The following is a 115,343-nucleotide window of genomic DNA, read 5'->3' on the forward strand; positions in this document are numbered from 1 at the left end:
GCGAAAGCTCATCATCCTCGCAAACGCACTACTCAGGGACAATCGGACCTGGACACCATCTCTCCCTTGACCAACACGGATACTCTAACCCGTTCGCATCGCCGCAAGATGCCGCGAAAATTCCGGCGTCTCCATCAGTGCCTTGCAGCGCGCAAACCGGCCGTCGGCATAGGCGCGAAAGTCGTCGGCCGGATTTTTGTTGGCAAGCTGGATCAGTCCCCACAGCGTCCACAGCAGGTCGCACATCGCCTTGTAGATGACGATGCGGGCGCGCTCCGCCGGTCTCGGCTCGCCGCCGAAATAGGCCAGCGTCATCTCCTCGTCCTGCGCGGCGTCGAATTGCCCTTCCACGCTGAGGTCGCCGAGATCCCAGAGCGGATCGTTCATGCCGGAATATTCCCAGTCGACGATCCACATCCTGTCGCCCGTATCGAGAAAGTTTTCGCAGAGCGGGTCGCAGTGGCAGGCGACGATCGGCAGAGGTTGAGCCGCAAGTGCTGAGCGCACTGCCTCCGCCTCGCGGACCACATCGTGGTAGCCGGCAGGCAGGGCGACGTCCTTGGTTGACAGCACTTTCAGATAATCGTCGATCATCGCAAACAGCTCGAAGCGGAAGGGGAACACCGCGCCGGATGTGTGCAGTTTGCGAAAGGCCTTGCCGGCGCGTGCCGGGCTGCCCGGCCGAGTCTTGAACTTTTCCGGTGACATCGTCTCGGCACCGGCAACGAAGCGGGTCACCAACACGCCGGTCTCGGCATCGACATGCAGCACTTCGGGACTGACGCCGGCCTTCGCCGCTTCCCGCGCCGCCACCGCCTCGTTGGCGCGGTTGATGTATTCCTCGGTACCCTTGCCGGGGATACGCAGGCAGAAATCTCCCGCATTGAAGACGAGATTGGTGAGGCCGCCAAGCCGTTCCAGCGGCCCCTCGTAGCCGGCCAGCACCGGAATGGCCGCAAGTGCGGCGCGCGCCCGGTCGTCCGCCATGGATTTCGCTCCTTTCCCCGTGTTATTGGGACGATGACGGTTCCACAGTTTTCGCCGTTTGGCTATGATCGCGTTGCGGATCGATACCAGGCGACGGAAAGCGATGACGGACAGCAATCAGCAGAGCGCACTCGCCGCAGCCTATGCGGCGAAGCGGCCGGAAGACGTCGCGGCGCTCTACGACAGTTGGGCAGGCACCTATGACGCCGACATGTCGGCGGCTGGCTATCGCCATCCCACCATCTGCCTTGCCTTGCTGGCCCGCCATCTGGCGCGCGGCGCCGCTCCTCTGCTCGATGCCGGCGCCGGCACCGGGCTCATCGGCGAATGGCTTGCCATTACCGGTTATCCGCAGGTCGAGGCGCTCGACATCTCGGAAGGCATGCTGGCGCAAGCCGCGCGCAAGGGCGTCTATTCAGCGCTGCACTGCCTGGCGCTTGGCGGACCGCTGCCCTTCGTGGACGACGCCTATGCCGGGATCATCTCAGCCGGGGTCTTCACGTCCGGCCATGTCGGGGCCGAGGGTCTGGACGAGCTGATCCGCATCTGCCGGCCGGGCGGGGTGATCGTGCTGACAGTGAAGAACACGCTGTGGGATGCCGGGTTTGCCGCGCGGATCGCCGAGCTCGAGGCGCAAGGCACCGTCACGCGCGCCGAAGAGACGCCGCCCTATGTTTCGATGCCAGGCGAGGCCGATACCGTGCCGAGCCGGGGGCTGGTGCTCATCGTGAACTGAGGCTGAAACCGGAAGGCTCTACGCCTTCACCTTTGCTCCTGCCGGATCGTAAAGCGGCTCGAGGTGTATCTTAGCCGGCGTCCGTTCCATTGCCACCACCAGCTCGTAGTTGCCGGAAGTGAGGAAATCATCGTTGACGCCATCGGCATTGCGCACATAGCCGTAGCCGATGTTCTTGCCGATGGTGTAGCCATAGCCGCCGCTGGTGAGATAGCCGACGGCGTCGCCGTTGCGCAGGATGGTCTCGCGCCCGAGCAGGACGACACGGGGATCGTCGACCGTGAAGCCGGCAAAACGTTTCCCGAGCGCCGCGCCGTCGAGCTTTTCCAGAGCCCGCCGGCCGAGGAAATCGGTGTTCTTCCTGAGCTTCACCGCCCAGCCGAGGCCGGCCTCCTGCGGCGTGTCGTTGGGCGTGATGTCGGCGCCCCAGGCGCGGTAGCCTTTTTCCAGCCGCAGCGATTCCAGCGCCCGGTAGCCGACCGGCCGAATGTCGAATATTTCGCCCGCCGCCATCAGCGCATCGAAGACCTCGCCGGTCGCCGCGATCGGCACATGCAGTTCCCAGCCGAGTTCGCCGACATAGGTGACGCGCAGTGCCCGGATGGCGTGACCGGCAATGGCGATCTCGCGAACATGGCCGAATGGAAAGGCGGCATTCGAGACGTCGGCATCGGTCACCGCTGACAGCACGTCACGGGCGCGCGGCCCCATCAGCGACAATGTGCCGAAATCCTCCGTGACGTCGGTCAGCATCACGTCGAACTCCCTGCCGATATGATCGGCAATCCAGGAGAAATCATGCGTGCGGAAACCGGTGCCGGTGACCACGTAGAATTTTTCCTCACCGAGCCTCGCCACGGTCAAATCGGCCTCGATGCCGCCCCGCGTATTGAGGAGCTGCGTGTAGGTCAGCCGGCCGACCGGCTTGGCGACGTCGTTGGCGCAGATCCAGTCCAGCGCCTTCAGCGCGTCGGCTCCGGTCATTTCGTATTTGGCGAAAGACGACTGGTCGAAAATACCGATCTTTTCGCGCACGTGGCGGTGCTCGTCGCCAACCGCCGGGAACCAGTTCTGCCGGCCCATCGAATAGACGTCCTTCGGCTCGATGCCTTCCGGCGCGAACCAGTTCGGCCGCTCCCAGCCAAGTTTCGAGCCGAACACGGCGCGATGTTTTTGCAGCCGCTCGTACAAAGGCGAGACGATGCGCGGCCGGCCGCTGACATATTCCTCATGCGGGAAGCCGATCGTGTAGTGCTTGCCATAGGCTTCCAGCGTGCGGTCGCGGACCCATTGCCGGTCGCGGTGGAGATCGGAGAAGCGGCGGATGTCGACCACCCACAGATCGAGCGGCGCCTCGCCGTCAACCACCCATTGCGCCAGCACCCAGCCGGCGCCGCCGCCGGACGCGATGCCGAAGGCGTTGAAGCCGGCGCCGACGAACATGTTGGCGCATTCGGGTGCGACGCCGAGGATGAAATTACCGTCAGGCGTGAAGCTCTCCGGCCCGTTGATCATTTGCTTGACGCCGGCAGTTTCCAGTGCCGGGATCCGCGCGATCGCCTGGTTCATGTGCTGCTCGAAATGATCGTAGTCGTCATCGAACAGCCGGAACTCCCAGTCATCGGGCACGTCGCCGCCGGGCAGGCCGGTCGTCCAGGCCTGCGGATTGGGCTCATAGCCGCCCATCACCAGCCCGCCGACCTCCTCCTTGAAATAGGTGCGGCGGTCCGGGTCGCGAATTGTCGGCGCGTCGGTCGCCAAGCCGACGATCCTCTCGGTGATGATGTACTGGTGCTTCACCGGCTGCAGCGGCACGTTGATGCCGGCCAGCGCACCCACCTGCCGCGCCCATTGCCCGGCGCAGTTCACCACCTTGTCGCAGGCGATATCGCCCCTGTTCGTCCTAACCTTGACGATCCGGCCGTTGGTCATTTCAAAGCCGGTGACCCGCACCTCCTCGAACAATTTTGCGCCATGCATGCGCGCGCCCTTGGCCAGCGACTGGGTGATGTCGGAAGGGCTTGCCTGACCGTCGGTCGGCAGCCAGGACGCGCCGACGAGGTCGCCGGTTTCCAGCAGCGGCCACATTTCCTTGACCTCGGCCGGCGACAGCAGATGCATGTCCATGCCGAAGCTCTTGGCCGTGGTTGCCAGCCGCTTATACTCGGTCCAGCGGTCGGCATTGGTGGCGAGGCGCAGGCAGCCAGTCATCTTCCAGCCGGTGGCGAGGCCGGTTTCGGCTTCCAGCCCCTTGTAGAGATCGACCGAATATTTGAGCACGCGCGTGATCGAGGCTGACGAGCGCAACTGGCCGACCAGCCCGGCGGCGTGCCAGGTCGAGCCCGAGGTCAGCTTGCCTTGTTCCAAAAGCACGACATCGGCCTTGTGGTCGCGCGCCAGATGATAGGCCGTCGAACAGCCGATGATGCCACCGCCGATGACGACGATCGCGGCCTGGGCGGGCAAGGTCATGTCCGCGTCCCGTATTTTGTCCTGTAGTTTTCCAGGGCGGCTTCGAGCCGCGCCAGGTTTTCGTCGGCGTAGGCGGCGTAGTCGACACCGGGCGCGTCGAGGTAAAGCTCGGAAACCATGCCCCACATCGCCTCACGCAGCAGCGACGCGCATTGCATGGCGGCGTGCGAGCGCCGTATCGCCGGGTCCGGCTCCTTCATGAAATAGGCGGTCAGGAAGGCGAAGGACTCCTCGTCGCTCATGCCTGCATTCGACGCCGCGCCGGCAAGGTCGAACATCGCGGTGTTGAAGCCTGCATATTCGAAATCGATGAGCCACAGCCTGTGACCGTCGTCGATTATGTTAGCCGGCAAGAGGTCATTATGGCCGAAGACGATCGGCAGCAGCTTTTGCGCGCGCTCGAGCTCGTCCGCCAGCGTCAGCAGGCGCGGCAGTTCGCCCAGTTTGCGGCTGCGGCCTTCCTCCAGCGTGCGCGCATAGTCGCGAATGACATGGAATACCCAGAACATGAAGCCGGCGCCGGAGACATGACCGGGCATCTCCCGGTGGAAACCGCGCAGCAACGCGGCAACGCGGCCGAGATCGGCGCGCACGTCCTGCGCGACATAGGCCTTGGCGCCGAGATACTCCGTCACCATGACGCCGGGTCCAGTGTAATGGACGGCCGGAGCGAAGCCTGCCGCGTGCGCTGCCCGCGCCGTCATCATCTCGCGCTCGCGAAAGACATGGTGGAACGGATAGTCCTGGCCGAGCCGCACGACGTGCCGCCCGGCCGCGTCCTTGACCAGATAATTGGCATTGCTCAGCCCGCCCGGCAGCGGCGCGATGTCGATGCTGCCCGTCCAGCAAGGCAGCGCACGGATGCGGTCTTCGACAGTCACGATCTCGTCCAACATTGGGTCAATCTTCCACGCATGTCACGGCTGGCCAGCGATGACAATCGGACGGAGGAATGGAGGCAACGCGAAGATCTCGTCGGTGCAGATCTCGGGATCGGTATCCCGCACCGCACCGACGAGCCCCTTTGTGCCGGGTTCTTCGACGCCGGCATCCGCCCCCGCGGATCCTGAATTTCGGTACCCTTGCACCCGACGATCTCCCGGGCGTTCGGGCAAGCGATTCTTCGTGCGGCTCAGCCGTCGTCCTCCGTTCCGAGCCTGTCACAGCGATAATGTCGCGCCACGCTGGAGGCGTTGTCAACGCGATTTGTGGTATTTTCTGGTTTTTTGCCCGAATTTTGCTAAAATTCCTTGGAGTTAGTGGCATTTATGCCGTAGAAGCGGTCAGTGGTGCAACAATCCGACCGGATGGAACCGATGGTCCACTCGAAGCGGCATGGCGAAATCCTGCGCCTCCTCAAGGAGGAAGGCACCGTGACCATTGCGAGCCTGGCCGACCGGCTGGGCGTCTCGCTGGAGACAGTACGCCGCGACGTCAAGCCACTGACCAGCGACGGTTCCATCCTCAAGATGCACGGCGCCGTCGGCCTGCCGTCGATTGCCGGCGAAGCGCCGTTCGAGCGGCGCATGCGCGAGAACGCCGATGCCAAGCGGGCAATAGCGCGCATGGTCGCCGCGACCATCCGCGACGGCGAATCGATCATGCTCGACACCGGCACCACCACCTCTTTCCTGGCCCGGGAACTGCTCGGCCACCGGCGGCTGACAGTCGTCACCAACTCCTCCGACATCGCCCGCACATTGGCCACCGTCAACGGCAATAAGGTCTACATGGCCGGCGGCGAGCTGCGCAGCGATTCCGGTGCTGCCTTCGGCGTCTCGGCCATCGAATTCGTCAGCCGCTTTTCCGTCAGCCATGCAGTGATATCGACCGGTGCGGTCGATGCCGTCACCGGCGTCATGGACTATGATCTGGAAGAGGCCGAATTCGCCCGCATGGTGCTGTCGCGCGGCCAGCGTTCGCTTGTCGTCACCGACCACAGCAAATTCGGCCGCCAGGGCCTTGTTCAGGTCTGCGGCTTCGGCGGCTTTTCCGAACTCGCGACCGACCGTCCGCCGCCGCACGACATCGCCGCCGCCCTTGCCCAGGCCGGCGCACGGCTCAGCATTGCCGATGGCGGAAGCGAGGGCTGATCTCTATCGTGAGCTCTATCGGGAGATCTGCGCCAGCACCCACTTCCCAGCGCCGCCTCTGCCGTGTTTAGTCCGGCCATGGCTTTCACCATCCGCCAATTGCAGTTCTTCATTGCCGTCGCCGAGCAGGGCACAGTGTCGGGCGCCGCCCAGAACCTGTCGATCTCGCAATCCTCGGTCACCGAGGCGATAAAGGAGCTGGAGCACGATCTCGGCGTCGAGCTGTTCGAGCGCCACCCGCGCGGCTTGAACATCACCCACAAAGGCCACCAGTTCCTGCGCCATGCGAGAAAGATCCTGGCCGACGTTTCCGATGCGCGCCGCGCCTTCTTCGGCGAACAGGCCGCGGCAAGCGGGCGGCTGCAACTTGGCGTCACCTCGCTGGTCGCCGGCTATGTGCTTTCCGATCTTCTTGCCCGCTACCGCCGCGCCTATCCGGGTGTCGAGGTCTCGGCGATCGAGGACAATGGCGACTATCTCGAGCACCTGTTAATTGGCGGCAAGCTCGACATTGCCGTTATGGTCACCTCGAACCTGCGCGACCGCACGGCACTGCAGTCCGAAATCCTCGAAGTCTCGGCCTACCGGCTGTGGCTGCCGCTCGGCCATCCGTTGGCCGGTGCCGACATCATCGGCATCGGCGACATCGCCTCGGAACCGCTGATCATGCTGACCGTCGACGAGATCGAGGAGAATACCGGAAAGCTGCTGACGGCGATCGGCGCCAAACCGCATGTCGCCTTCCGCACCCGTTCGGTCGAAGCGGTGCGCAGCCTCGTCGCCACCGGCGCCGGCGTGGCGCTGCTGCCCGACCTCGTGTACCGGCCATGGTCGCTGGAAGGCGACCGCATTGAATCGCGCGATATTTCGGGATCGTTGCCGGTCGTCCAGGTCGGCATGGTGTGGCGGCGCGGCTCCGGCCTGCCGCAGGCGGCGCGCGACTTCATCGGACTTGCCCAGTCGCAGCGCATGGTGCGCCAACGGCCCGAGAAGATCGGCCGCTGATGTATCGGAAAAATCGATATCGGCTTTCTGATAAATGAATTTGCGAAACCGGAAATTTCGCAGCACTTTTCAGCCAGGGAACAAAGCTGCCGGAGCATGGCCTTAGAGCCGCGCATCCAAGATTTTTTACGGGCGCATGACCTTTTCCGAGAACCGAAACCGGTTTTCCGGGGTCCATGCAAAAATGGGAGATCGACGATGAATTCATTGCTGAAATCATGCACTGCCTTGACGGTCGCGCTGAGCTTCTCCGGCCAGGCCATCGCCCAGGTCAAGGAGCTCGGCAAAGGCGAAGGCGAGGTCAATATCGTCGCCTGGCCGGGCTATATCGAGCGCGGCGAAACCGACAAGGGCTATGATTGGGTCACGTCCTTCGAGAAGGAAACCGGCTGCAAGGTCAACGTCAAGACCGCTAACACCTCCGACGAGATGGTCTCGCTGATGAACGAGGGCGGTTTCGACCTGGTCACCGCCTCGGGCGATGCCTCGCTGCGTCTGGTCGCCGGCAAGCGCGTCCAGCCGATCAACACCGACCTCATCCCGAGCTGGAAGACGGTCGACGACCGGCTGAAGGATGCGCCCTGGTTCAGCGTCGGCGGAGTCCATTACGGCGTTCCCTATCAGTGGGGGCCGAACGTGCTGATGTACAACACCGCAGTGTTCAAGGAGGCGCCGAAGAGCTGGAACGTGGTCTTCGAGGAAATGAAGCTTCCCGACGGCAAGTCGAACAAGGGCCGCGTCCAGGCCTATGACGGGCCGATCCACATCGCCGACGCCGCCAATTACCTGATGGCTCACAAGCCGGAGCTCGGCATCAAGGATCCGTACGAATTGACCGAGGATCAGTACAAGGCGGCGCTCGACCTGCTGCGGGTCCAGCGTACGCTGGTCGGACGCTATTGGCACGACGCCGCCATCCAGGTCGACGATTTCCAGAACGAAGGCGTCGTCGCCTCCGGTTCTTGGCCCTACCAGGTCAACACGCTGATCGCGGCCAAGAAGCCGGTCGCCTCGACTATCCCCGAGGAGGGCGTCACCGGCTGGGCCGATACCACGATGATGGAGGCCGATGCTGCCCACCCGAACTGCGCCTACATGTGGATGGAGCATTCGCTGTCGCCAAAAGTGCAGGGCGACGTCTCCGCCTGGTTCGGCTCGCTGCCGGTGGTGCCCGCCGCCTGCAAGGGCAACGAACTGCTCGGCGAAGAAGGCTGCAAGACCAACGGGTACGACAATTTCGACAAGATCAAGTTCTGGAAGACGCCGGTCTCGAAATGCGCCACCCAGAACGACCAGTGCGTGCCCTATTACCGCTGGGTGTCGGACTATATCGGCGTCATCGGCGGGCGGTGAGTTCGCCTCACCTACGAAGCTCGGCGCTGCCCCTCACCCTTACCCTCTCCCCGTGAAGAACGGGGGGTCGCCAGCGTTGGAGCGCCTCCCTTCTCCCCGTCCACTATACGAGGAGAAGGTGCCGGCAGGCGGATGAGAGGCAGCGCTACCGCCTGAAATTTGATGAGCCTGACAGATCAGGACAGCCCCATGACCTCCGCCGTTTCCTTCCAAAACGTCTCTCGCCATTTCGGCAGCGTGCGTGCCGTCGACGCGGTCGATCTCGACATCGTGCCGGGCGAGTTCTTCGCCATGCTCGGGCCTTCCGGCTCGGGCAAGACGACGTGCCTGCGCCTCATCGCCGGTTTCGAGCAGCCGACGGCGGGCTCGATCTCGATCTTCGGCGAACGCGCCGAGGGCGTGCCGCCCTATCGCCGCAACGTCAACACCGTGTTCCAGGATTATGCGCTGTTCCCGCATCTCAACGTGCTCGACAACGTCGCCTATGGGCTGATGGTCAAGGGCGTCGGCAGACCGGAGCGGCAAAAGGCGGCGGAAGAAGCGCTGGCGCTGGTGCGGCTTCCCGGCTACGGCGCCCGTCGCCCTGGCCAGCTTTCCGGCGGCCAGCGCCAGCGCGTCGCGCTCGCCCGTGCGCTGGTCAACCAGCCCAAGGTGCTGTTGCTCGACGAGCCGCTCGGCGCCCTCGACCTCAAGCTTCGCGAAAACATGCAGGAGGAGTTGAAATCGCTGCAGAAGGCGCTCGGCATCACCTTCGTGTTCGTCACCCACGACCAGGGCGAAGCGCTGTCGATGGCCGACCGCGTGGCCGTCTTCAATGACGGCAAGATCATGCAGATCGGCACGCCGGAAGACATCTACCAGCGCCCCAAGACCCGCTTCGTCGCCGATTTCGTCGGCTCGTCCAACGTGCTGCCGCCGGATTTCGTCCAGCGCTATGCCGGCCAGCATTGCTGGGGCAGCCTGCGGCCCGAATCCATCCGTATTGGCCGGGCCAACGGCGAAGGGGTTGCCGCCCGCCTGGTCTCGACCAACTATCTCGGCGCCACGACAAGACTGGCGCTCGATGCAGAGGGCTTGCGGCTGCATGCCATCGTGCCGGCGGGTGCTGCCTTGCCCCGGGAAGGCGAGGCGGTGGTGCTCACCTTCAACCGCGAGCATTTGCATCTGATGGACGATCTCGGATGAGCCTGGACGCTGCCATGCCGCGGGCCACGGCTCCCGCCATCCTGCCGGGCAGCGGCGGGGTACGTGGCGCGCTCTCCGACCTCTTCTGGCGCCGACCGCAATTCCTGCTTCTGTTCATGCTGCTGCCGCCGGTTCTGTGGCTCGGCATCGTCTATATCGGCTCGCTCTTCGCACTGCTTTTGCAGAGCTTCTTTTCGATCGACGAGTTCTCCGGCCTGATCAACCGGCAGTTCACGCTGAAGACCTATGGCGACCTGCTGCAGGCCGCCAATCTCGACATTATCCTGCGCACGGTGACGATGGCGGCGCTGGTGACGCTGGCGGCGGCGGTCATCGCCTTTCCCATCGCCTATTACGCGGCGCGCTATGCGCGCGGCCGTTGGAAGGCGCTGTTTTATCTCGGCGTCATGCTGCCACTGTGGTCGAGCTACCTTGTCAAGATCTATGCCTGGAAGCTGATCCTCGCCAAGGAAGGCATCCTGACGTGGCTACTGGCCAAATTGCATCTTCTCTGGCTGCTTGATGCCTGGCTATCGCTGGCGATCGTCGGCGGCAACTCATTGTCGGTCTCCTCAACCGGCACCTTCATCGTCTTCGTCTATGTCTGGCTGCCATTCATGATCCTGCCGGTGCAGGCCGCACTCGAGCGCGTGCCGGGCAATTTGGTCGAGGCTTCGTCCGATCTCGGCGCCTCGCCCGGCCAGACCTTCGGCAACGTGCTGTTCCCGCTGGCGCTGCCCGGCATCGTTGCCGGCTCGATCTTCACCTTCTCGCTGACGCTCGGCGACTACATCATTCCTCAGATCATCGGCACCTCGCGGCTGTTCATCGGCCAGGCCGTCTATTCGCAGCAGGGCACCGCCGGCAACATCCCGCTCGCCGCCGCCTTTACCGTGGTTCCCATCGTCATCATGGGCTTCTATCTCTGGGGCGCCAAGCGCATGGGGGCTTTCGATGCGCTCTGACCGTGGCCCATCCGCGCCGATCGGCCTGAAGCTCGCTGCCACCGGCGGCCTGCTCTTTCTGCACCTGCCGATCCTGCTGATCTTCGTCTATGCCTTCACCACCGAGGAGAAGAGCTTCGTCTGGCCGCCGCCGGGCCTGACCACGCAATGGTTCGCCGTCACCTGGAACCGCCCCGACGTCTGGCAGGCGCTGTCATTGTCTGTGCGGGTCGCGGCGATCTCGACTGCCATCGCTCTGATCCTCGGCACGCTGTGCGCAGCCGCCGTGTCCCGCACAAAATTCTTCGGCCGCGAAACCATCTCGCTGCTGGTCATCCTGCCGATCGCGCTGCCCGGCATCATCACCGGCATCGCGCTGCGCTCGGCCTTCGCGCTGGCCGAAATCCCGTTCTCGTTCTGGACGATCGTGCTCGGCCACGCCACCTTCTGCGTGGTCGTCGTCTACAACAATGCGGTCGCCCGTTTCCGCCGCACGTCCGGCTCGATGATCGAGGCGTCGATGGACCTCGGCGCCGATGGTTTCCAGACCTTTCGGCATGTCGTGCTGCCCAACATCGCAACCGCGCTGCTGGCCGGCGGCATGCTTGCCTTTGCGCTGTCCTTCGACGAAGTCATCGTCACCACCTTCACCGCCGGCCAGCAGCAGACGGTGCCGATCTGGATGCTCGAAGAATTGATCCGTCCGCGCCAGCGTCCGGTCACCAATGTCGTGGCCATGGTCGTGGTGCTGGTGACGCTGCTTCCCATCCTCGCTGCCTATTACCTGACCCGCGACGGCGACCAGATCGCCGGTTCGGGCAAATGATCTCGTTCATAAGGGAGAGACTTCCATGGACACGCAGATGCTGATCGGCTCGAAATTCGAAAAAGGCACCGAGACCGAGGAGCCGATCCTCAACCCGAAGACCGGGGCGACCATCCTCAATCTGCCTGAGGCCAGCCCAGCGCAGATCGAGGCGACCGTGCTTGCTGCCGAAAAAGCCTTCGTCACCTGGTCCCGCACAACACCGGCGCAGCGCGCCGGCTATCTCCTGAAGATCGCCGATCGCATCGAGGCTGCTGCACAGGATTTCGCGGCGCTCGAGGCGCTGAACTGTGGCAAGCCGATCAATGCCGTGCTCAATGACGAGATCCCGGCGATCGTCGACTGCTACCGTTTCTTTGCCGGCGCGGTCCGCTCGATGCCCGGCCAGGTCGCCGGCGAATACATTCCCGGCCACACCTCGATGGTCCGCCGCGACGCCATCGGCGTTGTCGCGTCGATCGCGCCGTGGAACTATCCGCTGATGATGATGGCCTGGAAGCTGGCGCCGGCGATTGCCGGCGGCAACACCGTCGTCTTCAAGCCGTCGGAACAGACGCCGCTGACCGCGCTGAAGCTGGCGAAAATCCTTGCCGAGATCCTGCCGGAAGGCGTCGTCAACGTCGTGCTCGGTCGCGGCGACAGCGTCGGCAACACGCTGATCAACCACCCGAAGGTCAACATGATCTCGATCACCGGCGACGTCGCCACCGGCAAGAAGGTGCTGCAGGCTGCCGCCAAATCGGTCAAGCGCACGCATCTCGAGCTCGGCGGCAAGGCGCCGGTCATCGTCTTCGACGACGCCGATCTCGGCGCGGTGGTCAACGGCCTGCGCGCCTTCGGCTATTACAATGCCGGCCAGGACTGCACCGCCGCCTGCCGCATCTACGCCGGCAAGAAGATCTACGACAAGCTCGTCGCCGACCTCTCCGCTGCCGTCTCGACCATCAAGTATGATCGTCCTGACGATACCGAAAACGAGATCGGCCCGCTGATCTCGCGTCGCCAGCGCGACCGCGTCTCGAGCTTCGTCGAGCGCGCCTCTGAGCTCAAGCACATCGAGATCACCACGGGCGGCAAGCCGGGCGAGGGCTCCGGCTTCTTCTACCAGCCGACCGTCGTCGCCGGCGCGCTGCAGGAGGACGAGATCGTGCGCCGCGAAGTGTTCGGTCCGGTGGTCTCGGTCACCCGCTTTTCCGAAGTCGACGAAGCGGTGAACTGGGCCAATGACTCTGACTACGGCCTGGCGTCGTCGGTATGGACCAAGGATGTTTCGCGCGCCATGGCGACGGCGGCCCGGCTGCAATATGGCTGCACCTGGATCAATACCCATTTCATGCTGACCAACGAGATGCCGCATGGCGGGTTGAAACAATCCGGCTACGGCAAGGACATGTCGCTCTACGCGCTGGAGGACTATACCGCCGTCCGCCACGTCATGGTCGCTCACGGGTAGCGCCCGCGGGGAGACGCCTATTCTTCCGCCTCCTCCGCCTCGCCTGCGGCCGGCTCCACCAGCAGCACAGCGGCGCCTAGGAGCGCGGCGATGAAGGAGCCGGCGAGGATGCCGACCTTGACCGCGTCCTGCAGGGCGGCGTCGCTGGCGAAGGCGAGCAGGCCGATGAACAGGCTCATGGTGAAACCGATGCCACAGAGCAGCGAAATGCCGACCATGTGCAGCCAGCCGGCATTGACCGGCAGATCGGCGAAGCCAAGCCGGATGGCAAGCGCGGAAGACCCGAACACGCCGACCAGCTTGCCCAAGACGAGGCCGGCGGCGACGCCGAGCGTCAGCGGCTCGGCCAGGGCGGCAGCGCTGAGACCGGCGAGCGAGACGCCGGCGTTGGCAAAGCCGAAAATCGGGATGACGAAAAAGGCGACGACTTTGTGCAGGCCGTGTTCGAGCCGGTGCAGCGGCGAATGGTCGAGATCATGGCCGCTGCCCGGCGATATCTTCAGCGGTATGGTGAGGGCCAGCGCGACGCCGGCGAGCGTCGCATGGACGCCCGATTTGAGCACCAAAACCCACAGAACGATGCCGAGCAAGATGTACGGCAGCAGCGTCAGCACCCGCATGCGGTTGAGCACCACCAGCAGCGCGATCACGGCGAAGGCGGCGCCGAGATAGGCGAGCGAGAGGCCGCTGGTATAGAACACCGCGATGATGAGCACCGCGCCGAGATCGTCGATGATGGCGAGCGCGGTGAGGAATATCTTCAGCGAGCCCGGGACGCGGCTGCCAAGCAGCGACAGCACGCCGAGCGCAAAGGCGATATCGGTGGCGGTTGGGATCGCCCAGCCGGACAGAGCGGCTGGATTGTTACGGTTGATGGCGACGTAGACCAGTGCCGGCGCTGCCATGCCGCCAGCGGCGGCGATGCCGGGCAGCACGCGGCGCGGCCAGGTCGACAGCTGGCCGTCAAGCATTTCGCGCTTGATCTCGAGGCCGACCAGCAGGAAGAACACCGCCATCAGGCCGTCATTGATCCAGTGCGAGACGCTGAGCGGTCCGAGATAGGCATGGAGGGCGAAGAAATAAGCCTCGCCCAGCGGCGAATTGGCGACGATCAGGGCCAAGGCCGCCGCAGCCATCAGGATGAGGCCGCCGGCCGCCTCGCTGTCGAGGAATTCGCGCAGCATGGAGACCAGCCGCTTTTCGTCCTGCATGTCGCCTCCGTCGTATCAGCGGCAAGGTCCGACACCGCCAAGCGATGATGCGCAAACAGCGCTCCGGGCAAGCCTGTAATGAAAGCCCTTTAGCGCGGCGCGCGCTTGGCGAGGATGCGTTGCAGCGTGCGGCGATGCATGTTCAGGCGGCGTGCGGTTTCCGAGACGTTGCGGTCGCACATTTCGTAGACGCGCTGGATGTGTTCCCAGCGCACGCGATCGGCCGACATTGGATTTTCTGGCGGCGCTGCGCGTTCGCCCGCGGTGCGGGTCAGGGCGGCAAAAATATCGTCGGCATCGGCCGGCTTCGACAGATAGTCGATGGCGCCGAGCTTTACCGCCGTCACCGCAGTAGCGATGTTGCCGTAGCCGGTGAGGATGATGGCGCGGGCATCGTCGCGCTTCTCGCGAATCGCGGCGACGACGTCGAGGCCGTTGCCGTCGGCCAGCCGCATGTCGACCACCGCATAGGCCGGCGGATTGGCGCGCGCTTTGGCAACCGCCTCCTCGACGCTCTCCGCCGTCTCGACCACGAAACCCCTGGTTTCCATGGCGCGGGCAAGCCGCGTCAGGAACGGCTTGTCGTCGTCCACGATCAGCAGCGAGGTATCCTCGCCTTCGACCATTGCGCCAATCGTTTCGTCAGTACTCATCGTGCTGAAAATCCTGCTGCCTGATTTTTACGCAAATATAGTTTCGCAACGCTATTGTCCAATTTAAGCCGTGTCGAACATGGTGGCCGAAGCCTGCTCGGGATTGAGGAAGACGCTGCGCGGCCACGATATCTGCACGATAGCGCCCTCGCCGGGCTCGCTTGAATTGCGGAAATCGAGCGTCGCGCCGGAGCGTTCGAGCAAGGTCTTGGCGATGAATAGGCCGAGGCCGAGGCCGCCGCCGGCTTCGGTGCCTTGTCGCGTCGACATATAGGGTTCGCCGATGCGGTCGATGATCTCCGGTGGAAAGCCCGGCCCGTCGTCGATGATCGAGAAGCTGACGGCGGCCTCATTCCAGTTCCAGCGCACTGTCACGCTGTTGCGGGCGAAGTCGACCGCGTTCTCGACCAGATTGCCGAGGCCGTAAATGACGCCGGGATTGCGCCGGCCCACCGGTTCCGGGCCGATGCGCTCGCCCGGCCGAAGCTTGATCGAAATGCCGAAATCGCGGTGCGGCGCCGTCACCTCCTCGACCAGCGAGGTCAGCGGCAGGCGCGAGAGGTGCACCTCGCTCTCGGAGGACAGGCTGGTCAGGCGCTTCAGGATTTCGCGGCAGCGCTCGCTCTGCGAACGCAGCAGCTTCACGTCCTCGCCGTATTTCGGATCTTCGCCAAGCGCCTTCTCCATTTCCTTGGCGACAAGTGTGATGGTGGCGAGCGGTGTGCCGAGTTCGTGCGCGGCGGCCGCGGCGAGGCCGTCGAGGGCAGAGAGATGCTGCTCTCGCTGCAACACCAATTCCGTGGCGGCAAGCGCGTTGGCAAGCAGCCGCGCCTCCTCGGCCACCCGGAAGGCATAGATCGCGGTAAAGGCGATGGAGCAGAACACCGCCATCCACATGCCTGCGACATAGATGAACGGCATCGCCAAAGGCGCGCCCTCATGCCATGGCAGCGGCAGGTGGTAAAAGACCAGCAGCGTCGCCGCCACGATCACCAGTGCGCCGAGCATGGCGGTCAGCCGCAGCGGCAGCGACGTCGCCGAGACGACGACGGGCACGGTCATCAGCAGCGAAAACGGATTGGTGAGTCCGCCGGTCATGTAGAGCAGGCCGGCAAGCTGCAGGCTGTCGAAGGTCAGGATGGCGAAGGCCGAGAACGGGGTAAGCCGATGCGCCGCCGGATAGCGGAAGGTCAGCAAAAGGTTCATCCAGGCCGAACAGGCGATCAGCGCAAAACACATGCTGACCGGCAGCGGAAATTTCAGCCCGTAAGCGACGACAAGCACGGTCAGGCTCTGGCCGACGATGGCTAGCCAGCGCAACCTGATCAGCGTGTTGAGGCGCAGCCGCTGGCTTTGCTGGAAGTCGGGTGCGTGCAGGATGTTTATCATGGCCAGTGATTATAGAGGGGAAACAGCCGGAGGTCTTTTCCGAAAAACCGCCGAAGCCGGCCCTCGGTTCGGGATGACAATCTGGAAGCATCAGGTACCGCGCGGCTTGGCCCGGCTGGTGGCGGCGGCGAGAAGCGGGTTCTCCGGCCAGACATGCCTGGGATAGCGGCCGCGCATCTCTGCCCGCACATCGGCCCAGGAGCCGCGCCAGAAGCCGGGTAGGTCGCGCGTCGTCTGGATCGGCCGGTGAGCCGGCGACAGCAATTCGAGCGTCAGCGGCACAGTGCCGTTGGCGATCGCCGGATGCCGGTCGAAGCCGAACAGTTCCTGCACGCGGATCGCCAGCACCGGCCATTCGCCGTCATAGCGGATCGGCAGCCGGCTGCCCGACGGCGCGTCGAAATGGGTCGGCGCCAATGTGTCGATCTTGCGCTGCAATTCGTGCGGCACCAGCGTCATCAGGCCTTGCGAAAGCACGCTGGGATCGATTGCCGCAAAGGATGCCGCGCCGGAAAGGAACGGCAGCAGCCAGTCGTCGAGGCGCTCGACGAGCGCGGCATCGGAGACATCGGGCCATGGCGCGCCGAGGCCGCGATGCAGCCAGCCGAGCCGCTGCCGCAACGTCTCCGCCTCCCTGTTCCACGGCAACAGGGGCAGGCCGTGTTCGCGCAAGGCGTCGAGGATGGCGCGATCCGCGTCGGCACCGGTCGGCGCCGGCAGCATGCGTTCGGACAGCGTGATGGCGCCGAGGCGAACCGTTTCGCGCACCCGCACCGCGAGCCTGTCGCGGTCGAAGCTCACCTCGCGGCGGGTCTCGATCTTTTCCGCCAGCGCAGTGCGGATGTCGGCCTCATCGATGGCTGCCGCTGCGGTGATGCGGGCGTTCTGCGCCTTGCCCTGCAGGTCGGCGACGACGAGCCAGGTCTCGCCGGCCAGCGGATCGGAGGCGTCGAGCATGGCGCCCGAGCCGTTGGCAAGCACGAAGCGGCCACGCTCGCCGCGCGCTTTGGCGACCCGATCCGGCCAGGCATGGATGAGGAGAGCGCCGGCCGTGCTGCCCTCCCCCTTGAGGGGATCGGAAGGACGGGCGAGACCCGTGGCTCGCCCCGGCGCGTCGATCCGCGTAGCGGATCGGGGTGGGGTCGGTTCGGGCACGCCATCGACGACCCCGCCCCGTCTCCCTCGTCTCGCTGCGCTCGGCTCGCTCGCCGACCCTCCCCTCGAGGGGGAGGGTGAAGCCTGCTTTGCCAGCCTCTCAGCCAGCTGCCGGGCGGCGGTGGCGCGCGGCGATCTTTCGGCGCGAAAGCGCAGCAGCCGCCGTTCGAGATCGGCACCATCGCCGCCAAGGCCACGCTCGGTCAATAATACGGCGAGCATCGCCGCCTCGAGCGCCTCTCCGGTCATTGCCGCCTCGGCGACCATGTGGGCGAGCCGCACCGGTAGCGCCAGCCTGCGCATCGCGGCACCGGCATCCGTCAGGCGTCCTGCCGCATCGACAGCATCGAGCGCACGTAGCAGTACCCTCGCCTCGGTGAGCGCCGGAGCCGGCGGGGGGTCGAGGAAGGACAGGCTGGTCGGATCGGCGACGCCGAACGCCGCGCTATCGAGCAACAGGCCGGAAAGATCGGCCTCGAGGATTTCCGGCGGCGTGAAGGCCGGCAGGGCCGCCGTCTGCTCGGCCCGCCACAACCGGATGGCGACGCCCGGCTGCGTGCGCCCGGCGCGGCCGGCGCGCTGGTCGGCGGAAGCGCGGGAAGCACGTACCGTCTCCAGCCGCGTCAGGCCGCTCGCCGGCTCATAGCGCGGCAGCCGCGACAGGCCGGAATCGATGACGACGCGCACCCCGTCGATGGTGATGGAGGTTTCGGCGATCGACGTCGCCAGCACGACCTTGCGGCGGCCGAGCGGCGCCGGCTTGATCGCCGCGTCCTGCGCCTTGTTGTCGAGCATACCATAGAGCGGCACGATGTCGGTATCGGCGCCGACCTTGCCCGCCAGCCGCTCGGCGGTGCGCTCGATCTCGCGCTGGCCGGGCAGGAAAGCGAGCACGCTGCCCTCCTCCCCGGCAAGCGCCGAGCGGATCGCCTTGGCCATGGCGTCCTCGATGGTGACGCCGGCCGGCCGCTCGTCATAGCGGATGTCGACCGGGAAGGCGCGGCCTGCGCTCTCGATCACCGGCGCGCCGGACAGCAATTTTGCGACACGCGCGCCGTCGAGCGTTGCCGACATCACCAGCAATCTGAGTTCGGGCCTCAGCGCACCCTGCACGTCGAGCGCCAGCGCCAGCCCGAAATCGCCGTCGAGCGAGCGTTCGTGGAACTCGTCGAATAGCACCGCCGCGACACCAGGCAGTTCCGGGTCGTCGAGGATCATGCGGGACAGCACGCCTTCGGTGACGACGAGAATCCTGGTCTTTGCGGAACTGCGGTTTTCCATGCGCATGGCATAGCCGACGGTTTCGCCGGGGTCTTGGCCGAGCAATTCGGCCATGCGGCGGGCGGCAGCGCGGGCGGCGAGGCGGCGCGGCTCGAGCAGGATGATCTTTCCGGCGCCGAGCCATTCAGCGTCGAGCAGCGCCAGTGGAACCAGCGTCGTCTTGCCGGCACCGGGCGGCGCCACCAGCACGGCGCTGTTACCATGGCTCAGCGTTTCATTGAGCGCCGGCAAGACAACGGAGACCGGCAGGTCCGGCAAGGGTTTTGTCGTCATTGTGCTATGCTGCGCAGCCAGTTGGCAGCGACCGCATATCAGCGGTGGCGGTCGCGACGCAACCTCGGCGCCGACTCAAAGCCTGGTCCGCGAAAACGGGTTCCAGCGCACCGTGCCGAGCCGCACCTCCTCGCGCACCATCGTCAGCAGGCCGGAACCGCCGACCACGGCCAAGCCGACCAGCGACAGAAAATCCGGATATTCCCTGAAGAACAGCGCACCTAGAACCACCGCCCAGACGATTTGCGAGTAATGCGTCGGCGCGATGCGGTTGGCCGGCGCGTATTTGACCGCCAGCAGATGCAGCAGCTGGCCGCCGGCGGTAAAGGCGCCGGCCAGCACCAGCCAGGCCCATTGCCTGCCATCCGGCAGCGAGAACGAGGTGGCCGCCGCACCGACGCCGTTGAAGAGCAGGCCGTAGCCGATCAGCACGCCGAGCATCGTTGTGCGCTTTTCCTGCGCGGCGAGCGAACGCATCAGGATGACATTGGTGGCGGCCAGGAAGGCGATGATGAACGCCGCCAGATGGCCAAGCTGCAACTCGCGAAAACCAGGCCTGACGACCAGCATGACCCCGGCAAAGCCGGCGACGACCGCCAGCCACCGCCATGGGCCGACCTTTTCCTTGAGGACCAGCGTGGCCAGGATAGTGACGAACAGCGGCGCCAGAAAGATGAGCGCATAGACTTCCGCCAGCGGGATGGTGGTGAAGGCATAGACGCTGAGCACGCCCGAGGCGATGCCGGCCCAGGCCCGGGCCTGTACCGCCCAGGGCCGGTTGGTGCGCCAGAAATCGAGCCAGCGCTCGCCTGCCGGCCTGGCAAAGAGCAGAAAGCAGCCGGCAAACAATGTCGAGAAGAAGCCGATCTCGAAGACGTTGAACTGCCCGCCCAGGCTTTTGACAACCGCGTCGCTGCACGAATAGCTTGCATAGGCGATGAGCGCGAGCAGAATTCCGTTGGGCACGTTTTTCCATTTCCGGGAGAGATGAGAGTGAAGATATTGGCGCTTGGCGCGCATCCGGACGACATCGAGATCTTCATGTTCGGTACGATGGCCGCCTATGCCGCGCAAGGCGCAGAACTCTTTTTTGCCATAGCCACGGATGGCGCCAGGGGCGGCTATGGCGATCCGGCCGCACTTGCCCGCAGGCGCCGCAAGGAGGCGACGGCGGCGGCCGGCCTGCTTGGCGTGACGCCGCGCTTCCTCGACTTTCCCGATGGCGGGCTGGTCGCGGATGCCGCGCTGATCGGGGCGCTCAAAGCACTGATCGGCGAGATAGGGCCGGATCTGGTGATAACGCATGCGCCGAACGACTATCATGGCGACCACCGCGCGCTGTCGGATGGCGTGCGCATCGCAGCGTCATTCTCGGTGCCGGTGCTACATGCCGACACGTTCGGCGGCACCGGGTTTTCGCCAACGCACTACGTCGATACCTCCAGGCATTTCGATCTCAAGGCGGAGGCGATCCGGGCGCACCAGTCGCAGGATCCCGAGCGTTTCGTCGACGCGGCGCGCACGCAGAACGCCTTTCGCGCCGGCCAGTGCAACGGCCCAGCCGGATCGTTCGCCGAGGCCTTCCGCTTCGAGCCAGTCTTCCCCTTCGCCGATATCCGCGCGCTGCTGCCGCCGGCCCCAGTGATCCGTCCGGTGGCCGTCAGCAACAAGACGGTGACCTAGGCAGGTCGCCGCAACTTCGCACGTTGCTTTCCTATCCAGCATGCTGCAATGCAGCAACGAATTCGCTTGCCTTGTTTAGTAAAAATTGCATCACTAAACAAATTACTAAACATCCGGTGCGCCGCCGCGTCGTTGTGTTTGGGCCCCCGAGGAGGGGTTTAGCGGGCTCTTGAAACCGTCATCCGGACGCGTTTCGCAAATGGGAGGAAGGCATGAAATCGACCTTGAAATTGGCGTTGGGACTGGCATCGACGCTCTTTGCGTCGACAGCCGTTTCGAATGTCGCGCAGGCAGAAGATCTGACGCTTTGCTGGGCAGCCTGGGACCCGGCCAACGCGCTTGTGGAATTGTCCAAGGACTTCACCAAGGAAACCGGCATCGGCATGAAATTCGAATTCGTGCCGTGGACCAACTATGCCGATCGCTTTCTCAACGAGCTGAATTCGCACGGCAAGCTGTGCGACCTCATCATCGGCGACAGCCAGTGGATCGGCGGTGCCGCCGAGAACGGCCATTACGTCAAGCTGAACGACTTCTTCGACAAGGAGAAGATCAGCATGGACGATTTCGTGCCGGCGACCGTCGTCGGCTATTCGGAATGGCCGAAGAACTCGCCGAATTACTGGGCGCTGCCGGCCATGGGTGACGTCGTCGGTTGGACTTACCGCAAGGACTGGTTCTCCAAGCCGGAGCTGCAGAAGGAATTCAAGGAAAAGTACGGCTGGGATCTCGGCCCGCCGACGACCTTCGACCAATTGAAGCAGATCGCCGAATTCTTCCAGAAGCGCGACATCGACGGCAAGACCGTCTATGGCGCGTCGATCTACACCGAGCGCGGCTCGGAAGGCATCACCATGGGCGCCATGGACGTGCTCTACAGCTTCGGCTTCCAGTACGAAAACCCGAAAAAGCCCTACGAGATGGAAGGCTTCGTCAACTCCGATAAATCGGTGAAGGGCCTGGAGTTCTACAAAGCCCTCTACGATTGCTGCACCCCTCCCGGCGCCTCGAACAGCTACATGGGCGAAGGCGTCGATGCGTTCAAATCCGGCCAGGTGGCGATGCACATGAACTTCGCCTTCACCTGGCCAGGCCTGCAGAAGGACGAGAATGTCGGCGGCGACAAGATCGGCTATTTCGTCAATCCCAAAGGTCCGGACGGGGACCAGTTCGCCCAGCTCGGCGGCCAGGGCATCTCGGTGGTCTCCTATTCCGACAAGCAGGAAGCCGCGCTCAAATACATCAAATGGTTCGCCAACAAGGACGTGCAGTCCAAATGGTGGTCGCTCGGCGGCTATTCCTGCCTCAACGCGGTCGTCAAGGACCCGGCCTTCCCGGCCAGCCAGCCCTACGCGCAGACCTTCCTCGACTCGATGGCCATCGTGAAGGACTTCTGGGCCGAGCCGAGCTATGCCCCGCTGTTGCAGGCATCGCAGAAGCGCTTCCACGACTATGTCGTTGCCGGGCAAGGCTCGGCCAAGGATGCGCTCGACGGCCTCGTCAAGGACTGGACCGAGGTCTTCCAGGACGATGGCAAGATGTAAACGGCTCCTCCCGAGCCCATGACCGAACCGTCCCGTGCCACTTGGCACGGGACACAGTTCAGATAAATTCCATTGTCGAGACGAGCCAAGTGACCGAAGCAGGACTGACCATGCTCAATCGGACGGCGGACAGCGTTGCCCGGGCTACGCCCGAGCCGTTGGCCCGCAAGGTCCGGGGCATCAGCGACAAGGGCCTCGCCTGGCTGTTCATCTCGCCGACGATCCTGTTGCTTTTAGCTATCAACATCTTTCCGCTGTTCTGGGCAATCTATCTGTCCTTCACCAATTTTCGCGCCAATCGGCCCAACGAGGTTGTGAAGAACCTTGGGCTGGCAAACTACAAGCGCATCCTCGCCGACCAGGACATCTGGATCGCCATGCAGACGACGGCGCATTTCGTGTTCTGGACCATCCTGCTGCAGACGCTGATCGGCTTCACGCTGGCTTGGCTGATCGACCGCAAGTTTCGCGGCCACGCCTTCTGGACGACAATCATCCTGGTGCCGATGATGCTGTCGCCGGCGGTGGTCGGTAATTTCTGGCGCTTCCTCTACGAGCCGCAGATCGGGCTGTTCGCCTACGCCGTTTCGTTCGTCACCGGCATTCCGGCAACCGAAATCAGCATGCTCTCCAACGTGTCACTGGCGCCATGGTCGATCATCATCGTCGACACCTGGATGTGGACGCCTTACGTGATGCTGATCTGCCTCGCCGGCCTGCGCTCGATCCCCGAATACATCTACGAAGCGGCCGAGGTCGACCGCGCCTCCAACTGGCGGCAGTTCTGGTCGATCACGCTGCCGATGGCGCTGCCCTTCATCATGCTGGCGGTGCTGTTTCGCGGCATCGAGAACTTCAAGATGTTCGACATGGTCAATTTGCTCACCGGCGGCGGGCCGGGATCGACCACCGAAGTGGCCTCGATCACGCTGAAGCGGCAGGCCTTCGAAAGCTGGCGGACGGGCTATTCCTCGGCCTTCGCCATCATCCTGTTCGTCGCAGTGTTTGGCCTCGCAAACATCTACGTCAAGGCGCTCAACAAGGTGAAGCAGAGATGAGCCTGACGTCAGCCCATTCCGTTGTCGCGCCGTCGGCCACGTCGAAGCGCGTCGCCGGCACGATCATCGTCGCCTACGCGCTGATCTCGATCGTGCCGCTGCTGTGGATCTTCGCCACCAGCTTCAAGACGCCGCCGGATTCGATCGCCTATCCGCCGAAGATCCTGTTCCAGCCCAGCCTCGAGGGCTACTGCAACCTGTTCTCGACCCGGACTCGGCAAACACCGGAATACATCAACTCGCTGGGACCGGCGACGGGCCTGTGCGACGAGACGGTGCGCAAGCGCAACATGGTGATCGCCGGCCCGTCCAACTTCATGCCGCGCTTCTTCAATTCGCTGATCATCGCGTTCGGCTCGACGTTTTGCGCGGTGTTCCTCGGCACGCTGTCGGCCTATGGTTTTTCGCGCTTCAAGGTGCCGCTCGCCGACGACCTTCTGTTCTTCATCCTGTCGACGCGGATGATGCCGCCGATCGCCGTCGCCATCCCGATCTACCTGATGTACCGGGAGCTTGGCCTGTCGGACACGGCTCTCGGCATGATCCTGCTTTATACGGCGGTCAACGTGTCCTTGGCGGTGTGGCTGCTGAAAGGCTTCATCGACGAGATCCCGCGCGAATATGAAGAAGCGGCGATGATCGACGGCTACACCAGGCTGCAGGCGTTCTGGCGCACGGTACTGCCGCAGGCGACCACCGGTATTGCCGCAACCGCCATCTTCTGCCTGATCTTTGCCTGGAACGAATATGCCTTCGCTGCGCTACTGACCTCGGGCACGGCGCAGACCGCGCCGCCCTTCATCCCGACCATCATCGGCGAAGGCGGTCAGGACTGGCCGGCAGTCGCGGCCGGCACGACGATCTTCCTGGTGCCGATCCTGGTCTTCACCATCCTGCTTCGCAAGCAATTGCTGCGCGGCATCACCTTTGGCGCGGTGCGTAAATGAGCATGACCGCAAAACGCAAATCGCGCTGGCCCGTCTGGGCCAGGCGCGGGCTGATGGAAAACGTCGCCACCGCGATCATCGCCATCGGCTTCCTGATGCTGTTCCAGCCCTTCGCACTGGTGCTCTACACCTATTCCTTCATCACCATGCTTGCGGGCACGGCGATGTTCATCATCGTCTCGAAATTTCCGGAGTAGACGATGGCCGAGATCAGGGTCGAACATCTAAGGAAGGCATTCGGCGATTTCGTCGCCGTGCAGGATTCCAACTTCGTCGTCGAGGACGGCGAATTCTTCGTCATGCTGGGGCCGTCCGGCTGCGGCAAGACGACGACGTTGCGCATGATCGCCGGGCTCGAACTGCCGACCGGCGGCAAGATCCTGCTTGGCGGCGAGGACGTCACCATGCGGCGTGCCCGCGAGCGCGACATCGCCTTCGTCTTCCAGCTGTTCGCGCTCTATCCGCACATGAATGTGCGGAAGAACATCGGCTTTCCACTGCTGGCGCAAGGCATGCCAGGCGCTGAAATCCGGAGCCGAGTGGAGGAGACGGCGAAGCTTTTGCGGATCGACCATCTGCTCAACAAATCGGTCTCCGGGCTTGCCGGCGGCGATCGCCAGCGCGTGGCGCTCGGCCGCGCCATCGTACGGCGGCCAAAATGTTTCCTGATGGATGAGCCGCTCGGCACGCTCGACACCGAATTCCGCGACCTGATGGTCCATGAATTGCGAGAACTGCACAACCGCATCCACGCCACCACCGTCTATGTCACGCATGACCAGATGGAAGCGATGTCGATGGCCGACAAGATCGCGGTGATGAACCACGGCGTCATCGAGCAGTTCGGCACGCCGCGCGAGATCTACGACTGGCCGGCGACGATGTTCGTCGCCGACTTCATCGGCTCGCCGCCGATGAATTTCCTCGGCTTCGGCGGCGGGCTTTCAAAGGGCGCCAGGGAAATTGTTGTGCAAGGCGCGAAGGTGGCCGTGCCGGAGATCCGCGAGGACGTCGCGCCGGCCGAGATGGCGCTTGGCATCCGACCGGAGCACATCCGCTTCGACGACGCTTCGAAGCTGCGCGGTGCTATTTACGGCACGGAATATCTCGGCACCACTCAGATCGTGGCGGTGGAGACAGCAGACGGCATCATCAAGGCCAGGGTGCCGGCCGAAATCCGGCTCAATCCGGGCGATCATGTGGGCCTGGCGCTGAGCAGCGCGCGGCTGTCGCTGTTCGCAAAAGGATCCGGCCGTGCGGTGCGCACCGAAATCCATGACTCGGCCTCCCAGGGGAGAGCACATCATGGCTGACGTTCACATCAAAAGCGTGACCAAGGCTTTTGGCGAGCATGTCGCCGTCGACAATCTCGACCTGCATATCGCCGACGGGGAATTCGTCGTGCTGCTCGGGCCGACCGGCGCCGGCAAGACGACGACGCTCAGGCTGATCGCTGGGCTGGAGCGTCCGGAAGCGGGCTCGATCCATATTGCCGGCCACGACACGACGACGCTGTCGCCGGCCGAGCGCGACACCGCTTTCGTGTTCCAGCAATATTCGCTCTATCCGCATCTGTCGGTTTACGACAACCTCGCCTTTCCGCTGCGCTCGCCAGCACGGAAAACGCCGGAGGATCAGATCCGCCGCCGCGTCGAGGACGTGGCCAAGATGGTGCGCATCCACCACAAGCTGAATAATCGCTCGACCAAACTCTCTGGCGGCGAGATGCAGCGCGTCGCCATCGGCCGCGCTTTGGTGCGCAAGCCGTCGATTTACCTGATGGACGAGCCGCTGTCGTCGCTCGACGCCAAGCTGCGCGCCGATCTCAGGCTCGAGCTGAAGCGCATCCAGGCGGAACTCGGCGCCACAATGCTCTACGTCACGCACGACCAGATCGAAGCGATGACCATGGCCGACCGCATCGGCATTCTCGCCGACGGCGTGCTGGTGCAGATCGGTTCCCCGCGCACGATCTATTCTGAGCCGGCAAACCTTCACGTCGCCGCAAGGCTCGGCCAACCGGCAATCAATTTGTTGCCGGTCGGACTGCTGCCGGATGGCGGCGCGCCGGCGGGAACAAAGACGATCGGTGCTCGTACCGAACATCTTTCGATCGAGAAGGCGGCGAACGGCCATGCGGACGGCGTCGTCGATTGGGTCGAGCATCTCGGCGACCAGAACCATCTGCATGTGACGGTGGGGACCAGGAAGCTGGTGACGCTAACCGACCCCGACACCGACCTGGCGCAGGGCGACAAGATCATGATCCGCTATCGCTCGCCGCTGTATTTCGGCCCCGATGGGCGACGGCTGATGTGAGCGCTGCGCGAGTGTTTTCCTGGCACCTTTCAACCGGCAATTTCGGGCACCGGACTGGACCAATTCGATGAAGCATTTTTTCAATCGCAGGGATACGATCGTAACTGAGGCCCTGGACGGCTTCCTCGGTACGACCGGAGCCGGCGATCTCGCTCGCCTCGACGGCTATCCCGAGATCAAGGTCATTCTCCGCGCGGACTGGGATAAGACCAAGGTCGCGGTCATTTCCGGCGGCGGGGCCGGGCACGAACCTGCCCATGCCGGCTTTGTCGGCATGGGCATGCTGACGGCGGCGGTTTCGGGCGAGATCTTTGCTTCGCCGAGCGTGGAAGCGATATTGGCCGCCATCCGCGCGGTGACCAGTCCCGCCGGGTGCCTGCTGATCGTCAAGAACTATACCGGCGATCGCCTCAACTTCGGCTTGGCCGCCGAGAAGGCGCGCGCCGAAGGCTTCCGCGTCGAGATGGTGATCGTCGCGGACGACATTGCCCTGCCTGATATTGCCCAGCCGCGTGGCGTTGCCGGCACCTTGTTCGTGCACAAGATCGCCGGCCACCTGTCGGAAGCCGGCAACGATCTGGCGACGGTTGCCGCTGCGGCGCGGGCCGCGGTGGCGGATATCGTTTCACTCGGCATATCGCTGTCATCGTGCTCGATCCCCGGCCAGAGCCATGACGAAAGATTTGGCGCCAACGACGCTGAACTCGGCCTCGGCATCCATGGCGAACCGGGCGTTGAGCGGATTGCGGTGCAAAGTGCCGAAAGGCTGGTTGCGATCATGTCGGAGCGCCTTGCCGCGCGGCTCGATCCGGTCAGCGACTACGCCTTGCTGATCAATAATCTCGGTTCGGTGCCACCGCTGGAAATGTTGCTTGTCGCCAATGCGGTATTGGCTTCACCGCTGGCACAAAAGGTGACGCTGACAATCGGGCCCGGGCAGCTTATGACCGCGCTCAACATGAACGGCTTTTCCCTGTCGCTGATCCGGCTCGATGCGTCGCGCGAAGCGGCGTTGCTGGCGCCGGTAGGCCCTCGCGCCTGGCTACCGGCAAGAGCCGTTCGCCAAGCCAGCGTCGTGCCGATGGCCAAAGCCGCCGGCCCGAACAACGCGTCGAAAGCCAGCCAGGACCCACGCACCGACCGGTTGGTTGTCGCGGTCTGCGAACGGCTGATCTCGCTTGAAGGCGCGTTGAATGGACTGGATGCCAAGGCGGGAGACGGTGACACCGGATCGACTGTGGCGGCCGGTGCGCGCAGCGTGCTTGGCCGCATTGCGACACTGCCGCTCGCTGACCCTGCCGCAACGCTCGCCGCCCTCGGCGACATCCTGAGCGCCAGCATGGGCGGCTCTAGCGGCGTGCTGTTGTCGATCTTCTTCACCGCCGCCGCGCAGGCGCTGGAGTCTGGCGAAACGCTTCCCAAGGCGCTTCTCGCCGGCCTCGATCGGATGTCCTTCTATGGTGGAGCGAGGGTCGGCGATCGCACGATGATCGATGCCCTGGAACCCGCCTTGAGGGCGCTGGATAGGGGGAGTCTGGAAGATGCGGCGGTCGCGGCGCAACGCGGAGCCGAGGCCACCGCTGCCATGCGCAAGGCCAAGGCCGGGCGGTCCGCCTATATTGGCAGCCAGCTCGACGGCGTGGTCGACCCCGGCGCCTTTGCCGTCGCCGAGGTCTTCACTGCCCTCGCTGCGTTGCTCGAACCCGCTTGACTGGGGAAAAGAATGCTTCAATTGCCGGATATGCAATTTTCTCGTACTGCCGGCAGCGCAGGGGCCAGGAGCATGGGTGATATGGCGGCAGCGGATATTTCCAGGCTGATCGAGGCGGCGGCAAACACGATCGCCGCACATGCCGAAGAGCTGACCAGTCTCGACCAGGCCATCGGCGACGGCGACCATGGGCTCAACATGAAACGCGGCTTCGAGGCAGTGCGGGCCGAGGCCGGCGCGTTTGCGGCAAAGCCGTTGCCCGAGGCGCTGAAGGCGATCGGCACCAAACTGGTGATGACCGTCGGCGGAGCCTCCGGTCCCTTGTTCGGCACGCTGTTCATGGCGCTCGGCAAGGAGATTTCCGCCGCGCCGGGTCGCGCCGACCTGGCGGCGGCCTTCGGCAAGGCGATCGAAGCGGTTGCCGCCAGAGGCAAGTCGCAGGCCGGGCAAAAAACCATGCTCGACGTGCTGCAGCCGGTGCATGAGGCCCTGCTGCAGGGAAAGACGGCAGCGGACATCGTCGAGATCGCCGACAACGCGGCCGACGCGACCGTGCCGATGAAGGCGCTGCGTGGGCGCGCCTCATTCCTTGGCGACCGTTCGATCGGTCATATGGATGCCGGCGCACGCTCGACTGCGCTTCTGGTGCGGGCCGTAGCCGAGGCAATCGAGAGGCGCGCATGAGCAATGTCGGCATCGTCATCGTATCGCATTCGCCGCTGGTCGCCGAAGGCACCGCCGACATGGTGCGGCAGATGGTCGGCAACGAAGTGCCGCTTGCATGGTGCGGCGGAAACGGCCATGGCGGGCTGGGAACCAATGTCGAGGCGATCATGGGCGCCATCGACAAGGCCTGGTCGGAGGCGGGGGTCGCGATCCTCGTCGATCTCGGCGGTGCCGAGACCAATAGCGAGATGGCGGTCGAGATGATCGGCGAACCACGCGCCCAGAAGATCATCGTCTGCAATGCGCCGATCGTCGAAGGCGCGGTGATGGCGGCGACCGAGGCTTCCGGCGGCGCCTCGCTCAGGGAAGTGGTGGCGACGGCGCACGAATTGTCGCCGTCGTGAACGAACGGGAATTTTGACAAGCATGTCCGCAGCAGCCGAAGCCAGCGTCCTGATCACCCATGAGGTGGGACTGCATGCGCGTCCTTCGGTGAAGTTCACCAAGCTTGCCAAGACGTTTTCGGCCGACGTCGAGATTGCGCTCGCCGCCAACGGGCCATGGTTCGACGCCAAGAGCATCGTCAAGGTGATGGCGGCGAAAGCGCCGAAAGGCACTGTCCTGCATATCAGAGCCAAAGGGGACGGCGCCGGCGAGGCGGTCGGCGCACTGGTCGAGCTGGTGCGGCGCGATTTCGACGAAGGCAAGGACCATGCCCGAACCGCTTAGGCTGCAGGGCATTTCGGCATCGGCCGGCTATGCCGAGGGGCCGCTGTTCGATCTGGGCCAGGCTGCTGTGCGTTATGTCCGCAAGGCGACTGCCGCGGACGAGAAGGCGGCGCTTGAGGCCGCCATCTCCATTGCCGCAGGCCGGCTCGCGATATTGATCGAAACCAGCGACAGCGAGGCGGCTGGGATCCTCGAATTCCAGCTCGCCATGCTGGAGGACGACGCGCTGACCGGCCCGGCCTTTGCGCGAATTGCCGAGGGCATGGCTGCTGATGTGGCTTGGCGAAAAGCGCTCGACGCCGAGATAGCCGGCTATGAAACATCCGAGCAGGACTATTTCCGGGCGCGCGCGGCCGACATGCGCGACATACGCGACCAGGTGCTACGCGCGCTTGCCGGGGGCGGCGACATTGCCGCGCCGGCAGGTGCGATCTTCTACGGCGAGGATATCGCACCGACGCGCTTCCTCGAAACCGACTGGAGTGCCGGCGGCGGCATAGCACTTACGGCCGGAAGTGCCGCAAGTCATGTCGCAATGCTGGCACGCTCACGCGGCGTGCCCATGGTGGTGGGGCTTGGGCTCATGGAGCGTGGGCTAGCCAGGCCAGGTGCTTCGCCGGCTCACCTTACCGGAATCGCACTGCTCGATGCCGAACATGGCGGCATCGTGTTGGCGCCTTCGAAAGCGGAGATCGAGGCATTCCGGCGATCGTCGTCGTCTTTCGCGGCGCATCGCGACAATGCGGCAGCCTATTTGACAAGGCCGGCAGCAACGAAGACCGGCATAGCGGTCCACGTGCAGGTGAATATTGCCGATCCGTCCGATGTCGACCGCATCGATGCTGCGGCGTGCGACGGTGTCGGGCTGATGCGGACCGAATTCCTGTTCGGCAAGACGCTGCCGGACGAGGAGACGCAATATCGCGCCTACCGTAGAGTGCTGGAATGGGCAGGCGACAGGCCGGTGACGATCCGTACTGTCGATGCGGGCGGCGATAAACCTGTGCCGGGCCTGACCGTCGAGGAAGGTAATCCATTCCTTGGCCTGCGCGGGATCAGGCTGTCGCTGATGCGTCCGGAGGTCTTTCGTGTGCAGATCCGCGCCTTGCTACGTGCCGCCATGCACGGCAATCTGAAGGTGATGTTCCCGATGATCGCCGTTCCGGAAGAGTATGAACACGCCACCGCGCTGTTCGCTGAGGAGCAGGCTGACCTTTTGGCGCGCGGCATCGCGCACAAAATGCCGCCGCTTGGCATCATGGTCGAGGTGCCGTCGGTGGCCATCGCACCGGAGGCATTCGCCAAGGCCGCCTTCTTCTCGATCGGTTCGAATGATTTGACCCAATACGTGATGGCCGCCGCGCGCGACAATGCGTCGGTCGCACATCTGAATTCCGTCAGGCACCCGGCCGTGCTCCGGCTGATCGCCTCGGTTGCCGCCTTCGGCCGCGAGCATAATATCCCGGTCAGCCTGTGTGGCGATGCCGGCGGCGACCCCGCCTCGATCCCGGCGCTGCTCGAAACCGGCCTGCGTGACCTCTCCGTCGCTCCCGCCCAACTCGCGATGGCCAAGGCGGCCATCGCGGACGTTTCGATCTAGGCCCCGGTATGGCAGACAAGGCGTCGCAATCCGGCCCCGAAGAGGCGATCCGCGCCTACAAGACGATCCTGTCGCAGGTGATCGACCAGCGCCCGTCCGGCATGCGCCAGCGCCTCGCTGGTGCGCTGGGCAAGCATCGCAGCTTCGTCACTCAGATTTCCAGCCCGGCCTATTCGACGCCGATCCCGTCGAAGCATTTGCCGGCTATCTTCTCCGTCTGCCATTTCAGCCCGGCCGAACGCGATCATTTCCTTGAGGCCTACCATCGGGCGCATCCGGGAAAGATGTCGCTGGCCGCAGGCTTGCGCAAGACACGCCATGTCTCGCTGATCGTTCCCGATTTCGGCGACGACAAGCAGAACGCGGCGCTCGACCGGGCGGTCAACGATTTCATCCAGAAGATCACCAGCATCGCCGGCAAGGGCAGCTGACGCTGGGCTATTTCGGGAGGACGGCCATGAAGAAATTTTTGAATTCAGTCGATACGGTGCTGACCGAGAGCCTCGACGGCTTCGTTGCCGCGCATGCCGATATCCTGGCGCTTGGCGAGGAACACAAATTTGTCCGCCGCAAGCTGCTCACACCGGGCAAGGTGGCGCTGATCTCCGGCGGCGGCTCGGGTCACGAGCCGCTACATGGCGGGTTCGTCGGGCACGGCATGCTGGATGCGGCCTGCCCCGGCCAGGTATTCACCTCGCCAACGCCTGACCAGATGATGGCGGCGGCCGAAGTCGTCAATACGGGCGCCGGCTGCCTGTTCATCGTCAAGAACTATGAGGGCGACGTGATGAATTTCGACATGGCCGCTGAAATGTCGGAAGGCGTGATGCAAATCGTGACCAATGACGACGTTGCGGTCGAAAACTCGTCCTACACCACCGGCCGGCGCGGCGTCGCCGGCACGCTGGTGGTCGAAAAAATCGTCGGCGCGGCGGCCGAACAAGGCATGGCACTGGAGCCGTTGAAGGCGCTCGGCGAGCGCGTCAACGGCGCGACGCGCTCGATGGGCGTGGCGCTGACCAGTTGCACCGTGCCGGCGGCGGGCAAGCCGACCTTCGATATCGGCGACGGCGAGATGGAGTTCGGGGTCGGCATCCACGGCGAGCCTGGGAGGCGGCGCGACACATTGAAAAGCGCCGATGCTATCGCCGAGGAGATCTGTACCGCAATCCTGGGTGACCTGGGCGACGGTGCCAGAGGCCAGGCGCTACTCTTCGTCAACGGCTTTGGCGGCACACCGTTGATGGAGCTTTATCTGATGTACAACAGCGCCCGCAAAATCTTCGAGAAGCACGGCGTGACGGTGATCCGGTCGCTGGTCGGGTCCTATGTGACCTCGCTCGACATGGCCGGCTGTTCGATCACGCTGAGCATGCTCGACGACGAGGCGGCTGTTTGGTGGGATTCACCGGTACATACGGCCGCGCTGCGCTGGGGCATGTAGCGGCGGAGAATGCCCCAGAAATAGTCGGTGACAAGACCGGTATCGGCAACGCCGCGCATCGCCAGACAGTTGCCCTCCTCACCCTGCGTAAGATAAAGAATCTGCGGGTTTGGGGAGTTCGAGCATGCGTTACAATTGGGATCGGGCGCCGACGGGTTTCGAGCGCCATGGAAAGGTGCTGGCAGCCGCCTTGCTGATCGTCGGCGGGGTCGGACTTATGCTCGCTGCCCTCCCGCTTTAGGGACAACAAACTCGGGTAGCGGACTACGTCTCAGCGCGTTGCCTCAGTGCGCCTGGCCAGTCACGGCGATGAAACGGCGGTCGCGCCCTTCAAATCCCTGGCTGAAGCGCTGCACGAGCACCGCAAGCACGCCCGGTTTTCCATCCGGGGTGAATGCGTAAGATTCCGACAGGCTGTAGGAAGTCGGACAATTCCTCGAACCGGGCACCGCCTTGTCCTCATGCAGCAGCTTGATCGGCTTGCCGTCCCGACCCTGCAGCGTCAGGCGAAAGCCGAGCGCCTTGCCGGTCGTTTCGCCTTGCTGCGTCGCGTCGAAACTCGCTGAACAATCCGCCGTGCTGTCGGCACGGATCTGCTCGAGCTGGATGGTGCCAAGGTCGTCATAGGCCGGCGAAAGCCATTTTTGCGAAACCTGCTCGAGGCGCGCAATGTCATTGTAGGCGACCATGTCGTCGGGAAAGGTGAACCTGTCCAAGGCAGTCCGCTCGCCGCGCGGCGCGATGGCATATTTGGCCAGCAAGGGCGCCGCCAGTTCGGCGGCCTGTGCCCTCGCCTGCGCAAGCGTCAATGTCGAATCCTCCGTCTCGTCGGCGATGACGATCGGCTTGCCGCCGACGAACTCATCGGTCCGCGTGTCGATGATGTCGATCTCCGACCAGCCCGAATCCGAAGCACCGGCATCGAGCGTGCCGTACTGTTCGAAGGCGAAGTAGTTGCCGTCTGGCGAAAAGCCGATGACGCGCCGGGCCGCCGCGTCGCCTGCCTGAGCAGCTGAAGCGAGCACGACCGCCAGCGTCGCAACCGCGGCAAACCCAAGCTCATATCGCAATTTCATCGCGCCCTGCCCCTAATGCCGAAAATTCGAACGATACCGGCCCCCAGACCACCATGACCCGCACTTGCGGCCAAGTTAGAACGACAGCAAACGAAACGCACAAATACATGGTTACACAAACCAGCATACGCTATTTCAAGGACAGCAAACATTCCTGGGGAGGAAGCTGGATGGCGTCACGCTACCACGAGGTCTATGACGGCTGGAAACGCGACCCGGAAAAATTTTGGGCCGATGCCGCCGGCGCAATCGACTGGTTCTCGCCCTTCGAGACGGTGTTCGACGCCAATGCCGGCGTCTATGGCAGGTGGTTCGTTGGCGCCTCGTGCAACACCTGCTTCAATGCCGTCGATCGTCATGTGGCGGGCGGCCGTGCCGACCAGATCGCGTTGATCCATGACAGCGCGATTTCGGGCACAATCAGGAAATTCACGTATGCCGAGTTGAAGCGCGAGGTGGTCGCGCTGACCTCGGTGCTCAAGAATCGTGGCATCCAAAAAGGCGATCGCGTCATCATCTACATGCCGATGGTACCGGAAGCAGCCTTCGCCATGCTTGCCTGTGCGCGGATCGGCGCCGTGCATTCGGTGGTCTTCGGCGGCTTTGCCTCGCATGAGCTCGCCACCCGCATCGACGACGCCAAGCCGAAGCTGATCATCTCCGCTTCCTGCGGCCTGGAGCCAGGGCGCGTCGTTGCCTATAAGCCGCTGCTCGACAAGGCGATCGAGATGTCGCGGCACAAGCCGGAAAGCTGCCTTATCCTGCAGCGCGACCAACTGCGCTGCGAACTCAGGGAAAACCACGATATCGACTATGCCGACGCCGTGGCGCGGGAGCGGGCCGCGGGTGCCAATGTCGACTGTGTTCCGGTGCTTGCCACCGATCCGCTCTACATCATCTACACGTCGGGCACGACCGGCCAGCCGAAGGGAATCGTGCGTGACAATGGCAGCCATATGGTCGCGCTGAAATGGTCGATGGAAAACGAGTTCGGCGTCAAACCGGGCGAAGTGTTCTGGGCGGCTTCCGATGTCGGCTGGGTGGTCGGCCATTCCTATATCGTCTACGGCCCGCTGCTGCATGGCTGCACAACGATCCTGTTCGAGGGCAAGCCCGTCGGCACGCCCGATGCCGGCACCTATTGGCGCGTGATCGCCGAGCATGGCGTCGTCGCGCTGTTCACCGCGCCAACCGCCTTTCGCGCCATCAAAGGACAGGACCCGAAGGGCGAGTTCGTCCCGAAATACGACCTGTCCAAATTCCGGACGCTGTTCCTCGCCGGCGAGCGCGCCGATCCGGAAACCATCAAATGGGCGGAGCAGAAATTGAACGTGCCGGTGATCGACCATTGGTGGCAGACCGAGACCGGCTCGCCGATGACCATCAACCCCGCCGGACTGGGCCTGTTGCCGGTCAAATACGGCTCGCCCGGCGTGCCGATGCCCGGTTATGACATCCGCGTGCTCGACGATGCCGGGCATGAGGTCAAGCGTGGTACGCTTGGCAATGTCGTGGTGAGATTGCCGTTGCCCCCCGGCTGCCTGCCGACGCTGTGGAATGCCGACGAGCGGTTTCGCCAAGCCTACCTCGACGAGTTCCCCGGCTTCTACAAAACCGCGGATGCCGGCATGATGGACGAGGACGGCTATCTCTATGTCATGGCTCGCACCGACGACATCATCAATGTCGCTGGCCACCGGCTATCGACCGGCGCCATGGAGGAGATTCTGGCCGCGCATCCCGACGTCGCCGAATGCGCCGTCGTCGGTATTGCCGATGCTATGAAAGGCCAGGTTCCACTCGGCTTCGTCGTGCTGAATGCCGGCGTCGACCGCGACGCCGGCATCATCGAAAACGAGGTTGTCACCCTGGTGCGCGAACGGATCGGCCCGGTCGCTGCCTTCAAGACGGTGGTGACGATCAAGCGCCTGCCGAAGACGCGCTCCGGCAAGATCCTGCGCGGCACCATGCAGAAGATCGCCGACAAGGAGGAATGGGCCATGCCGGCAACGATCGACGACCCGGCCATCCTCGACGAGATCACCGCCGCGCTGAACCGCCGCGGCATCGGCCTGTAATGGGCGCCGAAGCCGAGTTGCGTCCGAAGCTCCGGTATGGAACGACCGGCGCCGGACGTGGTATCCACGCGCGGTGTCGTCATGTTGTTTCGGAATCGAGACGCACCCACAGCCATGCGAGACGCCATACGTGACCCTGTTCCAGCGATCGAGAAAGCCCCAGGCCGCGGCACGCCAGCGGCTGGAGATCGATATGCGGGGCGCAGTCGTCTATGCGATCGGCGACGTGCATGGCTGCTACAAGGAACTCCGCGCCCTGGAGCAGAAGATCGTGCTCGATTCGGCGCCCTTCGAAGGGCGCAAGCTCATAATCATGCTTGGCGACTATGTCGATCGTGGACCCCAGTCGGCGCGTGTGCTCGATCATCTGCTGGCGCCACCGCTCCGTGATTTCCAGCGCATCTGCCTTGCCGGCAACCACGAAGTCGTGATGCTGAACTACGTCGACGGGATCATTTCGAGAGAGTCGTGGCTGGCGATAGGCGGCCTGCAAACGCTGTTTTCCTACGGCGTCGACCCGTCGCGCATGGCCGATCTCTATGGGTCAAGCGAGGAGGTCGACAAGCGCATTCGGGAAGTCATTCCAGCCGACCACATTAGCTTCATGCGCGCGCTGCCGGTCATGGTCTGTTCGGCGAAATTCGTGTTCGTCCATGCCGGCATCAGGCCCGGCATCGACCTCGCCGCGCAGGACGAGGACGACCTGCTGAATATCCGTTCGGACTTCTTCGACGCTGCGCATCTTCTCGACCGCTATGTCGTGCACGGACATACGCCGGTCGACACTCCGAAGCTCGAGGGACGCCGGCTTGGCATAGACACCGGCGCCTTCCAAACCGGCCAGCTGACCGCCCTCAGGATCGTCGACAACCGCGCCAGGTTGATATTTTCCTGAGCGCGATGTCGTCGCTCAGGCGGCTGCCTTGGTGCGCGCTTCCGATTTTTCCAGATAGTAGCTCGAATATTTGTCGAAGAATTTTTCCGAGCCGCCGATCGCGCCATATTTGGCCAGCTTCTTCAGTTCGACCTTGTTCAGCACCGCGCCAATGACCTTCTTGGCGATGTAGGGCTCCGAGCTGAGCATGGATTGCACCATCGCACGCGGCGTGCGTCCCCATTCGGTGACCAGCACGAAGCCGTCGACAAGCGGAGCGAAGGCCTTGGCGTCGACGACAGGCCCGAGCGGCGGCAGATCGACGATGATGTATTCGAAGGTTTCCTTGGCGTTATCGATGAAACGCCGCATGCCGGCTGAAGACAGAAGCTCGCTGGTATGCGAAAACTGGCCACGCAGGACGGCCGGGATGATAGCCAGCTTGGTCTGCCGGTCGATCTTGCCGACCGACTGCCATGTCTGCCCGCTCACCACAGCTTCCATCAGGCCCTGCTCGGCCTCCATACCGAGGCTGCGGCTGAGGCCGGGATTGCGCAGGTCGCCGTCGATCAGCAGCGTTTTCGATCCGTTGACGGCAAGCAGCCCGGCAAGATTGGCCGCCACCGTCGACTTGCCCTCGCCGGGAAGCACCGAGACCACGCCGATGACCCGGCTGCCCTGGCCTTCCATGACGACATCGAAGGCGATCTTGGCGTTGCGCAGCGTCTCGGAGAACATCGATGCCGGGGCATCGACGGTTACCCGCATCCGCGCACGTTTTTCGGCTGCCGACAATGTTTTGGAGGGCTGGGACTTGGAGGACTTGGCGGTCTTGGATTCAACGACTTTGACGTCAGGCTGACCGCCATTGCGCTGGTCATCCTTGCCAGCCTTGCCGATGACCGGCAGGTAGCCGAGGAATTTGAGGCCGACCCGGTCGCGCACATCCTCGCCGGTCCTGAAGAAGCGTTCCCTGAATTCATTCAGGCCACCAACCCCTGCCCCCAGCATCATGCCAAGCGCCAGCGAAAGCCCCAGCACGATGGCTGTGCGGGGGGTTGCGGCCGACTGCGGCATCGTCGCGTCCGAGATGACCCGGATCTTGCCGACCGGGAAGGATTGCTGCTGGGCGGCCTCCTCATAGCGGTTCAGGAACGTCTGGTAGAGCGTCGACAGCGCCGTCGCCTTTTGGTCCAGCTCACGCAGCTTGACCTGCGACTGGTTGTCGATGGAGCTCTTGCCAGCCGCCAAGGCGACATTTGCGCGGAGCGCGGTTTCGCGCGCCAGAGCGACCTCGTATTCGTTGCGGTAGCTTTCGGTCAGTTGCTTCAGCTCGCCGAAAATCTGCGCCGATATGTCGGCCTTCTCCTTGGCGAGCGCGACGGCCTGCGGATGTTGCGGGCCGAAATTGGCTTCGACATCCTGCTGTCGCTTGGATACGGTGAGATAGCGGTTCTTCAGCGTCGTGATGACCGAGCTGCTCGGCTGGTCGTTCGATATCGCAGCGTCCTTGAACGCGTTGTCCGAGCCGCTTTCGACGATCGACTTGTACTGCTGATAGCGGGCGCCGGCACGTGCTGTATCGGCCTGCGCGACGATCAGCTGGGTGTTGAGATCGGACAATTGCTTGTCGCTGATCAGCTGGCCGTCATTGACGGCCAATCCGTGTTCGGCCCTGAACTTTTCGACCGCCAGTGCAGCCGCCTGGGAGCTCTCACGAAGCTCGGTCAGCCGGCCTTGCAGCCAGACCGCCGCCCGCTCGGTCGCGTCGAAGCTGGCATCGAGTTGATCGGCTAGATAGGCATCGGCATAGGCCTTGGTGATGGCGGTCGCAAGCGCCGGATCCGTCGCCTGGAAGGAGATGCTGATGACAAAGCTCCGGCCGATCCGCTCGGCATCGAGTTGGGTCTGCAGTTTGAAGATTGCGTAGTCACGGGGCGATGAGGATGCGGTGATCGCGTCACGCGTCGCAGCATCAAGCTGAGTGACATCGGTTGTGCTAGCGGCGCGCTTGGGGCGGACAGACTGGACGATACCGCGCACAAAGCCAGCAACCTTCGACAGGGCCGACGTCGGAGGGTTCATGAAAGCGTCGTTCTGATCGAGCTTCAGCTTGTCGACGACCACCCCAGCCAGCCTGGCCGACTGTAGTATTTCGATCTGGCTCAGAACGGCGGAGTCGGTCTGCATGCTGACCGACGCCGCCGAAATGTCGTCGACGACCTTGTTCAATCCTTCGTCGATCAGCACGCTGCTCGTCGCCACATAGGTAGGAGGCGTCGTCTGCAAATAGAGCACGCCGAGAAAGAGACCGATGACGGCGCAGGCGGCAACCACTTTCGCCTGCCGCGCGGCCATGCCAAGCAGGCGCTCGATGTCGATGAAGTCTTCGGCGTTTGCCGCATTAGAAGCCGGCAATGGCGTCCTCTTGTCGACAGGAAAATTGGCATAGTTCATCTTCGGTCCAATTCTAGTTTGCAGGCGCTACCGCCTCGAAGGTCGGGACATAGGGTGCAAACCTTGCGCCGGACAGTGCGCGTTACGCGCGGCGCAACGGCCTGTCCTGCGTCATCAGCCGCACCCACAATGCCTCGAAAAAATGGACATTATGCGGCTTCTTCCCGACGCTGATGCGACCGGACGAATTCCTGCAGCATCTCGAAGATCGGGCCCTTCATGTCCTCCCGCGCCAGCGCGAAAGCGATATTGGCCTGGATGAAACCCTCCTTCGAACCGCAGTCGAACATGCGGCCGTCGAAAGGCTGGGCGAAGAAGGCCTGGGTCTGTGCGAGACGCACCATTGCGTCGGTCAGCTGGATCTCGTTTCCGGCGCCGCGTTGCTGGCTGGCAAGCAACGAGAATATCTCGGGCTGCAGGATGTAGCGGCCGTTGATGTAGAAGTTCGACGGCGCGTTGGCAGGAGCCGGCTTTTCGACCATGGCCGTTACCTCGAAGCCCGTGCCGACATCCGCGCCGCGCCCGACAATGCCGTATTTGCTGGTCTCGGTCGGATCGCAACGCTCGACGGCGATGACGTTTGCGCCAGTCCGTGCGTAAAGATCGGCGACCTCGGCGAGACACCCGCGCCCGCCGAAGGACACCATGTCCGGCAACAGCAATGCGAAGGGCTCGTCACCGATGACTTCGCGCGCGCACCAGACGGCATGGCCGAGGCCTTGCGGCGACTGCTGGCGGATGAAGCTCGTCGCGCCGGCGACGGGAAGCAGGCTTTCAAGCGATTCGAGTTGCGCCTTCTTGCCGCTCTGCTCCAGGGTTCCGATCAGTTCAGGATGCAGGTCGAAATAGTCCTCGATCACCGCCTTGTTGCGGCCGGTGACGAAGACGATGTGCTCGATGCCGGCCTCGAACGCCTCGTCAACCGCATATTGCACGACAGGCCTGTCGACCACCGGCAGCATTTCCTTCGGCATGGACTTGGTCGCCGGCAGGAACCGCGTTCCGAGCCCCGCCACCGGTATGACTGCCTTCCTGACTTTTTTCATTGCATGTTCCTTCTGAGGAGATCGATTTCAACCCTGTCGCAGGCGGCGAAACTGTCTTCATTCACCTGCAGCCCTTCACCTCCCCGCCACCACGGCAAACTGTGCCGCTACCCTTCGCAGCCGGACGGCGATCGGCATGCTCATATGCCGAACCGCCGCCGGATCGCTGAGCGCCGTCCATATCGCCTTGAGCGGGGACCGCGCCTTGATGTGCTGGACCAGCGACAGGAATGATGCCGCCCGGCGCAGGCTGCGAGCGCGCCTGGCGAACGCCGCCTCGGCCGCAGCATCCATGGAATGGGTCGCGGCGAAGGTGGCATCGGCCCTGCGCATCGCCTCGACGTGATGAAGTTCGAGCACCCGGGAGATGGAACCGGTGCGAATGTGGTAGATATAGCCCGTCGTCGGCTCGACGACGCATTTGCCGCCTTTAGCCAGAGCACTGGCCAGGAGGATATAGTCTTCGCCAATGATCAGGCTTTCATCGTAACGAAGCCCGTTCTCGTTCAGGAACCGGCGCTGGAAGATCGGCTTGAGGTAGCCGAGATTGAACCTCGATTCGAAGAGGACGTTACCGCCGATGAAATCCGCCAGCGAGATTGAACCGAGGCCTTCCAGATAGTCGGCCGGGAACATCGTCTCTTCGGCAACGCCATCCTCGCGAACGACCTGCAGATTATCGACCGCGATCTCGACGCCCGCTTTCTCCGCGCGCTCGATCATGGTGCAGATTCGCCCGGGATAGACCGCGTCGTCCGAATCTAGGACCGCGACCCACCTGCCGCGGGCAAGCTCAAGGCCGGCATTCCTGGCGCCGCCGGGGCCACGGTTTTGCTCAAGCGCGACAACGCGTACGATGTCTTCGGGGTAGGATCTCGCCAGGTCGAGCGTCCGGTCGCGCGACTTGTCGTCGACGACGATGACCTCGACGCTGATATTGCGCTGGGCGACGGCGCTGGCAATCGCCCGATCGATGGTCGCCTCGGCATTGTAGGCGGCAATCACGAAGCTCACGTCAGGCTGCACGCTTGCCCCCTTGCTGCGGCGAAGACAGGCCGTATTGGCGGATTTCACGAACCCCGACGAGGCCGCTGACGACGCCGACATGCATAATGCCGCGAAGCACGCTGCGGTTCCGACGTACGGGGTCGATGGCGACCGGAATTGCCGACAGGAAACTGTAGGCGGCCTTTGCCGCGGCAATGCCGACCTGCTTGAGCCGGGCAAGGCCGTGTGCGTTGCGCCCCAGAAGATGACCATGCGTCTGCCCAACGCGGAACCGGCGGCGGCCGAGCCAGTCGAATGCCGCCCTGGCAGGTGGCACCGCTTCGTCGACCCAAGCCTCCGGCGAAAAGGCGATGCGGCCGCCGGCCTTGACCATCTGGTCGAAGAATTCCGTATCTTCGCCGCCGGTCTGGCCACGTGCCAGGCTGAAGCGCCGGCCGCGCAGGCTCTCAGCGCCAATCCTGAGCAGGACGTTGCAGGTGTAGCCGGTGCGGATTTCGCCGCTCACCCAGACCGGCAAGGTCGAGTGGAAATCGCCTTTGCGCATCCAGGCGGGCGCATCCGGCAGGTAACGGGCTTGCACCGGCCCAAGCACCGTCGCAGCACCTGTTGCTTCCGCCGTCGCCACCAGTTCGGCAAGCCAGCCAGCGGTGGCCGTCTCGTCATCGTCGATAAAGGCGACGAAATCCGCCGCACTGGCATCGAGGCAAGCGTTGCGCGCTATCGAGATGTTGCGGGCCGGGGCGTGCCGGTAGGTCATTGGCAGCTTCAACTCCGCAGCCAGCGTCGTCACCATCTGTTCGGCCGTCGGCGTATCGTCGTTGTCCGCGATGATAACACCGACGTCGAATCCCGCGGGCATATCCATGGCCGCTATGGAGCGAAGCGTGTTGGCAAGCTCCGGCCGGCGAAATGTGCAGACGCAGATATCGATGCTTCGATTTTTCCTGACCGGGTCCATCACGCTACCCCGCGCTGCGGTCGCGGTGCGAGCAGTTGCAGCCAGAAACCGACCGACCAGCCGAAATGCATGACCATTGCCGAGACGCCGGCAAGCGCAATGTCGGCTTTGCGCTGGCTGAGAGCGGTCCAAAAGCCGTAGCCGAGGCAGACCGACGCCCATAGCAAAAGCGGCACGGCCGCCAGCCAGTGGACGAAGGAAAAGGCGGCGAGAAGAACCACGGGGAACACTAGAAGCGGCACCATCTGCCGGATCTTCGGGATCATGCGGTGCTTGAGAACGTTCTTCGCCCGGCCACGGCCATAGCCGAGATACTGAAAATAGAGGCCCTTCAGCGAGGAACGCGGGTAGTAGACCATTTGCGTCTTGCCGGTCATCCAGATGCGGTAACCGGCCTGGCGGAGCCGATAGTCGAGTTCGGCATCCTCATTGTGGCTGAACGTTTCGTCATAGCCGCCGACCGCGGTGAAGGCCGATATCCGTATCAGTGCGTGGTGGCCATGATCGACCCATTCTCCCGCCGAAAGATGCCGGTGCTTGGAGCCGCCGGTGCCGAGCCTGGAGTTCTGCGCCGCTGCCGCTGCTTTCTGAACCATGCCGCTGCCACTGGTCAGCATCGAGACGACGACCGAATCCGCACCGGTGGCCTGCGCTTCTTCGACCAGCCGGTCGCAATAATCCGCGGGATAGCCGCCATGCGCGTCGATGCGAATGAGATAGTCGACGCCTTCCCCGAACCTGGCGACGGCGAGATTGATTGCCGCGCTCTGCAAGCGCTTTTCATTGTGCAGCAGGATCACCCGCTGATCTTTTGCGGCGATGTCCGCGATGATCGTCCTGGTGCCGTCCGTGCTGCCGCCATCGGCAACGATGATCACGGCGCCCAGCCTCTCGGCCGCAGGGCGGAGCTCTCGAAGCAACGCGCCGATATGGGCCGCCTCGTTCAGGCACGGAACCACGATCGTGCAGGATGGAATTTCGGTTTGCGTCATCGGCAGTCCTTCTATGCCAATGCTTCGGCAGCATATGGACCGGGAGCCGCAGTCAGCCCGCGGAGCTTTTCGACGAGCGCCCGACAATCGGCGCGGTCGTAGCTCCAGGTGCGCGGATTGCGGGCGAGAACACGCGCCCTCAATGTCCCGAACCGATGCTGCTCCATCGTGCCGACGGCGACTTCGAGCGCCTCGGGCGTGGCTTCTGGCAAAAGAACCCCTATGCCTTGCCGGTCGAGGAACCGGCCGGTTTCGGTGGCTCCCATCGAAATCGGCACGGCTCCGAAGCGGCAGCCCTCATAGAGCCGGTTGGGCAGCAGCCATTCGGAGTTCAGGCCCTGCTCAAAAAAGTCGATGGCCCAGGAAAAGTGGACCTCGCGGTAGATCGCCGCCATATCCTCGGGATTGCGGTAGGGCCCGCCAAACGAGAGCCAGGGTTCCGATTCGACGAAACCGTGGAAATCGGGAAATTCGGACAGCGCCGGGCGGCCCCTGAGGACGATTTCAAAGCGGCCGTCGAGGCGGCGCGAAAATTCGGCCAGAAGCTCCAGGGAACGGCGGCAGCGGAGCGCCCCGAACCAGCCGATCCGCCAAGGCGGCGCTACGGGGTTCTCCGGCGCCGCGCGGTCATCCAGCGAGGCCGCGGCTGGCTCGAAATACTTGTTTTCGAGCAGTTCGACTGGGGCGGCAATCTGCCCGAACGGCTTGAAATAGTTGGCGATGAAGGCCGGAGAGCTGGTCACCAGAAGCTTCACATCCCTAGCCAGGAAGCGTTCTGCGCCGCGCATCGCCCATCCCAGCGGATCGTCGCGAAGCAGCAGGCGATGGATATCCAGGCACTCGTAGACGATCGGCACCGTTGCCTGGAAAGCCGATCTGGCGCGGCGGGCAAGCGCCAGCATTTCCAGATTGCGCGCGACAATGAGGTCGGGCCGTGGCATTGAGCCCAGCTTCGAGCCGGTCGAGACAACTGCCTTCATGATCGCGGCCAGACGTTGGGCGAATCGGCCATCACGAGTCGGGCCGAGATCGATCGGCTGCAAGCCCTCGACATCAGCAACTGCGCTTGCCGTACGACGAAAGCCCGCCAGCGTAACCTGGGCGCCGCCTGCCTTGAGCATTATGATCCGCCGGCGCACTGCCGGGTCGGAGACGTCGTGTACCAAGTACAAGACATGCAGCATGAAAACTCGACCGCTGTTGGCCCGCCCGCGACAATGCTAGTACAGCTCTTGCTGCATCGCAACATTTTTGGTTGCAGCGTAGCAAAGATCCCCGTTTTTTGTTGCACTGCAAAATCGATGGGTTAATCTCGCTCTGCTTGGGCCACATGGACCGCGCGTTGGCCTGCCATCGGGCTGCGCGCCAATAATCACGACGCGAGGACCATCCTTGGCGTGCAGCATTTTCGGCCAACCCGCCTGCAATCCGCCCTTCGCACCCGTCGATGGAAGCACGGGACTACTCACGAAATGAGGTCATTCCATGAAGATCGCGGTTGAAAACACCGTCTGCCTGAATACCGGGGATGCAGCGATTCTCCTGGCGATCCGCCATGTTTTCAAGACGATCGTGCAAGACGATATCCAGTTCTACGTCTTCGACAGCCAGCCGGAGGTGGCGGCGAGGCTCTACACGAAGAAAGAGTATCCTGATCTCGAATTTCACAAGCTGCTGTCGGAATCTCTGTTCCGCTACAAATACGGCAGCGGGCTGAAGAACCTGTTCAAGCCGATCTACAATCGGCTCGTCCTCAATGCCCTGCGGCGGTTCGGCACCCGCGGCGTTCTCGGGCGTTTGTTCAGCTCAAGCAATCGCCGTGGTCTCGATATCTACAAAGACGCCGACCTCGTGGTCACGACAGGCGGAACCTATCTTGTCGAGACTTACAATCTGGAACGGCGACTTAATCAATTCCGGATCGACGCGATTCTGGGCAAGGACCCCGTCTTCTTCACGCAATCGCTCGGCCCGTTCAACAAAAGTTACAATCGCCAGGAGTTGAGCCCGATCTTCGACCGGAGCCCGCTCATCCTGCTGCGCGACGAACGTTCGCGAGGCCACATTGTGGACATGGTGAAAGACCCCGGCAAATGCCACGTCGTGGCCGACGCCGTCTTTGCCCTGGCCGATACTGACAGGATCGGAAAAATTCTGGCCTCCTGCCAGTCGGCGACCGTCACCGGCCGCGTCGCCATTTCCGTCCGTCACTGGAACTATGTCAGCGACGGCGAGGGCGGCATGCGCCGCTACATCGACTCGATCCGCGCGATCGCGACCATCCTGGTCAGGGACCACGCCAAGGAGGTCACCTTCGTCTCCACCTGCCAGGGCGTGCCGGAATACGCCCATGATGATTCCAAGACGGCGCGGGCTATCGTTGCCGAACTCGATCCGGAGATCGCCAAGCATGTCAGCGTGGACGCTTCGTTCCACACGCCGGAGCAACTGATGGCACTGGTGAAAGGCTTCGACTTCGTCGTCGCAACGCGCATGCACATGATGATCATGTCGCTCTGCGTCGGCACGCCGGTGCTGCCGATTGCCTATGAATTCAAGACCAAGGAACTTGCCAAGCGGATCGGCGTCGCCGACCTGCTGCTCGACATCGACACGGTGACGCCCGAGGAAGCGAGCGCGAAGCTCGGCAGACTTACCGCCAATCTCGACCTCTATCGCAGGACGAGCCTTCAGGCAGTGCTTGAGGAGCATGCGTCGGCGATGTCGGCAGGTGAGCTTTTGAGGCCGGTGATTGCCGGCCTAGCGGGCGTTGCGCATGGCGCTGGAAAGCGTGGTGAACAGGGCGCTGCGCGACTGGCGAAGGGCGAGCATGAGGACCAGGCCGATCGAATAATTGAGGGCACCCGCCAGGACCACCGCGAGCAGGTCTGACTGGCTGGTCAGCGATGCCGGCAACTCGCGGTACACGGACCAGGCAAGCAGCGATGACGCGATGAAAAGCCCCTGCATGACCAGGAAGTCGGCTGCGGTCACCGGGCCGACCCGGTGGACAAGAACGGCAAGCACCGGGACGCGCAGCACATAGCCGCTGATCGCGTAGGCCGCCGCGACACCGACGGCGCCCCAGTGCAGGCCGATGATGAAGGCGGCGACCGTCGTCAGCGACGAGTAGATGCCCCAGTGGAACATGGTCTTAGTCTTGCCCTGGCAGATGAAGATCCAGCCGGTGGTGCTCGAGACGGACTGGATCAGGCTGGCGATGCCCAGCCAGGCGAAGATCGGCGCCACCGCCGTCCAGCGCTCGCCGAAGAGAAGCCCGACGACCTGGTCCGACGTCAGCGTCAGCGCCGCGATGCCGGGCATAGTGATGGCCGCCAGCATCCAATTGGTTCGCACATAGATGTCGCGAAACCGCGCCTTGTCCTCATGGATGCGGCTCAGCAGCGGCACCATCACGCGTGTCAGCGGCTGGTTGATGTTCTGCAGCGGAAACAGCAGGAGCTTGTAGGCGCGGTCATAATAGCCGAGCTCGATCGCGCCCGAATATTTTCCGATCAGGATGTTGTCGAGATTGCGCGAGAAGAAGTTGGCCAGATTGAAGCCGGTCAGATTGGCGCCGAAGGACAATATGTCGGTATCGACCTTCAGGTCCGGCCGCGACGGCGTCCAGCGCGCCACCTGCCATGCCGCGGCCAGCGCGACAACAGCCGATACCGCAGGGCCGATGACCAGCGACCAGTAGCCCAGCCCCGCATAGGCGGCGATTGCGGTAGTCGCAAGTCCGGCAGCAGCGGTTATCACGTCGTTCAGCGCGAGCTGGCCAAAGCGCAAGTGACGGTTCATCAGCGCCAGCGGCACCGCGGCGAGGCTGCCAAGCAGCAGCGGCAAGGCAGAGCCGATGGTGATCCCCACCATGCGTTGATCGCCATAGAAGGCAGCGATGGCGGGCGCCAGGCATGCCACCACCACGGCACTGCCCAGCCCCACCAGCGCACTGATCCAGAATACCTGGTTGAGCTGCTCGGTGCTGATGTCCTTGCGCTGGACCACGGCCTGCTGCAGGCCAAGGTTTTGAAGCAGCCCGACAAAGGCCACGATCGGCCCGACGGAAGCCACCAGGCCGAAATCCTCGGGCACGAGCAGACGGGCAAGCACGATGACCGAGAGAAACTGGATCGCCATCTTGAAGCCTTGCGCGCCGATCGTCACCACGCCGCCGCGCAGGGCGACGCGACCGAACTGGGGGGGCGGGTTGGCGTTCATGCCGGCTGCCTGGCTTCGGCCAGTTGAGCAACGATCTGCGCAAAACGTTCGTTGAGTACATCCGCGTTGAAATCCTGCTCGATCTTGCGGCGCGCCGCACGTGCGATGCGCTCGCATTTGTCCGGGTTCTCGGCCACCCAGACAAGCTTGCGGGCCAACGCCGCAACGTCTCGCTCCGGTGCGAGGAAGCCTGTCTCCTGATCCTCGATCAGTTCGGGAATGCCCGAGTGATAGGTGCTGACGACGATCAGCCCGGCGGCCATAGCCTCCATCAGCGCCACCGGAATACCCTCGAGATCGCCGTCTCGCGCGGCAACGCTAGGCAGCAGGAATACGTGGGCATTGCGCAGGCGCTGCTTGACCTCGGCGTGCGGACGCGGCCCGAGGAAAGTCACCCGGTCGGCAATGCCGAGATTTGCGGCGAGCTTCTTCAACTCTTCCAGCAATTCGCCGCCGCCAATCACCGAATAGACCCAGTCGCGCCGCGGCAGGCTGGCGAGCGCCCGAAGGGCGAATTCGATGCCCTTCTTTTCGGTCAGCCGGCAGACCGAGATGAAGGACAGCGTGTCCCGGTCCCAGGAACGCCAATGGTAGCCGATCTCACCGGGCCGCACGCCCATATGGTGAACCATGACTTGCGCGGGGGGTGCGCCGACGCCGATCAGGGCATCGCGGAAAAACGCGTTCACCGGGAGCTGGAGAACGCCCTTGTCGAAGACAACCTTGTAGCGCGTGAGCGTGTTGTCATGCAGCGGTTCGCCGACATCGCGGCCGTGGAATATGGTCACCAAAGGAGCGGAAATCCGGCCTCGTTTCATGGCGCGGGCGACGCGCATGCCGTTATTGCCGAAATGCGCGACGATCACATCGGCGTTCTGCAATTTGCGCGCAAAAGCGATGTCAACAGCGGTCGAGAGCTTATCCCAGAACCTGCCCGACCATTTCCTGAGCGTCGGGCGAAAGCGCCCCAGCCCGCCCCACCAGCAGACGACCTTGCCAGGGAGAGCCTGCCAGCGGCGATCGTCGATGTTGCTGTCCTTGCCGAAGGACGTCTCGTTGCAGACGACGCCGACTTGCATGCCGCGCTCGAGGCACCCTTCTATCTGGTCGAGGACGAAGGTCTCCGACAAAGAGGGGAACTTATCAACTACGAAGCAAATCTTCATCGGATGGACGATCTTTCGAGGCCGGTCGGCGATCTGCTCGCGCGGATGAGGGCTGACGCCCGTCGCCACCGCGCGAGGCGCCTCAAGCGTCTGGTGTTGTGCGTGTCTTTGTCCCAAGGCAGCTCCCACCCCGGTCAGGCGCGAGAGCCGGCTTTTGGGCAACGTGCATGGTTTTGGACGAAATGCATCAGGCGGCACGCTCCAGCGCGCCTTGCCTGGCGTTGTCGAGAACGCGGAGGAAGGTCGCGAACTGGCTGTCGGGGTTCATTTGTGGCCGCTCCGAAAACAGCTGCGCCGCCGCCGACAGACGGTCGTACTCGGCCTTGTCGCTCCATAGTCGCCTGACCGCGGCGACCCAGTCGTCGAGCGGTGCATCATAGTGGAGCACCACGCCGCCGGCGCCAATCGCTTCCGGCAGGCCGCCGCGACGGGACCCGACGACTGGAATGCCGCTGCAATGGGCCTCGGATGCCACCCGCCCCCAAGCTTCTTCCCATTTGCTGGGCGCCAGCAGGATCTTGGTGCGGCCATAGACGGTCTTCATGTCGCTGGTGCGGCTTTCCAGCCTGACGTTGCGCAGCGGCGCGATGATCCGTTCGATCTGCGCCCGGTGGTCGTCGTCGAGCTTCCAGCTTTCGACGAACAGGAACGGAATTTCGGGGCATTGGCCGGCGATGCGCACGGCGAGTTCGAACCCTTTTTCATTGTAAGGATTGATCAGCGTGACGAATTCACCGGTGGTCGGCGTGCTGTAGAGCCCGGGATTGATGGTCGGCGGGATCACGGTCGAATCGATGCCGAACCTTTCCTTATAGGTGCGCGCAGTGAATTCGGAGTTGGCGATATAAAGCGCCGAATGCAATTCGCGCAGGTCGCCGGCCAATTCGTGGAATTCGACGTTCCGCAGATAGACCACCAGGGGCACGCCGAGCGCCTGCAGCGCCTTTCCGATCGGCACCGATTTGTGGCACTGCACGACGGCGACATCGGGATCGAGCCGTTCGACCGCGAAGCGCGCCGCCTCCCAGGGAAACCATGCCCGCACAACCGGATAGCCGGGATAGCTGTCGATGACCGCTCGCTGACGAAGCAGCTTCATCTTGGCCCGCGCCTTGAAGCCGAACATGCCGTCACCGAACAGCGCCGCCAGGACCGAGGCGTCATGACCGTGCTCGCGCAGCTGCTCGACCAGATGATGCGTGCTCGACTGAACGCCACCGCTGAACTGCGGCGTGTAGCCGTTGCCGCCCGCAAACAGAACTTTCATGGACCTGGCTCCTTGCTGGACCGCCCTAGCGTCACGCCGCCATTCTGCCGATGCTGTGGTATTCGATGCCGTGGCGGGCGATGACCTTGGGGTCGTAGAGATTGCGTCCGTCGAAGATGACGGGCGTGGTCAGCGCGTTCTTCAGCGCATCGAAAGACGGCGCGCTGAAGCTTTTCCACTCGGTCACGATCAAGAGCGCATCGGCGCCTCGCAGCGCGGCCTCCTTGGTGCCGCACAGTTGCAGGTCGTCGCGCAGCCCGTAGATCGCCTGGCATTCCTGCATCGCCTCCGGATCATAGGCCTGCACATTGGCACCAGCGGCCCAGAGCGCTTCCATCAGCGTGCGGGCCGGGGCCTCGCGCATGTCGTCGGTATTGGGTTTGAAGGCCAAGCCCCACAGCGCAAATGTCTTGCCTTTGAGATTGCCCTTGAAATAGCGGTCCACCTTCTCGAACAGGACCGACTTCTGCTGGTTGTTGCGCTCCTCGACGGCACGCAGCAGCTTGGCGTCGAACTTGACGGCCTCGGCGGTCTTGATCAGGGCACGCACATCCTTCGGGAAGCACGAGCCGCCATAGCCGAGGCCCGGATAGATGAAGTGGTAGCCGATCCGCGGGTCGCTGCCGATGCCCTTGCGGACCTCCTCGATGTCGGCGCCCAGTTGCTCGGCCAGGTTGGCCATTTCATTCATGAAGCTGATCTTGGTCGCCAGCATGCAATTGGCCGCGTATTTGGTGAACTCGGCACTGCGCACATCCATCACGATCATCTTCTCGTGGTTGCGGTTGAACGGCGCGTAGAGCTCGCGCATCACCGCCTCGGTGTCCTCGTTGCTGGTGCCGACGATGATGCGGTCGGGCTTCATGCAGTCGCTCACAGCGGACCCTTCCTTGAGGAATTCCGGATTGGAGGCGACGTCGAAAGCCAGATCCTCGCGCCCGCGCGCCTTCAGCGTTGCGGCGATCCTGGCCTTGATCCTTTCGCAGGTGCCGACGGGCACGGTCGACTTGCCGACGACGATCTTGGGCTCGTCCATCTCACGACCGATGGCCTCGGCGACGGCCAGCACATATTTGAGGTCGGCCGAACCATCCTCGCCCGGCGGCGTGCCGACGGCGATCATCTGGATCTGGCCATGCTTGATCGCCGCGGCGGCGTCGGTGGTGAACTTGATGCGGCCGGCGGCATGGTTCTCCTTGACCATATTTTCGAGCCCGGGCTCGAAGATCGGGACATGACCCTGGTTGAGCCGTTCGACCTTTATTGCATCGATGTCGACACAGACCACCTGATGGCCGACTTCGGCAAGCACCGCCGCCTGTACAAGACCGACATAGCCGATTCCAAAGACAGTCAAATTCATTCGGTTTCATTCCTGTTCAAGGCTTCGGGCCTGTTCGAGCTTCGGTTTTCCGACCACCTTCGGCCCGGCCGGTTCAGATGCGCTTCTAGTTTGTGTTGCATGCCAGCGATTCGGGGAATTGGCAGGGCTGGCCAAGTGCGGTGAATGCAACGCGATCCACCTGCATGGTGAGCTTGCGGCCCGGATCCGAGAACGGCCCCATCCAGCCCTTCATCGTATCGCTACCCCACAGGCTGAAATAAATCCTTTGCGAATGGGTGGGCAGCTTCGCCGGATCGGTGATCTCGTGGACAAGCTTGCCGTTGACGTACCAGCGCAGCCGGTCCTTTTCCCAGACGAAGGCGTAGTCGTTGAAGGCCTTGTCGGTGCCGCCGGCGACGTCGACCAGTTTCTCGTTCTTGCCTTTGCCGGCTATGTAGGCGTTGACCTGAACCTTGGACGTGTCCTTGGTCAGCACCTCGAAGTCGATTTCATCATGCGGCTGCTTGTCGGCGTCGCCGACGAAGCTGAAGAATGCCGCGTTGACGCCGGAGCCCGTGTCGGTCTTCATCCGCGCCTCATAAGTGCCGTAGCCGAAGCGCTGCTTGGTCTGGATCTCGGCGCAGGCGAATTCGCGATCCTTCAGCTTGCGCTTCTCCAAACCGAGCGTCAGCATGCCGTTGGAAAGCCCGATCAGGCTTTTGGACCAGGTACAGTTTTGATGCTTGCCGTTCGTCCAGCCGTCGGAAATGTACCAGCGCGCGCGACTGAGGCTGGTGAAATCATCGACAAAGGACGGCGCGGTTGGGAGATCCTGGGCGCGCACGGGGACCAGGCCCGCAACCATGCTGCCGAGAACGACCAGCAGAAACGCGCCGTCTGAACGGAGCCGCTGCAGCTTGCCTGGGATCGGGCGCGTGAACGGGGTGCCGCGGGTTGCCGGGGCGGACGTGCTTTTAGGATCTGTATTCATATCAAACTCACCTTGTGCTGTGCGCCCCCAAAGCGATCGTTCGAACCGTGACGAAACAACCTGATCTTGACCTCTGTCGCTCCCAAGCTCCGTGTTGTGCCTAAACCATTGCGCCGACCCGGGGTGTTCGCTCAGCCTGTGCCGGAATCGGCGGGCTTCACAAAATCGGTCCTTATGTCGGGACCGGTCTGCCGCTTCTCCTCGAAGATTTCATCCAGCGAATGACGGAGATCCTTCATCATCTGCATCTGGCGCGACAGCGCTGCGATGCGCCGCTCGCAATTCAGAATCGACCTGGTCAGTTCGCCGACTTCGGAAGACCTGCGAGAGGAGACCGCTCCGTTCTCCATCGCCTCGACCAGAAAGGCGGCATTGGTAGCCGTCGTCCTGTAGCGGTTCTCAAGCCCGCTCTTCTCCGCCTCGACTTCGGCCGAGATCTGGTCCAGCAGCTTTGCCAACCGATCGAGGCGCGAGGTGTCGGTCTGCGTGTCGCGCGCCGGATCTCTCGATCGGAAGCGAAAGATCGAGGCCATGCAGTCAGCGCCCCATCATCGTCGAGCTGGTGACCGGCCTTGGTGCCCGTCCACATTCAAAAGACATTTCTTGCATCGTCCAGCTCCTCCGACAGGGTATGTCTCGGGCCAGTTCGGTTGGCCGTCCAAAATTGCTGCACCGCAACATAGATTGCCATTCCCTGCGCGGATAGGCAACCACCTAGATCGTAAACTCATGAATCTCGTTGAAACGGTGCGAGCCGACCGAATGGTAAGGGAGTAGCTACCGCCGTCGCACGTTGACGGGCCTAGCTTTCGCTGGCCGTGCTGGTTCCGGCCATGAGGAAGCGCAGCGGCGGCACATGCTGACGCTTCGTGGCGAGGCCGGCGCGGCGAAACAGCGCATCCAGCTTATCGGAGGCGACGCCGCGGACGACGGCTGTGAGATTGGACGAGCCGGCCAAGGCGTAGGCCGCGGCCGGCGCCAGCCCGCGCTCAGCCTTCACGTCTAAAAACTTCCGCAACCGGTATTTGTCGCGGATGTGCCGCTCGTGCCTTCTCAGCGCAGCCTTCGATGCCTCCGGCAAACTGTCGATCGCAAGCAGTGCCAGGTCGGCATCGGCCAGATGCTTCAGGTCCTGGGTCTTGTGCCGTCCGCTCAGCGAATCGGCGCGCACGATCGCGCCGTAGCCACAGGATTTGATGACCTTGAAGCGCGCGCCATGGGCAACCGCGCGCGCATAGAGTTCATAGTCTTCACCCAGGCGCAGCTTCTCGTCGTAGCGCAGCCCATGCCGATCGAGAAAGGCGCGGCTGATCACCGGCTTGAGGAAGCCCAGTTCCCCGCGTTGCACACGGCGCCTGGAGATGTTGGCGTCGATGAAACCCTCGAAATCGAGGAATTCCGGCTCGGGCGAGAACGGTGGAGCAACGATTTTCGAAACGTCGGTTGCCGCGTCATCCCTGACAAGCATGATGTTGTCTGCGGCGAAATCCCAATCGGTGCTGGCGAACAGTCTGTGAAACCTGCCTTCGAAAAAGAAATCATCAGCGTCCAGAATGCTGATGAACGGCGACCTGGAACCGGCCATCGCGGCGTTGCGTGCAAAGGATGGGCCGCGATTGACGTCGAAGCGGATGACGGAAAGGCGGCCCGTGCCGTCGCCGGCCGCGTGGGCGACTTTCGCGGTATCGTCGGTAGACGCGTCGTCGACGACGACAACTTCCGCAACCTCAGGCTCGCGTAATGCCGATGCAATGGCAGCCGGGATTGTCCGCGCCGCATTGCGGGCGGCGATGATCACGCAGACCTGGAATGATGTCATGAACATGCCTCTCGATTGCAGAAGTCGTTGCGGATTTCCTCGCCCCGTCCGCTCAATGCCCCACCGCCCATTCTGAAATGCATCGGCCCAAACGCCTATGCTGCAAGTGCGAAGCAAGCATCGCCAAAATCATCGGCGCCGTCCAGTTTTTCATTTTGCTGGGTGTCATGGCCCGGTTGGGCAGGCGGCGAGCCCCAATCGGGATGGCTCCAGAAATGCGCCGCTTGGCAGAGCCGTTCCTACACGCTCCATCAGAGCGCTCGACTGGCAGAAACCAGTTGCTGATCCTCGCCGACCGGACGGCGGCGGGGCGGAGCGAGCGCGTCGAGGCCCGCAGTGTCAAGGAATTGAAAGAACAGGAATGCCGACTGCCGGTGTTGTTGAGGCGAGCAATTCGTCAGAGGACCGGCGAGCTTAACCACAGGTCACATGGACATCGCAGACCGCGGCCAGGCCCGAAATCAGTGAAGGCCTCTCCTGGCGCTGAGTTTCTCGCCTTCGGCCGCTTCGTTCGAACTCAGCTTTCGTTCAGCGTCGCGAATTTTGTCGGCCGGGGTCGGGGCATTTCTGGCGACCATGGCAAAGACCAGCAGAAAATAACCCAGTTGGATGACTATGGCACAGCCGATGACGCGAAACAGCGTCGTACCGAGCGAGGCGCCGCCCAAATAGGACCAGACGATCACGATCGCCAGCGCAAAACACATTCCGATAATGAACTTTGGCAGTGACATACCCGATAGCCCATCAACCGGCTCGGGAAAAAATGTCGACAAGCCCACCCCGAGCACCTCCCTTAAACTCTGCGAGCTTATTTAGGTTGCCCGCGTCTGGCCGGTTGCTTCCGGCCTAGCCCAATCTGTCCATAGTCCGACAGAAACAATTTACAACTCTATTGAGCCGCGCAATAGGCGGCAAGGGCAGCTGCGGAATAATTTTGAACGAATCCTCGGGATCGACTCTGCCATGGTGCAATGCACACATTGGCATCACCACTGATTGCCGGATATCGACCAGCTCCAGTAGCATTTACAATATTAACTAGTAATTTGTCATAACATCAGTCGTTTTTTTGAAATTCTAAATGACGGCGAAGCTCCATTGCAGGGTATAAAGAGCGATTCGCCTAAAATCAGCCTCAAAATTGGACTAGCTTTTCCAAAATTGCCCATAATCTGTCTCTTTTGTGACATAAAGGCGAAATTTTGTGCAGGACGAGTTTATTATTTAGTCAGTTCATGACGCGACTATTACAGCCGTCTGGGAAATTGTGTGTTGCGCTGCAACATTTTTTTGGTATCGTGCGGTAAACCATCCGTTCAACGTATGGAGTTTACGCATGAGGGACGTAGCCAAGCCGGCCGACGCGGATTTTTCGCAGGCCGGCCTCGATTTTCCGCCACCGATTGGCGGCCTGCTCAAACGCAGCTTCGATATTGCCGGTTCGCTGATCGGCCTGGTCGCTCTCAGCCCGCTGTTCGTGATGATAGCGCTGCTTGTCAGGTTTTCCGATGGCGGGCCGATTTTCTATGGTCACAGCCGGATCGGCCGCGGAGGACGGATTTTTCCGTGCCTCAAGTTCCGCACCATGGTTCCAGACGGCGAGCGGGTGCTTGCTGCCTATCTCGCCGCGAATCCGGAGGCCAACGCCGAATGGATAGCGACCCGCAAGTTGAAGAACGACCCGCGGATCACGCGCGTCGGAGCGGTGCTGAGGAAGCTCAGCCTCGATGAGTTGCCGCAGATCATCAACATCCTGCAGGGGGATATGAGCCTGGTCGGGCCTCGTCCCGTGGTGCGCGATGAGCTGGAGATATATGGCAATTCGGCCGTCTATTACCTGAAATCGCGCCCCGGCCTCACCGGGCTCTGGCAGGTCAGCGGACGCAACGATGTTTCGTATGACAGCCGCGTCGCATTCGACAGGCACTATGTCGAGAACTGGTCGATGTTCGAAGACATTCGCATCATCATCAAGACCGTACCTGCGGTCTGGATGTCGCGAGGCTGCTACTGACGGCCGCTTGCTGGCCGTGCATCGAGGAGCGACTGTCCAGAATTCGGGCCCGGAACTCAGGCCCCTAACTCAGGCATCGGCAGCTCATCGGGCGGGGCAAACCAGATCGGAAACGCTCAGTTGAAAGCAGATATAATTGATATCTTTTGCACCGGCATTCTCTCCAGACGCATGCGGCGAGTACGGCTTTTGACGACTTGCCTTACAATGGCGACCGGCCTGACCCTGTCGCTAGCCTTGCCACAGTTTGCCTTCGCCGACGACTATCGGCTTGGAGCACAGGACAAGCTGACCATCCGCGTGGCGGAATGGCAGACCGTCGAAGGCACGTTTCGTGACTGGTCGGCCATCAATGGAGAATACACGGTCGGCCCCGCTGGAACCTTGTCGGTTCCCTTCGTCGGCGAGATGCCCGCATCCGGCAAGACGACTTCGGAGATCGCGGCATCGCTCGGCGAGGCGCTGCAGCGCAAGCTCGCTCTGGCCGACAAGCCGGAGGCTTCCGTCGAAATGGCGCAGTACCGGCCATTCTACATCTCTGGCGAGGTGCAATCGCCCGGCCAGTATCCTTGTGTGCCTGGGTTGTCCGTGCTGAAAGCGATGAGCATTGCCGGCGGAGCCCGGCGGAACCCGGAGAGCGGACAGCGCTACGACCGCGACCTGATCAATGCCAAGGGCAATTTCGACGTACTACAAGACCAATTGGTCAGGCTGACCGTCAAGCGCGCCCGCATCGAAGCGGAACTAGCGGACAAGCCGACATTCGTGGTGCCGAAAGAGGTGGCCGACGATCCGAAGCTGCCCAGCATCGTTGCCGATGAGACGGCGATCCTGGCGGCCGACCAGAAGAAACTCAAGCTGCGCTTGCAGGCGCTCGACGATTTGAAGGCGCTGCTGCAGAGCGAGATCGATTCGCTGGAGAAAAAGATCGTCAACCAGCAGAAGCAGGTCGATCTGGCGAAAGAGCAGCTCAACGGCATCGGCTCGCTGGCGCAAAAGGGCCTGGTCGTCAACACGCGGGTTTTGAACTCGCAGCAAACCATCGCCGACCTTGAGGGCCAGATCCTGGATTACGAAACGGCGATTCTCACGGCCAAGCAGTCGATCAGCAAGGCCACCCAGGACGCCATCGATCTGGAGAACACCCAGAACTCCAGCCTCGCGACCGACCGGCAACAGACGGAAGCCGATCTCAACGAGGCGACGCTGAAGCTGAATATGGAAAAGGCTTTGATGTCCGAAGCCTTGTCGGGCAGCCCCATGCCGCAATTCTACGGCAACAACGAACCAGCAGCCTTGTCATTTTCCCTGGTGCGGGTGGTCGACGGCAAGACCAGCGAAATCACCGCCGATGAAGACACGCCGGTGCTGCCAGGGGACGTGATCAAGGTCAAACCGGCGCCCCTGGCCATCCAGTAGCTTCTTTCCACCGGAGCAAAGCACCAACCCCGCAGGCAGCGGTCTGCGGGGTTTTTGCGTTTGGGATGTTATGGGTCAGAAAACAAGGCGTCCTTCGGGCAACGAACCGCCTGGATCCGCCCGCTCTAGCCTCGCACGGCGTCCGGTTCCTCGAGATGGTTCACGGCGCTCCACCGGGAAGGAGCGACGGCCGGCACCCTCACCAGCTTGAAGTAGCTGTAGTACAGCAGGAACGATCCCATGATGTAGGGATTGAGGGTCTCGACCTCGACGAAGGATCGGATGAACAGAAGCACCATGACGCCGGCAAGAATCACGGAGTCGGCTTGCCATGTCCTGAATATCAGCGCCGAGACGTGACCCCAGAGCGTGCGCAGGATGATCAGCGAAAGCAGTGTCGCGCCGACGAAGCCGAGTTCCACCAAGGTCTCGATGTAGGTGTTGTGGAAGTGGAAGCCGCTTCGCGCGGCGATATAGAATTCGTTCCACAGCCGCTCGGCCTCGGAGAAGCCCTGCACCCAATAAGCCGCGTAGCCGACGCCGAGGATGGGCGATTGCTGCGCGGCATTCCAGCCCTGTTGCCAGAGGTAGGTTCGTCCGGTGAGCGTCGAATCCTTGCCGAAAAGGCCAAGGACAAAGTCCATCAGCCCGAGATTCAGCGCAATCACGGTGCAGGCGACCAGCCCGCCCGCACCGATTATGAAAATCACCCGGCGATGGCGGAGCGACAGCAGCTTGCCGATGGAAAGCAGGGCGACCAGAGCGAGAACCGCGGGGGTCGACGCCATCGAAGTGGCGGAATGCGACACCACCAGCAGATAGCCCGACAGAAGGACGATCGGTACAATCAACAAAAAGCTTATGCGTCCGCGCCTGAGAAAGGCGAGGTAGACAACGCAGAAATAGATGCCAAGCGATGCGACAAAGCCGATCTGGTTCTTGGAGCTGAACGCGCCGACGAAATTATACGTCCCATCGAGAACGTCATAGGAATAGCTCGCGACCTTGAGCGAGTAGAGCAGGACGACGAAAATCCCGATCAGGGCGCCTATGGTCAAGGTCCGGACGCTGACGGTGCGCGCGGCAATGTAGGCGCAGGCGATATGGGAGCAATATTGGACGGCCGTTCTTGCCGTGGTGCCGGGAGCCGCCGACCAGAACACCGAGAAGCAGACATAGGTTGCAAAGGCCAGCGGAAGCCAGGCGCTGGAAGCGTGCCTTAATATCTTGCGGTAGTCGACCAGGATGAGCGGTAGCCAGACCGCATAATAAGCCAGGATCATGGCTTGGCCGAAAATGGTCGAGTAGGAGAACGCCCAGATCGAGACGGCAACGGCAAAGCTGCCATAGACCGTGTTCTTGCCCGGATCGATCAACAGAGATTTTGGAATCTTCATCTCGATAGCGGTTTTCCGTCCTTGCAGCTCAATGCCGATTTCATGGGCCGCTCGTGGGCCGATTCGTCGGATCGATGGGAGCCTCGCCTGCAGGCGCTCGCATTGTGCAGTGCAATATAACCCATCCGGCGCCGCCTGTCACCCGGATGCCAACCGGGCGCGTCGTTCCAGCCGTTCTCTCCATACCGGGCGAGACGATTTGGCCAGAAGGCAGTGCCGTACAATTGACCGGTGCTGGCCCATCATAAGCTGTTCTGAGGTTGCAAGTCCGCGCTTGAACTTGTCCGCCGTTGACTTCACATTCGCCGCCAATTGGGAGGAAGACCACATGCCGATGAGTTTCGCGGGACGATTTGCCGGACGATCTGCTGTTATCACCGGCGGCGCCTCAGGCATCGGCCTGGCCGTCGCGCAAAGGATCACTGGCGAAGGCGGGCGTGTTTCGGTCTGGGATCGCGATGCCGCCCAGATCGAGCAGGCCAAGGCCATTGTTCCAGGCCTGCACAGCGTCACCTTAGACGTCGCCGACCCCATAGCGGTCGAAGCCGCCGCCGGAGAGACGATCGAAGCGCTTGGCGCGGTCGATGTCCTTGTCACCAGTGCTGCCATCACCGGGCCGAACATGACGACCTGGGAGTATTCGGTGGAGGATTGGCGCCGGGTCACCGACATCAACATCAACGGCGTCTTCTTCTGCAACAAGGCGCTGGTCCCGCATATGCTCGAACGCAATTACGGCAGGATCATCAACATCGCCTCGATTGCCGGCAAGGAAGGTAACCCGAACGCCTCGGCCTACAGCACCTCCAAGGCGGCGGTGATCGGCATGACCAAATCGCTCGGCAAGGAACTGGCCAAGACCAAAGTAACGGTGAACTGCGTCACGCCGGCGGCCGTGCGCACCGCGATCTTCCAGCAGATGAGCCAGCAACACATCGACTTCATGCTGTCCAAAATACCGATGGCGCGGTTCGGCGAGGTCGAGGAGGTGGCGGCGCTGATTTGCTGGATCGCGTCCGAGGAATGCTCGTTCACGACGGCGGCCGTCTTCGACGTCTCCGGCGGCCGGGCGACCTACTGAGGCGGGGCCGGACGCAAACCGCCCGACCGGATCGCGGCGCCTCAGTCGTGAAGCTCCCGCGAGATCGGCGGGCCGATCGAAAAGTCGCTGAATGTCACTTCGAAGCCCTCGCGCTGCGGCGAACAGCACATCATGCCGACATCGACCGTTTTCGACGGGGGGAAATAGGCAAGCCGCACCGGTTTCCAGTGCTTGTCAGATGCGTCGCGATACTGGACGCGGATCGTCTCGGCATGGCGGGTCAGGCGGATCCTGACCCCGTCCGGATCGGCCGGAATGCTGGCCAGCGACCAGTCGGAGGCATCGTTGGTGACGACGACGGAAAAATACATCAGCCCGTCGGCGTATTCGATGCCGGCCTTGATCCAGTGCGTCTCGCTCAGGCGGACCATAAGCCCGGCCTGATCGTAAAGCACCTCATAGTGCCCCTTGACCGTGACTTCGGCGCTGAAATCGCCCTCGACCTCACGATAGAGGAAATGGCCATTGTCGCGCCAGAAGCCGTAGAACGTCTCGCGCCAGAAGTCGGTCTCCTCGCCGGTCCGTACATGCACCGTATTGTTGCCGAAGGCGTGGTGCGGCGGCGGATTGAGCCAGGTCAGGTCCGTATTCTCAGATGCCATCGACTTGCTCGCTGCCTGGCAGGTCTGCCGCCTTTTCTTAGCCGGCAAACGTGTAAGCGGTCTTCACCGTGGTGTAGAACTCTGCGGCATAGCGGCCCTGCTCGCGCGGGCCGTAGCTCGATCCCTTGCGCCCGCCGAAAGGCACGTGGAAGTCGACGCCCGCCGTCGGCAGATTGACCATGACCATGCCGGCTTCCGAATTGCGCTTGAAGTGCGTGGCATGCTTGAGGCTCGAGGTGCAGATGCCGGAGGTCAGGCCGAACGGCGTGTCGTTGGCCACCGCCAGCGCCTCGTCATAATTCTTGACGCGGATGACGTTGGCGACCGGTCCGAAAATCTCCTCGCGCGAGATGCGCATGGCGTTGGTGGTTTCGGTGAACAGCGCCGGCTGCAAATAGAAGCCGCGGGTTTCACGATCGAGCCGCTCGCCGCCGAAGGCGAGATCGGCACCTTCCTGACGTCCGATGGCGATATAGTCCTCGTCCTGTTTCAACTGGCTCTGGTCGACAACCGGCCCGATCTGGGTCTTGGCATCGAGAGCGTCGCCGACGACCAACTTGGCCATGCGGTCCTTGAGCGCCTCGACGAAGCGGTCGTGAATGCCGTCCGTCACCACCAGCCGGGACGACGCCGTGCAGCGCTGGCCGGTCGAGAAGTAGGCACCGTTGATGGCGCAGTCGACAGCGACGGCAAGGTCGGCATCATCGAGCACGACAAGCGGGTTCTTGCCGCCCATTTCGAGCTGGAACTTGCGCATGTGCTCGACGCTGGCGGCGGCGACGCGCTTGCCGGTGCCGACCGATCCGGTGAAGGTGATCGCGTTGAGGTCAGGACTGTCGAGCATGGCCTGGCCGACCACCGAACCTTTGCCCATCACCAGGTTGAGCACGCCCTTGGGCAGCCCGGCGCGGTGCAGGATGTCGACAATAGTCCAGGCGCTCTCCGGAACGAGTTCCGCCGGCTTGAAGACGATGGTGTTGCCGTAGGCCAGCGCCGGAGCGATTTTCCAAGCCGGAATGGCGATCGGGAAATTCCACGGCGTGATGATGCCGACGACGCCGACCGCTTCACGGGTGATCTCGACGCCGACGCCGGGCCGCACGCTCGGCACCAGCTCGCCCGACAGGCGCAGCGTCTCGCCGGCGAAGAAGTCGAATATCTGGGCGGCGCGGACAGTCTCGCCGATGCCCTCGACCAGCGTCTTGCCTTCCTCGCGCGCCAACGCCCGGCCGATTTCATCTTTCCGCGCGGTGATCTCGTCCGACGCCTTCCTCAGCACCGCATGGCGGGCCAGCAGGCCCGATCGGGACCACGCCGGAAATGCCGCCTTCGCCGCCGCGATGGCCTGCCGGGCGTGCTCGGCGCCTCCCGATGCATATTCGCCGACGACGTCGTCGAGATTGGACGGGTTGATGTTACGGGAGCCGGCATCGCCTACCCACTCTCCATCGATGAGGTTCTTTCGAAACGGGATCATGTCGCTGTCTTCCTTGTCGTCCTTCGATCGCCGTCTATCTGGACCACCGACCGCCGCACCGCAAGGCCGAAGGCAGGCAAACTTCTCCTCCTCGACAGGCATGTGATAGGTGTCGGGGCGGGGAAGACGATTCTAGTGTGGTGCGACGCGGATCGCACGGGAGGAAAATTATGTCCGACAGCGCCTTGCCGCTGGTGATCAGCGCACCCGAACCGCGCACGCTCGACCTGATCTTCACGCCGGCTGCGCTGGCGAAATTTCGATCGACATACCGCATCGTCGAAATATCGCCCGAAGCGGTGGCGGCGCTGCCGGCCGATATCCTTGCCGAGGCGCGCTACATCGTCGGCCAGCCACCTATCGCGCCGGAGACGCTGGAAACAATGAAGGCGCTGCGCTGCATCTTCAATGTCGAGAGCAACCTCATCAACAACATGCCCTACGAGACGCTGTTTTCGCGCGGCATCCATGTCGTCACCACCGGGCTGGTGTTTGCCGAACCGGTGGCCGAGCTCGGCCTTGCCATGGCGCTCAACCTCGCCCGCGGCATCGTCGACGCCGATCTCGCATTTCGTCAGGGCAAGGAGCTGTGGGGCGGCGACGGCAACCGGACGGCACGGCTTCTTTCCGGCGCGGATGTCGGCATTATCGGCTTCGGCGATCTTGGCCGTGCGCTCAACCGGCTGCTGTCAGGCTTTCGCACGCGGACAAAAGTCTTCGACCCGTGGCTGCCGCCGTCGATCCTGATCGAAAACGGCGTCGAGCCGGCCTCTCTCGACGACGTTCTGTCGAACAGCGATTTCGTCTTCGTCGTCGCTTCGGTGACTAGCGAAAACCAGGGCTTCCTCGGCGCCGAGGCGTTTGCCAGGATGCGCAAGGGAGCCGCTTTCATCCTGCTCAGCCGAGCCGGCGTGGTCGATTTCCCGGCGCTGATGGACGTCGTCCGCAGCGGCCATATCGTCGCCGCCAGCGATGTTTTTCCTGAGGAGCCGCTTGCCCAGGATCACCCGGTCCGCACATTGCCGGGGTTCCTGCGCTCCGCCCACCGGGCCGGTGCGCTCGACATCGCTTTCAAGCGGATGGGCGACATGGTGCTGGAAGACATGGACCTGGTCGACCGCAGCCTGCCGCCGATGCGTTCGAAGCGGGCCGAGCGTGAGACCGTTTCGCGAATGCGTTCGAAGCCGGTCGACAAGAATTAGGCCGTCTGCCCGACGGGTCGCACATGCTCAGACGGTGAAGGACCAAAACAGGCAGGCCAGTGTCGCTGCGGCGAAGACGACGAAGAACAGGCTTCGCAACAGGATGTTCCGGCGCAGCTCGTTGATGAAGAGATGGCATCCGACGACGGCTGCGACAAACAGGAACCGCCAGTTCAGCAGTGCCGGGAGCACATCGCGCTGACCGAAAGCAAATCTCGCGGCGAGACATCCAACGATGAGCGCAAACAACACGATGACCGTCCAGAAGATCGCATCGGCGGCATGTGTCAGGACGATGCCAGCGAGCCTGATCGGCAGAACCATCATCAGCAGTGCGCTGAAAAAATAGATCGCCGCGAGCGGAATGAACGTCCCCGCATCGGCGATGTCGCTCAAGCGCTTGGCGCCGATCGCGCCATAGGGATAGCCATGCCTGGCCACCATCAGGCTGAGCGCCATCAGCAAGGCCGCCAGCGCGGCGGCAAGCGCGAATGAGGTCAGGGCTTTGCTCATGAGGCTCCCGTTCCGAGCGAATCGAAGTCAGAACGTTGGTAGCCCATGGTTTGTAAATTGCTAGTAAGCATCATGCAGCGGCACGGCAGAGTTTCTCGGTGCATTCACTCCGCAGCTTGCAGACGCCGCCCGTCGATAATGGTCTTGATCTCGGCGCGGCAAGAGCCGCAATTGGTGCCGGCGTGAAGGGCGGCGCCGATTGCCGCGACGCTGGTACAGCCGCCGCGTACCGCTTCCGCGATCTGGTTGGCACCGACCCCGAAACAGGCGCAGACGGTGGCACCGCGGTCGACGCTGTTGCCGGCCGGCCGCCCGGCGACAATCGCCAGCCGCGCCTGCCGATCGGCATGGTCAGCACCAAGTTGTTCGACCGCCCAGCCGCGCGACACCGCTACCGGGGTAGGCGCAAGATAGAACGCGCCGACCAGCCGATTGCCTGCGAAACGGGCGAAGCGATGGTGCCCGCCGGCGATGTCGTGATAGGCGAGCGTCTCGCCTTCGAGGCCGAACAGCGAGGCGGCAAACCCGGTCCAGTCACGGCCGGACTGCAGCGCAATTTCAAGGCGCCAGCCGGCGGGGCAGCGGGCGAGGCTCCAGTAATCGGCGTCGATCGATGCGGGTCGTTCGGCAAGCACGGCGAAGCCGAAGGCAGTGGCGGCGAACCGCTGGATGCGGGCGGCAACGTTCTTCGAGGCCGGCTGACCTGAAATCGCATCGGTCGTCGGCGGGACAAGTGCATCGACACGCGCGCGGGCGGAGATCTGATCGGTCCAGTGCATCGGAACGAATACAGAGCCTTGGCGTTGGCGCACCGTCACCAGCGCGCGGACCAGCACCTCGCCATGGCCAGTCGAGACGCGCACGATGTCGGCATCGCCGATACCATAGTGCTGCGCATCCGCCGGGTGGATTTCGACGAACGGTTCGGCCATGTGCTGCGACAGGCGCGGGCTCTTGCCGGTCCGCGTGATGGTGTGCCAATGGTCGCGGACGCGCCCGGTGTTGAGGACGAGCGGGTAGTCCGGGTTGGTGCGGGTTTGTGCGGCTGGGCGGATGGCAATGAAGCGCGCCTTGCCGTCGGGCGTGTAGAAATTGCCGTTGGCGAAGAAGCGGGTGCTGGCTGAGCTATGTCCAGCCTGAACACCCCCCTCTGGCCTGCCGGCCATCTCCCCCTCAAGGGGGGAGATTGGCGGCTTTGCCGGCACCGCCTTTTCAGCAATGGCAACGATTGGCGAAACCGGTGGCGACATCCAATCTCTCCCCTTGAGGGGGAGATGGCCGGCAGGCCAGAGGGGGGTGCCTTGGCTCGGCGCTGGCCATTGGAATGGCGCCAACTCCTCATACGTCCCTGCATCAATCCCGGCGTACGCGCCTATATCAAAATCGCGAACGCCATCATTCTCGAAGCCCGACAACGCGGCATGCTCGGCGAAGATGTCGGCCGGCGACACATGCGAAAAAGCCTCGCCGAAGCCCATCCGCTTGGCGACTTCAGCGATGATCCACCAATCTGGCCTTGCCTCGCCGGGCCTGGCCAAAAAAGCCCGCTGGCGCGAGATGCGGCGCTCCGAATTGGTGACGGTGCCATCCTTTTCGCCCCATGCGGTGGCCGGCAGCCGGACATGGGCGTGGCGGACCGTGTCGGTCTCGCCCAGCACGTCCGAGACCACAACAAACGGGCAGGCCTTGATCGCCGCTTCGACGGCATCGGCATCCGGCATCGAATCGACCGGGTTGGTGGCCATGATCCACAGCGCCTTGATGCGTCCGTCGGCCACCGCTTGGAACATCTCGACCGCTTTCAGGCCGGGTTTTTCGGCGACGGTTGGGGCATTCCAGAAGCGCTGCACGCGTTCGCGGTGCCCGGGGTTTTCGATCTCCATGTGGGCGGCCAGCATGTTGGCCATGCCGCCGACCTCACGGCCGCCCATGGCGTTGGGCTGGCCGGTCACCGAGAACGGCCCGGCGCCGGGCTTGCCTATGCGGCCGGTGCCTAGATGGCAGTTGATGATGGCGTTGACCTTGTCGGTGCCCGAAGACGACTGGTTCACGCCTTGGCTGTAGACGGTCACCGTCTTCGCCGTCGCGGCAAACAGGCTGTAGAAGCGGGCCAGTTCGTCCTCACTGAGACCCGTGGCAGCCGCGATGCCGGCAAGATCGAGCGCCGAGGCGGCGAAAAGCGCTTGCCCGAAGCCGGTCGTGTGCGCCGTGATATAGGTGCGGTCCAGCGCGTTGTGCTGGCCGAGATAGGCGAGCAGCCCGGTGAACAAAGCGACGTCGCCATCGGGCGCGATCGCCAGATGCATGTCGGCGATGTCTGAGGTCATGGTGCGGCGAGGGTCGATCAGCACCACCTTCATCTCGGGCCGCTTTTCCCGGGCGGCGGCAATGCGCTGGTAGAGTACCGGATGGCACCAGGCGAGATTGGAGCCGACCAGCACGATCAGGTCGGCAAGTTCCAGATCCTCGTAATTTCCCGGAACGGTGTCCGAGCCAAAGGCGCGGCGGTGGCCGGCGACCGACGAGGCCATGCACAGACGCGAATTGGTGTCGATATTGGCCGAGCCGATAAAGCCTTTCATCAGCTTGTTGGCGACGTAATAGTCCTCGGTCAGCAACTGGCCGGAAACATAAAAGGCGACCGAGCCGGGGCCGTGTTCGGCAATGGTTTGCGAGAAGGTCGAAGCGACAAGGTCGAGCGCTTCGTCCCAGTCGGTGCGGCGACCGTGGATCTCCGGGTGTAGCAACCTGCCGTCGAGGTCGATGGTCTCAGCTAGCGCCGAGCCTTTGGAGCAGAGCCGGCCGAAATTCGCCGGGTGGTCCGGGTCGCCGCGAACGGTTATTTCACCGTCCGCGGCGACCTTCGCCAGCACGCCGCAACCCACCCCGCAATAGGGGCAGGTGGTCCTCACCTCGCGCGCTTCATCAATCTGCATGGTTCACGCCGCGCGGCTGGCCAGCGCTTCCAGCGCAATGAACAGCCGCTCGCCGTCGATCCGCACGGCAATGGTGCGCACCGCGCCCTCGTCCGCGCCGAGCGCCTTGCCTGTCTCCAGCGAGATCACCCAATTGTGCAAGGGACAGGTCACCGCCGTGCCATGGACGATGCCCTGGCTGAGCGGCCCACCTTTGTGCGGGCAATGGTCGTCGATGGCGAAGACTTGATCGTCGGCCGTGCGGAAGACGGCGATCTTGCCTTCGGGCGTGGCGACGCAGCGCGCGCCGCGACGCGGAATGTCCGAGAGCGTGCCGATCGATACCCAATTCATGTGGCCATTCCTCTTTTGCGCGTGTTCTTGTCCGAAAACCGCATTCCACTTTTCGGGAACACGCGCCTACTCCGCCGCCTGGGCAAAGCCGACCGAAGCCATCGGCCGGAATTCATGCTTGTCCTTGCCGGAAGCACGTTCCGACCATGGGTCGACCTGGGCGAATTTCTGCGAAAAGACGAAGCGCTCGAAATAGGCTTTGCGCTTCTCGCCATCGTCCATGATCTGACGCTTGATCTCAGCTATGCCGACGCGCTTGGCCCATTTGTAGATACGCTCGAGATAGCGGCCCTGCTCGCGATACATCTGCGTCAACGCCACGATATGCTCCAGCGCCTCGTCCTCGGTCTTGACCAGGCCGAGCACTTCGGTGCCCTTGATGTCGAGACCGGCGGCGCCGGCGAAATGGATCTCGTAGCCGCTATCGACGCAGATCACGCCGACATCCTTGCAGGTCGCCTCAGCACAGTTTCGCGGACAGCCCGACACCGCCATCTTGACCTTGGCCGGGGTCCACGAGCCCCACATGAATTTTTCTATACGGATGCCCAAGCCGGTCGAATCCTGCGTGCCGAAGCGGCACCAGTCCGAGCCGACGCAGGTCTTCACCGTGCGCAGCCCTTTGGCATAGGCGTGGCCGGAGACGAAGCCGGCCTGGCCGAGATCGGCCCATACCGCCGGCAGGTCTTCCTTGCGGATGCCGAGCATGTCGATGCGCTGGCCGCCGGTGACCTTGACCATCGGAATCTCGAACTTGTCGACGACATCGGCGATGGCGCGCAATTCGGCGGCGTTGGTGACGCCGCCCCACATGCGCGGAACCACCGAATAGGTGCCGTCCTTCTGGATGTTGGCGTGGACGCGCTCGTTGATGAAGCGCGACTGGTAATCGTCGGCGTATTCGTCGGGCCAGTCGCAGACGAGATAATAGTTGAGCGCCGGCCGGCATTTGGCGCAGCCGCAGGAGGTCTTCCACTCCAGTTCCTGCATGACGGCGGGAATGGTCTTCAAGCCCTTGGCCTTGATCAGCCGGCGGACCTCGTCATGGCCAAGCGCGGTGCAGCTGCACATCGGCTGGACCGCCGCGGGGTTGTATTTGTCGCCGATGGTCAGCACCATCAGCTTTTCGACCAGCCCGGTGCAGGAGCCGCAGGAGGCCGACGCCTTGGTGTGGGCGCGCACGTCGTCGAGCGAGGTCAAGCCCCTGGCCGTGATCGCGCCGGTGATCTTTCCCTTGCATACGCCGTTGCAGCCGCAGATTTCCGCATCATCCGGCAAGGCTGCAACGGCCGCCATAGGGTCCAGGGGGGCGCCTCCCTGGTAGGACTGGCCGAAGATGAGCGTATCTCGCATCTCGGATATGTCGGTCTGCTTCTTCTTGAGGTCGTTGAACCATGCGCCGTCCGCCGTCTCGCCATAGAGCACGGTGCCGATGATGCGGTCGTCCTTGAGTACCAGGCGCTTGTAGACGCCGGCCGCGGCATCGCGCAGCACGATCTCCTGGCGGTCATCGCCCTCGGCGAAGTCGCCGAGCGAGAACAGCTCGATGCCGGTGACCTTGAGCTTGGTCGGCGTGTCCATGTGGACGAAAGCCGCCGCCTCATTGCCGGCCAGATGGCTGGCGGCGACGCGCGCCATCTCGTAGAGCGGCGCGACCAGCCCGTAGACCTGGCCGTTGACCTCGGCGCATTCGCCGATTGCGTAGATATCGGGATCGTTGCTGCGCATGCCGGCGTCGACGACGATGCCGCGATTGACCGCAATGCCGGCTTCCTTCGCCAGCGCCGCATTCGGCCTGATGCCCACCGCCATGACGACGAGCGTTGCGGGAATGACTGTGCCGTCGGCAAGCTCCACCCGCTCGACCTTGCCGTTGCCGGTGATCGCCTGGGTGTTGGCCTTGGTGATGACCTTGATGCCGCGCTGCTCGACGGCGCGCTGCAGGAGATATCCGGCGGCCGGATCGAGCTGACGCTCCATCAGCGTCGGCATGACGTGCAGCACGGTGACGTCCATCCCTTGCGCGTTCAGACCCGCAGCCGCTTCCAGGCCGAGCAGGCCGCCGCCGATGACCACCGCCTTGGCCCGCGACTGGGCGGCAAGCATCATCGCCCGGACGTCGTCGAGATCGCGATACGTGAGCACGCCGGGCAGATCATGGCCTGGCACCGGAATGATAAACGGCACCGAGCCGGTGGCGATGACGAGCTTGTCGTAGGGCTCGGTCACGCCATGATCGGAGGTGACGGTCTTTGCCTGCCGGTCGATGGCGACGATCTTGTGGCCCTTGTAGAGGGTGATGCCGTGCTTGATGTACCAGCCGTCGCCATGGATGATGATCTCCTCATAGGCCTTTTCGCCCGACAGAACCGGCGAGAGCATGATGCGGTCGTAGTTCACGCGCGGCTCGGCGTTGAAGATGGTGACCTGGTAGCGCCCAGGCGCCTTTTCCAGGAGGTGCTCCAGCATGCGCCCGGGGGCCATGCCGTTGCCAATGATAACGAGTTTCTCGGTCATGTCCTGATCCACTCCGGTCTCACTCAGCCGCGTAGGAAAGGCCTGAGGCTTCGTCAGACGCCGTGCGCTCCATCCGCCGGATGGAAAAATGCATCCAGGCAAAGCAGGTGGCGACGATGACGAAGAGCAGCATGAAGCAGCTCGACCAGACGCCGGTGAGGTCGTTGAGCGCTCCGAAGACGATTGGCAGGATAAAGCCGCCGAGCCCGCCAATCATGCCGACAACGCCGCCGACCGCGCCGACACTCTGCGGATAGTAAGCCGGGATGTGCTTGTAGACGGCAGCCTTGCCAAGGCTCATGAAGAAGCCGAGCACACAGGCAACGGCTATGAAGGCGAGCGGGCCGACCTCGAAATGGAAGGCGATCGGCCCGCTGACACCGCGCACGACGTAATCTGCCGAGGGGAGAGACAGAACGAGAGTCGCGGCGGCACTGACAGCGAAGGTCCAGTAGAGCACGGTGCGGGCGCCGATCCGGTCGGAAAGCACGCCGCCGTAGGCGCGGAAAATACTTGCCGGAATTGAATAGGCCGCCCCAATCATGCCGGCGGTCGCAAGCCCGAAGCCGTAGACGCCGATCAGGTAGCGGGGCAGCCACAGCGAGAGCGCCACGAATGCACCGAAGGCGAAGAAATAATAGAAGGCGAAGCGCCAGACCTGCAGGTTCTTGAGCGGCGCGAATTCCTGCAAGAAGCTTCTCGCGGGCGCTGCCTTGCCGGCGCGGCGCTCGCGGATGACCGGATCGTCGCCGGTCGTGAACCAGAAGACGGCGGCCATGACGACGAGTGCTGCCGCCCAGATCAGCGCGACCGACTGCCAGCCCCAGGAGAGAAGCACGAACGGTGCCAGGAACTTGGTGACCGCGGCGCCGACATTGCCGACACCGAAAATGCCAAGCGCCGTACCCTGCTTGCCGGCCGGGAAGAAGCGCGAGACATAGGCGACACCGACGGCGAAGGAACCGCCGGCGAGCCCAACGCCTAGTGCGGCGACCAGCATCTGCCCGTAGGTGTGCGCAAAAGCGAGCAGAAAGGTCGCGACCGCCGCCGCAAGCATGGTCGCGGTGTATACCAGCCGTCCGCCAAAACGGTCGGTCCAGACACCGAGCACCATACGCACGAGCGAGCCGGTGAGGATCGGCGTGCCGACGAGCAGGCCGAACTCCGTCTCGTTCAGCCCCAGCTCCTGCTTTATGCGCACGCCGATGATTGAAAAGATCGTCCACACCGCGAAGCAGACGGTGAAGGCGATGGTGGACATGGCAAGCGCCTGGCGGGGAGCACTGTCCTGGCTGGGCGCGGCTGGGAGATTTGCGGTCATTTTCTGGCTCCGGTTTGCGGCGTGGGAGGCACCGCCCTTGTCTGTTCGTTCGCGACTGTCAGCGGCGCAGCATCGGCGAACTGGTTGAAACCGACCTTTGCGCGGTCACTTCGAGACCCTTGCCGTCAGTCTTGGCGCCGGCGGGAAAGAGGAGGAGCGCGGCGGTGAACAGCGCCGCCGTCAGCGCGCTGACGGCCAGAAAATCGCGGCGCGTGAAGTCCGCGAGGCACGCCCCAGTTCCGATCCGTTTCGTCATCGTCGTCTCCGGTTGGGCGCCGCTTGGGACCAGCGCCGTCGATTGCATCAAAACAAAAAAGCCGCCGGCCAGGTCTTCGCGTCCGGGCTTCCGGGAGCGCGTGTGGACCTGAGCGGCAGCTTTGCCTGTGGCGCCCGCCATTGGACGCCGTTTCACTTGGCCCTTGCGGACCCTACATTTTGGAAAGCAGGAAGCGTGCCAATTCGACAGCGCTCTTAATTATCGAATGAAACCAATGTGAACCGCAGCCGCGCGACTCTTGACCAAGCTCGGCAGCGGATCAAAGATTAGTCAGAATGCCTTGCACAGCAGCATAATATTTGTGCAATGCGGTAGATTGCCCATTGCCGATGCAGATTGCCAATGATGATGACGAGTTTTCCCGTTATGGCCTTACTCCGCGGCTTCGACGAAGCGGTGGCGTTCGTAGAGGAATTTCAGCACCGCCTCGCGGCAGCGCAGGAAGGTGCGGTCGGAGGAAAGCTCGATGCGCCGGCGCGGCCGGGCCAGCGGCACGGCAAGAACCTCGCCGATGGTGGCCGCCGGGCCGTTGGTCATCATGACGATGCGGTCGGACAACAGCACCGCCTCGTCGACATCATGGGTGATCATGATCGTCGTCGAGCCGAGCCTCGAATGGATATCCATCACCGCGTCCTGAAGATGGGCGCGCGTCAGCGCGTCGAGCGCGCCGAAGGGCTCGTCGAGCAGCAGGATCTTCGGCTCCATGGCCAGCGCCCGGGCGATGCCGACGCGCTGCTTCATGCCGCCCGAAATCTCGGCCGGACGTTTGTCCTTGGCATGCGCCATCTGCACGAGATCGAGATTGCGCATGATCCACTCATGCCGCTCGGCCCGGCTCTTGCTCCGGCCAAAGACCTTCGTGACTGCCAAATTGATGTTTTCGTAGACGGTGAGCCATGGCAGCAGGCTGTGGTTCTGGAACACCACGGCGCGTTCGGGACCGGGGCTGTCGACCTCCTTGTCTTCCAACAGAACCGCGCCGGCCGAGACCTTGGTCAGGCCAGCGATCAGGTTGAGCAAGGTCGACTTGCCGCAGCCGGAATGGCCGATGATCGAGACGAATTCGCCCTTGTCGATGGTCAGCCGGATGTCCTTCAGCACGTCGCTGACCTGGCTGCCGCGGGCGAAGGATTTGTCGATGTGGTCGAGTTTCAGATAGGCCGTCATCGTCCCTCTCCTCACTTTGCCGTTGTGCCGCGGGTGACGAAGACGCCGACCGCCGCGACCAGGCGGTCGAGGCAAAAGCCGGTGACGCCGATATAGGCGAGCGCGACAATGATGTCGGGCAGGCGCGACGAGTTCCACGCGTCCCAGATGAAGAAGCCGATGCCGACGCCGCCGGTCAGCATTTCGGCGGCGACGATGGCGAGCCAGGACAGGCCGATGCCGATCCGCAAGCCGGTGAAGATGTAGGGCGCGGCCGCCGGCACCATAATCTTCACAAAGAACTCGAACTGATTGAGCCGGAGGATACGGGCGACGTTGCGGTAGTCCTCGGGGATGTTGCGGACACCGACCGCGGTGTTGATGATGATGGGCCAGATCGAGGTGATGAAGATGACGAAGATCGCCGACGGGCTGGAATCGCGGAACGCCGCCAGCGACAGCGGCAGCCACGCGAGCGGCGGCACCGTGCGCAGGATCTGGAAGACCGGATCGAGACCGCGCATCGCCCAGATCGACTGGCCGACGAGCGCGCCGAGCGCGACGCCGACGATTGCTGCCAGGCCGAAGCCCATGGCGACGCGCTGCAGCGACATCAGCACCCGCCAGGCGAGTCCGATGTCCTGCGGGCCATTGTCGAAGAACGGGTGGGCGATCAGGTCATAGGCCTCGTTCCACACTTGGCTCGGCGGTGGCAGGCTGGCTGTGGGCGACGAACAGGCGACCTGCCAGACGACGAGCATAATGGTAATGACGATGACCGGCGGCACCAGCGTGCTGGCCAGTTTGGCGGCGATCGCGGCCGGGTCGAAGCGGCGCCGCGCCCTGGCGGTCAAGGCGATGACCTCGGCGGGCTTGGCCGGTGCGGGGAACGGCTTCACCTTGCGGTCCTCGATGGCTTGGATAGACATTTCTCGAACGCTCCTTTGGCATTTGGCGACAAGCGGCGCCGTTGCGCTTGTGGCGACAAACGGCGCGAGCGCCGTTTGCACCGTTCAGGCCGATGCCTTGATCTTCAGGCTGTCGAGATAGGCGGACGGGTTCTCCGGATCGAAGATCTTGCCGTCGAAGAAGGTCTCGACGCCGCGCGATGAAGACGCCGGAATATCGGCCGCGGCGACACCAAGATCCTTGGCCGCCTCACGCCACAGATCCTCACGGTTGACCTGGTCGACCAGCGCCTTGATGTCGGTGGTCGGCGCGAACTTGCCCCAGCGTATGTTTTCGGCGAGAAACCAGGAGTCGTGGCTCTTGAAGGGATAGGACACGCCGCCCTGCCAGAACTTCATGTAGAGATCGGTGCCGTTGGCGACGCGGCCATTGCCGTAATTGATGTCGCCCTTGAGGCGGCCGATTATGTCGGCGGTCGGCACGTTCATCCATTGCCGCTTGCCGATGATGGCGGCCATCTCGTCCTTGTTTTCTTTTGCCTCGCACCATTGCTGGGCTTCCATGACGGCCATCAGGATCGCCTTGGTGGCGTTCGGATACTTGTCGATGAAGGCGGCGCGCAGGCCGAGCGCCTTTTCCGGATGCCCCTTCCATAGCTCGCCCGTGGTGGCGGCGGTGAAGCCGACGCCCTGGTGGACGAGTTGCTCGTTCCACGGCTCGCCGACACAGAACACGTCCATGTTGCCGACCTTCATGTTGGCGACCATCTGCGGCGGCGGCACGACGATGGTCGATACGTCCTTGTCGGGATCGATACCGCCGGCGGCCAGCCAGTAGCGCAGCCAAAGATCGTGCGTGCCGCCCGGGAAGGTCATGGCGGCCTTCACCTCCTTGCCTGCGGCCTTCTTGGCCGCGAAGGCGTCCTTCAGCTTTGAGGCGTCGAGGCCGACGCCGGTGCCGGCATATTCCTGGGCGACAGAAATGCCCTGGCAGTCGTAGTTGAGCCGGGCCACGATCGCCATCGGCAGCGGCTGCTTGTTTTGCGTCACCTTGCCGGTGTGCATCAGATAAGGCATCGGCGTCAGGATATGGGCGCCGTCAATGCCGTTGGCTTCGCCGCCGAGCACCAGATTATCGCGCGTCGCCCCCCAGGAGGCCTGCTTGAGCACCTCGACGTCGGGCATGCCGAATTTCTCGAACAGGCCCTTCTCCTTGGCAATCATCAGCGGCGCCGCATCGGTCAGCGCTATGAAGCCGAGCTTGGCGCCGGTGACTTCCGGCGCGGCGGGCGCCGCATAGGCGCCGGAGGGCAGCAGCGCACGCGCCGCGGCCAGCGTTGCCGCGGTGGCCGCGCTGATCCTCAGGAAATCGCGGCGGCTGATCGCCGTTTGGGCGGAATGGCTATTGGTGCTTTTCGTCATCGTCATCTCCGGTTGGGCGCGGCTTGGGATCGGCGCCGTCGATTGCGTGTTCGACCAAAACAAAAAAGCCGCCGGCCAGGCCGCGCGCGTCCGTCCATCCGGGATCGCGTGTTGACCTGAGCGGCAGCGTTGCCTGTAGCGCCCGCCATTGGACGCCTATTCCGTGACCCGAGAAGAGTCTGCCTATTGCAACGCAGGAACCGTGCCAGTTTCGGAATGGATGACAAACATCAATGAGATCAATGACTTGCCAAAATCGTCGGCGCGCCGGCCCGCTGGGCGAGCAAGCCAAAGATTGTTCATTAGCGCAGTTGCACGCACATTTTTTGTGCAGCGCACAAGAATGGCGCCGAAATGATCAGACGGCGCGCGCCAATTTCTGGCCGGCAATGTAGGCGTCGATCTCGTCGGGATCGAAGATCTGGCCATCGAAGAAACCATCGGGACCGAGCACCAGGCTTGCCCCCGCCGAACCGACCGGAGTCGCGGCCTTCAGCGCGCCCTCGACCTTGGCATTGGCACCGGGAAGCGCCACGCCAAGCGGCTTCAACGCCGAGCGGTAGAGATCGGGGCGGTAGCAGTCGCGGGCAATAGCGAGGTTTTCCGGCGTGTGCGCGACATGCCCCCAGCGCACCATCTGCGTGTAGAACCACAGCGCATGGCTCTTCCACGGGAAGTTCGCCGCCTTGTTGAAGGGCAGAAAGAAGTCGCCGACACTGAGTTCGGCGCTGCCGCCGAGCGCCAGATGCCCGCTGAGGATCGGCATCTGCAGCGCCGGCGCAAGCCCGAGGAAGGCCGGCTGCGCCATCAGGGCCGCGAGTTCGCCACGGTTTGCCGGATCCTGGCACCAGCGCGCCGCGTGATGAAGCGCACGCAGCAGGGCTGAAAGCGCGTCCGGCTCTCTTTCCGCCCATGCCTTGCGCACGCCGACGACTTTCTCGGGGCTGGTCTTCCAGATGGCCGCCTTGACCGTGGCGATATGGCCGGTGCCGGCGACGACCGAGGCGCTGTTCCAGGGTTCGCCGACGCAGTAGCCGTCGATCCTGCCGGCGGCGAGTGCGTCGGCCATGAAGGGGGGCGGCACGATGACGATCTCGATTTCACGCGACGGGTCGATGCCACAGGCGGCGAGCCAGTAGCGCAATTCGTAATTGTGACCGGAGTGCGGATGGACGACGGCGAAGCGAAGCGGATCGCCGCCGCCATTCGCCCGTTCACGAATCAGCGCTCCCAACGCCTTGCCGGCCCGCGCCGGATCGAGATCGGGTTGGGCGCCGTGCGCGGCCATGCCGGCCCAGACCGCGTTCGAAACCGTCACGCAATTGCCGCCGAGGCCGAGCGAGAACGGCACGACGGTATCGGAGGCGAGCGGCGTCAGCCCCAGATTGCAGGCGATCGGCATCGGCCCCAGCATGTGCGCCAGATCGAAATGGCCGATGGCGATGCGGTCGCGGATGTTGGCCCAGGATGTTTCCCGGTTGAGCGTCAGGTCGATGCCTTCACGCAGGGCGAAGCCGATTTCCTTCGCCGCGACAAGGACAGCGCTGTCGAAGAGCGGCATGAAGCCAGCATTGATCCGGTGCGCGGCCGCCATTCTCAACTCTCCTCGGGATCCAGCAGGCCTGCCGCCGTTACCAGGCTCTGGGCGATCTCGGCGATCTTGCGGTTCTGGTTCATGGCGGTCTTGCGCAGCAGCGTATACGCCGCGTCCTCCGACAGGCCGCGCGACTTCATCAGGATGCCCTTGGCGCGATCGATCACCTTGCGGCTTTCCAATTCGCTGCGGGCTTCTTCCAGTTCGCGCGCCATGCGCGAAAACGCATTGAAGCGGCTGATTGCCATGTCGAGGATCGGCTTGACCCGCTCCTGACGCAGGCCGTCGACGACATAGGCTGATACCCCCGCTTCCACCGCTGCTTCGATCGAAGCCTGATCGGAGCGGTCGACGAACATGGCGATCGGCCGCTTCACCACGCGCGAAAGCTGGAACATGTTTTCGAGCATGTCGCGGTTGGGATTTTCGAGATCGATGACGATCACGTCGGGTTCGATCTCGGCGATCCGCCGCGCTATGCCGGCGACGTCATGGATGACCGTGACCTGCTGATGCCCAGCCTCCCGCAATCCCGCTTCGATTATCGAAGCGCGGATGTGGTTCTCATCGATCACCAGGACAGTGAGGGATTTGCGGATCATGCCGCATTTTGCGCAGGCGAGACGATTGTGCAATGCGGCATCGCGAGATTCACGGAAACAAAGCCGGCGTCCAGGCGCCGCCTGAGGAATTGGACGCGACGGCCAGCGTCGCGGGCGGCGGTCGGCGACAACGAACGGGCAACGCGCCTGTCCGGCGTACGCTGCTGGCAGGTGATCACCGCGCTCTACGTTATCTCGAGCGTGCTCGTCGGCGCTGCACTACATCGGCCTGATCAAGGCCGTCGCTCGCCGACCCGCTGGTGCTGCCTTGGGTGGCCGCCGCCGTCGTCGGCGGCACCTCGATCTTCGGCGGCCGCGGCGGCTGCACCGGCACAATCAACGGCGCTGATCCCTACCGCGCTGACGACGCTGCTGACGATTTTGCAGATGCCGGAAGGGGCGTGGTGGATATTGTTTGGATTAATCGTGCTGTTTGTGACGGCGGCCGATTTGCGGATTGTGGAGGAGAGATAGGGGGAAGCTGAGGCGGGGGGCTGCTTTGACCCAATCACGACGCTCACTCCGGTCAGTGGTAACGTCCGGATTTGGCGCGCGATTCCGACCTCAGCGAACGAAGTTATGACACGCCATTCCAGTGTATGCTTGCTTCGCCAAATTGGGTGTGTGCTGCAATAGCAGCCCGAGACAGTCGCGCTTGCCGAAGGGGCTGTCGGCTTTGACGGGATTGGCGTAAGCTACAGTTAAGGGGGTGCAGACATGCACCGCATCATCGCCATAGCGATCTTAGTTCTCGCGGCCGTGTTCAGCTCCGCGCGGGCGGAGGTGCTGATCGGCGTCTCGGCTGCGATGACGGGACGGCTCGCCTGGATCGGCGAGCAGGGACAGCGCGGCGCGGAGATGGCAGTGGCCGACGTCAACACGGCGGGCGGCGTGCTCGGCCAGAAGGTGAGGCTCATCTCGGTCGACGACTTCTGCGATCCCGAGCAAGCTGTGGCGGCCGCCAAGAAGCTGGTGGCTGACGGGGTCGTGCTCGTCGTCGGGCATTATTGCTCCGGGGCCTCGATCCCCGCATCAAAAGTGTACGAGGAGGCGGGCGTCGTTGAGATATCCCCAGGCTCGACCAATCCGCAGCTGACCGAACAGGGCCGTGCCAATGTCTTTCGCACCATTGGCCGCGACGACGCGCAAGGTTTCATCGCCGGCAACTACCTTGCCGATCGCTGGGGCAACAAGAAGATTGCGATCCTCCACGACAATTCGACCTATGGGAAGGGTCTCGCCGACGAGACCAGGAAGCAGCTGAACAAGCGGGGCGTGACTGAGGCCGTTTACGACGCATACATTCCCGGGAAGGACGACTATTCGGCCGAGGTCGCTACGTTGCAGACCGCCGGCGTCTCCGCCTTATATGTGGGTGGGTATCATGCCGAGGTTGCGCTGATTGCTCGCGCTGCACACGACAGTGGCTACACGGTTCAGCTCATATCCGGAGATGCTTTGGCGACCGAGGAATTTGCCCTGATCGCCGGCCCCGCGGCGGAGGGCACCCTCTTCACGTTCCCGGCGGACCCGAGGCGAAGCCCCGAAGCGGCCGCGGTCGTTGAGCAGTTCCGTGCGGAGAATTTCGAACCCGCGGGCTACACGCTGTTGAGCTACTGCGCGGTCCAGGTTTGGGCCCAGGCAGTCTCGAAGGCAGGTTCGCTGGAGCAGAAGGCCATCATTGCGGCACTGCACGAACAGGAATTCGACACCGTCATCGGCCGGGTCGATTTCGACGACAAGGGCGACCTCACGAAGCAGAGTTGGGTTTGGTACGTGTGGCGCGGCGGAGAGTACGTGCCGGTTGAATAGGGTTCGCTGATCGCCGGCGTGCCGGCTGAGATGTCTAGTCTGATGCAGACCAGTGTGGCCGGACTGTTCCGACTCGCCGAGCTTGAACGCCTCGGCATACGCGGCCGGCTGTTGCTCGCCTTCTTCGGGATCAGCGCCCTTGCGGTGCTGGCAACCGCTGCGGCGCTTTATGCCTTCCTCCAGGTTGGCGACGTCGTGGACCGAATTACCACGGATCGAGTGCCGTCGGCGCTCGCCTCCCTCCAGCTGTCGCGCCAGGCCGAACGGGTCGCTGCTGCCGCGCCATCGGTGCTGGCAGCGACAAGCAGGGCTCAGCACAGCGAGGTCTCGGCTGCCGTCGCGCTCGAGATGTCCCGCCTCGAGGCCCTGCGCACGGACCTCCGGGATGCCACGTTGGGCACAGTGCCTTTGGCCGAGATCGAGGAAGCCGCGATTGTTCTGAGGCGCAACCTGAAGGAGCTCGACTCTCTTGTTGTCGCCCGGCTCGACGTGGTCGCCCGCAAGGAGGAGCTCCTGAACCGCCTCGCCGCGACGACGACCGGAAGCCAGCGCCTTGTGGCCACCGGCATCCTAGTAATGGATTCCAGGCTCCCGCAATGGCGGGCGGTCGCGGCCGACACATCGCTGTCGCCCGATCGACGCGCAGCGGCGATGGCCGACCTGGTCCAGGCGATTGCGGCTTACATTCCCCAGCAGAAGGCGCAGCTGGAGATCTCGGCGGTCAACGACGCGCTGGTGAAGGTCGCGAACGCGCCGACGCCGGGCGACCTGGCGTTGATCCTTTTTCCGCTACGCCGTTCGCTTACTGCTCTTGAAAAGGTTTCCACGGAGATCGACGAAAAGCTGCGGACCCGCTTCCGGCAGCGTGTTGACGAGTTCAGGGGTTTGACCGACGGCGAGGACAGCATCCCCAAGGTGCGGGAGGACGAGTTTGCTGTCCTGGCACAGGGCGAAAGGCTTCTGGCCGAGAACAATCGACTGTCGCGCAATCTCACCGCTGGCGTCGATCGCCTGGTCGCCACGGCAGATCAGGAGATCGCTGCGTCCGGTCGCGAAGCCGCGCTCGTCCAGCGCTACGGCACCGCGGTTGTACTCGGCTCCGCCTTTCTCAGCCTCCTGAGTTCGGTTCTGGTTGTCTGGCTCTATGTCGACCGCAGCCTCCTCGCCCGACTGGGGGCCGTGAGCCAAGGCATGCTCGCGATTGCGGGGGGCAATCTTCGTGCGCCGCTGCCAGCCGCGGGCAGCGACGAAATCGGGCGCATGGCCGAAGCGCTGAGACTCTTCCGGGATACTGCTGTCGAGGTCGAGGAAAAGAACCTGCGCGACGTTGCGGAAGCTCGTCAGCGGCTCATCGATGCCATCGAAAGCATCTCCGAAGGATTCGCTCTGTACGACTGGGAGGACCGGCTCGTCCTCAGCAACAGCCGCTACCGCGAATTGCTCTACACCGGTCTGGAGAGCGAACTGACGCCCGGCACGACATTCGAGCAAATCATTCGCCGATCCGCTGAGCGCGGCTACATCAGGGACGCCGAGGGGCGGGTCGAGGAGTGGGTCGCCGAGCGCCTCTCGCGGCACCGCAACCCTGGCGAACCTTGGGTGCAGAGGCGAGGCGACGGGCGATGGGTCATGGTCAGCGAGCGGCGGATCAGCGCCGGCGGCACGGTCGCCGTCTATTCGGACATCACTGAGCTGAAGCAAAGGGAGGAGAACCTCGCCGAGAAATCCGTGGTTCTGGAGGCGCTTTCCAGCAAGCTGGCGAAGTATCTGGCGCCCCAGGTGTATCGCTCGATATTCACCGGCCGCCAGGAGGTCAGGATCGCCAGCCAGCGGAAGAAACTGACAATATGCTTCTCCGATATCGCCGGCTTTACCGAGACCACTGACAAAATGGAATCCGAGGATCTCACCCAACTCCTCAATCACTATCTGACGGAAATGTCGAAAATTGCTTCGGATCACGGCGCGACGATCGACAAATATGTCGGCGACGCGATCCTGATGTTTTTCGGCGATCCCGAGACTCGCGGCGTCAAGGAGGACGCGCTGGCTTGCGCGCAGATGGCACTTGCAATGCAAAAGCGGATTAGCGAGCTTGCCGAAGTCTGGCGGGACATGGGGATCGAAACACCGCTGCGCTGTCGCATCGGCATCCATACCGACTACTGCACCGTCGGTAACTTCGGCAGCGAGGACCGGATGGACTACACGATAATCGGCGGCGCCGTGAATCTCGCCTCGCGCCTGGAGCAGGAGGCGCCGCCGGGGGCCATCCTCATTTCCTACGAGACGTTTGCGCAAGTGAAGGACGCAATCGACTGTGAGGAACTGGGGCAAGTCCAGGTCAAGGGGATCGCCTATCCCGTCGCCACCTACCGCGTCATCGATCTGAAGGCCAATTTGGCGGCCGCTCGTCGTGCTGTTCGAACGGAGCTGCCGCACTTCAGGTTGGAACTTGAACCGGAGCTGATGTCCCCTGACGAGCGTGGCGATGCCGCCAATGCACTTCGAGACGCGCTGGATCGGCTTCGTCACAAGCCTGGGTAGTAGGGCTTGGTCCACAACGACCCCTCCCAATGGACACAAGGAGTGGGATGTGGGACGCCGCTCATTGGCGCTATCGATGCGAAGGCCGCAGAACGGTCGCGGTCAGTCTTCGAACTCGGGCGGAACGTCCGCATCGGAGCCGAGACTTAACATTCACGGCATCACTGGCAAGGTCCGGATATGGCGCTTTGCTGATGTTGAGTAACGTCAGTTTTGGCCTAAACCACCCCAATCAAACAGCCACCCTCCCCTGCTTCGCCTCCTCCGCGTTCGGATCGCCCGGCGCCGTCGCCCAGGCCAGCTCCACCAGCGTCACTGTCCGCCGTCCGACCCCGTCGAGCTGGCAGACGATCAGCCCCTGCTCCTCGATATAGCTCAGCAGGCGCCGGGCGCGGCGTAGCGAGTGCGAGCCGTAGGCGCGGGCGATTGCCGCGTCGCTCGGGCAGGGCCAGCCCTCCTTGGCGGCGCGAGCGATCATCATGAACACGCCTTGCATGTCCTCGGGCAGCAGCGAGGCGCGCGCCGAGACGTCCTGCCAGGCGTCGTCGCCTGCCATGTCGGAGCCGAGGCCGGCGCGGGCGCGGGTCAGCATGCGGCGGAACTCGGGCAGGTCCGGCACGACCGAGGCGAGGCCCTCGATGCGGCAGCGGACCACGAACTCCTGATAAAGCACGCCGATGACCCGGAAGCCTGCGTCGGGTTGCGCCAGCACGGCGCGCAGCACCCGGTCGACGCGCTCCCGCCGCTCCGCCAGATCCTCGGCGCTGATCGGCGGCTCCACCGGTTCGGGGCGGATTTCCAGCGCCGCCGACTTTGCCGCCATCAGCTGATCGAGCAGGTCCGGCGACGACCGGCGCTGCGGCCGGACGGTTTCGGGCGGCGGCGCCGCCAGGATGATCGCGCGGGCATCCTCCAACGCCGCTTCCGGCAGCGGCATCAGGCGCGGGGTCGCGTTGCGCGGACTCGTATCGGTCGGGCCGATGCGCAAGCCGAGCGGACGCCGCGACAGCGCCGGGCCGAGCGCCATGAATTGCCCGCGCTCAAGGTCGCGAAAGGCCTCGGCCTGGCGGCGCTCCATGCCGAGAAGGTCGGCGGCACGCGCCATGTCGATATCGAGAAAAGTCCGGCCCATGAGGAAATTGGAAGCCTCGGCGGCGACGTTCTTGGCAAGCTTGGCAAGCCGCTGGGTGGCGATGATGCCGGCCAGCCCGCGTTTGCGGCCACGGCACATCAGGTTGGTCATGGCGCCGAGCGAGAGCTTGCGCGCCTCGTCCGAAACCTCGCCGGCAACGGCTGGCGCGAACAGCTGCGCCTCGTCCACCACCACCAGCATCGGGTACCAGGTGTCGCGGGCGACCTCGAAAAGCCCGCCGAGGAAGGCGGCGGCGCGCCGCATCTGGTTCTCGGCGTCGAGCCCCTCGAGATTGAGCACCGTGGAGACGCGGTGGATGCGCGCCCGCTCGCCGGCGCTCTGCAGGCCGCGCTCGGTATGCTCCTCGGCATCGATCACTAGGTGGCCGAAGCGGTCGCCCAGCGTCACGAAGTCGCCTTCGGGGTCGATGATGGTCTGCTGCACCCAGGGCGCGCTCTGCTCCAAGAGCCGGCGCAGCAGATGGGATTTGCCGGAGCCCGAATTGCCCTGCACCAGAAGGCGCGTCGCCAGCAGTTCCTCAAGATCCAGCGCCGCCGGGGCGCCTGCGCTCGTCTGGCCCATCTCGATCGCAACAGTCATGTCTCGACTCTCCTTGCGGTGAGGGCTTATCAACCGCATCACAGCCCGTCGAGCGCGCCATGGGCCGGCGCTCCGTGTTGCGCACAGGCTGGATGTCGCGGACGATCGAGGATACGGAACGTACCGTTTCGATTCGATGAGGCTTGTCTCTTCAGGTCGAAAACCGGTACCCGCCTTTCACCGGCTGGGCCTGCCTGGCTTTCTGCGAGCCGGCGCGCGCGGCCGCCGCAAGAATGCTCTCCATCAGGTCCTTTTCGCGCAGCGGTTTGCCGAGCAGCGGCACGTCGGGGGGCCGGTCGGCGATCGCGTCGGCATCGGCATATCCCGTTATCATCACCGCCGGCCAATCGGACCGCAGATTGCGGGCGAACCGAATGACCTCCAGGCCCGAGACGAGCGGCATGGCAAAATCGGTGACGATGACATCGAAATCGTACGGCGCCCGCTCGATCATCGCCAGCGCTTCGGCACCGCCCCCGGCACAGGTAACCGCAAAGCCATGTTGGCGAAGCGATTGCGCCGTCAGTTCCCTCAGTACGTTGCTGTCGTCGATCAGCAGGACCGATGGATAGTCCTCGCCGGCATTCACGACGCTGTCGTCGGCATCGGATTTCTCGGGGATTTCGACCGGACGCTCGATTGAACGCGGCAGCCAGAGCTGGACGGATGTTCCACTGCCGACGGTGCTTTCAATGCGAAGCGTGCCGCCCGATTGCTCGACGAAACCATGCACCGTGCTCAGACCGAGGCCAGTGCCTTTGCCGACCGGTTTTGTGGTGAAGAACGGTTCGACGACCTTGGCGAGAATGTCAGCCGGTATGCCCGAGCCCGTGTCCTTGACCGTGACCACGACATAGTCGCCCGCCGAAATATCCTCGGCTGCACTGCCTAGCGTTCGATCTTGCGCCTCCACGATTATCGTGCCGCCGGACGGCATGGCATCGCGCGCGTTGAAGACCAGGTTCATCAGCGCGAGCTCCAGCTGGCTGGCATCGACATGCGCCGGCCACACAGTGTCGTCGACAAGCCAATCGAAACGGATCAGGCCGCCCAGGACCGGGGCCACCAACCCGTTCATTGTATCGCCGAGCGCGGCGAGGCGCACGGCCTGCGGCCTCAGCGTCTGGCGGCGCGAGAAGGCAAGCATGCGGTTGACGAGCTCGGCGCCTTGTTTTGCCGACCGGCGTGTCAGTTCCAGAACCTGCCTGGTCTGTCCGTCGAACTCGGCATGGCGCTCGAGCAATCCCAATCCGCTGAGAATTGCGGCAAGCAGATTGTTGAAATCATGCGCCAGGCCACCGGTAAGCTTGCCGATCGCGTCGAGGCGCTGCGACTGCAGCAGCTGGTCCTCAAGCTCGCGCCGCTCGGTAACGTCCAGCAATGTGCCGAGGATCTCAGGCTTCCGGCCGTCGGAGCCATTCGACAGGACGCCCTGGTCGAGAAAAATCCGGTAATTGCCGTCGGCGCATTGCCAGCGGAATTCGCAGGTGTAGGAGCCGGTGGCCTTGGCTGCGAGCAGGACCTCCCTCACTCTCGGCAGATCGTCGGGATGAACGCGGCTCAGGCCGAAGCCTGGATCGGCGGTCAGCCGTTCCGCAGGAAAGCCGGTCAGGCGTTCGACCCCTTCGGTGACAAAGCTGGCGCCGAACGGCGGCTCCGCCGCCCTTGCGTGGAAGCAGACCGGAAGAGAGCTCAAAATGGCATGCTGCCGCTCCTGTGCGCTGCGCAGCGCCCGCTCGGCCTCGAGCTTTTCCTTCTGCGCCTGCAGTGCCTGGGCCAGCAGCCGTTGCTCGGCAGCCGCCTTTTGCTGGATTTCGAGCGTCTTCTCATGAAGTTCGACGAACACGGTAACCTTGGAACGCAGCATGGCCGGGTCGAAAGGCTTGAACACGTAATCCACCGCGCCGGCGTCGTAGCCGCGCAGCATGTGCGCGTCTTCCTTGTTGATGGCGGTGAGAAAAATTATCGGCGTTCGCCTGGATTGCTCGCGCTGGCGGATCAATCCCGCGGTCTCGTAGCCATCCAGCCGGGGCATCAGCACATCCAGCAGGATGACTGCGAAATCCTCCTTCAGCAGTGCGCGCAACGCCTCTTCGCCCGACTGCACGCAGACGACTTCACCGATAGGGGTCAGAACCTCGCCGATCGCCAGCAGATTGCGCTCGTCGTCATCCACGGCCAGGATGCGCGCCTTTGCCGGCCCCGCTGCCGGCGCCATGACCTCCAGTTTCCTTGCTCCGTTTCTCGACAGCTTCTGCATCGAGCGGCCGTCAGTTCACTGCCATGAGCGTCTTTTCCGGACCATGGACACGGGATCGCGAACGGCCGATCCAGACACGCAGCAATGCCAACAGCAGATCGAGGTCGACAGGCTTGGCGATGTAGTCGGAGGCGCCGGCGTCGAGGCACTTCTGCCGGTCGCCCTTCATTGCCTTGGCTGTGACCGAGATCAACGGGATATGGGCGATCTCCGGCATGCTGCGGATCTGCCGCATCGTCTCGTAGCCATCCATTTCCGGCATCATGATATCGATCAGTGCCGCATCGATGTCCGGGCTCTGCTCCAGAAGCGCGATACCTTCCCGGCCGCGCTCCGCATGCAGCACCTGGATGTCATAGGTCTCGAGAACGCTGGTAAGCGAATAGATGTTGCGGATGTCGTCGTCGACGATGAGGACCTTTGCGCCGGCGAGGTCGAATTTGTCCGGCTGTTCGGCTGCCGCACCATCGTTTTCGTGGCCTCGCCCGGGGAGTGTTGCCGACATCAGGAGAGCCAGCTGCGCGAAATTCTCCGCCCGCGGAACATCCGCCAATGCCGGATGCAAGGCGAGCGACTGTTGCAGCGCTTCCGGATGAGGCGCAAAGAACAGCAGTCGCGACACCGACTGCCCGAACAGGACGGCAATCTCATCCAGCATCTGGGCGTTGTCCTTGGCCGAGCGGCCAAAGCCGAGCACAACGGCATCATAGTTGGCGATGCCGATTTCGTCCGCATTCGCCGCGACGCGGCCGATCGCCGTAACCGAGGTGACGCCGTCGCGGATCGCCTCGATCAGCGAAAGGCGGCGCTCCGGATCGGGATCGGCAATCAGGACGCGGCTCTGGACGCGGAGCTTTCTGGAATGAATATCCTGGAAGACCTTCATCAGTTCGTCCGACGATACGGGCTTGGTTGAAATGCTGGATGCACCCTTGCGGGCAAGCACCTCGATGTCTTCGGCGCCCGAGATGACATGAACGGGAATGTCCTTGGTTTTCGGGTCATGGCGAAGCAGATCGAACAACACCCAGCCGTCGATATCCGATAGTCCGAGATCGAGCGTAATCGCGTCGGGAACCAGCTTGCGTGCCAAAGCCAGCGTGCCGGAGCCTGCGGTCGACAGGACGCCTTTCAGCCCGGCCGAACGTGCAAGGCCGAGCAGCAAACCGCCGAAGGTCGGGTCGTCCTCGACGATCAGCACGACCCGATCTTCCGACGAGATCGTGTCGCGGTCATCGAGCAATTCGGAGGACGGCGGGCTCGGCTGCGCTGTCGTCGCGGCCACCTCCATCGCCGGCAGCAACGCCGCTTGCGGGGCCAAGGCCATCCGGGGTCCGTCGAATGGAATGACCAGAGTGAACGTCGAACCCTTGCCCGGCGTGCTCTCGACCCGCAATTCGCCGCCGAGCAGCCGGGCAATCTCCCGGCTGATCGAGAGCCCAAGCCCGGTGCCGCCATATTTGCGGCTTGTGGTGCCGTCGGCCTGCTGGAAGGCCTCGAAAATTAGCTTCTGCTTGTCTTGCGGAATACCGATGCCGGTATCGCTGACCACGATCGCGAGCGCCTCCATCGGTTGCGCCGAACCGTTGTGACGGCCCGTCTTTTCGGCCCGGAAATTCAAGCGGACCTCGCCTTGCGAGGTGAACTTGAAGGCGTTCGACAAAAGGTTGAGCACGATCTGCTGCAAGCGCTTCTCGTCGGTGCGGACGGTCTCCGGCAGCTCGGGGTCGACATTGATGGTGAAGCCAAGTCCCTTGTCGGTCGCCAGCTGCCGGAAGGTTCGCTCCATATGCTGGCGAAGATGCACCACGGGCATATCGTTGATATCGATCGAGACGGTGCCCGATTCGATCTTCGACAGGTCGAGGATGTCGTTGATGAGGCTCAAGAGGTCGGTGCCGGCCGAATTGATGGTGCGCGCGAACTCGACCTGCTTGTCGTTGAGATTGCCCTGCTGGTTGGTTGCGAGCAGGTTTGAAAGGATGAGCAGCGAGTTCAGCGGCGTGCGCAGTTCGTGGCTCATATTGGCGAGGAATTCCGACTTGTATTTCGAGGTAAGCGCCAGCTGCTCGGCCTTCTCCTCCAGCGCCCGCCGCGCCATCTCGATTTCCAGGTTCTTGTTCTCCACCTGCTTCTTTTCGTTCTCGAGCAGCTGCGCCTTTTCCTGCAGCTCCTCATTGGTGGCGTGCAGCTCCTCCTGCTTCTTGGTCAGTTCGGTCTGACGCGCCTGCAATTCCGAGGTCAGCAGCTGCGACTGCTTGAGCAGGCCTTCGGTGCGCATGGTGGCGGCGATGGTGTTGAGAACGATGCCGACGGATTCCATCAGCTGGTTGAGGAACGACTGGTGCGTGTCGCGGAATTCGCTGAACGAGGCGAGTTCGATGACGGCCTTCACCTCGTCTTCGAACAGAGCCGGAAGAATGATCACGTTCGCCGGCGCGGCATTGCCAAGGCCGGAGGTAACGCGCAGGAAATTCGGCGGCACATTGTCCAGCATGATGGCGCGCTTGTCGGCGGCACTCTGCCCGACAAGGCCTTCGCGCAGATCGAGGCGTTGCTTGATCTCCGCCTTGCTTTCGGCGCCATAGGAGGCGGCGAGCTCCAGATAGAATTCATCCTCGTCGCGGTTGGTCACGTAGAACACGCCATATTGCGCATTCACCAGCGGGGCGAGTTCGGACATGATGAGGCGCGAGATCGTGGCCAGGTCGCGCTCGCCCTGCAGCATGCGCGAGAAGCGGGCGAGATTGGTCTTCAGCCAGTCCTGCTCGGCATTCTTCAGCGTCTGGTCCTTCAAATTGCGGATCATCTCGTTGATGTTGTCTTTCAGCGCCGCCACCTCGCCGGAGGCCTGGACGCTGATCGAGCGGGTCAGATCGCCCTTGGTCACCGCCGTCGACACCTCGGCGATGGCGCGCACCTGGGTGGTCAGGTTGGCCGCCAGCTGATTGACGTTGTCGGTCAGGTCGCGCCAAAGGCCGGCAGCGCCGGGCACCCGGGCCTGGCCGCCGAGCTTGCCTTCGATGCCCACCTCGCGGGCGACGTTGGTCACCTGGTCGGCGAAGGTCGCCAGCGTCTCGATCATGCCGTTGATGGTGTCGGCGAGCGAAGCGATCTCGCCCTTGGCGTCGACCGTCAGCTTGCGCTTGAGATTGCCTTGCGCGACCGCGGTCACGACATCGGCGATGCCGCGCACCTGGTTGGTCAGGTTCGTCGCCATTAGATTGACGTTGTCGGTCAGGTCCTTCCAGGTGCCGGCAACGCCCTCGACCCGCGCCTGGCCGCCGAGCTTGCCCTCGGTGCCGACCTCGCGGGCGACACGCGTCACTTCGCCGGCAAAGGAGTTCAGCTGGTCGACCATGGTGTTGATCGTCGATTTCAGCTCCAGGATCTCGCCCTTGACGTCGACGGTGATCTTCTTCGACAGGTCGCCGCGCGCCACAGCGGTGGTCACCTCGGCGATGTTGCGGACCTGGCCGGTCAGGTTCTCGGCCATCGAATTCACATTGTCGGTCAGATCCTTCCAGGTGCCGGCAACGCCGCGCACCTGCGCCTGGCCGCCGAGCTTGCCTTCGGTGCCGACCTCGCGCGCAACGCGCGTCACCTCCGAGGCAAAGGAATTCAGCTGGTCGACCATCGTATTGATGGTGTCCTTGAGCTCGAGGATCTCGCCGCGCACATCGACCGTGATCTTCTTCGACAGGTCGCCCAGCGCCACTGCCGTCGTCACCTCGGCGATGTTGCGCACCTGGCCGGTCAGGTTGGCAGCCATCGCATTGACATTGTCGGTCAAGTCTTTCCAGGTGCCGGCAACGCCGCGCACCTGCGCCTGGCCGCCGAGCTTGCCGTCCGAACCGACCTCGCGCGCCACGCGCGTCACCTCGGAGGCGAAGGAATTCAGCTGGTCGACCATCGTGTTGATGACGTCCTTGATCTGCAGGATCTCGCCCAGCGCATCGACGGTGATCTTCTGGGTCAAATCGCCGGTCGCAATTGCCGTCGCCACCTTGGAGACGTCGCGCAACTGCACGGTCAGATTGCCGGCCATGGCGTTGACGTTGTCGGTCAGATCCTTCCAGGTGCCGCCGACACCCTCGACATGCGCCTGGCCGCCGAGCTTGCCTTCCGACCCCACTTCGCGCGCCACACGCGTCACTTCCGAGGCGAAGGAATTAAGCTGGTCGACCATCGTGTTGACGGTATCCTTGAGCTCCAGGATTTCGCCCTTGACGTCGACGGTGATCTTCTTCGACAGGTCGCCGCGGGCAACGGCGGTCGTCACCTCGGCGATGTTGCGGACCTGGCCGGTCAGATTGGCGGCCATCAGGTTGACGTTATCGGTCAGGTCTTTCCAGGTGCCGCCGACCCCTTTCACCTCGGCCTGGCCGCCGAGCTTGCCTTCGGTTCCGACCTCGCGCGCCACACGCGTCACTTCCGAAGCGAAGGAATTGAGCTGGTCGACCATCGTGTTGATGGTGTCCTTGAGCTCGAGGATTTCGCCTTGCACGGCGACAGTGATCTTCTTCGACAGGTCGCCCGAAGCGACCGCAGTCGTCACCTCGGCGATGTTGCGCACCTGGCCGGTCAGGTTCTCGGCCATCGAATTGACGTTGTCGGTCAGGTCCTTCCAGGTGCCGGCAACGCCGCGCACCTGAGCCTGGCCGCCGAGCTTGCCCTCGGTGCCGACCTCGCGGGCGACGCGCGTCACCTCGCCGGCAAATGAATTCAGCTGGTCGACCATGGTGTTGATAGTCGATTTCAGCTCGAGGATCTCGCCCTTGACGTCGACGGTGATCTTCTTCGACAGGTCGCCCAGCGCCACAGCCGTCGTCACCTCGGCTATATTGCGCACCTGGCCGGTCAGGTTCTCGGCCATCAGGTTGACGTTGTCGGTCAGGTCCTTCCAGGTGCCGCCGACACCTTCGACGCGCGCCTGGCCGCCGAGCTTGCCTTCTGTACCGACTTCGCGCGCGACGCGCGTCACTTCCGAGGCGAAGGAATTGAGCTGGTCGACCATCGTGTTGATGGTGTTCTTGAGTTCGAGGATTTCGCCTTTCACGTCGACGGTAATCTTCTTCGACAGGTCGCCGGAAGCGACGGCGGTCGTCACCTCGGCGATGTTGCGCACCTGCCCGGTCAGGTTCGTCGCCATCGCGTTGACGTTGTCGGTCAGGTCCTTCCAGGTCCCGGCCACACCTTTCACGCGGGCCTGGCCGCCGAGCTTGCCTTCGGTGCCGACCTCGCGCGCCACGCGCGTCACTTCCGAGGCGAAGGAGGCCAGTTGCCCGACCATGGTGTTGACGATCTTGCCGATTCGCAGAAACTCGCCGCGCAGCTGCCGGCCGTCGATTTCGACCATCATCGTCTGCGACAGGTCACCCTTGGCCACCGCGCCGATGACGCGCGCCACTTCGGCCGTCGGCTGAACCATGTCCTCGATCAGATCGTTGACGGAACGGACGCTCGATTCCCAGCTGCCGGTGGCGTTGCGGACACGGCCGCGTTCGCCGATCCGGCCATCCTTGCCGACGACCTTGCTGAGGCGTTCGAACTCGCGCGTGACCTGATCGTTGAGTTCTACGATTTCGTTGAAGGTGTCGGCGATCTCGGAATCAAGGCCGGCGTAGACATTGTCGATACGAACGGAGAAATCACCGCTCCGAAAAGCCTTCAGCGCGTTCAGTATTTGACGGTGGTCCAATTGCCTTGTGGATGCAAGCACGCTCACAGCGCCCCTCCCAGCTCACGGATTTCTTGAATGTCCTGGTGAAACTGTCCCCTGCGGCCGACACAACTCCCCGCAAGCGCAAGAACGCGGCATGCTCGATTTGGTTCCAGACGAAATTGCCGCTATGCGGCAGGAATTTCGCAGCCGCATTCACGAAACGACGAGCAACAAAGATCCATAATGATGTATCGATCAATATTTCTGCCAAACGGAACATCTCGAAAAAACTCTCGTTGGTATAGATCGCGATAGAGCGATGCAACTCGATGGAGACACTAAGATGATGAAAATTCTCTCTGCATCCCTACTTGCTATCGGCCTGGCCACATCTGCCATGGCACAATCCATGGACTCCGGGACCGGTAGCGCCGATGGCAATACCGGCGTCAACACAGGCACTTCCGGCGGCAACACCGGGACCGGCAGCGCAGCTACCCCGAACACGATCGATCCGAACGCAACGAACTCTACCACGCCGCAGACAAACGGTATGGAGGACCGCTGCAAGGATACGGCGGGCATCGATACCGACAACAACACCCCCAGCGGCGCTATGACGTCGGATATGCAGAACTGCAACAAGTAACGGAGTTTTGCGCAGCGATCATTTCAGCCCGCTGCCTGGTCGAGTCCCGGTGCTCGCGGTTCAAACCACAGCCAGAAAAATGCACAGACCGGGCACGGGCTCACTACTTCTGAATGGATCGGCGAGCCCAAGTAGGGCGGCCGATTACACTAGTCTCAGCTAGGTTCTGCGACGGCCAGCCCGGACGGGCGGGCGGCCGTTCTGCTGATTTTCGCGGAGAGAACTGGTGGAGCCAATCGGAATCGAACCGACGACCTCTTGAATGCCATTCAAGCGCTCTCCCAACTGAGCTATGGCCCCACTCCGGCAGTTCACCGGCGCCGTTTCCGGCGAAGAGATCCGGCGCGGGTTCTAGACCGCGCCGTTAGTGATGGCGGCTTCTAACCCCGCCCTCAGTCAATATCAAGCCTTCAAGAACCGCTTTTTCTAGGCAGCGCCGCGAAAGCCGGCGAATGCGGTTCGCTCAGACTTCGTCGTCGTCTTCGCCGACGCCGATCATGTCGGCAACGTCGTCGTCTTCTTCCTCCTCGTCGGCGAGGAACGTGTCATCCTCGTCATCGCCAAGGTCAACGTCGTCTTCGTCATCGCCGAGATCGGGAAGCTCGTCGGCCTTCGCGTCCTCGTCCGCCTCTTCGAGCGAGACGACCTCGACGCCCTCTTCCTCCTCGGCGTCCACTTCCTTCTCGGCAACTTCCTCTTCCTCCTCGAGGGCGGCGATCTTGCCTTCCTCGAAATAGGAGCGCGGATAGCTCTTGCCCGTGTAAGGCGAGACGATCGGGTCCTTGTTCAAGTCATAGAATTTTCGACCTGTCTCCGGGTCGATGCGTTTGGTGCCAAGTTCGGGTTTTGCCACAGCAAGCCTCGTCGATGAAAGTTTGGTCCCCTTAACCAGAGTTTACGGCGCTGTCAAAGCGAAAAGCCGGCGTCCCAAAAAGCTTGAATTCGAAGGCCTTCATACCAAGGGGATGACCATTTCGGTACGCCATGATAGGAGACCCCGCAAACCAGCAGAAAATGGCCGGCCGCCGGCGTTTCCAGGAAAGAACCATGTCGCACACTGCCGCCCCGAAGCAGGCCACCGCCCGCAAATCATCTGGCCTTTCAGGCGCGGCACGGGTGCCGGGCGACAAGTCGATCTCGCACCGCTCGTTCATGTTCGGTGGCCTGGCCTCCGGCGAAACCCGCATCACCGGGCTGCTGGAAGGCGAGGACGTGATGCGTACGGGCGCTGCCATGAAGGCGATGGGCGCTCATATCGAGAAGCATGGCGCTGAGTGGGTGATCCGCGGTACCGGCAACGGCGCGCTGCTGCAGCCGGAAGGCGCGCTCGACTTCGGCAATGCCGGCACCGGCTCACGCCTCACCATGGGCCTGGTCGGCACCTATGACATGGAAACCACCTTCATCGGCGACGCCTCGCTGTCGGGCCGGCCGATGGGCCGCGTGCTCGAACCGCTTCGCCAGATGGGCGTGCAGGTGCTGAAGGCGACGCCCGGCGACCGCATGCCGATCACGATGCACGGGCCCAAGCACGCCGCGCCGATCACCTACCGCGTGCCGATGGCATCGGCGCAAGTCAAGTCGGCGGTGCTGCTGGCTGGGCTGAACACGCCGGGCATCACCACCGTCATCGAGCCGGTTATGACGCGCGACCACACCGAAAAGATGCTCAAGGGGTTCGGCGCCAATCTGTCGGTCGAGACCGACGAGCGCGGCGTGCGCCACATTTTCATCGAAGGCCAGGGCAAGCTCACCGGCCAGACGATCGCGGTGCCTGGCGACCCCTCCTCGGCCGGCTTTCCGCTGGTGGCGGCGCTGATCGTGCCGGGTTCGGACATTACCATCGAAAACGTGCTGATGAACCCGACCCGCACAGGCCTTCTGCTGACGCTGCAGGAAATGGGCGCCCGGATCGACATTCTCGAGCGCCGCAATGAAGGCGGCGAAGACGTCGCCGACCTGCGCGTGCGTTACTCCGAGCTGAAAGGCGTCACCGTGCCGCCCGAACGGGCGCCGACCATGATCGACGAGTATCCGGTGCTTGCCGTGGCGGCGAGCTTCGCCGAGGGCGAGACGCTGATGCTCGGGCTGGAAGAGCTGCGCGTGAAGGAATCCGACCGGCTGTCGGCAGTGGCCGAAGGGCTGAAGCTCAACGGCGTGGACTGCAGCGAAGACGAGGCCTCGCTTGTCGTGCGCGGAAAACCCGGCGGCAAGGGCCTCGGCCAGCATCCCAACGGACAGGGCACCATCGTCCAGACCCATCTCGATCACCGCATCGCCATGAGTTTTCTGGTGATGGGGCTGGCGACGGAAAAGCCCGTGACCATCGACGACCAGGCGATGATCGCGACGAGTTTTCCGGAGTTCATGGGCCTGATGAAGGGGCTCGGTGCGGAGATTGAATGAAATATGTCTGCGTACATTGGAAGCACGAGCGGCCGGAGCAACCATCTCATCTCTGGTATGAGATTGCCGACGACAACTATCAGTCGAGAACAATAGAGTTCTATCGGGACGGTTCAGTCGGTTTTGCGTCACGTGGCGTCGCGCCAGATGGATCAGAGGACCTCGAAGTTGGCGGGACAACGAACTCAGACCAACCTTTTCCGGACCTCGACGAGATCAACGCTGATCCTGTATTTGAGGCGGTGGAAGTCACGGCGGCAGAGTTTGAAAAGCGTTGGCAGCAGGCGCTTGCCTCGCGACGGCATATGACGGCGTCCTTCACCATCGCCATCGACGGACCTGCCGGTGCCGGCAAAGGCACCCTTGCCCGGCGGCTGGCCGATCACTATCGGCTGAACCTGCTCGACACCGGCCTTACCTATCGCGCGGTGGCGCATGCGCTGCTCCGGCTCGGCCTGCCGCTCGACAATGTCTCGGCCGCTGAAACCGCGGCTCGTCAGGTCGATCTGGCAAAGCTCGACCGCGCCGTGCTTTCGGCACACGCGGTCGGCGAGGCGGCTTCGAAAGTGGCTGTCATCCCGTCGGTCCGGCGCATACTGGTCGACAAGCAGCGCGACTTTGCAAAAACCCCGCCGGGTGCGGTGCTCGACGGCCGCGACATCGGCACCGTCGTCTGTCCCGATGCCGACGTAAAACTCTATGTCACGGCCAGCGCCGAGGTGCGGGCAAAGCGGCGGCTGGACGAAATCGAGAGCATCGGCGGCACTGCCAATTTCGATGAAATCCTTGCCGATATCGTGCGCCGCGACGAGCGCGACATGGGCCGCATGGACTCGCCCTTGAAGCCGGCGGCCGATGCGCACTTGCTCGACACGTCGGAAATGGCTATAGAGGCCGCGTTTCTGGCAGCTCAGGTGATCATCGACAACGTCCTGGCCAAGAGAAACGAAGCCTGAGCCGGGTTTTCCTGCCGCCGCCGATTGCCGGCGACAACAAGAATTCCCATATCGGGTATGAACCAGCCTGCCAGCATTCTTCATGCGCCGGAATTGCCGCTCAAGGGCGGCCAAGGGCTTTTTGCCCGGAACGCCGGCAGGCCAACGCAACGCTAACCCACGGCGCCCGCCCCGCGACAGATTGCGGGGCATTCCAGGAGAAACTATGTCAGTTGCAAATCCCACTCGCGATGATTTCGCGAGCCTGCTCGAAGAATCATTTTCCGCCGGCCATTCCGGCGAAGGCCAGGTCGTCAAGGGCATCATCACTGCCATTGAAAAGGACATGGCCATCATCGACGTCGGCCTCAAGGTCGAAGGCCGCGTGCCGCTGAAGGAATTCGGCGTCAAGGGCAAGGACACGACGCTCAAGGTCGGCGACACGGTCGAGGTCTATGTCGAGCGTATCGAGAACGCGCTTGGCGAAGCCATGCTGTCGCGCGAAAAGGCCCGCCGCGAAGAGAGCTGGGTCCGTCTCGAAGAGAAGTTCACCAAGGGCGAACGCGTCGAAGGCGTCATCTTCAACCAGGTCAAGGGCGGCTTCACCGTCGACCTCGACGGCGCCGTGGCTTTCCTGCCGCGGAGCCAGGTCGATATCCGCCCGATCCGCGACGTCTCGCCGCTGATGCACAACCCGCAGCCCTTCGAGATCCTAAAGATGGATCGCCGCCGCGGCAACATCGTGGTGTCGCGCCGCACCGTGCTTGAGGAAAGCCGCGCCGAACAGCGTTCGGAAATCGTGCAGAATCTCGAAGAAGGCCAGGTGGTCGAAGGCGTCGTCAAGAACATCACCGACTATGGTGCGTTCGTCGACCTCGGCGGCATCGACGGCCTGCTGCACGTCACCGACATGGCCTGGCGCCGTGTCAACCATCCGACCGAAATCCTCAACATCGGCCAGACGGTCAAGGTGCAGATCATCCGCATCAACCAGGAAACCCACCGCATCTCGCTCGGCATGAAGCAGCTCGAGAGCGACCCGTGGTCCGAGATCGGCACCAAGTTCCCGATCGGCAAGAAGATCAAGGGTACCGTCACCAACATCACCGACTACGGCGCGTTCGTCGAGCTGGAGCCGGGCATCGAAGGCCTCATCCACGTTTCGGAAATGTCGTGGACCAAGAAGAACGTGCATCCCGGCAAGATCCTGTCGACGACGCAGGAAGTCGACGTGGTGGTGCTCGAAGTCGATCCGGCCAAGCGCCGTATCTCGCTCGGCCTCAAGCAGACGCTGGAGAACCCGTGGGAGGCCTTCGCGCGCAGCCATCCGGTCGGCAGCCAGGTCGAGGGCGAGGTCAAGAACAAGACCGAGTTCGGCCTGTTCATCGGCCTCGAAGGCGACGTCGACGGCATGGTCCACCTTTCCGACCTCGACTGGACCCGTCCGGGCGAGCAGGTGATCGAAGAGTACAATCGCGGTGACATGGTCAAGGCGCAGGTGCTCGACGTCGACATAGACAAGGAGCGCATCTCGCTCGGCATCAAGCAGCTGGCCAAGGACACGGTCGGCGAAGCAGCGACGTCAGGCGAACTGCGCAAGAACGCAGTCGTCACCTGCGAGGTTATCGGCGTGAAGGATGGCGGTCTGGAAGTGCGGCTGGTCGACAGCGGCATCGAGACCTTCATCAAGCGCTCCGATCTCAGCCGTGACCGCGACGAGCAGCGCCCCGAGCGCTTCACCGTCGGCCAGAAGGTCGACGCCCGCGTCATCGCCTTCGACAAGAAGACCCGCAAGCTGCAGGTCTCGATCAAGGCGCTGGAAATCGCCGAAGAGAAGGAAGCGGTCGCCCAATACGGTTCGACCGACTCCGGCGCTTCGCTGGGCGACATCCTTGGCGCCGCGCTGAAGAAGCAGGGCAGCTAAGCCAACACCGCGCCTCGCGCGGGTTATAAACGAAACAAAAAAAGCCCCGCCGGAACGATCCGGCGGGGCTTTTGCTTGTGACCTTTTGCTTGTGACGAGCCGCAGGCTCAGGCCCGGCCGTAGAGTGGCACCAGCGTGCCGCTGATCGCCATGTTGGCCGGCGAGGCGAGATAGGCAATGGCCTCGGCGGCCGCTTCAAGGCTGACCCATCTGCTGAAATCTGCGTTCGGCATGTCAGCCCGGTTGGCCGGCGTGTCAAGCGTCGAGGGCGCCACGGCGTTGACCAGGATGCCGTTGCCCTTCAGCTCTTCGGCCATCGCCACAGTCATCGCGGCGACTGCCGCCTTGGCGGCGGCGTAGGCCACCTTGCCGGAGCCGCGCCGCGGATCGAGCCCGGCTCGCGCGGTGACATTGACGATGCGGCCCGGCACGGAAGATCCCAGCATCGAGCGTATCGCCGCGCGGCAGCACAGAAAGGTGGTGCGGGCATTGGTGTCCATCATCTCGGCGAAGGAGGCGGGTTCGATCTTCTCGACCGGCGCCGCGGTGAAGCCGCCGGCAAGATGCACCGATGCCCATAAATCTGGAACGCTGGCATAGAAGGCGTCGACCTTGGCAGGGTCGGCAAGGTCGACATTGTGCGCCAGCCTGACGCGGTCATGCGCCGGAAAGGGAAAATGCGCAGGCGCGGCAGCGTGGGCATTGGGCACATGGCAGATCGCGCCCTGCTCCAGCAGTTTTCCTACGACCGCGCCGCCAAGGGCACCGGTGCCGCCGGTCACCACGATATGTCTGCCGTCCAGTGTTTCCGTCATATTCGACCGCTCCGTCATTGCGCGCCGCCGATGCGGAAGGTCGCGCCTTTCGCGCGATCACTCAACCGAAATCTCGATGACGTAAGGTCGTCCAGTCGCCCGCGCGCGCCCAAGCGCGTCCGCCAAGCCGCCGGTGCCGGAAATCCGCTCGGCGGCAATGCCGTAGGCTTCGGCCAATTTGCAGAAATCCGGCGGTGCCGGGGAGACGCCGACCGGCTCGACGCCGACGTCGAGCATCGAGGTCTCGATCTCGCGGTAGCCGCGATTGTTCCAGACTGTGAAGATCACCGGCGCCGCAGCGTCGAGCGCGGCGCCCAGTTCCGGCAGGGTGAACTGGAAGCCGCCGTCGCCGGTGAGGCAAACGACCGGCGCCTCAGGCCTGGCAAGGGCGGCACCGATCGCCGCTGGCGGGCCATAGCCGAGCGCGCCGAAGCCGGTGGCGGCGTTGAACCAGCCGCCCGGCCGGTCGTGATCGTAGTAGAGGTTGGCGGCGTAGACCGGCTGGGTCGAATCGCCGACGATGATCGCGCCAGGCAGCGTATCACGGATCGTCTCGACGGCGCGCAGTTGCGCCTGCATAGCCGGGCCAATCTCGGCAAAGGCCGCCTGCCGCGTCGCGGGGGGGCGAGCTGCGCCGCCGCCCGATTGCGCCTGGCCCGTGCCGAGTTCGGCATGCAGCGCCTCGAGCGCTGCGCCAGAATCGGCCTGGATCGAAATCCGCGCAGGCCGGCGGGCAAGCTGGTCGGCGCCGATGTCGATGCGGATCAGATTGGCGGGAAGGACAAAACCGCCGTCGCCATAGCCGTCATAGTCGGTCGGACCGAATTCGGTGCCGGCCGCAATGACCAGATCGGCGTCGGCCATCAGCGCACGCACCGCCTTCAGGCTGGGACTGGCCGGCACGCCAAGCGGATGACGATGGAGCAGGCCGCGCGCATTGGCGGTCTGGACGACCGGCGCTCCCAACCTCTCGGCCAGGCGCTGCAACGGCGCTTCGGCAGCTTTGGCGCCGCCACCGGCCAGGATAAGCGGCCGGCGGGCAGACGCGCATAGCCTTGCCGCCTCTGCAATCGCCGCCACATCCGGCTCGGGCGGCGCTGAATTCCGCAGCAGCGGCACGATGCCGTTGGCGGGCATGGTCATGACATCGGTCGGGATCTCGATATGCACCGGACCCGGACGCGAGGATGAGAACAGCGCAAAGGCGCCGGCGAGCACGCCGGGCAGTTCGCCGGCCTCCGTGACACGGTGCGAAAACAGCGCCACCTTCTCCATCATGCCGCGCTGGTCCGGCAATTCATGCAGATGGCCAAGGCCTTTGCCCAGCGTCGGTGTTGCGTTGACGCCGGAGATTACCAGCATCGGCACCGAATCGGCGCGCGCCTGGCCCATGGCGGTGATGGTGTTGGTCAGTCCTGGCCCGGTGATGACGAAGGCGACGCCCGGCTTGCCGCTGGCGCGCGCATAGCCGTCGGCCATGAAGCCGGCGCCCTGCTCGTGGCGCGGCGTGACGTGACGGATATTCGACCGCGCCAGTCCGCGGTAGAGCTCGACCGTGTGCACGCCGGGAATGCCGAACACGATGTCGACGCCGTGCGCTTCCAGCAAGGTGATGAGCGCTTCGCCGATGGTCGTCATTGTCTTAGCACCGGGCGCGTGAGGCAGGTAGGGCCGCCCTCGCAGGCAATGCACAGCGCATCGGCCTCGAATGTCGAGACCGTACAGCCGGCGGCTTGCATGGCAGCCGCCGTCTTCGGAAAACCGGCAACGGCGATAACCTGGCGCGGCGCGGTCGGCAGCACGTTCAGGCTGAGCCCATTCGAGGCGAAGAATTCGTCGGCGTCGCCCTCGACCAGCCGAATGCCGCGTTCGCGCAGCATCTGGTGGAAGGCGACCGGCAGGAGGGGCGCATAGACCAGCGCCAGATCGTCTGCGAGCGGGCTGATCACCGACATCAGATGCAGGCAGGCCTCCTCGCCCTGCCAGAGCGGGAGGTCGAAGCCATAGACCTGGATGCCCTTGGGTGAAAGCAGGTTGGAGAGCTGCTGGATGCCGTGCTGATTGGTGCGCACGCCGCGGCCGACGGCCAGCGTGTTTGCATCCACCCACACGCAGTCGCCGCCCTCGACCTGGCCGGGAGCCTCGATACGGCCGAGGGTGGGGATGCCCATGCGCCCGTAGGCTGCCTCGTGCAGGCCGGGCTCTCGCCGGCGCAGCGCCTTGCCCATGGCAAGGATGACCGCGCCATGGTCGGTCATCAGCGACGGATCGTGGGTAAAGACCGAATCGGCAAGCCCGTCATCGGCGTCGCTCAGCCATTCGATTTCGGCACCTGAGACAGAAATCAGCCTGGCCAGTGCATCATGCTGGGTTGCCGCTTTTTGTGGATCGAAGCCGGGGCCATAGTGCCACTCCAGCGCTTCGGCCCGACGCATGGCGCTGGCGGCGGAGCGCATCAGCACGCGCTGCAGCAGCCCGGCCATCGACTGCGACCCGTATGCTTTGCCCACTAAGTTCTCCTGAAACGCGCCCCTCCTGCCAATAGCCACTCGGCAGGCGGTGATCAATGGTCCAAAAACTGCGGTTGACGGAGGCAAGCGGAACGGTCCATCTTGAGAATCGGAACGCTGTCCAGTGACGGGTAATGGGTAAAAAATTCCAGCAAGCACTGCCTCGGCTTCTCCGCGGGGCGCCGCGACGATGACAGCGCCGGCCACCGCCCTGAAGCATACGGCGCAGAACGGCGCCGCCGAAGCCATCCACGTCGAGAACCTGCACAAGAATTTCGGCAAGCTGCATGTATTGAAGGGCGTTTCGCTGTCGGCGCGCGATGGCGAGGTGATCGCCATCATCGGCGGCAGCGGCTCGGGCAAATCGACGCTGCTGCGCTGCATCAACTGCCTGGAGAACCCGACCAGCGGCATCATCCGGGTCAATGGCGAAGAGATAAAGCTGAAGGCCGACAGCTACGGCCACACCGTGCCCGCCGACCGCAAGCAGATCGAACGCATCCGCTCCAAGCTCGGCATGGTCTTCCAGAACTTCAATCTGTGGAGCCACATGACGTTGATCGAGAACGTCATCGAGGTTCCCGTGCATGTGCTCGGCGTCAAGCGCGATGTGGCGATCGGCGAGGCGGAAAAATTGCTCGCCCGCGTCGGCCTGGCCGAAAAACGCGACGTCTATCCCGCCTATCTGTCGGGCGGCCAACAGCAGCGCGCCGCGATTGCCAGGGCGTTGGCCATCAACCCGCGCGTCATGCTGTTCGACGAGCCGACCTCGGCGCTCGATCCGGAGCTGGTCGGCGAGGTGCTGAAGGTGATCGGCGACCTGGCGCGCGAAGGCCGCACTATGGTGCTGGTCACCCATGAGATGAAGTTTGCCCGCGAGGTCGCGACGCATGTCGTCTACCTCCACAACGGGCTGGTCGAGGAAGAAGGGCCGCCGGAACAGATCTTCGGCGCGCCGAAATCCGAAAGGCTGAAGCAGTTCATCCGCAACATCAGTTAAACTGTGGGCGGACGAAAACCGGGAACAACAACAAAACTGGGAGTCATGACGATGAAGATTATTCTCAAGACCTTTGCCGCAGCGCTGCTGCTCGGCGTTGCCGCGATGGGCGTGGCCAAGGCCGATCCGGTCAAGATCGGCGTCGCCGCCGAACCCTATCCGCCCTTCGCCTCGCCGGACGCTTCCGGCAAATGGGTCGGCTGGGAGATCGAATTCATCGATGCCGTCTGCGCCGAGGAGAAGCTCGACTGCGTCATCACCCCCGTCGCCTGGGACGGCATCATTCCGGCGCTGACGACCAAGAAGATCGATCTTATCGCCGCCTCGATGTCGATCACCGCCGAGCGCGAGAAGACGATCGCCTTCTCGGACAAATATTACAACACCCCGACTGCGATCATCGGGCCGAAGGACCAGAAGTTCGGCTCAACACCGGAGGACCTCAAGGGCAAGATCATCGGCGTCCAGGTCTCGACCGTACACGCCGACTACGCCAAGAAGCACTTCGCCGACGCGGCGGAAATCAAGGAATACCAGACCCAGGACGAGGCCAACCAGGATCTTGCCGCCGGCCGGGTCGACGCGGTGCAGGCCGATTCCATTGCCCTCGACGCCTTCCTGAAATCGGACCAGGGCAAGCAATGCTGCGATCTGAAGGGCATGGTCGCGCCGGATCTGGCCATTCTCGGGCCCGGCGTCGGCGCCGGCGTCCGCAAGGAAGACTCCGAGTTGAAGGAAAAGATCAACGCCGGCATCAAGGCCATCCGCGCCAACGGCAAATATGACGAGATTTCGAAGAAGTACTTCGACTTCGACATTTACGGTGCCGACACGCAGTCGAACTGACGGCCTCATCCATGAGCGATTAACCACGCGGCCCCTATAGAGCCGCGTGGTTCGTCGAAATCCATCGACGCGAGCTTCCGCGGGCGGAGATCGCCGGCGGTTTTAGCGCCAGCAATTCGAGGGCGACGCTGATCAACGCATTTGTTCCGGCTTGGGCCGCCTCTGCCATCGCGCTTCTCTCGCCCGTGCCGCCGGGCTGGGGTGGAACGCTCATCGTCGGGCTGCTCCATACGATCGAGATCGCGGTCGGCGCCACCGGTCTCGGCCTTTTGATCGGCATCGGCGGCGCCTCCGGCAAGCTGTATGGTGGTCCGGTGGTGCGCGATCTCCTGGCAGTCTATACGACCGTCGTGCGCGCCGTGCCGGAGCTGGTGCTGATCCTTCTGCTCTATTACGCCGGCACCGACCTGATCAATCAGATGCTGACGGCAATGGGCTATCAGCGCATGGACATTAGCGGGCTGGCGGCCGGCATTGCCGTGCTCGGCTTCGTCCAGGGCGCCTATTCGACCGAGGTGATCCGCGGCGCGATCCTTGCCATTCCGCAGGGCCAGATCGAAGCCGCGCGCGCCTATGGCATGTCTCCCGGCCTGCTGCTGCGGCGCATCACGCTGCCGGCGATGCTGCCGTTCGCCATACCCGGCCTTGCCAATCTCTGGCTGATCGCCACCAAGGACACCGCCCTGCTGGCGGTCGTCGGCTTTTTCGAGCTGACATTGGCGACACGGCAGGCGGCCGGCGTCACCAAAGCCTATCTGACATTCTTTATCGCCGCCGGCGCGATCTACCTTCTGTTGACGCTGGTTTCGAATCTGATCATCGGCCGTATCGAGACATGGGCCCGCCGCGGCATGCCGTCGCTCAAGGAGGCCCGGTGATGGCTGACCCGGCGATGACTGGCGAAGCGGCGGCCGTCGAGATAGCCGCACGCGCTTCGCTGTGGCTGAAGCCGCATCGTATCGTGCTGATCCTGATCGCGCTGGGGCTGGTTTTGGCGGCGGCCGTCTTCATGCGCTGGGACTGGCTGCCTAAATATTACGGGATAGGACTGCTCGGCATCTGGCGCGCGCTGTGGATTCTTGCCGTCACTTGCACGCTGGGTTTCCTGCTCGCCGTGCCGCTCGGGCTGGCGCAGGCTGCGGGCTCGTTCTGGTTCGCGGCACCCGCCAAGGTCTTCTGCACCGTCATCAGAGGGACGCCGCTGCTGCTGCAGCTCTGGTTGCTCTATTACGGGCTGGGCTCGCTGTTTCCACAATATCCATGGATTCGCGAGTCTTGGATGTGGCCCTATCTGAGGCAGGCATGGCCCTATGGCGTCCTCGGGCTGACGCTGTCCTTCGCCGGTTATGAGGGCGAGGTGATGCGAGGCGCTTTCGCCGGCGTGCCGAAAGGCCAATTGGAAGCCGCCCGCGCCTTCGGCATGAGCCGCTGGAGGATTTTCCAGCGAATCTGGCTGCCGCAGGCCTTCTACCGCGCGCTGCCGACACTGACGGGCGAAACCGTGCTGCAGCTGAAATCGACGCCGCTGGTGGCGACCATCAGCGTGATCGATATATTCGCCGTCTCTTCAAAGGTGCGTCAGGATACCTACCTCACCTATGAACCCTTGCTGCTCCTGGCGTTGATCTATATGGCGATCACCGGCATCCTCGTCTTCACCCTGGGCAAGATCGAGGCGCGGATTCCGAACAAGATTGGTTAGGTGAATGGTGAATGGTGAATAGTCAGTAGTGAGTAGCCCGTAGTGTTACCGGCTAAGTCCCACTCACCATTTACCATTCACCCATTCCCTCAGATATCCATGGCAATCACAATGCAACTCAGTCTCGACCAGGCGACAGGGCTGTGCCGGATGGCCGCACTTGGCGCTGGCGCCAACGAAGAGGCGGCGCAGTCGCTGGCTGCCTCGATCGTCGCGGCCGAGGCGGAAGGACTGTCGATCGTCGGGCTTTCGCACTTTATCGATTATCTTGAAGCACTGGAGGCCGGCCGTATCGACGGCAACGCCGATCCGGTGATCACCAGGCCGGCGCTCGCGGTCTATCTTTCCGATGCGCGCGGCGGCTTAGCGCATACCGGTTTCGACCGCACGATCGATGACCTCGCCAAGGCGGCGCGGCTGTTCGGCGTCGCCATCTTTTCGCAGAAGAATGCTTATACGTGCGGCGCGCTCGGCTATTTCACCGGACGGCTGGCCGCGCAGGGATTGGTGTCGTTCGCCGCCACCAACGGCCCGGCCGTGCTTGCCGGCTCGGGCTCGGTCAAGCCGGTCTACTGCACCAACCCGATGTCCTTTGCGGCACCCGCCGCGGACGGGGCGGCGCTGGTCATCGACCAGTCGTCGAGCGCCACCGCCTTCGTCAACATCCGCAAGGCGGCCGAGGACGGCAAGAAGATACCCGAAGGCTGGGCACTGGATGCCAGCGGCAATCCGACCACGGACCCGGCAGCTGCCATGAAGGGCGCCATGCTTGCCTTCGGCGGCCAGCGCGGCGCCAACATCGCGCTGATGGTCGAGGTGCTGGCTGCGGGCCTGTCGGGCGCCAACTGGTCGCTCGATGCGCCATGGTTCAGCGGCGGGCCGGACAGTCCGGGGACCGGCCTGTTCGTGCTTGCCGTCGAGCCCAAGCTGCTCGATCCGGACTTCGAAAAGCGGATGAAGGATCAGCTCGACCGGCTGCGGCGGCGCTATGGCGTGCATGTGCCGGGGCGTGCCCGGGCCGAGGCCGCGGAGAAGGCGGCGGCGCGCGGCATAAGCGCGCCAAAAGCCGTGGTGCAACGCATTTCCGAATTTGCCGGGCGCTATTCGTCCTGAAGAAATTCGTTTGTCCGATGAGCGGCTGACGAGGCCGGCCGATCCGGCAGCGCGAGCCTACTTCCCGCAATGATGATCGTTGATCGCGTTCACCGCATTCGCGTCCGGTCCTACCCTGTTGTAGGAGCAGGGTTCGGCGGCCGTCGTGAACAGGTGGTTGTCATAGTAGCGCGGGCCACCGAACAGAATGTCGATGATGTCGCCGTTGGCGGGAACGTAGCGTACGGGTTGAGCTTGGTGGTGATGCCGGTTTGCCGCGAATGCCGAGGCACCAATGCTGCAGCCTGTTGCGAAAGCCAGAGCGAAGATCGCAACGCGTTTTGTCGTCATCGGCAATATCCTCCATTCGGAATCAAATCATACATCTAAAATCGCCGGCCCGAACAAAGGTTCCTGTTCCTAATGGAGTTGCCGTAAAGCCGGGCCTCGGCGGCGTTTTCTGCCATTTCGAACGGATCCGGAAATTCATGCTTCAACAGTGCCGGGCGACCGATGGTCGCCCTTTGCCTTTGGCGCGAAACCGACTATGAAACGGCTTCAATCAAGCCATCTGGATAGCCCGCCGGAGCCAGCCATGACCGAAATCCTTCAGACCCCAAAGCTCGTCGTCGTTTTCGGCGGCTCCGGCTTTGTCGGTCGTCATGTCGTGCGGGCGCTGGCCAAGCGCGGCTACCGCATCCGGGTTGCCTGCCGCCGGCCCGATCTCGCCGGTCATTTGCAACCGCTTGGCAATGTCGGGCAGATCCAGCCGGTGCAGGCCAATGTCCGGGTGCGCTGGTCGGTCGACCGCGCCGTGCAAGGCGCGGACCATGTCGTCAATCTGGTTGCGATCGCGCATGAGGCCGGCCGGCAGAAATTCACTGCCGTCCACGAGTTCGGCGCGCGCGCTGTCGCTGAAGCGGCGCGCGCCGTCGGCGCCGGCCTCACCCACATCTCGGCTCTGGGAGCGGACCTCCACGCGCAATCGGACTACGCGCGTACCAAGGCGCTCGGCGAAAAGGCCGTTCTTGAGACGGTCCAAGACGCCGTGGTCTTGCGGCCATCGATCAATTTCGGGCCGGAGGATGGTTTCTTCAACCGCTTTGCCAACATGGCCCGCTTTTCCCCAGTGCTGCCGCTGATCGGCGGCGGGCAGACGAAATTCCAGCCGGTCTATGTCGGCGACGTCGCCGAAGCGGTGGCGCACTCGGTCGACGGCAAGATCCAGGGCGGCCGGATCTATGAACTCGGCGGGCCGCAGGTGCTTACCTTCAAGGAATGCATGCAAGAGCTGCTTGTCATCATCGAACGCAAGCGGTTTCTGCTGCCCGTGCCATGGTGGCTGGCGAACCTCCAGGCATCAATTCTCGGGCTGTTGCCCAATCCGTTATTGACCAAGGACCAGGTCCTGCTGTTGCGCCAGCACAATGTCGTGTCGGAAGCCGCCGTCAAGGACAACAGGACGCTCGCCGGCCTCGGGATCCAGCCACGGTCGATCGGAACCATTCTGCCCAGCTATCTCTGGCGCTACCGCGCCGCCGGCCAGTTCCAACGCAAGTCCGCCGCATAACACGAGCGGACGTGCGGTTGCCTACGAGCCGCGCCGGGTGACCTGCATCGGCAGGCCGCCTTGCGGCTGCGTCGTCAGCTTCTGCACCGGCCAGGGGCGGGTTTCCGCGGTGGCGTCGAAACGGTAGCGCGACAGCATGATCGCCAACGCGATGATCGCCTCCTGCATGGCGAAGCTGGCGCCGATGCAGACGCGGGGGCCGGCGCCGAACGGCAAATACTGGAAACGATCGATCTTTTCGCGGTTTCCCGGATGGAAGCGTTCCGGCATGAAAGCGTCGGGCCGGTCCCACAATTTCCGATGGCGGTGGACGACCCACGGCATCACCAGCACCGCGGCACGTCGCGGTATGTAGAGGCCGTTCCAGGTTTCGGGCTCGATCGGTTCGCGGTTGATCGACGGCGCCGGCGGATAGAGCCTGAGCGCCTCGTCGAAGGCGGCGCGGGTGAGCGGCATGGCGTCGAGCCATTTCGTCGGGTCGGGCTCACGCGCCAGCACGGCATCGATCTCGCGCTCGATCTTTTCGCGCTCCCACGGCGCTTCGGCAAGGCAGTAGAGCGTCCAGCCGAGCGCCCTGGCCGTAGTCTCGTGGCCGGCACCGATAAAGGTGATGATGTTGTCCTCGACCTCGGCCCGGGTCAGCCCGCCCGGTCCCTCCGCCTTCAACAGCAGCGTGAGAAAATCCTGCGGCACGGTGTCCGGAGCGCGCCTCAGCCGCGCCTCGCGCATCTGCACCGTGTCGGTGACGATCTTGCGGAAGTAGGCCATGGTCTTGCGGCCGCGGATGCGGGTTAGGCGCGGCAGCCAGTCGGGCGCACGCAAAAGGTCGAGCGGATCGACCCGGCCCATGGTCTCGAACAGGCGATCGATCTCCTTGGCGAAGCTGCCGGGCTCGCCCGATATCTCGCCCGAAAACAGTGTCTCGGCCAGGATGTCGAAGGTGAGCAGCGTCATGTCGTGGGCGATGTCCGACGTGCCACCTTGCTCGTAACGGGTGACGAATTCGAGCGTGCGTTTCAGCATCGGCTCGGCGAAGCCGAAGATGTGGCGCGGCGTGAACACCGGCGCCATCGCCTTGCGCGAACGCCGCCACACTTCGCCTTCGGCGGTAAGCAGGCCGTCGCGCAGGATTGGCCGCAATATCTTCTGACGCACCGTCGCCATCTTGTAGTTCTTGGCGTTATCGACGAGCACATGGCGGATGAGGCCGGGATCGTTGGCGATAACCAGCGGCCCGCCGACGCCGGTCACCGAAATCCAGGGCTCGTTGTAGGTCGGCTCGCCCCACAGTTCGAGCGGATTGCGGTAGACGATGCGGATCATCTCCAGCGTCGAGGGCGGCGCTGTGCGCGGCTTCGGCGCCGGCGGGACGAAGGGGACGGGCTGACTGTCCATGGCTTGCTCCGCTGACACCTCAATGTAGTGGCGGGCAAGGCAGGCGTCCATGTGACTGGACGACAAGGCGAAGCATCCGCTCTCTGGAATGTGACCGGGGCACCGGAAAGTGCCTGCTTGCTGTGTCCGGCTGCGTGTCTTAGGTGGCAGCACCACAGATGCCACTAACCGGCGGGAGCCTGCCTTGAAGCACCAGTTGAACGTCATCATCGGCAGCACGCGGCCGGGCCGCGCCGGACCCGCTTTCGCAAAGTGGCTGGAGAGCTTTGCGCGCGAGCATGGCAAATTCGAGCCGGTGCTCACTGACATCGCCGCATTCAACCTGCCGGTGCTGGACGAGCCGCATCATCCGAGACTCGGCAAATACGAAAACAGCCACACGAAAGCCTGGTCGAAAGCAATCGACGCCGCCGACGCGTTCGTCTTCGTGGCGCCGGAGTACAATTATTTCACCGCTCCCGCGATCGTCAACGCGGTCGACTACCTGCTCAGGGAATGGCGATACAAGCCGGCCGCCATCCTCAGCTACGGCGGTGTCTCCGGCGGCTTACGAGCGGCGCAGGCGGTCAAACCGTTGCTGACCGCCGTCGGTGTCATGCCGATTCCGGAAGGCGTGGCGCTGCCGATGTACCAGAAGCTGCTCGACGAGACCGGCGCCTTCCTGCCCAGCGAGCAGGTGCTCGGCGGGGCCAGGACCATGCTGGACGAGCTGTTCCGCTGGAGCGAAGCGCTGAAGCCGATGCGGGTCGGCTGACAACGCGAACGGCCCAGCTTGCCGATGCCGCAACTTGCTCATGCCATAAAGAGATGGAATGCTCCGGCAAATGACCGAGCCGGGGCGGTTCGATTTGCGTCTTCTGTTTGCCTTGCTGCTGATCCTCTCGACGGCCTCCGCTGCCGTGGCGGAGCGGCGCGTTGCGCTGGTCGTCGCCGAGAACGACTACCGGCTGATCCGGCCGCTCGCCAATCCCGTCAATGACGGCGAGGTCATGGGAACGGTGCTGAGGAAGCTTGGTTTCGAGGTCTTCCTCGAAACCAACCGCGACCTGCGGCGCATGCGCCGGGCGCTCGACGATTTCCGCGAGGATGCCAAAGGCGCCGACGTGGCACTGGTGTTCTTCTCCGGCCACGGCGTCGAGATCGCCGGCGAGAATCGGCTCCTGCCGGTCGATGCAGACGCGTCGTCGCTCGCTACGCTGGAAAGGACCAGCCTGCCGCTGGAGGAGATCCGCGCGACCGTCGCCGCCACCAGCAAGGTCGGACTGATCGTGCTCGATGCCTGCCGCAGCGATCCGTTTGCGGCTACGGGCGGCGAAGGCCGCGGCGCAACGGCGCTGGTAAAAGAGGTCAGCGACAAGGTCCGGCCGGGCCTTGGCCGCATCGGGCGGGCAGAAAACATCCTGTTTGCCTTTTCGGCGGCGCCGGGCGAGACCGCAGCGGATGGGACGGGCCAGAATTCGCCGTTCACCGCGGCGCTGACGAAATATCTCAGCACCGATGGGCTCGAGATACGCTCCGTACTGACGCTCGTGCAACAGGAGGTCTACGACCTCTCGCGCGGCAAGCAATTGCCCTATGTCGAGAGCGGCCTGCCGCAGCTGTTCTTCGCCACGACAGCCCAGGAGAAACTGCCGGAGCGCGAACGCTTGTTGCTTGCCATGGCCGAGGTGACGCCCGCGATGCGCGGCGAGGTGGAAAAGATCGCCAGCGACGCCGATATGCCGCTGGCGCCGCTCTATGGCGCGTTGATCAGTTCCGATGCCGGCCATCTCTCCGCAGACAGTCTGAACACCAGGCTGCGTGAGGCAGCCGACGCCTTCGTCAAGGTGCGGAGCGAAATGCAGACCCTTGGCTCCGACGATCTGCGGGTGGCAGCGTTGCGCCGGCAGGCCGAAGAGCAGCTTTCGCTGGGAGCGTTCGATGCCGCGCGGAAAAAGCTCGCCGAAGCAGCCGAGATCGACAATGTCTCGCGCAACGCGCTGAAGGCCAATTTCGTCAGCCGCACGCTCTCCGAGGCCGCAACGCGCTATCTGTCCGGCGGGGCCGCGCGCGCCGACCTCGACTACGCCACAGCCATCAAGGATTATGAATCCGTGCTGGCGCTTTATGGCGAAGCCGGACAGGTGGTGCTGTCGCTCGACGACGCCGACCGCTTGATCCGCACGCTGGACGAGCTCGGCAAGCTCTATACCACGGTCGGCAATATCGATGCGGCCGGCCGTGCCTTCGAGGCGCTGCAAGCCGATCTCGAGCGGCGGTCGCATCATGAAACCGATCCCAACGTGAAGCGCGACTTCGCCGTCAGCCACGTCAAGCTCGGCAACGTGCGGATGGCGCAAGGCAATCTGCCGTCAGCGCTGCAGAATTATGAGACCGCCAAGACCATTCTGCAGGGCCTGACCGAGGCAGAACCGGACAATCTGGAGTGGTTCGGCGACCTCGCCATGGCCGACGACAAGATCGGCAACGTATTGGCGACGCAAGGCGATCTGGCCGGCGCCGCAGAGGTCTACCAGGAAAGCCTGTCGATCAAGAAGCAGCTCGCCGCCGGAGAGCCCGACCGTGCCGAACTGCAGCGCGACCTGACCATCACCTACGATGAGATCGGTCACCTTGCCCATATCGCAGGCCAACTGGACAACGCACAGGCGGCCTATAAAGAGAGCCTGAAGGTGCGGCTGGCGCTGGCGGCGGACAAACCGGGAGACGCCGACCGGCAGCGTGACGTCTCGGTCAGCCACGATACGATAGGCGACCTGCTGCGCGAACGCGGCGACGCCGCCGGGGCGCTGGCGGCCTACAAGGAAGGTCTGGCGATCGTCAAGCAACTGGCGAAACGCGATCCGGACGACACCGAGTTGAAGCGCGACCTGTCGGTCGGCAACGCCAAAATCGGCAATGCGCTAAGCGACCAGCAGAACTGGCCGGCGGCACTTTCGGCTTATCGTGAGGCACTTTCGCAGGCCAGCGTGCTCGCCGCCGGCGACCCGAACAACACCGAATGGCAGCGCGACCTGTCCGTGTGCATCGAGAAAGTCGCCGGCGTCCTGGCGATACAGGGCGACCACAAAGGCGCGCTGAAAGCCTATCTGGACAGCTACGCGATTGCGCAGAGGCTGGCCAAGCTCGATCCCGCCAATTCCGACTGGCAGCGGGACTTGTCGATAACGCTGTCCGAAGTCGCCACGCTGCGCCTCAGGCAGCGCGACGTCAGGGGCGCCCGGCAAGCCCTTCAGGACAGCCTGGCCATTCGCGAGAAACTTGCCCGGTCCGATCCGGACAACGCCACCTGGCAGCGCGACCTGGTGGTCGCCTATATCGACTACGCCCAAGTCGCAAAGGACCCGAAGGCTGTGCTTTCCAAGGCGCTCGACATGACGCTCGAGCTCGACCGGAGCGGCCGGTTGGCACCGCGCCACAAGTTCATGATCAAGTTTTTACGTGAGCGGCTGGCCAGGATCGAAGCCAGGCGCCGGTAGCCGGCTCACGCGATGGCCATTCCGTTCCGAAATGCCTGCAAACCTTGGAAAAACCGCCTTTTGCGCCTATATCTACGACATTAGAAATGCGCGATTCGAAGCCGATTTTTCGCGCTCTGCACACGGCATCAATCAGACAGGTTTTCATGAGCGACCAGACCGACATCGCCAACGGCGTTGAAGCCGAATACGGCGCCGATTCCATCAAGGTTTTGAAGGGCTTGGATGCCGTTCGCAAGCGGCCGGGCATGTATATCGGCGATACCGACGACGGCTCGGGCCTGCACCACATGGTCTATGAAGTCGTCGACAACGCCATCGACGAAGCACTGGCCGGCCATGCCGACTTGGTGACGGTGACGCTCAATCCGGACGGATCGGTGACGGTCATCGACAATGGCCGCGGCATTCCGACCGATATCCACACCGGCGAAGGCATTTCAGCGGCCGAAGTGATCATGACGCAGCTGCATGCCGGCGGCAAGTTCGACCAGAACTCCTACAAGGTCTCAGGCGGCCTGCACGGCGTCGGCGTGTCGGTCGTCAACGCCCTGTCGGCCTGGCTGAAACTGAAGATCCGCCGCAACGGCCATATCTACGAGATGAGTTTCACGCATGGCAATGCCGACGCGCCGCTGCGCATCACCGGCAGTTATGAACAAGACAAGGTCCCCGGCACCTATGAAGGGCGCAGCGGCAGCGAAATCACGTTTTTGCCGTCGTCCGAGACTTTCACCATGGTCGAATTCGACTACGGTACGCTGGAGCATCGGCTGCGCGAGCTCGCCTTCCTGAACTCCGGCGTGCGCATCGTTTTGACCGATGCCCGCCATGCCGACATCGTGCGCCATGAACTGCACTACGATGGCGGGCTGGAAGAGTTCGTCCGATATCTCGACCGGACGAAGAAGCCGTTGCTCGACAAGCCGATCTCGATCCGCGCCGAGCGCGACGGCATCACGGTCGAAGTCGCCATGTGGTGGAACGACAGCTACCATGAAAACGTGCTGGCCTTCACCAACAACATCCCGCAACGCGACGGCGGCACGCATCTGGCAGGCTTCCGCGGTGCGCTGACGCGCCAGATAACCGGCTATGGCGACTCCTCGGGCCTGACCAAGAAGGAAAAAGTGGCGCTGATCGGCGATGATTGCCGCGAAGGGCTGACAGCGGTGCTGTCGGTCAAGGTTCCCGACCCGAAATTCTCCTCGCAGACCAAGGACAAGCTGGTGTCGTCCGAGGTCCGCCCGGTGGTTGAAGGGCTTGTCAACGAAGCGCTCGGCACCTGGCTCGAGGAGCACCCGACCGAGGGCAAGGCGGTCATCGAGAAGGTCATCCAGGCCGCTGCCGCACGCGAAGCCGCGCGCAAGGCACGCGACATCACCCGCAAGAGTTCGCTCGGCGTCACCTCGCTGCCCGGCAAGCTGGCCGATTGCCAGGAGCGCGATCCGGCGAAATCAGAGATCTTTATCGTCGAGGGCGACAGCGCCGGCGGCTCGGCCAAGGGCGGCCGTTCGCGCCAGAACCAGGCCATTCTTCCGCTGCGCGGCAAGATCCTCAATGTCGAGCGCGCCCGCTTCGACCGCATGCTCGGCTCCGACATGATCGGCACGCTGATCACCGCGCTCGGCACCTCGATCGGCAAGGACGAGTTCAACGCCGACAAGCTGCGCTACCACAAGATCATCCTGATGACCGACGCCGATGTCGACGGCGCCCACATCCGCACCTTGCTGCTCACCTTCTTCTTCCGCCAGATGCCGGAACTGATCGAACGCGGTCATCTCTACATCGCGCAGCCGCCGCTCTACAAGGTGACGCGCGGGAAGAGCTCGCAATACATCAAGGACGAAGCCGCCTTCGAGGAATTCCTGATCGGCTCCGGGCTGGAAGAAGCGTCGCTTGCGCTCAGCACAGGCGAGGTGCGGGCCGGGCAGGACCTGCGCAGTGCCATAGACGACGCCTTGGCTGTCCGCCAGCTCATCAACGGATTGCACACGCGCTATAACAGAGGCGTGGTCGAGCAGGCAGCGATTGCCGGCGCGCTCAACCCGGAGATCTTCACCGACCTCCGCCGCGCCAACGAGACGGCCGAGCGTGTTGCCCGTCGTCTCGATATTATCGCCGAGGATACCGAGCGCGGCTGGATCGGCCGCATGTCGACCTCGAACGAGGGCATTGGCGGCTACGTCTTCGAGCGAACGGTGCGCAGCGTCAAGGAGTTCGCGCATCTCGACCTGGCGCTGATCAATTCCGCCGACGCACGCCAGCTCGACCGCTATGCGCCGCGCCTGGCGGAAATCTACGGCGAGCCGCCGGTGCTGCGCCGCAAGGATGTCTCGGAAACCATTTCGGGGCCGCTGGCACTGCTCAATGCCGTTTTTGCCACCGGCCGCAAGGGCCTGACCATGCAGCGCTACAAGGGCCTTGGCGAAATGAACGCCGAGCAGCTCTGGGAAACGACGCTCGACCCGAATGTGCGCTCGCTGTTACAGGTCAAGGTCAATGACGCGACTGATGCGGACAGCTTGTTTTCACGGCTGATGGGCGATGAGGTCGAGCCAAGGCGCGAATTCATCCAGGAAAACGCGCTGTCGGTTGCCAATCTGGACATCTGAGCCGCCATCCAGATACCCAGCCAGCAGGCATGAAGTGTATTGGTGCGCCTTGGCGCACCAATACGACTGCTGCAACGCAACAAAGATCACCAGGACCGCCGGAACGGAAAGGCTTTCAAGGCATTGTAGTTGATCACAATCGCCGCAGGAGGCATCCATGGGACGTGGCATTTTGCTCTGGCTTCTCGGAGTCCCAATTCCGATCATTATTCTGATCATGCTGTTCGCACGGTAGGGAGGCTTCGATGCAGTCCACCGTAACAGCTGTCGACGTTTCCGCCCCGACGGAATCCGCTTCCACTGCTGTCAGCTGGGGGCCAATCGTCGCCGGCGCCTTTGCTGCGTCAACGCTTACCTTCATCTTGATGCTGCTCGGCTCCGGGCTTGGGCTGAGCATGGTGTCGCCATGGTCCGGCTCGGGTGCGTCAGTCACCACTTTCGCCGTTTCCACCGCCGTCTGGCTGATCGTCGTGCAGTGGCTGTCGTCGGCCCTGGGCGGCTACCTCGCCGGACGCCTGCGCACCAAATGGGTCGGCATCCACACCGATGAAGTCTTCTTCCGCGATACCGCTCACGGCTTCCTGGCCTGGGCGCTAGCGACGCTGCTCGTCGCCGGCGTGCTCGGCACGGCGCTTTCGGCCGCGATAGGTACCGGTGTCCAGGCTGCTTCGACTGTGGCATCGGGCGCGGCAATGGGCGCTTCGGCAGGTGCTGCTGCAAACGCGGGTAGCGCCTCGACTGACAACGCCACATCGTATTTCGTCGATACGCTGTTCCGCCCGGCCGATCCGGCAAGGCTCGCTGCCGCCAATCCGGAGAGCGACGCCGCGGCAACGGCGCAGGCATCGCGCATTCTGATCGCGAGTGCCGCAGCAGGCGAAATATCGGCCGACGACAAGACCTATCTGTCGCGGCTGGTGGCCGCCCGCACAGGCCTGTCCGAAGCGGATGCCACCGCTCGCGTCGATGCGGTAATCGCCAGAGCGCAGGACGCCAAGGTCAAGGCCCAGCAGGCGGCCGACACTGCCAGAAAGGCAGGCGCCACCTTCTCGCTGATTGGCGCGCTGTCGCTGGTCGTCGGGGCCTTCATTGCCAGCGCGGCTGCAGCACTTGGCGGCAGGCAGCGCGACGACGAGGAAGCGATTTTCCTGACCAATCGTTGATCGGTGACTGAGCGAGCTCGGTCCGCTTCGGGAAGATTACGCCCGAAGGGGACCTTGCCTTGAACTGCCGCCGCGGCATTGTCGTGCGCTGCTCGCCGCCTACAGCTCAGCTTCCAGTTTGCGGCCGAGATCGACCGCATCGCGCAGCACGGCAAGGTGCGAGCGCGGCTGTACGCCGGCCGGCGCGTTGACCTCGACGCCGCTCGCCGTCAGCGACCAGTAGAGCCTGTGCGTGAAGACGCGGCCGCCCGAGCCGCGCAGCTCGACCTGGATGTTTTCCACGCCGGGACCAAAATTTTCCGTCATCCGCCCTGAAATCGGGTCGCCGGTCAGCCAGCCATTGCCCCTGTCGAAAATATTGGTCCAGCGCGTCGCGGCAAACACCGCGCCATGATGCACCGCCCGCTGCGGCTTGCCGGAATGGCTGCGCCCTTCCTG

The 115,343-nt window shown here is 63.4% G+C and carries 92 protein-coding genes, 1 tRNA gene and 3 pseudogenes (1 of these 96 running past the window's edge); 48 read left to right on the forward strand and 48 right to left on the reverse strand.

The window, feature by feature from the left end; all coding sequences use genetic code 11:
• Nucleotides 1-84: 84 nt before the first annotated feature.
• Nucleotides 85-987 carry a phosphotransferase gene (locus tag NKJ23_RS17360; protein ID WP_352681344.1) on the reverse strand — a complete coding sequence of 301 codons (903 nt, stop codon included), beginning with the start codon at nucleotides 985-987 and terminating at the stop codon, nucleotides 85-87.
• Between the two features lie 103 nt (nucleotides 988-1,090).
• On the opposite strand from NKJ23_RS17360, the gene NKJ23_RS17365 reads away from it, so the two are divergent.
• Nucleotides 1,091-1,723: a class I SAM-dependent DNA methyltransferase gene (locus NKJ23_RS17365; protein ID WP_352454671.1), complete on the forward strand. Its 633-nt coding sequence runs from the start codon at nucleotides 1,091-1,093 to the stop codon at nucleotides 1,721-1,723.
• An 18-nt stretch (nucleotides 1,724-1,741) separates the two neighbouring features.
• Here NKJ23_RS17365 and NKJ23_RS17370 read toward each other — a convergent pair whose 3' ends face one another.
• Together NKJ23_RS17370 and NKJ23_RS17375 are read right to left on the reverse strand one after the other, a co-directional pair.
• Nucleotides 1,742-4,195 carry a GcvT family protein gene (locus NKJ23_RS17370; protein WP_352681346.1) on the reverse strand — a complete coding sequence of 818 codons (2,454 nt, stop codon included), beginning with the start codon at nucleotides 4,193-4,195 and terminating at the stop codon, nucleotides 1,742-1,744.
• A complete protein-coding gene (locus NKJ23_RS17375; RefSeq protein WP_023676353.1) occupies nucleotides 4,192-5,076 on the reverse strand; it encodes a phosphotransferase family protein in 885 nt (294 codons plus the stop codon). Before NKJ23_RS17375 ends, NKJ23_RS17370 begins: the two co-directional genes overlap by 4 nt.
• Nucleotides 5,077-5,511: 435 nt before the next feature.
• Between NKJ23_RS17375 and NKJ23_RS17380 the strand changes: the two genes are divergently transcribed.
• The 7 genes from NKJ23_RS17380 to NKJ23_RS17410 all read left to right on the forward strand — a co-directional run bounded on the left by NKJ23_RS17380 (nucleotide 5,512) and on the right by NKJ23_RS17410 (nucleotide 13,054).
• A complete protein-coding gene (locus NKJ23_RS17380) occupies nucleotides 5,512-6,288 on the forward strand; it encodes a DeoR/GlpR family DNA-binding transcription regulator (RefSeq protein WP_352448483.1) in 777 nt (258 codons plus the stop codon).
• 78 nt (nucleotides 6,289-6,366) lie between these two features.
• The gene (locus tag NKJ23_RS17385) at nucleotides 6,367-7,293 is read left to right on the forward strand and encodes a LysR family transcriptional regulator (RefSeq protein ID WP_023676350.1); all 927 of its coding nucleotides are present in this window, start codon (nucleotides 6,367-6,369) and stop codon (nucleotides 7,291-7,293) included.
• 198 nt (nucleotides 7,294-7,491) lie between these two features.
• Nucleotides 7,492-8,646 (forward strand): ABC transporter substrate-binding protein, encoded by a 1,155-nt coding sequence (locus tag NKJ23_RS17390; RefSeq protein ID WP_352681349.1) that lies wholly within the window; start codon nucleotides 7,492-7,494, stop codon nucleotides 8,644-8,646.
• A gap of 189 nt (nucleotides 8,647-8,835) precedes the next feature.
• Entirely contained in the window at nucleotides 8,836-9,831 is a 996-nt protein-coding gene (locus tag NKJ23_RS17395) for an ABC transporter ATP-binding protein (RefSeq protein ID WP_352681351.1), read from the forward strand.
• 14 nt (nucleotides 9,832-9,845) lie between these two features.
• Complete coding sequence (locus NKJ23_RS17400) at nucleotides 9,846-10,796, forward strand: ABC transporter permease (RefSeq protein WP_352681501.1); 951 nt, start codon at nucleotides 9,846-9,848, stop codon at nucleotides 10,794-10,796.
• On the forward strand, nucleotides 10,786-11,601 hold the full coding sequence (locus NKJ23_RS17405) for an ABC transporter permease (protein WP_023676345.1): 816 nt from the start codon (nucleotides 10,786-10,788) through the stop codon (nucleotides 11,599-11,601). The genes NKJ23_RS17400 and NKJ23_RS17405 overlap by 11 nt, the downstream gene beginning before the upstream one ends.
• A gap of 25 nt (nucleotides 11,602-11,626) precedes the next feature.
• Nucleotides 11,627-13,054, forward strand: coding sequence for a gamma-aminobutyraldehyde dehydrogenase (locus NKJ23_RS17410; protein ID WP_352681354.1), 1,428 nt, complete (start codon nucleotides 11,627-11,629; stop codon nucleotides 13,052-13,054).
• A gap of 17 nt (nucleotides 13,055-13,071) precedes the next feature.
• Here the strand turns inward: NKJ23_RS17410 and nhaA are convergent, their stop codons facing one another.
• From nhaA to NKJ23_RS17435, 5 genes are all read right to left on the reverse strand, one after another.
• Nucleotides 13,072-14,265, reverse strand: a complete 1,194-nt coding sequence (nhaA, locus tag NKJ23_RS17415; protein ID WP_352681356.1) for a Na+/H+ antiporter NhaA — start codon at nucleotides 14,263-14,265, stop codon at nucleotides 13,072-13,074.
• Between the two features lie 89 nt (nucleotides 14,266-14,354).
• Nucleotides 14,355-14,918, reverse strand: coding sequence for an ActR/PrrA/RegA family redox response regulator transcription factor (locus tag NKJ23_RS17420; RefSeq protein ID WP_023676342.1), 564 nt, complete (start codon nucleotides 14,916-14,918; stop codon nucleotides 14,355-14,357).
• Nucleotides 14,919-14,981: 63 nt separating this feature from the next.
• Nucleotides 14,982-16,307, reverse strand: a complete 1,326-nt coding sequence (locus tag NKJ23_RS17425; RefSeq protein WP_352448476.1) for an ActS/PrrB/RegB family redox-sensitive histidine kinase — start codon at nucleotides 16,305-16,307, stop codon at nucleotides 14,982-14,984.
• Between the two features lie 90 nt (nucleotides 16,308-16,397).
• Nucleotides 16,398-19,016 (reverse strand): ATP-dependent helicase HrpB, encoded by a 2,619-nt coding sequence (hrpB, locus tag NKJ23_RS17430; RefSeq protein WP_352681358.1) that lies wholly within the window; start codon nucleotides 19,014-19,016, stop codon nucleotides 16,398-16,400.
• Nucleotides 19,017-19,091: 75 nt separating this feature from the next.
• Entirely contained in the window at nucleotides 19,092-19,982 is an 891-nt protein-coding gene (locus NKJ23_RS17435) for a DMT family transporter (RefSeq protein ID WP_352681360.1), read from the reverse strand.
• Nucleotides 19,983-20,009: 27 nt separating this feature from the next.
• Between NKJ23_RS17435 and NKJ23_RS17440 the strand changes: the two genes are divergently transcribed.
• From NKJ23_RS17440 to dhaK, 14 genes are all read left to right on the forward strand, one after another.
• Entirely contained in the window at nucleotides 20,010-20,699 is a 690-nt protein-coding gene (locus tag NKJ23_RS17440; RefSeq protein WP_352681362.1) for a PIG-L deacetylase family protein, read from the forward strand.
• Between the two features lie 212 nt (nucleotides 20,700-20,911).
• Nucleotides 20,912-22,243, forward strand: a complete 1,332-nt coding sequence (locus NKJ23_RS17445) for an ABC transporter substrate-binding protein (protein WP_352454682.1) — start codon at nucleotides 20,912-20,914, stop codon at nucleotides 22,241-22,243.
• Nucleotides 22,244-22,353: 110 nt separating this feature from the next.
• Nucleotides 22,354-23,301, forward strand: a complete 948-nt coding sequence (locus NKJ23_RS17450; protein WP_031211681.1) for a carbohydrate ABC transporter permease — start codon at nucleotides 22,354-22,356, stop codon at nucleotides 23,299-23,301.
• On the forward strand, nucleotides 23,298-24,248 hold the full coding sequence (locus NKJ23_RS17455; protein WP_352681364.1) for a carbohydrate ABC transporter permease: 951 nt from the start codon (nucleotides 23,298-23,300) through the stop codon (nucleotides 24,246-24,248). Before NKJ23_RS17450 ends, NKJ23_RS17455 begins: the two co-directional genes overlap by 4 nt.
• Nucleotides 24,245-24,445: a hypothetical protein gene (locus tag NKJ23_RS17460; RefSeq protein WP_023676334.1), complete on the forward strand. Its 201-nt coding sequence runs from the start codon at nucleotides 24,245-24,247 to the stop codon at nucleotides 24,443-24,445. Before NKJ23_RS17455 ends, NKJ23_RS17460 begins: the two co-directional genes overlap by 4 nt.
• A gap of 3 nt (nucleotides 24,446-24,448) precedes the next feature.
• Nucleotides 24,449-25,561, forward strand: a complete 1,113-nt coding sequence (locus NKJ23_RS17465; protein ID WP_352681366.1) for an ABC transporter ATP-binding protein — start codon at nucleotides 24,449-24,451, stop codon at nucleotides 25,559-25,561.
• On the forward strand, nucleotides 25,554-26,567 hold the full coding sequence (locus NKJ23_RS17470) for an ABC transporter ATP-binding protein (RefSeq protein WP_352681368.1): 1,014 nt from the start codon (nucleotides 25,554-25,556) through the stop codon (nucleotides 26,565-26,567). The genes NKJ23_RS17465 and NKJ23_RS17470 overlap by 8 nt, the downstream gene beginning before the upstream one ends.
• Nucleotides 26,568-26,634: 67 nt before the next feature.
• The gene (locus NKJ23_RS17475) at nucleotides 26,635-28,278 is read left to right on the forward strand and encodes a dihydroxyacetone kinase subunit DhaK (protein ID WP_352681370.1); all 1,644 of its coding nucleotides are present in this window, start codon (nucleotides 26,635-26,637) and stop codon (nucleotides 28,276-28,278) included.
• Between the two features lie 81 nt (nucleotides 28,279-28,359).
• A complete protein-coding gene (gene dhaL, locus NKJ23_RS17480) occupies nucleotides 28,360-28,962 on the forward strand; it encodes a dihydroxyacetone kinase subunit DhaL (RefSeq protein WP_023676330.1) in 603 nt (200 codons plus the stop codon).
• Complete coding sequence (dhaM, locus tag NKJ23_RS17485; protein WP_352448466.1) at nucleotides 28,959-29,348, forward strand: dihydroxyacetone kinase phosphoryl donor subunit DhaM; 390 nt, start codon at nucleotides 28,959-28,961, stop codon at nucleotides 29,346-29,348. The genes dhaL and dhaM overlap by 4 nt, the downstream gene beginning before the upstream one ends.
• A 22-nt stretch (nucleotides 29,349-29,370) precedes the next feature.
• Complete coding sequence (locus NKJ23_RS17490; RefSeq protein ID WP_023676329.1) at nucleotides 29,371-29,673, forward strand: HPr family phosphocarrier protein; 303 nt, start codon at nucleotides 29,371-29,373, stop codon at nucleotides 29,671-29,673.
• A complete protein-coding gene (gene ptsP, locus NKJ23_RS17495; protein WP_352681372.1) occupies nucleotides 29,657-31,273 on the forward strand; it encodes a phosphoenolpyruvate--protein phosphotransferase in 1,617 nt (538 codons plus the stop codon). The genes NKJ23_RS17490 and ptsP overlap by 17 nt, the downstream gene beginning before the upstream one ends.
• A gap of 8 nt (nucleotides 31,274-31,281) precedes the next feature.
• On the forward strand, nucleotides 31,282-31,704 hold the full coding sequence (locus NKJ23_RS17500) for a hypothetical protein (protein ID WP_352681374.1): 423 nt from the start codon (nucleotides 31,282-31,284) through the stop codon (nucleotides 31,702-31,704).
• Between the two features lie 26 nt (nucleotides 31,705-31,730).
• Nucleotides 31,731-32,717 (forward strand): dihydroxyacetone kinase subunit DhaK, encoded by a 987-nt coding sequence (gene dhaK / locus NKJ23_RS17505; RefSeq protein ID WP_352681376.1) that lies wholly within the window; start codon nucleotides 31,731-31,733, stop codon nucleotides 32,715-32,717.
• A 284-nt stretch (nucleotides 32,718-33,001) separates the two neighbouring features.
• Here dhaK and NKJ23_RS17510 read toward each other — a convergent pair whose 3' ends face one another.
• The gene (locus tag NKJ23_RS17510) at nucleotides 33,002-33,793 is read right to left on the reverse strand and encodes a DUF2259 domain-containing protein (RefSeq protein WP_352681378.1); all 792 of its coding nucleotides are present in this window, start codon (nucleotides 33,791-33,793) and stop codon (nucleotides 33,002-33,004) included.
• Nucleotides 33,794-33,963: 170 nt separating this feature from the next.
• Here NKJ23_RS17510 and NKJ23_RS17515 point away from each other — a divergent pair, with 170 nt between their 5' ends.
• Both NKJ23_RS17515 and NKJ23_RS17520 read left to right on the forward strand, forming a co-directional pair.
• Nucleotides 33,964-35,871 (forward strand): propionyl-CoA synthetase, encoded by a 1,908-nt coding sequence (locus tag NKJ23_RS17515; RefSeq protein ID WP_352681380.1) that lies wholly within the window; start codon nucleotides 33,964-33,966, stop codon nucleotides 35,869-35,871.
• A gap of 130 nt (nucleotides 35,872-36,001) precedes the next feature.
• Nucleotides 36,002-36,766 carry a metallophosphoesterase family protein gene (locus NKJ23_RS17520; RefSeq protein WP_352614585.1) on the forward strand — a complete coding sequence of 255 codons (765 nt, stop codon included), beginning with the start codon at nucleotides 36,002-36,004 and terminating at the stop codon, nucleotides 36,764-36,766.
• Nucleotides 36,767-36,781: 15 nt separating this feature from the next.
• Here NKJ23_RS17520 and NKJ23_RS17525 read toward each other — a convergent pair whose 3' ends face one another.
• From NKJ23_RS17525 to NKJ23_RS17550, 6 genes are all read right to left on the reverse strand, one after another.
• Nucleotides 36,782-39,202: a polysaccharide biosynthesis tyrosine autokinase gene (locus NKJ23_RS17525; RefSeq protein ID WP_352681382.1), complete on the reverse strand. Its 2,421-nt coding sequence runs from the start codon at nucleotides 39,200-39,202 to the stop codon at nucleotides 36,782-36,784.
• A gap of 149 nt (nucleotides 39,203-39,351) precedes the next feature.
• A complete protein-coding gene (locus tag NKJ23_RS17530; protein WP_352540412.1) occupies nucleotides 39,352-40,248 on the reverse strand; it encodes a UTP--glucose-1-phosphate uridylyltransferase in 897 nt (298 codons plus the stop codon).
• Between the two features lie 75 nt (nucleotides 40,249-40,323).
• Nucleotides 40,324-41,274, reverse strand: coding sequence for a glycosyltransferase family 2 protein (locus tag NKJ23_RS17535; protein WP_352681384.1), 951 nt, complete (start codon nucleotides 41,272-41,274; stop codon nucleotides 40,324-40,326).
• Nucleotides 41,264-42,214: a glycosyltransferase family 2 protein gene (locus tag NKJ23_RS17540; protein ID WP_352681386.1), complete on the reverse strand. Its 951-nt coding sequence runs from the start codon at nucleotides 42,212-42,214 to the stop codon at nucleotides 41,264-41,266. The genes NKJ23_RS17535 and NKJ23_RS17540 overlap by 11 nt, the downstream gene beginning before the upstream one ends.
• A complete protein-coding gene (locus tag NKJ23_RS17545; RefSeq protein WP_352681388.1) occupies nucleotides 42,214-43,206 on the reverse strand; it encodes a glycosyltransferase family 2 protein in 993 nt (330 codons plus the stop codon). Before NKJ23_RS17545 ends, NKJ23_RS17540 begins: the two co-directional genes overlap by 1 nt.
• Before the next feature lie 11 nt (nucleotides 43,207-43,217).
• Nucleotides 43,218-44,390, reverse strand: a complete 1,173-nt coding sequence (locus NKJ23_RS17550) for a glycosyltransferase family protein (protein WP_352540408.1) — start codon at nucleotides 44,388-44,390, stop codon at nucleotides 43,218-43,220.
• A gap of 301 nt (nucleotides 44,391-44,691) precedes the next feature.
• Between NKJ23_RS17550 and NKJ23_RS17555 the strand changes: the two are divergent.
• Nucleotides 44,692-45,744, forward strand: a pseudogene (locus tag NKJ23_RS17555) (polysaccharide pyruvyl transferase family protein); the annotation flags it as partial.
• 222 nt (nucleotides 45,745-45,966) lie between these two features.
• On the opposite strand, the gene NKJ23_RS17560 reads toward NKJ23_RS17555, so the two are convergent.
• The 8 genes from NKJ23_RS17560 to NKJ23_RS17595 all read right to left on the reverse strand — a co-directional run bounded on the left by NKJ23_RS17560 (nucleotide 45,967) and on the right by NKJ23_RS17595 (nucleotide 54,779).
• Nucleotides 45,967-47,430: a lipopolysaccharide biosynthesis protein gene (locus NKJ23_RS17560; protein ID WP_352681390.1), complete on the reverse strand. Its 1,464-nt coding sequence runs from the start codon at nucleotides 47,428-47,430 to the stop codon at nucleotides 45,967-45,969.
• Nucleotides 47,427-48,713: a glycosyltransferase gene (locus NKJ23_RS17565; RefSeq protein WP_352681391.1), complete on the reverse strand. Its 1,287-nt coding sequence runs from the start codon at nucleotides 48,711-48,713 to the stop codon at nucleotides 47,427-47,429. Before NKJ23_RS17565 ends, NKJ23_RS17560 begins: the two co-directional genes overlap by 4 nt.
• 70 nt (nucleotides 48,714-48,783) lie before the next feature.
• Complete coding sequence (locus NKJ23_RS17570) at nucleotides 48,784-49,863, reverse strand: glycosyltransferase (protein ID WP_352681393.1); 1,080 nt, start codon at nucleotides 49,861-49,863, stop codon at nucleotides 48,784-48,786.
• Nucleotides 49,864-49,894: 31 nt separating this feature from the next.
• Nucleotides 49,895-51,226 carry a UDP-glucose dehydrogenase family protein gene (locus tag NKJ23_RS17575; protein ID WP_352454697.1) on the reverse strand — a complete coding sequence of 444 codons (1,332 nt, stop codon included), beginning with the start codon at nucleotides 51,224-51,226 and terminating at the stop codon, nucleotides 49,895-49,897.
• An 85-nt stretch (nucleotides 51,227-51,311) separates the two neighbouring features.
• On the reverse strand, nucleotides 51,312-52,178 hold the full coding sequence (exoK, locus tag NKJ23_RS17580) for an endo-1,3-1,4-beta-glycanase ExoK (RefSeq protein WP_502898357.1): 867 nt from the start codon (nucleotides 52,176-52,178) through the stop codon (nucleotides 51,312-51,314).
• A 131-nt stretch (nucleotides 52,179-52,309) separates the two neighbouring features.
• Complete coding sequence (locus NKJ23_RS17585) at nucleotides 52,310-52,711, reverse strand: hypothetical protein (RefSeq protein WP_352681396.1); 402 nt, start codon at nucleotides 52,709-52,711, stop codon at nucleotides 52,310-52,312.
• Nucleotides 52,712-52,980: 269 nt separating this feature from the next.
• Nucleotides 52,981-54,003, reverse strand: coding sequence for a glycosyltransferase family 2 protein (locus NKJ23_RS17590; protein WP_352681398.1), 1,023 nt, complete (start codon nucleotides 54,001-54,003; stop codon nucleotides 52,981-52,983).
• A gap of 455 nt (nucleotides 54,004-54,458) precedes the next feature.
• The gene (locus NKJ23_RS17595; RefSeq protein ID WP_352454700.1) at nucleotides 54,459-54,779 is read right to left on the reverse strand and encodes an exopolysaccharide production repressor protein; all 321 of its coding nucleotides are present in this window, start codon (nucleotides 54,777-54,779) and stop codon (nucleotides 54,459-54,461) included.
• 557 nt (nucleotides 54,780-55,336) lie between these two features.
• Here NKJ23_RS17595 and NKJ23_RS17600 point away from each other — a divergent pair.
• Nucleotides 55,337-56,014, forward strand: coding sequence for a sugar transferase (locus NKJ23_RS17600; RefSeq protein WP_352665459.1), 678 nt, complete (start codon nucleotides 55,337-55,339; stop codon nucleotides 56,012-56,014).
• Nucleotides 56,015-56,221: 207 nt separating this feature from the next.
• A complete protein-coding gene (locus tag NKJ23_RS17605; protein ID WP_352681400.1) occupies nucleotides 56,222-57,433 on the forward strand; it encodes a polysaccharide biosynthesis/export family protein in 1,212 nt (403 codons plus the stop codon).
• Nucleotides 57,434-57,558: 125 nt separating this feature from the next.
• Here NKJ23_RS17605 and NKJ23_RS17610 read toward each other — a convergent pair whose 3' ends face one another.
• On the reverse strand, nucleotides 57,559-58,830 hold the full coding sequence (locus NKJ23_RS17610; protein ID WP_352681402.1) for an O-antigen ligase family protein: 1,272 nt from the start codon (nucleotides 58,828-58,830) through the stop codon (nucleotides 57,559-57,561).
• Nucleotides 58,831-59,158: 328 nt separating this feature from the next.
• Here NKJ23_RS17610 and NKJ23_RS17615 point away from each other — a divergent pair, with 328 nt between their 5' ends.
• Complete coding sequence (locus tag NKJ23_RS17615) at nucleotides 59,159-59,911, forward strand: SDR family NAD(P)-dependent oxidoreductase (protein ID WP_352448445.1); 753 nt, start codon at nucleotides 59,159-59,161, stop codon at nucleotides 59,909-59,911.
• 41 nt (nucleotides 59,912-59,952) lie between these two features.
• Here NKJ23_RS17615 and NKJ23_RS17620 read toward each other — a convergent pair whose 3' ends face one another.
• Both NKJ23_RS17620 and NKJ23_RS17625 read right to left on the reverse strand, forming a co-directional pair.
• Entirely contained in the window at nucleotides 59,953-60,534 is a 582-nt protein-coding gene (locus NKJ23_RS17620; protein WP_352681404.1) for a DUF1349 domain-containing protein, read from the reverse strand.
• Nucleotides 60,535-60,571: 37 nt separating this feature from the next.
• Nucleotides 60,572-62,008: an aldehyde dehydrogenase family protein gene (locus tag NKJ23_RS17625; protein ID WP_352681505.1), complete on the reverse strand. Its 1,437-nt coding sequence runs from the start codon at nucleotides 62,006-62,008 to the stop codon at nucleotides 60,572-60,574.
• Nucleotides 62,009-62,181: 173 nt separating this feature from the next.
• Here NKJ23_RS17625 and NKJ23_RS17630 point away from each other — a divergent pair, with 173 nt between their 5' ends.
• On the forward strand, nucleotides 62,182-63,213 hold the full coding sequence (locus tag NKJ23_RS17630; RefSeq protein ID WP_352681406.1) for a hydroxyacid dehydrogenase: 1,032 nt from the start codon (nucleotides 62,182-62,184) through the stop codon (nucleotides 63,211-63,213).
• 27 nt (nucleotides 63,214-63,240) lie between these two features.
• Here the strand turns inward: NKJ23_RS17630 and NKJ23_RS17635 are convergent, their stop codons facing one another.
• The 9 genes from NKJ23_RS17635 to NKJ23_RS17675 form a co-directional block, all read right to left on the reverse strand.
• Nucleotides 63,241-63,726, reverse strand: coding sequence for a hypothetical protein (locus tag NKJ23_RS17635; RefSeq protein WP_352681408.1), 486 nt, complete (start codon nucleotides 63,724-63,726; stop codon nucleotides 63,241-63,243).
• Nucleotides 63,727-63,830: 104 nt separating this feature from the next.
• Nucleotides 63,831-66,662 (reverse strand): nitrate reductase, encoded by a 2,832-nt coding sequence (locus NKJ23_RS17640; protein ID WP_352681410.1) that lies wholly within the window; start codon nucleotides 66,660-66,662, stop codon nucleotides 63,831-63,833.
• A 3-nt stretch (nucleotides 66,663-66,665) separates the two neighbouring features.
• On the reverse strand, nucleotides 66,666-66,995 hold the full coding sequence (gene nirD / locus NKJ23_RS17645; protein ID WP_023676297.1) for a nitrite reductase small subunit NirD: 330 nt from the start codon (nucleotides 66,993-66,995) through the stop codon (nucleotides 66,666-66,668).
• A gap of 66 nt (nucleotides 66,996-67,061) precedes the next feature.
• Entirely contained in the window at nucleotides 67,062-69,512 is a 2,451-nt protein-coding gene (gene nirB / locus NKJ23_RS17650; protein ID WP_352495738.1) for a nitrite reductase large subunit NirB, read from the reverse strand.
• Between the two features lie 19 nt (nucleotides 69,513-69,531).
• Nucleotides 69,532-70,833, reverse strand: a complete 1,302-nt coding sequence (locus tag NKJ23_RS17655; protein WP_352634970.1) for an MFS transporter — start codon at nucleotides 70,831-70,833, stop codon at nucleotides 69,532-69,534.
• Between the two features lie 58 nt (nucleotides 70,834-70,891).
• Nucleotides 70,892-71,230: a hypothetical protein gene (locus NKJ23_RS17660; protein ID WP_352681412.1), complete on the reverse strand. Its 339-nt coding sequence runs from the start codon at nucleotides 71,228-71,230 to the stop codon at nucleotides 70,892-70,894.
• 252 nt (nucleotides 71,231-71,482) lie between these two features.
• Entirely contained in the window at nucleotides 71,483-72,280 is a 798-nt protein-coding gene (locus NKJ23_RS17665; protein WP_352591076.1) for an ABC transporter ATP-binding protein, read from the reverse strand.
• 11 nt (nucleotides 72,281-72,291) lie between these two features.
• Nucleotides 72,292-73,188, reverse strand: coding sequence for a nitrate ABC transporter permease (gene ntrB, locus NKJ23_RS17670; protein WP_352448435.1), 897 nt, complete (start codon nucleotides 73,186-73,188; stop codon nucleotides 72,292-72,294).
• Between the two features lie 84 nt (nucleotides 73,189-73,272).
• Entirely contained in the window at nucleotides 73,273-74,589 is a 1,317-nt protein-coding gene (locus tag NKJ23_RS17675; RefSeq protein ID WP_352448434.1) for a CmpA/NrtA family ABC transporter substrate-binding protein, read from the reverse strand.
• Between NKJ23_RS17675 and NKJ23_RS17680 the strand changes: the two genes are divergently transcribed.
• Nucleotides 74,576-74,704: a hypothetical protein gene (locus tag NKJ23_RS17680; protein ID WP_352448433.1), complete on the forward strand. Its 129-nt coding sequence runs from the start codon at nucleotides 74,576-74,578 to the stop codon at nucleotides 74,702-74,704. The genes NKJ23_RS17675 and NKJ23_RS17680 overlap by 14 nt on opposite strands.
• A gap of 243 nt (nucleotides 74,705-74,947) precedes the next feature.
• Here the strand turns inward: NKJ23_RS17680 and NKJ23_RS17685 are convergent, their stop codons facing one another.
• Nucleotides 74,948-76,183 (reverse strand): CmpA/NrtA family ABC transporter substrate-binding protein, encoded by a 1,236-nt coding sequence (locus tag NKJ23_RS17685; RefSeq protein ID WP_352448432.1) that lies wholly within the window; start codon nucleotides 76,181-76,183, stop codon nucleotides 74,948-74,950.
• A gap of 2 nt (nucleotides 76,184-76,185) precedes the next feature.
• Nucleotides 76,186-76,785, reverse strand: a complete 600-nt coding sequence (locus NKJ23_RS17690; protein ID WP_023676288.1) for an ANTAR domain-containing response regulator — start codon at nucleotides 76,783-76,785, stop codon at nucleotides 76,186-76,188.
• A gap of 117 nt (nucleotides 76,786-76,902) precedes the next feature.
• Between NKJ23_RS17690 and NKJ23_RS17695 the strand changes: the two are divergent.
• The 3 genes and pseudogenes from NKJ23_RS17695 to NKJ23_RS17705 all read left to right on the forward strand — a co-directional run.
• Nucleotides 76,903-77,259 (forward strand): annotated as a pseudogene (locus NKJ23_RS17695) (ABC transporter permease subunit); the annotation flags it as partial.
• A gap of 243 nt (nucleotides 77,260-77,502) precedes the next feature.
• A complete protein-coding gene (locus tag NKJ23_RS17700) occupies nucleotides 77,503-78,597 on the forward strand; it encodes a branched-chain amino acid ABC transporter substrate-binding protein (protein ID WP_352448431.1) in 1,095 nt (364 codons plus the stop codon).
• A 42-nt stretch (nucleotides 78,598-78,639) separates the two neighbouring features.
• Entirely contained in the window at nucleotides 78,640-81,144 is a 2,505-nt protein-coding gene (locus NKJ23_RS17705) for an adenylate/guanylate cyclase domain-containing protein (protein WP_352681415.1), read from the forward strand.
• Between the two features lie 232 nt (nucleotides 81,145-81,376).
• Here the strand turns inward: NKJ23_RS17705 and NKJ23_RS17710 are convergent, their stop codons facing one another.
• The 3 genes from NKJ23_RS17710 to NKJ23_RS17720 all read right to left on the reverse strand — a co-directional run bounded on the left by NKJ23_RS17710 (nucleotide 81,377) and on the right by NKJ23_RS17720 (nucleotide 90,858).
• Nucleotides 81,377-82,876: a helicase HerA domain-containing protein gene (locus tag NKJ23_RS17710; RefSeq protein WP_352681417.1), complete on the reverse strand. Its 1,500-nt coding sequence runs from the start codon at nucleotides 82,874-82,876 to the stop codon at nucleotides 81,377-81,379.
• Nucleotides 82,877-83,027: 151 nt separating this feature from the next.
• On the reverse strand, nucleotides 83,028-85,094 hold the full coding sequence (locus tag NKJ23_RS17715; RefSeq protein ID WP_352448429.1) for a PAS domain-containing hybrid sensor histidine kinase/response regulator: 2,067 nt from the start codon (nucleotides 85,092-85,094) through the stop codon (nucleotides 83,028-83,030).
• Nucleotides 85,095-85,146: 52 nt separating this feature from the next.
• On the reverse strand, nucleotides 85,147-90,858 hold the full coding sequence (locus NKJ23_RS17720) for a HAMP domain-containing protein (protein ID WP_352681507.1): 5,712 nt from the start codon (nucleotides 90,856-90,858) through the stop codon (nucleotides 85,147-85,149).
• Between the two features lie 286 nt (nucleotides 90,859-91,144).
• Between NKJ23_RS17720 and NKJ23_RS17725 the strand changes: the two genes are divergently transcribed.
• Nucleotides 91,145-91,450 carry a hypothetical protein gene (locus NKJ23_RS17725; RefSeq protein ID WP_352623313.1) on the forward strand — a complete coding sequence of 102 codons (306 nt, stop codon included), beginning with the start codon at nucleotides 91,145-91,147 and terminating at the stop codon, nucleotides 91,448-91,450.
• Nucleotides 91,451-91,674: 224 nt separating this feature from the next.
• On the opposite strand, the gene NKJ23_RS17730 is transcribed toward NKJ23_RS17725, so the two are convergent.
• Both NKJ23_RS17730 and NKJ23_RS17735 read right to left on the reverse strand, forming a co-directional pair.
• Nucleotides 91,675-91,750 (reverse strand) — tRNA-Ala (locus tag NKJ23_RS17730).
• 163 nt (nucleotides 91,751-91,913) lie between these two features.
• Nucleotides 91,914-92,303 (reverse strand): TIGR02300 family protein, encoded by a 390-nt coding sequence (locus NKJ23_RS17735; RefSeq protein ID WP_023676282.1) that lies wholly within the window; start codon nucleotides 92,301-92,303, stop codon nucleotides 91,914-91,916.
• A gap of 194 nt (nucleotides 92,304-92,497) precedes the next feature.
• Between NKJ23_RS17735 and aroA the strand changes: the two genes are divergently transcribed.
• From aroA to rpsA, 4 genes and pseudogenes are all read left to right on the forward strand, one after another.
• Nucleotides 92,498-93,856, forward strand: a complete 1,359-nt coding sequence (gene aroA / locus NKJ23_RS17740; RefSeq protein ID WP_352681420.1) for a 3-phosphoshikimate 1-carboxyvinyltransferase — start codon at nucleotides 92,498-92,500, stop codon at nucleotides 93,854-93,856.
• Nucleotides 93,853-94,131, forward strand: a pseudogene (locus NKJ23_RS17745) (DUF6881 domain-containing protein); the annotation flags it as partial. The gene aroA and the pseudogene NKJ23_RS17745, both read left to right, overlap by 4 nt.
• Before the next feature lie 30 nt (nucleotides 94,132-94,161).
• On the forward strand, nucleotides 94,162-94,812 hold the full coding sequence (cmk, locus tag NKJ23_RS17750; RefSeq protein ID WP_352625169.1) for a (d)CMP kinase: 651 nt from the start codon (nucleotides 94,162-94,164) through the stop codon (nucleotides 94,810-94,812).
• 205 nt (nucleotides 94,813-95,017) lie between these two features.
• On the forward strand, nucleotides 95,018-96,715 hold the full coding sequence (gene rpsA / locus NKJ23_RS17755) for a 30S ribosomal protein S1 (RefSeq protein WP_023676278.1): 1,698 nt from the start codon (nucleotides 95,018-95,020) through the stop codon (nucleotides 96,713-96,715).
• A 107-nt stretch (nucleotides 96,716-96,822) separates the two neighbouring features.
• Here rpsA and NKJ23_RS17760 read toward each other — a convergent pair whose 3' ends face one another.
• Genes NKJ23_RS17760 through NKJ23_RS17770 form a run of 3 tightly spaced genes read right to left on the reverse strand, consistent with a single transcriptional unit; the run spans nucleotide 96,823 to nucleotide 100,013 of the window.
• The gene (locus NKJ23_RS17760) at nucleotides 96,823-97,530 is read right to left on the reverse strand and encodes an SDR family NAD(P)-dependent oxidoreductase (RefSeq protein ID WP_352625129.1); all 708 of its coding nucleotides are present in this window, start codon (nucleotides 97,528-97,530) and stop codon (nucleotides 96,823-96,825) included.
• Between the two features lie 57 nt (nucleotides 97,531-97,587).
• On the reverse strand, nucleotides 97,588-99,168 hold the full coding sequence (locus NKJ23_RS17765) for a 5-guanidino-2-oxopentanoate decarboxylase (RefSeq protein ID WP_352681422.1): 1,581 nt from the start codon (nucleotides 99,166-99,168) through the stop codon (nucleotides 97,588-97,590).
• On the reverse strand, nucleotides 99,165-100,013 hold the full coding sequence (locus tag NKJ23_RS17770; protein WP_352681508.1) for a dimethylarginine dimethylaminohydrolase family protein: 849 nt from the start codon (nucleotides 100,011-100,013) through the stop codon (nucleotides 99,165-99,167). Before NKJ23_RS17770 ends, NKJ23_RS17765 begins: the two co-directional genes overlap by 4 nt.
• A 217-nt stretch (nucleotides 100,014-100,230) precedes the next feature.
• Between NKJ23_RS17770 and NKJ23_RS17775 the strand changes: the two genes are divergently transcribed.
• The 5 genes from NKJ23_RS17775 (at nucleotide 100,231) to NKJ23_RS17795 (ending at nucleotide 104,701) form a co-directional block, all read left to right on the forward strand.
• Nucleotides 100,231-101,040, forward strand: a complete 810-nt coding sequence (locus NKJ23_RS17775; protein WP_023676274.1) for an ABC transporter ATP-binding protein — start codon at nucleotides 100,231-100,233, stop codon at nucleotides 101,038-101,040.
• Nucleotides 101,041-101,091: 51 nt separating this feature from the next.
• Nucleotides 101,092-101,886, forward strand: coding sequence for a transporter substrate-binding domain-containing protein (locus tag NKJ23_RS17780; protein ID WP_352568373.1), 795 nt, complete (start codon nucleotides 101,092-101,094; stop codon nucleotides 101,884-101,886).
• 212 nt (nucleotides 101,887-102,098) lie between these two features.
• Entirely contained in the window at nucleotides 102,099-102,764 is a 666-nt protein-coding gene (locus tag NKJ23_RS17785; protein WP_352578586.1) for an ABC transporter permease, read from the forward strand.
• Nucleotides 102,764-103,588 carry an ABC transporter permease gene (locus NKJ23_RS17790; RefSeq protein WP_502894420.1) on the forward strand — a complete coding sequence of 275 codons (825 nt, stop codon included), beginning with the start codon at nucleotides 102,764-102,766 and terminating at the stop codon, nucleotides 103,586-103,588. The genes NKJ23_RS17785 and NKJ23_RS17790 overlap by 1 nt, the downstream gene beginning before the upstream one ends.
• Nucleotides 103,589-103,699: 111 nt before the next feature.
• The gene (locus NKJ23_RS17795) at nucleotides 103,700-104,701 is read left to right on the forward strand and encodes an Ldh family oxidoreductase (protein ID WP_352681424.1); all 1,002 of its coding nucleotides are present in this window, start codon (nucleotides 103,700-103,702) and stop codon (nucleotides 104,699-104,701) included.
• Nucleotides 104,702-104,758: 57 nt separating this feature from the next.
• Here the strand turns inward: NKJ23_RS17795 and NKJ23_RS17800 are convergent, their stop codons facing one another.
• Nucleotides 104,759-105,031: a hypothetical protein gene (locus NKJ23_RS17800; RefSeq protein WP_352681426.1), complete on the reverse strand. Its 273-nt coding sequence runs from the start codon at nucleotides 105,029-105,031 to the stop codon at nucleotides 104,759-104,761.
• Nucleotides 105,032-105,275: 244 nt separating this feature from the next.
• Here NKJ23_RS17800 and NKJ23_RS17805 point away from each other — a divergent pair, with 244 nt between their 5' ends.
• Nucleotides 105,276-106,250: a complex I NDUFA9 subunit family protein gene (locus tag NKJ23_RS17805; RefSeq protein ID WP_352681428.1), complete on the forward strand. Its 975-nt coding sequence runs from the start codon at nucleotides 105,276-105,278 to the stop codon at nucleotides 106,248-106,250.
• A 21-nt stretch (nucleotides 106,251-106,271) separates the two neighbouring features.
• On the opposite strand, the gene NKJ23_RS17810 is transcribed toward NKJ23_RS17805, so the two are convergent.
• Nucleotides 106,272-107,645 (reverse strand): cytochrome P450, encoded by a 1,374-nt coding sequence (locus tag NKJ23_RS17810; RefSeq protein WP_352681430.1) that lies wholly within the window; start codon nucleotides 107,643-107,645, stop codon nucleotides 106,272-106,274.
• Between the two features lie 184 nt (nucleotides 107,646-107,829).
• Between NKJ23_RS17810 and NKJ23_RS17815 the strand changes: the two genes are divergently transcribed.
• From NKJ23_RS17815 to NKJ23_RS17830, 4 genes are all read left to right on the forward strand, one after another.
• Entirely contained in the window at nucleotides 107,830-108,399 is a 570-nt protein-coding gene (locus NKJ23_RS17815) for an NADPH-dependent FMN reductase (protein ID WP_352454723.1), read from the forward strand.
• Between the two features lie 58 nt (nucleotides 108,400-108,457).
• The gene (locus NKJ23_RS17820) at nucleotides 108,458-111,124 is read left to right on the forward strand and encodes a caspase family protein (RefSeq protein WP_352681432.1); all 2,667 of its coding nucleotides are present in this window, start codon (nucleotides 108,458-108,460) and stop codon (nucleotides 111,122-111,124) included.
• 146 nt (nucleotides 111,125-111,270) lie between these two features.
• Nucleotides 111,271-113,742, forward strand: coding sequence for a DNA topoisomerase (ATP-hydrolyzing) subunit B (gene gyrB, locus NKJ23_RS17825; protein WP_352568377.1), 2,472 nt, complete (start codon nucleotides 111,271-111,273; stop codon nucleotides 113,740-113,742).
• Nucleotides 113,743-113,987: 245 nt separating this feature from the next.
• On the forward strand, nucleotides 113,988-114,905 hold the full coding sequence (locus tag NKJ23_RS17830) for a hypothetical protein (protein WP_352681434.1): 918 nt from the start codon (nucleotides 113,988-113,990) through the stop codon (nucleotides 114,903-114,905).
• Nucleotides 114,906-115,004: 99 nt separating this feature from the next.
• Here the strand turns inward: NKJ23_RS17830 and NKJ23_RS17835 are convergent, their stop codons facing one another.
• Nucleotides 115,005-115,343, reverse strand: the end of a protein-coding gene (locus NKJ23_RS17835) for a hypothetical protein (protein ID WP_352681436.1). Its footprint extends 1,182 nt past the window's final position; only the last 339 of its 1,521 coding nucleotides appear in the window; its start codon lies off the right edge, out of view; its stop codon occupies nucleotides 115,005-115,007.

It is taken from the genome of Mesorhizobium sp. M0184 (genome assembly GCF_040322215.1).
In the GTDB taxonomy this organism is placed as follows: domain Bacteria; phylum Pseudomonadota; class Alphaproteobacteria; order Rhizobiales; family Rhizobiaceae; genus Mesorhizobium.

Bases quoted from the DNA above. Each gene is read 5' to 3' on its own strand.
- NKJ23_RS17360 (WP_352681344.1), bottom strand. From the start codon at position 987: ATGGCGGACGACCGGGCGCGCGCCGCACTTGCGGCCATTCCGGTGCTG.
- NKJ23_RS17365 (WP_352454671.1), top strand. From the start codon at position 1,091: ATGACGGACAGCAATCAGCAGAGCGCACTCGCCGCAGCCTATGCGGCG.
- NKJ23_RS17370 (WP_352681346.1), bottom strand. From the start codon at position 4,195: ATGACCTTGCCCGCCCAGGCCGCGATCGTCGTCATCGGCGGTGGCATC.
- NKJ23_RS17380 (WP_352448483.1), top strand. From the start codon at position 5,512: ATGGTCCACTCGAAGCGGCATGGCGAAATCCTGCGCCTCCTCAAGGAG.
- NKJ23_RS17385 (WP_023676350.1), top strand. From the start codon at position 6,367: ATGGCTTTCACCATCCGCCAATTGCAGTTCTTCATTGCCGTCGCCGAG.
- NKJ23_RS17390 (WP_352681349.1), top strand. From the start codon at position 7,492: ATGAATTCATTGCTGAAATCATGCACTGCCTTGACGGTCGCGCTGAGC.
- NKJ23_RS17395 (WP_352681351.1), top strand. From the start codon at position 8,836: ATGACCTCCGCCGTTTCCTTCCAAAACGTCTCTCGCCATTTCGGCAGC.
- NKJ23_RS17400 (WP_352681501.1), top strand. From the start codon at position 9,846: ATGCCGCGGGCCACGGCTCCCGCCATCCTGCCGGGCAGCGGCGGGGTA.
- NKJ23_RS17405 (WP_023676345.1), top strand. From the start codon at position 10,786: ATGCGCTCTGACCGTGGCCCATCCGCGCCGATCGGCCTGAAGCTCGCT.
- NKJ23_RS17410 (WP_352681354.1), top strand. From the start codon at position 11,627: ATGGACACGCAGATGCTGATCGGCTCGAAATTCGAAAAAGGCACCGAG.
- nhaA (WP_352681356.1), bottom strand. From the start codon at position 14,265: ATGCAGGACGAAAAGCGGCTGGTCTCCATGCTGCGCGAATTCCTCGAC.
- NKJ23_RS17420 (WP_023676342.1), bottom strand. From the start codon at position 14,918: ATGAGTACTGACGAAACGATTGGCGCAATGGTCGAAGGCGAGGATACC.
- NKJ23_RS17425 (WP_352448476.1), bottom strand. From the start codon at position 16,307: ATGATAAACATCCTGCACGCACCCGACTTCCAGCAAAGCCAGCGGCTG.
- hrpB (WP_352681358.1), bottom strand. From the start codon at position 19,016: ATGACGACAAAACCCTTGCCGGACCTGCCGGTCTCCGTTGTCTTGCCG.
- NKJ23_RS17445 (WP_352454682.1), top strand. From the start codon at position 20,912: ATGAAATCGACCTTGAAATTGGCGTTGGGACTGGCATCGACGCTCTTT.
- NKJ23_RS17450 (WP_031211681.1), top strand. From the start codon at position 22,354: ATGCTCAATCGGACGGCGGACAGCGTTGCCCGGGCTACGCCCGAGCCG.
- NKJ23_RS17455 (WP_352681364.1), top strand. From the start codon at position 23,298: ATGAGCCTGACGTCAGCCCATTCCGTTGTCGCGCCGTCGGCCACGTCG.
- NKJ23_RS17460 (WP_023676334.1), top strand. From the start codon at position 24,245: ATGAGCATGACCGCAAAACGCAAATCGCGCTGGCCCGTCTGGGCCAGG.
- NKJ23_RS17465 (WP_352681366.1), top strand. From the start codon at position 24,449: ATGGCCGAGATCAGGGTCGAACATCTAAGGAAGGCATTCGGCGATTTC.
- NKJ23_RS17470 (WP_352681368.1), top strand. From the start codon at position 25,554: ATGGCTGACGTTCACATCAAAAGCGTGACCAAGGCTTTTGGCGAGCAT.
- NKJ23_RS17475 (WP_352681370.1), top strand. From the start codon at position 26,635: ATGAAGCATTTTTTCAATCGCAGGGATACGATCGTAACTGAGGCCCTG.
- dhaL (WP_023676330.1), top strand. From the start codon at position 28,360: ATGGCGGCAGCGGATATTTCCAGGCTGATCGAGGCGGCGGCAAACACG.
- dhaM (WP_352448466.1), top strand. From the start codon at position 28,959: ATGAGCAATGTCGGCATCGTCATCGTATCGCATTCGCCGCTGGTCGCC.
- NKJ23_RS17490 (WP_023676329.1), top strand. From the start codon at position 29,371: ATGTCCGCAGCAGCCGAAGCCAGCGTCCTGATCACCCATGAGGTGGGA.
- ptsP (WP_352681372.1), top strand. From the start codon at position 29,657: ATGCCCGAACCGCTTAGGCTGCAGGGCATTTCGGCATCGGCCGGCTAT.
- NKJ23_RS17500 (WP_352681374.1), top strand. From the start codon at position 31,282: ATGGCAGACAAGGCGTCGCAATCCGGCCCCGAAGAGGCGATCCGCGCC.
- dhaK (WP_352681376.1), top strand. From the start codon at position 31,731: ATGAAGAAATTTTTGAATTCAGTCGATACGGTGCTGACCGAGAGCCTC.
- NKJ23_RS17510 (WP_352681378.1), bottom strand. From the start codon at position 33,793: ATGAAATTGCGATATGAGCTTGGGTTTGCCGCGGTTGCGACGCTGGCG.
- NKJ23_RS17515 (WP_352681380.1), top strand. From the start codon at position 33,964: ATGGCGTCACGCTACCACGAGGTCTATGACGGCTGGAAACGCGACCCG.
- NKJ23_RS17525 (WP_352681382.1), bottom strand. From the start codon at position 39,202: ATGAACTATGCCAATTTTCCTGTCGACAAGAGGACGCCATTGCCGGCT.
- NKJ23_RS17530 (WP_352540412.1), bottom strand. From the start codon at position 40,248: ATGAAAAAAGTCAGGAAGGCAGTCATACCGGTGGCGGGGCTCGGAACG.
- NKJ23_RS17540 (WP_352681386.1), bottom strand. From the start codon at position 42,214: ATGGACCCGGTCAGGAAAAATCGAAGCATCGATATCTGCGTCTGCACA.
- NKJ23_RS17545 (WP_352681388.1), bottom strand. From the start codon at position 43,206: ATGACGCAAACCGAAATTCCATCCTGCACGATCGTGGTTCCGTGCCTG.
- NKJ23_RS17550 (WP_352540408.1), bottom strand. From the start codon at position 44,390: ATGCTGCATGTCTTGTACTTGGTACACGACGTCTCCGACCCGGCAGTG.
- NKJ23_RS17560 (WP_352681390.1), bottom strand. From the start codon at position 47,430: ATGAACGCCAACCCGCCCCCCCAGTTCGGTCGCGTCGCCCTGCGCGGC.
- NKJ23_RS17570 (WP_352681393.1), bottom strand. From the start codon at position 49,863: ATGAAAGTTCTGTTTGCGGGCGGCAACGGCTACACGCCGCAGTTCAGC.
- NKJ23_RS17575 (WP_352454697.1), bottom strand. From the start codon at position 51,226: ATGAATTTGACTGTCTTTGGAATCGGCTATGTCGGTCTTGTACAGGCG.
- exoK (WP_502898357.1), bottom strand. From the start codon at position 52,178: ATGAATACAGATCCTAAAAGCACGTCCGCCCCGGCAACCCGCGGCACC.
- NKJ23_RS17585 (WP_352681396.1), bottom strand. From the start codon at position 52,711: ATGGCCTCGATCTTTCGCTTCCGATCGAGAGATCCGGCGCGCGACACG.
- NKJ23_RS17590 (WP_352681398.1), bottom strand. From the start codon at position 54,003: ATGTTCATGACATCATTCCAGGTCTGCGTGATCATCGCCGCCCGCAAT.
- NKJ23_RS17600 (WP_352665459.1), top strand. From the start codon at position 55,337: ATGAGGGACGTAGCCAAGCCGGCCGACGCGGATTTTTCGCAGGCCGGC.
- NKJ23_RS17605 (WP_352681400.1), top strand. From the start codon at position 56,222: ATGGCGACCGGCCTGACCCTGTCGCTAGCCTTGCCACAGTTTGCCTTC.
- NKJ23_RS17610 (WP_352681402.1), bottom strand. From the start codon at position 58,830: ATGAAGATTCCAAAATCTCTGTTGATCGATCCGGGCAAGAACACGGTC.
- NKJ23_RS17615 (WP_352448445.1), top strand. From the start codon at position 59,159: ATGCCGATGAGTTTCGCGGGACGATTTGCCGGACGATCTGCTGTTATC.
- NKJ23_RS17620 (WP_352681404.1), bottom strand. From the start codon at position 60,534: ATGGCATCTGAGAATACGGACCTGACCTGGCTCAATCCGCCGCCGCAC.
- NKJ23_RS17630 (WP_352681406.1), top strand. From the start codon at position 62,182: ATGTCCGACAGCGCCTTGCCGCTGGTGATCAGCGCACCCGAACCGCGC.
- NKJ23_RS17635 (WP_352681408.1), bottom strand. From the start codon at position 63,726: ATGAGCAAAGCCCTGACCTCATTCGCGCTTGCCGCCGCGCTGGCGGCC.
- NKJ23_RS17640 (WP_352681410.1), bottom strand. From the start codon at position 66,662: ATGCAGATTGATGAAGCGCGCGAGGTGAGGACCACCTGCCCCTATTGC.
- nirD (WP_023676297.1), bottom strand. From the start codon at position 66,995: ATGAATTGGGTATCGATCGGCACGCTCTCGGACATTCCGCGTCGCGGC.
- nirB (WP_352495738.1), bottom strand. From the start codon at position 69,512: ATGACCGAGAAACTCGTTATCATTGGCAACGGCATGGCCCCCGGGCGC.
- NKJ23_RS17655 (WP_352634970.1), bottom strand. From the start codon at position 70,833: ATGACCGCAAATCTCCCAGCCGCGCCCAGCCAGGACAGTGCTCCCCGC.
- NKJ23_RS17660 (WP_352681412.1), bottom strand. From the start codon at position 71,230: ATGGCGGGCGCCACAGGCAAAGCTGCCGCTCAGGTCCACACGCGCTCC.
- NKJ23_RS17665 (WP_352591076.1), bottom strand. From the start codon at position 72,280: ATGACGGCCTATCTGAAACTCGACCACATCGACAAATCCTTCGCCCGC.
- ntrB (WP_352448435.1), bottom strand. From the start codon at position 73,188: ATGTCTATCCAAGCCATCGAGGACCGCAAGGTGAAGCCGTTCCCCGCA.
- NKJ23_RS17675 (WP_352448434.1), bottom strand. From the start codon at position 74,589: ATGACGAAAAGCACCAATAGCCATTCCGCCCAAACGGCGATCAGCCGC.
- NKJ23_RS17685 (WP_352448432.1), bottom strand. From the start codon at position 76,183: ATGGCGGCCGCGCACCGGATCAATGCTGGCTTCATGCCGCTCTTCGAC.
- NKJ23_RS17690 (WP_023676288.1), bottom strand. From the start codon at position 76,785: ATGATCCGCAAATCCCTCACTGTCCTGGTGATCGATGAGAACCACATC.
- NKJ23_RS17700 (WP_352448431.1), top strand. From the start codon at position 77,503: ATGCACCGCATCATCGCCATAGCGATCTTAGTTCTCGCGGCCGTGTTC.
- NKJ23_RS17705 (WP_352681415.1), top strand. From the start codon at position 78,640: ATGCAGACCAGTGTGGCCGGACTGTTCCGACTCGCCGAGCTTGAACGC.
- NKJ23_RS17710 (WP_352681417.1), bottom strand. From the start codon at position 82,876: ATGACTGTTGCGATCGAGATGGGCCAGACGAGCGCAGGCGCCCCGGCG.
- NKJ23_RS17715 (WP_352448429.1), bottom strand. From the start codon at position 85,094: ATGGCGCCGGCAGCGGGGCCGGCAAAGGCGCGCATCCTGGCCGTGGAT.
- NKJ23_RS17725 (WP_352623313.1), top strand. From the start codon at position 91,145: ATGATGAAAATTCTCTCTGCATCCCTACTTGCTATCGGCCTGGCCACA.
- aroA (WP_352681420.1), top strand. From the start codon at position 92,498: ATGTCGCACACTGCCGCCCCGAAGCAGGCCACCGCCCGCAAATCATCT.
- cmk (WP_352625169.1), top strand. From the start codon at position 94,162: ATGACGGCGTCCTTCACCATCGCCATCGACGGACCTGCCGGTGCCGGC.
- rpsA (WP_023676278.1), top strand. From the start codon at position 95,018: ATGTCAGTTGCAAATCCCACTCGCGATGATTTCGCGAGCCTGCTCGAA.
- NKJ23_RS17760 (WP_352625129.1), bottom strand. From the start codon at position 97,530: ATGACGGAAACACTGGACGGCAGACATATCGTGGTGACCGGCGGCACC.
- NKJ23_RS17765 (WP_352681422.1), bottom strand. From the start codon at position 99,168: ATGACGACCATCGGCGAAGCGCTCATCACCTTGCTGGAAGCGCACGGC.
- NKJ23_RS17770 (WP_352681508.1), bottom strand. From the start codon at position 100,013: ATGGCCGGGCTGCTGCAGCGCGTGCTGATGCGCTCCGCCGCCAGCGCC.
- NKJ23_RS17775 (WP_023676274.1), top strand. From the start codon at position 100,231: ATGACAGCGCCGGCCACCGCCCTGAAGCATACGGCGCAGAACGGCGCC.
- NKJ23_RS17780 (WP_352568373.1), top strand. From the start codon at position 101,092: ATGAAGATTATTCTCAAGACCTTTGCCGCAGCGCTGCTGCTCGGCGTT.
- NKJ23_RS17790 (WP_502894420.1), top strand. From the start codon at position 102,764: ATGGCTGACCCGGCGATGACTGGCGAAGCGGCGGCCGTCGAGATAGCC.
- NKJ23_RS17795 (WP_352681424.1), top strand. From the start codon at position 103,700: ATGCAACTCAGTCTCGACCAGGCGACAGGGCTGTGCCGGATGGCCGCA.
- NKJ23_RS17800 (WP_352681426.1), bottom strand. From the start codon at position 105,031: ATGACGACAAAACGCGTTGCGATCTTCGCTCTGGCTTTCGCAACAGGC.
- NKJ23_RS17805 (WP_352681428.1), top strand. From the start codon at position 105,276: ATGACCGAAATCCTTCAGACCCCAAAGCTCGTCGTCGTTTTCGGCGGC.
- NKJ23_RS17810 (WP_352681430.1), bottom strand. From the start codon at position 107,645: ATGGACAGTCAGCCCGTCCCCTTCGTCCCGCCGGCGCCGAAGCCGCGC.
- NKJ23_RS17820 (WP_352681432.1), top strand. From the start codon at position 108,458: ATGCTCCGGCAAATGACCGAGCCGGGGCGGTTCGATTTGCGTCTTCTG.
- gyrB (WP_352568377.1), top strand. From the start codon at position 111,271: ATGAGCGACCAGACCGACATCGCCAACGGCGTTGAAGCCGAATACGGC.
- NKJ23_RS17830 (WP_352681434.1), top strand. From the start codon at position 113,988: ATGCAGTCCACCGTAACAGCTGTCGACGTTTCCGCCCCGACGGAATCC.